At 51.1% G+C, this 80,806-nt stretch carries 71 protein-coding genes, 2 pseudogenes and 1 riboswitch; of the genes and pseudogenes, 45 read left to right on the forward strand and 28 right to left on the reverse strand.

What is annotated here, in order from left to right; genetic code table 11:
• Nucleotides 1-19: 19 nt before the first annotated feature.
• From PsWM33_RS05980 to PsWM33_RS05990, 3 genes are all read right to left on the reverse strand, one after another.
• The gene (locus PsWM33_RS05980; RefSeq protein ID WP_063299553.1) at nt 20-469 is read right to left on the reverse strand and encodes a hypothetical protein; all 450 of its coding nucleotides are present in this window, start codon (nt 467-469) and stop codon (nt 20-22) included.
• A 140-nt stretch (nt 470-609) separates the two neighbouring features.
• Nucleotides 610-1,047, reverse strand: coding sequence for a DUF1801 domain-containing protein (locus PsWM33_RS05985; RefSeq protein WP_063299554.1), 438 nt, complete (start codon nt 1,045-1,047; stop codon nt 610-612).
• A gap of 106 nt (nt 1,048-1,153) precedes the next feature.
• Nucleotides 1,154-1,687, reverse strand: coding sequence for a DinB family protein (locus PsWM33_RS05990; RefSeq protein ID WP_057465351.1), 534 nt, complete (start codon nt 1,685-1,687; stop codon nt 1,154-1,156).
• Nucleotides 1,688-2,180: 493 nt separating this feature from the next.
• Here PsWM33_RS05990 and ndk point away from each other — a divergent pair, with 493 nt between their 5' ends.
• A complete protein-coding gene (ndk, locus tag PsWM33_RS05995) occupies nt 2,181-2,603 on the forward strand; it encodes a nucleoside-diphosphate kinase (protein ID WP_057465350.1) in 423 nt (140 codons plus the stop codon).
• Nucleotides 2,604-2,824: 221 nt separating this feature from the next.
• A complete protein-coding gene (locus tag PsWM33_RS06000; RefSeq protein WP_063299555.1) occupies nt 2,825-3,298 on the forward strand; it encodes a GlcG/HbpS family heme-binding protein in 474 nt (157 codons plus the stop codon).
• Between the two features lie 104 nt (nt 3,299-3,402).
• On the opposite strand, the gene PsWM33_RS06005 is transcribed toward PsWM33_RS06000, so the two are convergent.
• Nucleotides 3,403-3,840, reverse strand: coding sequence for a hypothetical protein (locus PsWM33_RS06005; RefSeq protein WP_063299556.1), 438 nt, complete (start codon nt 3,838-3,840; stop codon nt 3,403-3,405).
• 162 nt (nt 3,841-4,002) lie between these two features.
• Between PsWM33_RS06005 and PsWM33_RS06010 the strand changes: the two genes are divergently transcribed.
• The 5 genes and pseudogenes from PsWM33_RS06010 to PsWM33_RS06030 all read left to right on the forward strand — a co-directional run bounded on the left by PsWM33_RS06010 (nt 4,003) and on the right by PsWM33_RS06030 (nt 9,274).
• On the forward strand, nt 4,003-5,988 hold the full coding sequence (locus PsWM33_RS06010) for an inositol phosphate phosphatase SopB (protein ID WP_063299557.1): 1,986 nt from the start codon (nt 4,003-4,005) through the stop codon (nt 5,986-5,988).
• A gap of 176 nt (nt 5,989-6,164) precedes the next feature.
• Nucleotides 6,165-6,599: pseudogene (gene tnpA / locus PsWM33_RS06015) on the forward strand (IS200/IS605 family transposase).
• 384 nt (nt 6,600-6,983) lie between these two features.
• Nucleotides 6,984-7,595 (forward strand): TetR/AcrR family transcriptional regulator, encoded by a 612-nt coding sequence (locus PsWM33_RS06020; RefSeq protein ID WP_063299558.1) that lies wholly within the window; start codon nt 6,984-6,986, stop codon nt 7,593-7,595.
• Nucleotides 7,596-7,833: 238 nt separating this feature from the next.
• A complete protein-coding gene (locus tag PsWM33_RS06025; RefSeq protein WP_063299559.1) occupies nt 7,834-8,448 on the forward strand; it encodes a TetR/AcrR family transcriptional regulator in 615 nt (204 codons plus the stop codon).
• 232 nt (nt 8,449-8,680) lie between these two features.
• Entirely contained in the window at nt 8,681-9,274 is a 594-nt protein-coding gene (locus tag PsWM33_RS06030; protein ID WP_244272075.1) for a TetR/AcrR family transcriptional regulator, read from the forward strand.
• A 116-nt stretch (nt 9,275-9,390) separates the two neighbouring features.
• Here PsWM33_RS06030 and PsWM33_RS28325 read toward each other — a convergent pair whose 3' ends face one another.
• Nucleotides 9,391-9,663: a hypothetical protein gene (locus PsWM33_RS28325; RefSeq protein ID WP_244276657.1), complete on the reverse strand. Its 273-nt coding sequence runs from the start codon at nt 9,661-9,663 to the stop codon at nt 9,391-9,393.
• On the opposite strand from PsWM33_RS28325, the gene PsWM33_RS06035 reads away from it, so the two are divergent.
• The 3 genes from PsWM33_RS06035 to PsWM33_RS06045 all read left to right on the forward strand — a co-directional run bounded on the left by PsWM33_RS06035 (nt 9,619) and on the right by PsWM33_RS06045 (nt 11,712).
• Nucleotides 9,619-10,155 carry a TetR/AcrR family transcriptional regulator gene (locus PsWM33_RS06035; protein WP_244276656.1) on the forward strand — a complete coding sequence of 179 codons (537 nt, stop codon included), beginning with the start codon at nt 9,619-9,621 and terminating at the stop codon, nt 10,153-10,155. The two genes, PsWM33_RS28325 and PsWM33_RS06035, sit on opposite strands and share 45 nt — an antisense overlap.
• Nucleotides 10,156-10,383: 228 nt before the next feature.
• A complete protein-coding gene (locus PsWM33_RS06040) occupies nt 10,384-10,926 on the forward strand; it encodes a TetR/AcrR family transcriptional regulator (RefSeq protein ID WP_063288464.1) in 543 nt (180 codons plus the stop codon).
• 222 nt (nt 10,927-11,148) lie between these two features.
• The gene (locus PsWM33_RS06045) at nt 11,149-11,712 is read left to right on the forward strand and encodes a TetR/AcrR family transcriptional regulator (protein WP_057465341.1); all 564 of its coding nucleotides are present in this window, start codon (nt 11,149-11,151) and stop codon (nt 11,710-11,712) included.
• Nucleotides 11,713-11,730: 18 nt separating this feature from the next.
• On the opposite strand, the gene PsWM33_RS06050 is transcribed toward PsWM33_RS06045, so the two are convergent.
• Nucleotides 11,731-12,348: an HAD family hydrolase gene (locus PsWM33_RS06050; RefSeq protein ID WP_063299560.1), complete on the reverse strand. Its 618-nt coding sequence runs from the start codon at nt 12,346-12,348 to the stop codon at nt 11,731-11,733.
• Between the two features lie 224 nt (nt 12,349-12,572).
• Between PsWM33_RS06050 and PsWM33_RS06055 the strand changes: the two genes are divergently transcribed.
• A complete protein-coding gene (locus tag PsWM33_RS06055) occupies nt 12,573-14,666 on the forward strand; it encodes a molybdopterin-containing oxidoreductase family protein (RefSeq protein WP_063299561.1) in 2,094 nt (697 codons plus the stop codon).
• Nucleotides 14,667-14,803: 137 nt separating this feature from the next.
• Here the strand turns inward: PsWM33_RS06055 and PsWM33_RS06060 are convergent, their stop codons facing one another.
• The 3 genes from PsWM33_RS06060 to purM all read right to left on the reverse strand — a co-directional run bounded on the left by PsWM33_RS06060 (nt 14,804) and on the right by purM (nt 17,976).
• Complete coding sequence (locus tag PsWM33_RS06060; RefSeq protein WP_063299562.1) at nt 14,804-15,670, reverse strand: hypothetical protein; 867 nt, start codon at nt 15,668-15,670, stop codon at nt 14,804-14,806.
• A gap of 570 nt (nt 15,671-16,240) precedes the next feature.
• Complete coding sequence (gene purN, locus PsWM33_RS06065; RefSeq protein WP_063299563.1) at nt 16,241-16,894, reverse strand: phosphoribosylglycinamide formyltransferase; 654 nt, start codon at nt 16,892-16,894, stop codon at nt 16,241-16,243.
• The gene (purM, locus tag PsWM33_RS06070; protein ID WP_063299564.1) at nt 16,891-17,976 is read right to left on the reverse strand and encodes a phosphoribosylformylglycinamidine cyclo-ligase; all 1,086 of its coding nucleotides are present in this window, start codon (nt 17,974-17,976) and stop codon (nt 16,891-16,893) included. The genes purN and purM overlap by 4 nt, the downstream gene beginning before the upstream one ends.
• Here purM and PsWM33_RS06075 point away from each other — a divergent pair.
• The 5 genes from PsWM33_RS06075 to PsWM33_RS06095 all read left to right on the forward strand — a co-directional run bounded on the left by PsWM33_RS06075 (nt 17,975) and on the right by PsWM33_RS06095 (nt 24,118).
• On the forward strand, nt 17,975-18,298 hold the full coding sequence (locus tag PsWM33_RS06075; protein ID WP_153039902.1) for a hypothetical protein: 324 nt from the start codon (nt 17,975-17,977) through the stop codon (nt 18,296-18,298). The genes purM and PsWM33_RS06075 overlap by 2 nt on opposite strands.
• A gap of 84 nt (nt 18,299-18,382) precedes the next feature.
• Nucleotides 18,383-19,474, forward strand: a complete 1,092-nt coding sequence (locus tag PsWM33_RS06080) for an AI-2E family transporter (RefSeq protein WP_057465336.1) — start codon at nt 18,383-18,385, stop codon at nt 19,472-19,474.
• Complete coding sequence (locus tag PsWM33_RS06085) at nt 19,471-20,151, forward strand: DnaA ATPase domain-containing protein (protein ID WP_057465335.1); 681 nt, start codon at nt 19,471-19,473, stop codon at nt 20,149-20,151. The genes PsWM33_RS06080 and PsWM33_RS06085 overlap by 4 nt, the downstream gene beginning before the upstream one ends.
• A gap of 252 nt (nt 20,152-20,403) precedes the next feature.
• Complete coding sequence (locus PsWM33_RS06090) at nt 20,404-22,617, forward strand: RNA degradosome polyphosphate kinase (protein ID WP_208980945.1); 2,214 nt, start codon at nt 20,404-20,406, stop codon at nt 22,615-22,617.
• Nucleotides 22,595-24,118, forward strand: a complete 1,524-nt coding sequence (locus PsWM33_RS06095; protein WP_063299565.1) for a Ppx/GppA phosphatase family protein — start codon at nt 22,595-22,597, stop codon at nt 24,116-24,118. The genes PsWM33_RS06090 and PsWM33_RS06095 overlap by 23 nt, the downstream gene beginning before the upstream one ends.
• Nucleotides 24,119-24,211: 93 nt before the next feature.
• Here PsWM33_RS06095 and rnd read toward each other — a convergent pair whose 3' ends face one another.
• Nucleotides 24,212-25,435, reverse strand: a complete 1,224-nt coding sequence (gene rnd, locus PsWM33_RS06100) for a ribonuclease D (protein WP_063288472.1) — start codon at nt 25,433-25,435, stop codon at nt 24,212-24,214.
• Between the two features lie 297 nt (nt 25,436-25,732).
• Between rnd and aspS the strand changes: the two genes are divergently transcribed.
• Both aspS and PsWM33_RS06110 read left to right on the forward strand, forming a co-directional pair.
• The gene (aspS, locus tag PsWM33_RS06105) at nt 25,733-27,517 is read left to right on the forward strand and encodes an aspartate--tRNA ligase (RefSeq protein ID WP_063299566.1); all 1,785 of its coding nucleotides are present in this window, start codon (nt 25,733-25,735) and stop codon (nt 27,515-27,517) included.
• Between the two features lie 155 nt (nt 27,518-27,672).
• On the forward strand, nt 27,673-29,478 hold the full coding sequence (locus PsWM33_RS06110; RefSeq protein ID WP_063299567.1) for an ABC transporter ATP-binding protein: 1,806 nt from the start codon (nt 27,673-27,675) through the stop codon (nt 29,476-29,478).
• Between the two features lie 111 nt (nt 29,479-29,589).
• Here PsWM33_RS06110 and PsWM33_RS06115 read toward each other — a convergent pair whose 3' ends face one another.
• Nucleotides 29,590-31,707: a hypothetical protein gene (locus tag PsWM33_RS06115; RefSeq protein ID WP_063299568.1), complete on the reverse strand. Its 2,118-nt coding sequence runs from the start codon at nt 31,705-31,707 to the stop codon at nt 29,590-29,592.
• A 37-nt stretch (nt 31,708-31,744) separates the two neighbouring features.
• Nucleotides 31,745-32,938 carry a hypothetical protein gene (locus PsWM33_RS06120; RefSeq protein ID WP_063296564.1) on the reverse strand — a complete coding sequence of 398 codons (1,194 nt, stop codon included), beginning with the start codon at nt 32,936-32,938 and terminating at the stop codon, nt 31,745-31,747.
• 250 nt (nt 32,939-33,188) lie between these two features.
• On the opposite strand from PsWM33_RS06120, the gene PsWM33_RS06125 reads away from it, so the two are divergent.
• The 4 genes from PsWM33_RS06125 (at nt 33,189) to PsWM33_RS06140 (ending at nt 37,819) form a co-directional block, all read left to right on the forward strand.
• Nucleotides 33,189-34,838, forward strand: coding sequence for an EAL domain-containing protein (locus tag PsWM33_RS06125; protein ID WP_063299569.1), 1,650 nt, complete (start codon nt 33,189-33,191; stop codon nt 34,836-34,838).
• Between the two features lie 340 nt (nt 34,839-35,178).
• Nucleotides 35,179-35,991, forward strand: coding sequence for a ferredoxin--NADP reductase (locus PsWM33_RS06130; protein WP_063296566.1), 813 nt, complete (start codon nt 35,179-35,181; stop codon nt 35,989-35,991).
• Between the two features lie 53 nt (nt 35,992-36,044).
• A complete protein-coding gene (locus PsWM33_RS06135) occupies nt 36,045-36,578 on the forward strand; it encodes a regulatory protein RecX (RefSeq protein ID WP_063299570.1) in 534 nt (177 codons plus the stop codon).
• A 116-nt stretch (nt 36,579-36,694) separates the two neighbouring features.
• Nucleotides 36,695-37,819, forward strand: coding sequence for a heparin lyase I family protein (locus PsWM33_RS06140; RefSeq protein WP_063296568.1), 1,125 nt, complete (start codon nt 36,695-36,697; stop codon nt 37,817-37,819).
• Here PsWM33_RS06140 and PsWM33_RS06145 read toward each other — a convergent pair.
• Nucleotides 37,816-39,483 (reverse strand): formate--tetrahydrofolate ligase, encoded by a 1,668-nt coding sequence (locus PsWM33_RS06145; protein WP_063299571.1) that lies wholly within the window; start codon nt 39,481-39,483, stop codon nt 37,816-37,818. The genes PsWM33_RS06140 and PsWM33_RS06145 overlap by 4 nt on opposite strands.
• 331 nt (nt 39,484-39,814) lie before the next feature.
• Here PsWM33_RS06145 and PsWM33_RS06150 point away from each other — a divergent pair, with 331 nt between their 5' ends.
• The 5 genes from PsWM33_RS06150 to PsWM33_RS06170 all read left to right on the forward strand — a co-directional run bounded on the left by PsWM33_RS06150 (nt 39,815) and on the right by PsWM33_RS06170 (nt 45,814).
• Nucleotides 39,815-40,708, forward strand: coding sequence for a DMT family transporter (locus PsWM33_RS06150; RefSeq protein ID WP_063291889.1), 894 nt, complete (start codon nt 39,815-39,817; stop codon nt 40,706-40,708).
• 176 nt (nt 40,709-40,884) lie between these two features.
• Nucleotides 40,885-41,097: riboswitch (cobalamin riboswitch) on the forward strand.
• Between the two features lie 176 nt (nt 41,098-41,273).
• On the forward strand, nt 41,274-43,088 hold the full coding sequence (locus tag PsWM33_RS06155) for a TonB-dependent receptor plug domain-containing protein (protein WP_063299572.1): 1,815 nt from the start codon (nt 41,274-41,276) through the stop codon (nt 43,086-43,088).
• Between the two features lie 97 nt (nt 43,089-43,185).
• Complete coding sequence (locus PsWM33_RS06160) at nt 43,186-44,058, forward strand: ABC transporter substrate-binding protein (RefSeq protein WP_063299573.1); 873 nt, start codon at nt 43,186-43,188, stop codon at nt 44,056-44,058.
• Nucleotides 44,055-45,053 (forward strand): FecCD family ABC transporter permease, encoded by a 999-nt coding sequence (locus PsWM33_RS06165; RefSeq protein WP_063299574.1) that lies wholly within the window; start codon nt 44,055-44,057, stop codon nt 45,051-45,053. Before PsWM33_RS06160 ends, PsWM33_RS06165 begins: the two co-directional genes overlap by 4 nt.
• Complete coding sequence (locus PsWM33_RS06170; protein WP_063299575.1) at nt 45,053-45,814, forward strand: ABC transporter ATP-binding protein; 762 nt, start codon at nt 45,053-45,055, stop codon at nt 45,812-45,814. Before PsWM33_RS06165 ends, PsWM33_RS06170 begins: the two co-directional genes overlap by 1 nt.
• Before the next feature lie 12 nt (nt 45,815-45,826).
• Here the strand turns inward: PsWM33_RS06170 and PsWM33_RS06175 are convergent, their stop codons facing one another.
• The 8 genes from PsWM33_RS06175 to cofG all read right to left on the reverse strand — a co-directional run bounded on the left by PsWM33_RS06175 (nt 45,827) and on the right by cofG (nt 53,363).
• Nucleotides 45,827-46,456, reverse strand: coding sequence for a TetR family transcriptional regulator C-terminal domain-containing protein (locus PsWM33_RS06175; RefSeq protein WP_063299576.1), 630 nt, complete (start codon nt 46,454-46,456; stop codon nt 45,827-45,829).
• Between the two features lie 306 nt (nt 46,457-46,762).
• A complete protein-coding gene (locus PsWM33_RS06180; protein ID WP_063299577.1) occupies nt 46,763-47,797 on the reverse strand; it encodes a TIGR03842 family LLM class F420-dependent oxidoreductase in 1,035 nt (344 codons plus the stop codon).
• A gap of 93 nt (nt 47,798-47,890) precedes the next feature.
• Complete coding sequence (npdG, locus tag PsWM33_RS06185; RefSeq protein ID WP_063299578.1) at nt 47,891-48,559, reverse strand: NADPH-dependent F420 reductase; 669 nt, start codon at nt 48,557-48,559, stop codon at nt 47,891-47,893.
• Nucleotides 48,556-49,326, reverse strand: coding sequence for a coenzyme F420-0:L-glutamate ligase (gene cofE / locus PsWM33_RS06190; protein ID WP_063299579.1), 771 nt, complete (start codon nt 49,324-49,326; stop codon nt 48,556-48,558). The genes npdG and cofE overlap by 4 nt, the downstream gene beginning before the upstream one ends.
• Nucleotides 49,326-49,976, reverse strand: a complete 651-nt coding sequence (gene cofC / locus PsWM33_RS06195; protein WP_063299580.1) for a 2-phospho-L-lactate guanylyltransferase — start codon at nt 49,974-49,976, stop codon at nt 49,326-49,328. The genes cofE and cofC overlap by 1 nt, the downstream gene beginning before the upstream one ends.
• Nucleotides 49,973-50,956: a 2-phospho-L-lactate transferase gene (gene cofD / locus PsWM33_RS06200; protein WP_063299581.1), complete on the reverse strand. Its 984-nt coding sequence runs from the start codon at nt 50,954-50,956 to the stop codon at nt 49,973-49,975. Before cofD ends, cofC begins: the two co-directional genes overlap by 4 nt.
• Nucleotides 50,953-52,227: a 5-amino-6-(D-ribitylamino)uracil--L-tyrosine 4-hydroxyphenyl transferase CofH gene (gene cofH / locus PsWM33_RS06205; RefSeq protein ID WP_063299582.1), complete on the reverse strand. Its 1,275-nt coding sequence runs from the start codon at nt 52,225-52,227 to the stop codon at nt 50,953-50,955. Before cofH ends, cofD begins: the two co-directional genes overlap by 4 nt.
• Nucleotides 52,224-53,363: a 7,8-didemethyl-8-hydroxy-5-deazariboflavin synthase CofG gene (gene cofG, locus PsWM33_RS06210; protein ID WP_193758292.1), complete on the reverse strand. Its 1,140-nt coding sequence runs from the start codon at nt 53,361-53,363 to the stop codon at nt 52,224-52,226. Before cofG ends, cofH begins: the two co-directional genes overlap by 4 nt.
• 826 nt (nt 53,364-54,189) lie before the next feature.
• Here cofG and PsWM33_RS06215 point away from each other — a divergent pair.
• The 4 genes from PsWM33_RS06215 to PsWM33_RS06230 all read left to right on the forward strand — a co-directional run bounded on the left by PsWM33_RS06215 (nt 54,190) and on the right by PsWM33_RS06230 (nt 59,026).
• Nucleotides 54,190-55,461: a Zn-dependent hydrolase gene (locus PsWM33_RS06215; RefSeq protein WP_063299583.1), complete on the forward strand. Its 1,272-nt coding sequence runs from the start codon at nt 54,190-54,192 to the stop codon at nt 55,459-55,461.
• A gap of 32 nt (nt 55,462-55,493) precedes the next feature.
• On the forward strand, nt 55,494-56,948 hold the full coding sequence (hydA, locus tag PsWM33_RS06220) for a dihydropyrimidinase (RefSeq protein WP_063296583.1): 1,455 nt from the start codon (nt 55,494-55,496) through the stop codon (nt 56,946-56,948).
• A gap of 211 nt (nt 56,949-57,159) precedes the next feature.
• On the forward strand, nt 57,160-58,659 hold the full coding sequence (locus PsWM33_RS06225) for an NCS1 family nucleobase:cation symporter-1 (protein WP_063299584.1): 1,500 nt from the start codon (nt 57,160-57,162) through the stop codon (nt 58,657-58,659).
• Nucleotides 58,660-58,738: 79 nt separating this feature from the next.
• The gene (locus PsWM33_RS06230; RefSeq protein WP_063299585.1) at nt 58,739-59,026 is read left to right on the forward strand and encodes a DUF1330 domain-containing protein; all 288 of its coding nucleotides are present in this window, start codon (nt 58,739-58,741) and stop codon (nt 59,024-59,026) included.
• 78 nt (nt 59,027-59,104) lie between these two features.
• Here the strand turns inward: PsWM33_RS06230 and PsWM33_RS06235 are convergent, their stop codons facing one another.
• Together PsWM33_RS06235 and PsWM33_RS06240 are read right to left on the reverse strand one after the other, a co-directional pair.
• On the reverse strand, nt 59,105-60,739 hold the full coding sequence (locus PsWM33_RS06235) for an AMP-binding protein (RefSeq protein WP_063299586.1): 1,635 nt from the start codon (nt 60,737-60,739) through the stop codon (nt 59,105-59,107).
• Between the two features lie 59 nt (nt 60,740-60,798).
• Nucleotides 60,799-61,467, reverse strand: coding sequence for a TetR/AcrR family transcriptional regulator (locus tag PsWM33_RS06240; protein WP_063291904.1), 669 nt, complete (start codon nt 61,465-61,467; stop codon nt 60,799-60,801).
• A gap of 133 nt (nt 61,468-61,600) precedes the next feature.
• On the opposite strand from PsWM33_RS06240, the gene dctP reads away from it, so the two are divergent.
• From dctP to PsWM33_RS06270, 6 genes are all read left to right on the forward strand, one after another.
• Entirely contained in the window at nt 61,601-62,599 is a 999-nt protein-coding gene (dctP, locus tag PsWM33_RS06245) for a TRAP transporter substrate-binding protein DctP (protein ID WP_063299587.1), read from the forward strand.
• A gap of 57 nt (nt 62,600-62,656) precedes the next feature.
• The gene (locus PsWM33_RS06250; RefSeq protein WP_063299588.1) at nt 62,657-63,145 is read left to right on the forward strand and encodes a TRAP transporter small permease; all 489 of its coding nucleotides are present in this window, start codon (nt 62,657-62,659) and stop codon (nt 63,143-63,145) included.
• Nucleotides 63,142-64,404, forward strand: a complete 1,263-nt coding sequence (locus PsWM33_RS06255) for a TRAP transporter large permease (protein ID WP_063299589.1) — start codon at nt 63,142-63,144, stop codon at nt 64,402-64,404. The genes PsWM33_RS06250 and PsWM33_RS06255 overlap by 4 nt, the downstream gene beginning before the upstream one ends.
• 11 nt (nt 64,405-64,415) lie before the next feature.
• Nucleotides 64,416-65,822, forward strand: coding sequence for an amidase (locus PsWM33_RS06260; RefSeq protein WP_063299590.1), 1,407 nt, complete (start codon nt 64,416-64,418; stop codon nt 65,820-65,822).
• A gap of 221 nt (nt 65,823-66,043) precedes the next feature.
• Nucleotides 66,044-67,414 (forward strand): alpha-glucosidase/alpha-galactosidase, encoded by a 1,371-nt coding sequence (gene melA, locus PsWM33_RS06265; RefSeq protein WP_063299591.1) that lies wholly within the window; start codon nt 66,044-66,046, stop codon nt 67,412-67,414.
• Between the two features lie 118 nt (nt 67,415-67,532).
• Complete coding sequence (locus tag PsWM33_RS06270) at nt 67,533-68,303, forward strand: SDR family NAD(P)-dependent oxidoreductase (RefSeq protein ID WP_063299592.1); 771 nt, start codon at nt 67,533-67,535, stop codon at nt 68,301-68,303.
• A 29-nt stretch (nt 68,304-68,332) separates the two neighbouring features.
• On the opposite strand, the gene PsWM33_RS06275 is transcribed toward PsWM33_RS06270, so the two are convergent.
• Nucleotides 68,333-69,220 (reverse strand): helix-turn-helix domain-containing protein, encoded by an 888-nt coding sequence (locus tag PsWM33_RS06275; protein ID WP_208994417.1) that lies wholly within the window; start codon nt 69,218-69,220, stop codon nt 68,333-68,335.
• A 221-nt stretch (nt 69,221-69,441) separates the two neighbouring features.
• On the opposite strand from PsWM33_RS06275, the gene PsWM33_RS06280 reads away from it, so the two are divergent.
• On the forward strand, nt 69,442-69,744 hold the full coding sequence (locus PsWM33_RS06280) for a hypothetical protein (protein ID WP_208994418.1): 303 nt from the start codon (nt 69,442-69,444) through the stop codon (nt 69,742-69,744).
• On the opposite strand, the gene PsWM33_RS26680 is transcribed toward PsWM33_RS06280, so the two are convergent.
• Nucleotides 69,706-70,035: an IS3 family transposase gene (locus PsWM33_RS26680; RefSeq protein ID WP_082826896.1), complete on the reverse strand. Its 330-nt coding sequence runs from the start codon at nt 70,033-70,035 to the stop codon at nt 69,706-69,708. The genes PsWM33_RS06280 and PsWM33_RS26680 overlap by 39 nt on opposite strands.
• A 381-nt stretch (nt 70,036-70,416) precedes the next feature.
• Between PsWM33_RS26680 and PsWM33_RS06285 the strand changes: the two are divergent.
• Nucleotides 70,417-70,638: pseudogene (locus tag PsWM33_RS06285) on the forward strand (microcin ABC transporter ATP-binding protein); the annotation flags it as partial.
• A 38-nt stretch (nt 70,639-70,676) separates the two neighbouring features.
• Here PsWM33_RS06285 and PsWM33_RS06290 read toward each other — a convergent pair.
• The gene (locus PsWM33_RS06290) at nt 70,677-71,987 is read right to left on the reverse strand and encodes a DUF3422 family protein (protein WP_063299601.1); all 1,311 of its coding nucleotides are present in this window, start codon (nt 71,985-71,987) and stop codon (nt 70,677-70,679) included.
• A gap of 221 nt (nt 71,988-72,208) precedes the next feature.
• Between PsWM33_RS06290 and PsWM33_RS06295 the strand changes: the two genes are divergently transcribed.
• On the forward strand, nt 72,209-73,702 hold the full coding sequence (locus PsWM33_RS06295; protein ID WP_063299595.1) for an alkaline phosphatase: 1,494 nt from the start codon (nt 72,209-72,211) through the stop codon (nt 73,700-73,702).
• A gap of 166 nt (nt 73,703-73,868) precedes the next feature.
• Nucleotides 73,869-74,561, forward strand: coding sequence for an HD domain-containing protein (locus tag PsWM33_RS06300; protein WP_063299596.1), 693 nt, complete (start codon nt 73,869-73,871; stop codon nt 74,559-74,561).
• A gap of 4 nt (nt 74,562-74,565) precedes the next feature.
• Here the strand turns inward: PsWM33_RS06300 and PsWM33_RS06305 are convergent, their stop codons facing one another.
• On the reverse strand, nt 74,566-75,618 hold the full coding sequence (locus PsWM33_RS06305; protein ID WP_063299597.1) for a LacI family transcriptional regulator: 1,053 nt from the start codon (nt 75,616-75,618) through the stop codon (nt 74,566-74,568).
• 205 nt (nt 75,619-75,823) lie between these two features.
• Here PsWM33_RS06305 and PsWM33_RS06310 point away from each other — a divergent pair, with 205 nt between their 5' ends.
• From PsWM33_RS06310 to PsWM33_RS06325, 4 genes are all read left to right on the forward strand, one after another.
• Nucleotides 75,824-77,074 carry an ABC transporter substrate-binding protein gene (locus tag PsWM33_RS06310; protein ID WP_057465291.1) on the forward strand — a complete coding sequence of 417 codons (1,251 nt, stop codon included), beginning with the start codon at nt 75,824-75,826 and terminating at the stop codon, nt 77,072-77,074.
• Between the two features lie 100 nt (nt 77,075-77,174).
• The gene (locus PsWM33_RS06315) at nt 77,175-78,086 is read left to right on the forward strand and encodes a carbohydrate ABC transporter permease (RefSeq protein WP_057465399.1); all 912 of its coding nucleotides are present in this window, start codon (nt 77,175-77,177) and stop codon (nt 78,084-78,086) included.
• The gene (locus PsWM33_RS06320; RefSeq protein WP_057465290.1) at nt 78,086-78,967 is read left to right on the forward strand and encodes a carbohydrate ABC transporter permease; all 882 of its coding nucleotides are present in this window, start codon (nt 78,086-78,088) and stop codon (nt 78,965-78,967) included. Before PsWM33_RS06315 ends, PsWM33_RS06320 begins: the two co-directional genes overlap by 1 nt.
• Nucleotides 78,968-78,972: 5 nt before the next feature.
• Entirely contained in the window at nt 78,973-80,088 is a 1,116-nt protein-coding gene (locus PsWM33_RS06325; RefSeq protein WP_063299598.1) for an ABC transporter ATP-binding protein, read from the forward strand.
• A gap of 56 nt (nt 80,089-80,144) precedes the next feature.
• Here the strand turns inward: PsWM33_RS06325 and PsWM33_RS06330 are convergent, their stop codons facing one another.
• On the reverse strand, nt 80,145-80,750 hold the full coding sequence (locus PsWM33_RS06330; RefSeq protein WP_063299599.1) for an MBL fold metallo-hydrolase: 606 nt from the start codon (nt 80,748-80,750) through the stop codon (nt 80,145-80,147).
• Between the last annotated feature and the right edge of the window lie 56 nt (nt 80,751-80,806).

Raw genomic sequence — 80,806 nt, forward strand, 5'->3', positions numbered from 1 at the left:
ACTATAGGCGTGGACCACTTCAAAGGGGGAGGCTCACTTCAACATTTTTAAAGCCAAGATCATTTATTTCTTCGATTGAAATATCAGGTCCACTTGTTTCTTCTCTACGTTTTATTTCGATGAATATTTTGTCATAGTTATATGCGAGAAGATCAATAAACTTGCCAATGTTGACTAGATCAAAAGGCAGGCGAGCACGATACATTTCCGCTCGTCTGTGACGTTCGTACTCGGCTTGCTCTTGGGCTGTGGCAGTTTGTTGTTTTATTGCTGACACAGAAAACGCAGTGATTACTGCAACGATAAGCGTTGCTAAAATGCCAAATGAACCTATCCAAAAGTCATTAGTCAAAGAAATGACTGTATCAGCACCTCTTAGCACTCCGAATACCGACAGAGCGCCGTAAACTGACGAAGCAATGAAGGCGAGCGCAAACACCGCGAAAAAAACAGCAAAAAAATTTACCACCAGTCAAAAGATGAAAAATCGCTCTTCAATATACCTAGCCCATTTGAATTAAATCAGATTCATTCCTTCTACTTTAATGTAATCGCCTGACTTCAATCAATGAAATAAGCGCTTCCCTTTAGGTCTGAAGAGATTAATGTCTACCTCTTCCCACACCTGAACGCCTCAGCCACAAAATGCTCAACCGCATCACGCGGATAATCGCCATCGGAAGGCACCCACAAACACCGGTTTCCCTCAAACGAGAGCACATCGCCATAAAGGGTGCGCATGTCTGCAATGAGCGTTGTCTGGCAATGAACGAACAGCCCGACCCGATTGCCAAACTTGGGTTTCCAGTGAAGGCGCACCGTGGTGCCGCCATGCTTTGGCAAAGGGCGATAGGAAGGCTCGCCCCACTTCAGGGTCTCTGTCAAAGAGGAAGGGCCATATAAGCGCTGGGCGCAGTCCAGAATAAGCGAACGCAGGTCCAGCAGGTGGACGCGTTTATCCTCAGGGTAAGCGGCAAACACCGCCGCAACGTCATCAGGCAAAGGCGCCTGAGCGGACTGTTTGCCGGGCTTTGTAACACGCTCCATAAATGCATCCCTGAAAAGATCATGATCAATGCCAGATCATAATTGACCTCTTCAGGGAGAAACAAGAGCACACGCCCGATTATCAGGCGAAATCAGTTGCCTTTCGTCAGGCGGTAATCATGTCCTCTTCTTTTGCCATCCATTGACCGGTCTCACGCTGGAAGTAGATCATGTCCAGCGCCGCAGGCGTCCGGCCCAGCTGGGTCAGCATGGCATGCACCTGTCCGCGGTGGTGGGTCTGATGGTTGAAGAAGTGGAACAGCGCAGCGCCAAGGGGCTGCTGCATCACCAGTGGCTTGCGCACAGTGCGATAGATCATGGTGCGTAGGAAATCTTTCTCCTGCATCTGATCAATCACCGAGCAGATACGGTCGTCCAACAGACGGCGCTTTTCCTGCAAGGTTGCAAGGTCACCAGTCAACTGTTCGTCAAGGCTGTCAATCGGGTCGCCCTGGCCGGTAAAGCGATAGAGCCAGACCTTATCTGCCACATACTGGTGATCCATGGTGCCATGAATGGAATTGAAATAAACGCCAAGATCACGGTGGTACTCTTCCGCAGTGATCTGGTCGCATTCCTGAAGCAATAGATCGTTAGCCCACTTGTTATAGGAGGCATACATTACAAATGCTGCTTTCATAGGGGTGTCCTCTTGCTATGTCTGTTGCAAGAACAATGCACGCCTTTGAACCTCTATAAATTGACCCATCTCAAACAAAACCAGCCGTAGGGGGAGACGTGTAGTCGCAACCCGAAAGACGTAGTTGTCCATGCAGCGCCAGAACCTGTTGGAACCTCAACCCTTTTCGCCAAAAGCCTGCATTCGCGACATTGCGTCCTTGGGAAAACCTCCCCTTAAAATCAAAGGGGGCCATACGGAAGAGGCGGGAGGGGTGCCTCGGAGCAGGGCTGATAACAGCATTACAACCGTCATCAATGAGGCATAATCGCCTGTTTTCTGCAGTTTTCACGCAGGACAACGTGGGAATACGGATATACCCTCTTGCTTTTTAAGGGAGAGTTTAAGTATATCTCGCGCGAACCTTTGTGGCGCTTTGTTAAGGCGCTACAGGGAAAAGATTTTTAATGAGAGCTGCCCTTCGGAAGCTCGTGACAAACTGCAGGTAATAACGATGGCGATTGAACGCACGTTTTCCATGATCAAGCCGGACGCAACCAAACGCAATCTGACCGGTGCTATCACCGCTAAGCTCGAAGAAGCTGGCCTCCGCGTTGTTGCATCCAAGCGCGTTTGGATGTCCCTGCGTGAAGCAGAAGGTTTCTATGCAGTACACAAAGAGCGTCCTTTCTTTGGTGAACTGACAGAATTCATGTCTTCCGCTCCAACCATCGTTCAGGTTCTGGAAGGCGAAAACGCAATCGCGAAAAACCGTGAAGTCATGGGCGCTACCAACCCTGCAGATGCTGCTGAAGGCACCATCCGTAAGGAATTCGCTCTGTCCATCGGCGAAAACTCCGTACACGGTTCTGACGCTCCTGAAACAGCTGCTGAAGAAATCGCTTACTGGTTCTCCGGCACCGAAGTCGTAGGCTAATTTAGCTCAGCGATTTCAGCTGTCTGCTGAATTCAAAAAAGGCCCGCTTGATGCTTGATTGCGTCAGGCGGGTCTTTTCTTGTCAAAAATTCTATCATATCGGCAGGCGGCTCATAAAAGTTACTGGATAAACTCAGGTTTGCGCTGGGCGCCCTTGCTTCAGACACAATTTTAAAATTAAGTCCGCGCGCACGTGGGGAAACGGAACGCGAGATAAATTCATGAATATTAATGCAAAATCGCTTCTCTTAGGGGCATCTCTGGCACTGGCGGCAAGCGCGGCAACCGCTCAGGACCATACTCGTCCTTATTTGAGCCTTGATGCAGCAGGCAAAGGCGTAAGCGCCTGTGTGGCTCTGGCGAAGGATAACGGTTGGAACATGTCCATCGTTATTCTGGATCGGGGTGAGGATGTTGTGGCGTCTGCACGCATGGATGAGGCTCTGCCTGCCAGCTACAAAGGCGCAATGCTCAAGGCAAACACATCTTTGTCCTGGGGCATGCCAACAGAGCAGGTGAACGAGGTTCTGGAGAAGGCACCGGTCTTCAAACAGTTCCCGGGCATTTTAGGCATTGCCGGCGGTCTGCCGATCATCGTAGGTGAAAGCGCTCTGGTGGGTGCAATCGGCGTTGCAGGCAGCTCCATGGAAAATGATGCAGCCTGCGCAAAGGCAGCTGTAGAAGCCATGCGCTGATCTCAGCAAACCGAGTGAGTTTAACAAAGCCAGTTCCGTTTGTGCGGAGCTGGCTTTGTTTTTGCGCTATCTCTGTCTCAAAGGCACGAGGCCAGTCTCAGGAGTTACATCCACATTTGCGGGTGGTTCTGGCTCGACAATTCAGGGGCCGCACCGACTTTAACTTCTGCGTACCACTCAGAAACCTGAAGGAAGACCGGGAAAACCTGCCGCAGATGCGTAACGTCAATGTCGCTGTCTGGAATGCGGATTTCGCCATAGGCTGAGGAATGGGCAACCTCAAGGCCAAAGGTCAGATTATAACCCGCCACATCCAACGTATTGCTGTTTTGCAGCAGTTCTGTGAGAACGCGTGTATCAGTTGGCAAGTCATTGAAGAGAATGCGGAGCACGCACGTTTCGGTAGTCTGATCAAAGCCGAATACCAGAGAAAAATTCTGATTAATTTCAAGCACGAGTTCGCCGTCGAGGTCATCCTCCAGCATCGGGCTTAAATCAATGCTTTCCAGGAATTCATTAGCGGCTGTTTGAAAGTTCGACACGGGTGCTCCTTTAAACGGGATGTTTGATTTGAACTCTGTCTAACAGAGACAATCAACCCATAGGCGTGCCAAAGGGCACATCACGCCCCTCAGCTTTCCATATGCTTTGTCTCAAGAACGCGCTCAACGCGCCGCTAAAAGACAAAACTAAGGGAACTAGGCATGGGAATCTCGACGGTCGCGGCATCGATAACTGTCCAACCTATTGAAACTACATCTGTAAATCAGGCAAATACCAATGCTGCTGAAAACACAGCCGTAAAATCGACTGAAGTGCGGAGCCATGATGGTGGCCTGTATAAAATTGTTGCATATGTCAGAGAAAAACTCTCAGGCGCTCCCCACCACAGCTTGGCAGTACGTGTAAACACCCCGGCAGAGGGCAGAGAGACCGAGAGCGTCCTAACCCGGATCAAGGCGTTCTTCACGGGCAGTTCTCGTGCATCCCAAGCGGAAACCGCTCCGGCTGCAACGGGTGCCACCAAGCAGTTGGTGAACGCAAAAACGGCTCAGTTTACCGAAAACAACAAGAGCCTTGCTACATCCGTTGAAAACATCAAGGAACGGGCCGAAACCCATGTAAGACCAGCCGCAAAGTATGCTGTTGCAGAATTGCTGAGTGCTGGGGTTCGCGGAAACAGTGATGTCTTCGAGATCAAAGCAGAAGTGGGCATCAAGGCGGCGTTCAATCGGTTGGATGCAAAGATTGCAGAACAACCCGATGATATCAAAGGGATTTCGAAAGCATCCAAGGCCTTGAACAAGGATATCCAGAAGGAAGTCATCTCAGCTTATAAGCTGGCTGCTTCTACCGAAGGGACGACGCTCTCCAAGAGTGAGGTCAAAGCGCTGAAAAGCGATATTCAGAAGCACATGTCCGCTCACATAACTCAGAGCCTGAACAAGACTGAGGCCAACTGGCAGACCACGACAGAGACCGTCACACTCAATCATGAAACCCAGGTAGAGCTGGGCGCTGCAGATATAGACAGCGTGGCAAACAGCAGCTTCATAGCCACCACCACACCTGCAGCAAAACTGAATGCGTTGAAGGATGGGTATCAGACCAGTAATGTAAATGGCATCAGCTCCACCGCGACCTCTGAAACAGATCACGCCGTCAACCTCTGGGTCAGTGAGCTGAAAGGCGAGACCACGTCTTATGCTGCCGTCCGTCACGGAGTGAATTTCCCATTTGGCGTTAAGCATGATGCTGACTTGGCCAAAACTGGAGCGGACAACAGAACCCGAGAAGTGGTGACAGCAGCGGCGTCCACGAAGACCTCTGAGATCGTCAAATGGCGTACTGAACACCCCGGAGAACCATTCCCGCTGAAAATCGTCTCAACCTCTCTGTTGACCGCTGCGGCCAAAGCAAAAACCTATGAGACTGGCCAGCAAGAAGCATGGGGCCGCGCACAGGTCGAGCAGACCATTAAGGTTGACTTGCCTGGTGAGGGCGTGACGGAAGTCAATGTAAAGGTCGAAGTGCTGCCATTCAGCATGGGGGTCAACGGTTTTGCGAAACTGGGATTGTTCTCTGGGTCCATCGGCAAACATTTGGGGGATCGTCTTACCGGCTGGAAATGGGCTGATAACCACAATGAGCCATTAATCGGTCAACTGGACGAAATGGTGGAGCAAGCCAAAACCGATGCTGTAGAGGCCAACGATCCAGGTAAAGTTGCCCGTCTTGAAAGCTATAGCACCCAGCTGCATGAGGCGATCAATGACGGCAAACAGCGTCGCTCCGCAGGCAATGCCTACGGTGTCGCTGTGCTGGTGAACCTGATCGCCAATGAAACCGGAGCCGTTCCTGCAATCAACTGCATGTCCGGTAAGGATCGTACAGGTTATCTGGATGCAGCGGTCAAAGCACGCCTCATGGAAGTAGAAAGCCTGAATGCAGGTCGTGCAGAAAATGAGAAGTCTCTTGTGCCACAGATCTATGGCCAGCGCACAGAAGCGCAAAATGCTCTGATGAGCCTGTCCTCCGAAGTGATGGGCGGTAAGACGGTACAAAAAGCATGTACCGGGGTCGCTGGCTATAAAGTTGGTGAAGGCGGAATGTTCAAAGTTCAGGCAAACCTGGACAACGTACTGGACTCCAAAAGCCTGCTGGGCTTGTCTGCTGCCGTAAAGGCGTAACCACCGCCACAAAGCAAAGCATCACTAAGAGAGCGGCCTGAGTGCCGCTCTTTTTTGTAAGCAAAATAAACCTCCACCTCCGGTGGAGGACTGGAAGAGTTCTACATTTTCAGTAAGAGACCTCCCTGCTTAGGCCATTGGCGTGGTCTTTCCACAATGGAGCAGGGAGGTTTTTTATGGATACTGATCACCTTAACCACAGTAGCTGGGACTGTAAATATCACGTTGTCTTTACGAGTAAGTACCGGACAAAGCGTCTTTATGGTGAGTTGCGACGCGAACTGAAAGATCGTTTTGTTACACTAGCTTTGCAAAAGGGATGTCGAATTGAAGAGGGAGAGCTCATGCCGGACCATGTGCATATGCTAATCTGGATCCCACCCAAATACTCTGTCTCTCACATTGTTGGCTTCTTGAAGGGTAAGACTTAGCTTTATGTTGCCAATAAATATACTAGGAAACGACGCTACAAAGGTTATCATTTTTGGGCGCGGGGATACTTTGTCTCAACCACGGGCTATCAAGAACAGGTCGTTAGACGCTATATCCAAAATCAAGAGAAGAAGGATAAGGCGAGTGACTACAACGACCTGTTTAAACTTAGTTATTGAGCGTTCACAAAACCACTTCTAGTGGTTCAAGCGAAGCGTTTCAAACCTCCACCTCTGGTGGAGGTCTTTGACTTTGTGGGGTAAGCAGGAGATTATCCGGCCTCATAGCAGGAGTTGGAAGCTATCTCGCTGGGCCTAACGTTCCCAGTGTTGTTTGGGAACATGCAGGCAGATCGCAAGGGGCTGCGACAATCTGTCATTATACCTTAGCCGGAGTGAAAGGTGCTAAAGCACTGAGAAATTGGCTACGGGTTTTTGCATAACAGTTTGATATGCATCAGTAATGTGTGGGTGAAGGAGGTAATATAATGCCAGAAACCCAAGGAATACCCTTGGTAAAACCATGATTGATTAAAAATTAAATCAATATATATAGTGACCACTATGGAAATGGAAAAAGCCCCCCGCGGTCGACCCCGTCGGTTGGATAAAGATAAAATACTGGAGATCGCAAGTGTCCTGTTCTGGCAACAGGGCTATGAAGCGACTTCGATAAATGAGCTAGTCACTGCCATGGGTATTACACCACCAAGTTTGTATGCAGCGTATTCCTCCAAAGAGGAACTGTACCTGGCTGCAATCGACAGGTATTCGGCAAGCTATGGTTGGCAAATGCTGTCTGGCCTTGCTCTGCATTCCTGTGTTTATGAAGCGATCCGGACCGTTCTTTATGAATGTGTGGAGGTTTTCGTCGGTGGAGACCATCCTTCTGGTTGTATGATCGCCACCGGATTGGTCGAAAGTTCTAATGCTCAAGGCGCATTGGCACGTAAATTGGCTGATTTGCGCCAGCAAACCATCAAGATCATCGCAGATAAGTTTAAAGCCCGTGAAACCCAGTTCGTCGAAGGAACTGACCTTCCAGCCCTTGCCAGCTTCTTTGGTGCCACAATTCAAGGTATGGCTGTCCAGGCAAGAGACGTTAACTGCCCGACAGAGCTGCATAAAATCGCAGAACACAGTTTGAGCGTATTACAGGCATCTCGCCGTTTCTGATAAAGGAAGAGGCGTAAAAATTGCGGTATCAGGCGTGAGGTGCTAATAAAATTACGCAATCACGCCATTTTTATTTTGCAATATTACGCAAACTAAAGAATGTCATTTACATAATATATCAGAGTACCGCGAATGATACTGTTAAGGGTGTTTTCCATGCACTCTTGAGTTTGTTGTTCCAAGCCTCCCGTCACCTATGCTTTTGGTATGGGTTGCCCAACACCAAGGGAGGCTGACGATGGATAGTGATACCATTAACTTCACCGAGACGTTCCCGCAGTCAATGCAGGAAGCACTTAAAGCATCCCTCAAAGTATTCTGGCGCCTCGGTGTCCATCGCACGTCTATTGATGATGTGTGCCGGCAGTCCGGTGTTTCCTATCATTTCCTCAATGAGAACTTTGAGAGTAAAGAACACCTCTATCGCACTGCAGTGATGTGGTATCTGGATCAGTACGGAAGACAGCTCCTCTCCGGTTTCGCTATGCATTCCAACCCTGTCGAAGCCATCCGCATTGCCCTTTACGAATGCATTGGATTGTTTTGCGAGAATGACTGCCCTCATGGCAGTTTGCTCTCGGTTGAGCTTATGGAGATTTCTGATACCGACGGCGTCATTGTCAGAGAAATTGCCCACCTGAAAGAGCAGGTGCATGGACGCATCTATCAAAAGTTGGAGAACTGCAAAAAACGCTTCACCTCCGGCTTCAACCCCAACGAGTTGGCTGAGTTCTATACCGAGGTAATGATCATCCTCATCAAGCAGGCCTGTGATGGGGTAGATCGCACCAACCTATATAATCTCGCTGATGCCAGCCTTGAAAGATTGGAGAACCAGCCTGTCATACATTAAGTCGTGTGAGCAAAAAGACCACTAAAGGCGGACTGGTGACCCTCAGTGTCAGTCCGCTTTTTTTGTGAAATAAACGCTCAAAACCGGCGCTAAGCAGGGCTGCGAAAAGGCGAAATACTCAATTTGTCCGGATCTTGTCTATCAGGCCTTAATCGTAATTTTCCTAGCATTAATAATCAGTTGTTCTTTATCCATGGCCGCGTAATATGTACTTATGCCTATAAAGGATGAAATGCACGTGGAAACAATATCTCCGGACATAGAGGCCATGTTGGAAGCCTCGGTCAAAATGTTTTGGAAGCGCGGCTATGATGCCACTTCCCTAGATGATGTCGTGGACGCCATGGGCGTTCCTCATGAATTTGTAGAAGGGGCCTTTTCCAATAAGGAAGAACTCTATGCAGCAGCCACAAGGTGGTACCTGCAAAACTATGGCCGCAGGCTGCTTTCTGGTTTTGCCATGCATTCCAACTGCTGTGATGCCATTCGTGTCGCCCTTTACGAATGCGTCGATGTGCTCTGCGATAAAACAGAGTCAGACGGATGCCTTCTGTCATCTGGCTTACTGGAGATCTCCACCCAGGACAGTATTCTGACCAGAGAGATCACCGATCTGCGCAATACCATGGTGGGCGCGATTACGCGAAAACTCACCGATTGCAAAGAAAGTCTCAAGACCGGTACTGATATCGAAACACTCGCCCGCTTTTATGCCGCAACCCTGCAGGGACTGGCCAGTCAATGTAAGGATGGCGCCAAAAAAGAACAGCTCTATCGCGTGGTTGATATGAGCATGAAAGTCCTGGATTCCTACCGTATCAATTAAAAGGTTATCTTTATGTTCTCTGTCGATATGAGATTTGGAACATAGGGTGAACATATGAATTTGAGGCGTGTAAGGACACATCAAAAGGTCACCCGATCGCGGTCGTTTCAAATCCTTTACAGAAGGTGAAAGTTATAGGCGCAGTAAGCCCTATGTCTTTGCACTGTTGTTTTCCATGTGACTAAAACAGCGTTGAGGAGACACACCGACACCATATACTCGCGGCCATGAGACCGTGCGATATGATAGAGGCCGGAAACGTAACTCCCAAAATCGAAAGGCTCTTCGACCAGTGTGTCAAAGTCTTTCTCCTCAAGGGCTACGAAACCTGCACTCTGGATGATATAGGTAAAGCCGCCGGATGCTCGGGAGACTGTGTGAAGGAACACTTCACGTCCAAGCAGGAACTCGCAGCTGCAGCCATGCGCTGGTACTACATCAAGTACAGCCGCCACATGCGCGCAGAAATGGCCATGCACCAGGATATCTATTCGGCCATGGAAGCGGTGCTGTTTGCCTTCATCGAAATCAGCTGCGATCAGGTCCATGCCAACAAAGGGTTATTTGTCCGCACGTTCATTGACATTTCCAACGTTGATGAGTTCGTCAAAAACTCCTTCGAGGAACTGCAGAATGATTGGGAACATCAGGTTCTCGACAAGTTCAAGCAGTGCAAGCTGGAGCTCAAGGACGACGCCGACATCGAGGTGTTGGCACACTACTTCCTGACAGTGATTGAAGGCCTTTATGAGCTGATCAAATACGGAACCCCGTGTGATCTGATGTACAAGGTTGCGGTTGCGAGCCTCGGCGTTCTGGAAGCGCATATGAAGACCGGCCAGCCCAAGAAAAAGAAGGGCTCCAAGAAGAAATCAAAGTGAGTGCCACTGCCTTCTCACTGCCCATTGCCTTAGCTCTTTACAGAAGATGAAAGAAATCCACCAAGACGGGAGAGACCTCTTCTGTACTCATTTCCCATAGCTGGAAAACGAGATTGCTGCCCCCCACCCAAAACGTATACTGACGCCATGTCCTCATTAGATCCCATACGCGATGGTGAATTGTCACCTGAACTCGAAACCGCCTTAGATTCCTGCGTGAAGGTTTTTATGCTGCAAGGGTTCCAGCATTCCACATTGGAAGACCTTGCTGTTGCAAGCGGAAGCTCAAGAGACTTTATCGAGAAGCATTTTGCCACCAAAGAGCAGTTTTGTGCAGCTGCCATGCACTGGTATTTCTCCAAATTCTATCGGCAGCTCCGGTCTGTGCTCGCGCTCCACTCAGAACTGTACCCGGCAGTTGAAGCTGTGCTTTACGAGTTTATTGAACTCTCCCGAGAGCAATATGATGCTGGCACTGCCATGCGGTTCCATACCCTCATGGACATCGCAGAGCTGGACCCGGAATTGTCGGAGGAGTTGCGCAAGATGAAGCTCGAAGGCATGGAGCACTTCATCTACAAATTCACCCAGTGCAAAGGCGAGCTTCAAACTGATGACGAAGCCACATCACTGGCCAAGTTCTACGCAACGATCTTTGAGGGCCTTTCCATCATGGTACAGCACGGCATGTCCCATGAAGACCTTTACAAAATGGCAAATCTAAGCCTGGAAGTGCTGGCCAATCATTTGAAAAAAGGCATCAATTTCTGAGGCGTTTCTCCGCAGCATGATGACTGCTTCTCAGGTGAAGACACGCAAGACCTGTAAACTCAAAAACACGACGTATCAGGTTCAAATCCTTCCATTGCTTTTAAAGGTCTCTTTGCACTGCCACGGTTCTTCTTTGCAGACCTGACACTGCTCTCATATATTAGAATGGCGTTCTAACTTGAGATAGAGCGGTACTCTCGTCAGGGTTGGAATGGTGTTCTAGTGGCCAATGAAAACAACAGATATCAATCCATACTGGATGCTGCGCTGGAGCTGTTTTTAAAACAGGGCTACACAAGCACCTCGATTGCACAAATCCGCAACAAAAGCGGAGCGACGACTGGCAGCATCTATCACTTCTTCAAGGGAAAACCGGATATCGCCGTCGCGCTATGGGATCAGGCCGTCGCCGGTTGGACCAGAGAGACGCGCAACACGCCTCAAACCGCCAGCGCTGAAGACACCATCAAAGCCTCCGTCAATGGCTTGCTGCGGTGGGGCAGTGCCAATCCTGATCTGTTTCGTCTCTTTGAGGAGCTGAAGGTCAAAGCCCAGACGGAAGATGAGTTCGAAACCATCAAACAACAGATGGAGAACGTTCATTTGCAGGGAGAGGCGCTCTATGCCACCTGGCAAGTGCTGGGAGCTGTGAAACCTATCCCGTGGTCCGTTGCCTCCGCACTCATCGTAGGCCCGGCCTACACGCTGTTAAGCACAGAGCGGGTTGTCTGTGATAAAGACAGGCAGTTTCTGGTGAAGATGGCATGGGAAGCGGTGAGGAAGTAAGAGACCCACCCACACGCACTAAAACGACCCAAGCACCTTGATGATCTGCTCGCGGGTGTTGGGAGTAAAATGCAGCGCCCGCCACCCCATGTCCAACGCGGACATAATGTTCTCTTCCCGGTCATCAATCAAAAGCATCCGGTTGGCAGGAACCTTAAGGGCCTTGGTAACATGCATGAAAAACTCGGCGCTGGGCTTGGCCACCCCCATACGCCCGGAGGCAAACACCGTCTCCACACGATCCTTGTAACCCATCTGTTCTTCGATGTAGCGCGTACGCCGCGCCCCGTTGTTGGTCGCAATCACCTGGCGGACATGGGTCTTGGTAAGCTTGCGCATTAAGGCCAGCAGATCAAAGTCCGGGTGGGCGTCCTTTTCAAACCAGTACAGCAGGAAATGATCAAGGTCGCCGGGATAGCCGGTCTTATCCGCCCAACGGGAGAGACGGTCTCTGAGATCCTCATGCCCAACCAGAACCTCGTTGAAGTCATCCGTAAACATCTCCTGAGCAAAGGTGTGCCATGAGATGCCGAGATCCTCTTCAAACTGCTGCACCCAGATAAAGCGGTCATTGATAATGTTACGATTGAGAACCCCGTCAAAATCCCACGCAATAACGTCGATATCCTGCAACATGGACTGCCTCAAACTTCAAACCATACCCTATGAAAGACTAGAAACAGCACCTCTTGCAAGCATTAGGAAACAGAGGGGCGCGGCAAAGAGCGTGCGGAGCCTCACGAAATCGTCAATTCAAGAATTTTTTGCCCGCGCTTTCTTGACAATTTGAGCGTTACCCGCGATCTGTCTGTGCAACGAGAACAAGTCTAGAACGCCAGAATTTATTGAGTACGCCACGCATGTCTAAGCCCGAAAAGCCACAAAGGTTTGCCTCCGCATGTCCTCACGATTGCCCATCCACCTGTGCAATCGAGGTCGAAGTACATGCAGATGGGCGTGTAGGCCGTATTCATGGTACGCGTGACAACGATTACACCGCTGGCGTCATCTGCGCCAAAGTCGCCCGCTATTCCGAACGTCTCCATCATCCGGACCGTCTGACCAAGCCACTGCGCCGCACAGGCCCCAAAGGCTCCGGCCAGTTCGAGGAGATCAGCTGGGAAGAGGCGCTACAGGAAGTTTCCGCAAAGTTCTTAGAGGCTGAAAAAAAGCACGGCCCGCAAACCGTGTGGCCATATTTCTTCGCGGGCACCATGGGTCTTGTTCAGCGCGACAGCATCAACCGCCTGCGCAACGCCAAAAGCTACTCCGGCATGTACCAGACCTTCTGTACCAATATGGCGTGGACAGGATATATCGCAGGCACCGGCAAGCTCGCTGGGCCGGACCCGCGTGAAATGGCTCTTGCCGATGCTGTGGTGATCTGGGGCACCAATCCGGTGGCGACACAGGTCAACGTCATGACCCATGCCATTAAAGCCCGCAAGACCCGTAAAGCCAAGATCGTTGTCATCGACGTCTATAAGACCGAGACCATGAAACAGGCAGACATCGGCCTTGTCCTGAAACCGGGTTCCGACGCCGCACTCGCTTGCGCTGTCATGCACGTCCTGTTCCGCGACGGCTATGCCGACCGCGCTTACATGGAAAAGTACGCCGACGCACCTGCCGAGTTGGAAGAACATCTGAAGATACGTAGTCCGCAATGGGCCAGCGAGATCACAGGTCTTTCCGCAGAGCAGATCGAAGAACTGGCCAAACTGGTCGGTCAGACCAAGAAAACATATTTTCGTCTCGGCTACGGTTTCACCCGCCAACGCAACGGCGTGGTTTCCATGCATGCCGCCAGCTGCATCGCGGTTGTTGGTGGTCACTACCAATATGAGGGCGGCGGCGCGTTTCATAACAACGGCGCCATCTACGGCCTTAACATGGCCATGGTCGAAGCCCACTCGCTCCACGACAGCTCCATCCGCAAACTCGACATGTCTCAGGTTGGTCGCGTGCTTACCGGCGACAGTGAAGCACTCATGGATGGCCCTCCAGTCACCGCCATGTTGATCCAGAACACCAATCCGGTGTCTGTGGCTCCTGAGCAGACCCTCGTGAAAGAAGGCTTTGCTCGCGAAGACCTGTTCACCGTGGTCCACGAGCAGTTCATGACTGAAACGGCGCTCATGGCTGATATCGTCCTGCCTGCAACCCAGTTTCTGGAACATGACGACATCTACAAAGGCGGCGGACACCAGAACCTCCTGTTCGGTCCGAAACTTGTTGACGCCCGAGGCGAAGCCAAACCAAACCTTTATGTGCTGAACGAACTCATTGAACGCCTCGGCGGTGAAGATCACGAAGCGCACAAGATGAGCTCCCGCGAGCACATCGACTGGATGCTCAAGAACTCCAAGTATCCGGGTGGCCTTAAAGAGCTGGAAGAAAACCGCTGGCTCGACTGTCAGCCCGACTTCAATGAGGCCCACTACATAAACGGCTTTGGCTATGAGGACGGCAAGTTCCGCTTCAAGCCGGACTGGGCGAAGGTGCCTGCACCAAACAACGGACCAATGGGCCCATGGCAGCAAATGCCAGCCTTGCCGGATCATTGGGACATCAATGAGTTGCCGACCAGGGACTACCCGTTCCGCCTCGCCACATCTCCCTCACGCTCGTTCCTGAACTCCACGTTCAACGAGACCCCAAGCTCTGTGAAGAAGGAAGGCCGTCCAACAGCCATGCTGCACGCTGACGACGCTGCCGCGCTGGGCGTGGAGGAGGGCGACAAGATCATCCTCTCCAATCACCGCGGCGAAGTCATTCTGCACGCCTCCGTGGGTGATCGACCTCAAAAGGGTACGCTCATCGCAGAAGGCATCTGGCCCAACGCAGCGCACGAAGGTGGAAACGGCATCAACACCCTCACCAGTGCCGACCAGACAGCTCCGTTCGGCGGCGCTGCCTTCCACGACATCCACGTTGCTCTAAGAAAGGCGTAAGAACGCGCAAAGGTCGGTCCTATCTGTGGTGGTGTGGTGAGTAATGAAGTCGCGCCTGCGTTAGCGGCCTACCTGCGGACAAAGGTAACGCTCGCGAATGCGGTTAGTAAGTACCTAATGTTAGATATGACAAGCACTTAAATGTCACCGTAGACAGGCTTACCTTTCACGTAATCATCAAGTATGCCAACAATGCGTTCATTACTAAGGAAATAGATCCAACCATTTCCACCGCGGACAATCAATCCTGCGAACGAGAGAATGAGAGAGTCTTTGCCTAGCTCTGATGTAAAGACACCACCACCACTCATACCGTCAAGCGGATTACCGTCGTGTTCGTACTTGAATGTGCCCAACATGCTTCTTTGATTATCTGAGTATGCAACAATTTCGCCTGGAAACGCGGTGACATCATGGAGTGACAGTGAGTATTTTGTTGTATCGAATGGTGCGTCATATCTATATCCAACAGCAATTCCTAGGGTTCCCATTGGGAGCTTCCTCTTTTCCGCTACGGGGAAGAAATATGATTGATGTTTGTGTGAATGGAAATGGGGATGAACTACCGCTATGGCAATGTCATTAAGATCATCTTCTGTTTTATGAGTAGGTAGTAGTAAGTCGCAGATCGGGATGTTTGTTGTGCCTCCTTCGTAATCTACATAAATACATAAATTATTGATTGATTGACTTAAGTCTAAGTCGTTGCTTAGTTGGGAGTATTGGTGTCGAGTAAATGCGGCGAAGTACTTACCAGAATATTCGAGCAGTACGCAGCTTCCCACCCTGCGAGGAAATGTGACAAATTCTTTATCAATAGCTCGTGTCTCAGGAATAAGGCTTTGCGCTTTAAGGCCATATTTCCCAAATTCGGGGTCCGTGCTTTCCATTGAACCGATAGGTCGAATGCTCCAGCTAAGTTTTTCAAAAGCAACTCTATTCGGTAGGTGCAGTTCTCCCATTTGAACGTATCGATATTTGTATAAATCAATTGCCTTCGCCAACGCTCAGATCTTCCCGTGAAATTTGTGCTTAAATGAAAAATATGCACTGTAACACACCTTATTAAAATGCATTTTGACTGCAAACAACTATCCTCTGTAACTACACAGCTGTTCGGCATATCGAAGCTACCAAAGATACGTTATTATCTGCTAATTATACCTTCTCATTCTCGTCCAATACAACTCGAGGCGTCATCTGTCTTGCGTCTATTCAAGCAAGTGAATGATCATTTCCAGTCTGAAGGATCACATTTCCCAAGCGTTCATTGCTACAATTGAAGCAAGTGTTAGTTTCTGAAAGACTACTTTGGGCTGTGACGCCTGAAATGTTGCCGATTAAAATCCTGCTTGGTATGATCTCTGTAGGTTGATTTGTGCATGATGCATGTAGATGATCCAAGTTTGTGGTTAAACTCGATGCCTTTGAGCGCAAGTTTGCAGATTTCGCTTTCAACGCAGAAAAAACGCAAATCGCGCAATTGAACGCACATAGTAACGCAAACGAAAAAAAGGCCGGAGACAGAAGCGTCTGCGGCCTTTTTTGTGTCTCTATCTAAGAGCCTTATCTCATTAACAAATAAGGCTTTTATTGTCCTGCTTGGCGCCTTCAATCTTCACGCGAAAGCCATCAACGGAAGCTCTGCCACTGGCCACAGCCTCCAAGGCCTTCGGATAGATCTCATGCTCAACCGCCAGCACACGCGCTGCCAGATCATCCGGGTTATCCCCGTCCAGAACGGGGACAGCTCCCTGCGCGATGATCGGACCCACATCCATTTCCGCTGTTACAAAATGCACAGTCGCCCCATGAATGCGAACGCCTTCCTTCAACGCTCGCTCATGCGTATGCAGACCCGGAAAGCTTGGTAAGAGAGCAGGGTGGATGTTGATCATCCGGCCTTGCCACTGGCTTACGAACCACGGTGTTAGCAAACGTAAAAAGCCAGCCAGAACAAGCAGATCTATGTTGTGCTGTTCAAGCATCGCATTCAGATCACGCTCAAATGCCTCACGGTCCTTGCCATAAAGCTTGTGATCCAACGCAAAGGTGGCAAAACCTTCGTCAGCAGCGCGCTCCAGCCCCTTTGCGTCAGGTCGGTTGGACCCCACCACAACGATTTCCGCTGGATAATCAGGGGCTTTTGCTGCCTCAATAAGAGACAGCATGTTGGAGCCTCGCCCTGAAATCAAAACACCTACGCGTTTTTTAGGCTGCGTGCTCATTTCGCAAAACCCAGCGAGCCGTCAAACACAACCTGCTCAGCTCCATCCTGCGCAGCTTCCAGTTTGCCAAGCGTCACAACAGTTTCGCCTTCACGCTCAAGCACGTCGCGAACAGCATCGGCTTTGTCTGCCGCAACCGCGACCACCATGCCAACACCGCAGTTGAAGGTGCGCAGCATTTCAAACTGTTCAATGCCGCCAGCTTTTGAGAGCCAGCCAAACACAGCAGGAGAGGAAATAGCAGAAAGATCAATCCGTGCAGCAAGCTCGTCAGGCAGAACACGCGGCAGGTTTTCAGGAAGACCACCACCAGTGATGTGAGCCAAGGCTTTGATGCCATTGGTTTCTTTTATCGCGGCCAGCAACGGCTTCACATAAATGCGGGTTGGCTCCATCAGCGCTTCGCCAAGCGTTTTGTCTGCATCAAATGGAGCTTTGTCAGCCCATGTCAGGCCGGAAACTTCAACGATCTTGCGAACCAGAGAGAAGCCGTTGGAATGCACACCGGAGGAAGCCAGACCAAGCAAAACGTCGCCTTCGCCAATATCCTTGGACGGCAGCAGCGTTCCGCGCTCAGCCGCGCCAACGGAAAATCCAGCCAGATCATAATCACCAGCCGCATACATGCCCGGCATTTCAGCCGTTTCACCGCCGATCAGCGCAGCGCCGGAGATTTTACAGCCCTCTGCAATCCCCGCCACAACATCGGTCGCCATGTCCACGTCCAGCGCACCAGTGGCAAAATAATCAAGGAAGAACAGCGGCTCAGCACCTTGCACCACAAGGTCGTTCACACACATGGCAACCAGATCTATCCCCACACCGCTATGCACGTTGGTGTCAATCGCAATCTTAAGCTTGGTGCCCACGCCATCATTGGCCGCCACAAGAACAGGGTCTTTAAACCCGGCGCCTTTCAGATCAAAAAGACCGCCAAAGCCGCCAATGTCACTGTCAGCACCCGGGCGACGCGTTGCTTTAACCAGTGGGCTGATCCGTTTGACCAGTGCGTTCCCGGCGTCGATATCGACCCCCGCTTGTGAATAGGTAAGGCCGTTATTACCGTTCTGGTCCTGGCTCATGGATACTGCTCCGCATCATCAAGAGTATAGCGGCATGACCGCCTATGTAATTTGGCGGCATAAAAACAAAACTGTAGGGAATTGCAAGGCCGAAAGGGGAAGGAAACCACGCTGGTATCTCAGAAAAACGCAGATCTGTGCAGAACCAGCTAAGCTTTTGCAAATTAATGGAGCTTTGAAAAACTCTTCATTTAGGGGAAAGTTTTTCACCCCTCTCAAAGATGCTCCGAAATTAAGCGGGCGAAAAGGTGGAGTAGCTACTCTGGCAAACCTGATGCTGCGACTTGACGTAATCAACCTATGGAAACTACAACCATCTTAAATTTTAAAGATGCCTCTGTGAGCGACCGCGCTGCCGGATAACAGGCAAGCTGATGGGCTCCATGCCTCCACCTGGAGATAGTTTATGAGTACAAACAAACGGTTATTCTTCTGGTTGCTGGCTTTTATAGCCTTCATCCTGTTCTTGTCGGTGTTTCAAAGCATCCTTCTACCGTTTGTCGCAGGTATGGCCTTGGCCTATCTTCTCGATCCAATTGCGGATTATCTGGAAACCCACGGGTTCGGGCGTATCTGGGCAACTGTTACGATCCTGCTGATATTCCTGATCGTTTTCACTGCAGCACTGCTGATCCTTCTGCCAATTCTCGGCAAACAGCTGATCGCGTTTCTGGACTACCTGCCTGAACTGGCCGGAAATCTTGAAAATTTGCTGCGCGAAAGCCTTGGGCCACAAATGGACAGACTTGCAAACCTGTCAGGCCAAACCAACAAAATCGACTGGGGTGCCTTCGTCGGGCAGGCCGCAAACTTCGTTGGCGGGCTGCTGTCGTCCATCTGGAGCGGCGGGCAAGCACTTATTTCTATCATCGGTCTTGCTGTGGTGACACCAGTTGTCGCGTTCTATCTCTTGCTCGACTGGGACAACATGATCGAACGCATCGACAGCTGGCTGCCACGTGACTACCAGCAAACCATCCGCGCACTGGCAAGTGATATGGATTCAGTAGTCGCCGGGTTCGTTCGCGGGCAGGTGATGATGTGCCTGATATTGGGCACCTTCTACGCTGTCGCTCTGTTACTTGTTGGCCTGAAATTTGGCCTGTTGATCGGTCTCACAGCTGGCTTGATCAGTTTCATTCCTTATGTCGGCGCGATTGTCGGCTTTGGTCTGTCAATTGGTGTTGCTTTGGTCCAGTTCTGGCCTGATTATTTCATGATCGGAGCGGTGCTGGGCGTGTTTGTTGTTGGTCAGTTCCTGGAGGGAAACGTCCTTCAACCCAAACTTTTAGGTGGAAGTGTCGGTCTTCACCCTGTCTGGCTCATGTTTGCACTGTTCGCTTTTGGTTCTTTAATGGGATTTGTGGGGATGTTGATAGCAATTCCAGCTGCAGCAGTGGTTGGGGTACTAGCAAGATTTGCTCTCAGGCAATATCTTGCAAGTTCGCTATATGCAGGCCACTACAAAAATACCAATAAGACGGAAGGACTGGAATGACAGGATCGACAGGGCCACAACAATTGCCTTTGGTCTTGCCCCATGAGGAGGCTTTGGGGGTTGATGATTATCTGGTTTCAACGTCAAATCAGGCTGCATTCAATCTGATTACCAATTGGCCGGAGTGGCCATCTCCGATCGTAACCCTGCAAGGGCCGATCGGATCGGGTAAAACACATCTGGTCAACGCATGGCAGGAGCTCAGCGGAGCTCAGATCGTGGGCGGGGATGAACTGGAATTTCTTGACCTGACGGCATTGGCAGAAGCCGGCCCGGTCGCGGTTGAAGACCTGCATGCAGGTTTTGATGAAGCATCTTTGTTCCATCTGTTCAACGCAGTACGCCTGTCCGGTGGCAACATGTTGATGACCACCCGCGAGTGGCCAAACACGTTTGACCTTAAAACCAAGGATCTGGCGTCCCGTTTTCGGGCGGCGACCCCGGTGCAGGTGGAAGAGCCAGACGACATGCTGCTCGCAATGGTCATGACCAAACATTTTTCAGATCGTCAGGTAACTGTTGACTCCAGTGTGATAGATTACCTCGTGATAAGAATTGAACGGTCACTGGATGCAGCACGCAACGTTGTAGACATGCTGGACAGACATGCATTGGCGAAGGGTCGAAAGATCTCCCGCGTCATGGCCTCCAAAATTCTGGAGAGCATGGGCGAGTAGGAACCAGGGCGTATCTCCGAGAAGTGGTTGCCGGTTATCGGCTCCAGATACGCTTGTAAATAATGCTGAGAGCTTGCTGCTGCACTGCAACATGCTCTAAGCTTTATTTTCCCGTCAAAAATGTATGGTCTAAATGACCAGAATCATACAACGGACAGCGCAATCGTCAGATATTCTAAGGGCGAGGTGCGCCCATACAGGTGACCCGGTCCACGGGCTGCGGAGGTACATGGAATGAATGAGTTTACGGAAATGAACGCTTTGGAAGACGAGACCACTGACACCGCAGATTTTGAGGTGAGTGCAGGGCTGGCTCTGATGCAAAAACCAGAGCGCTTTGTAAACCGTGAACTCTCGTGGTTGCAGTTCAACCGCCGTGTTCTGGAAGAATCCATGAACCCGAGCCATCCGCTTTTGGAACGGCTCCGGTTCCTGTCCATCTCTGCCAACAACCTTGATGAGTTCTTCATGGTGCGTGTTGCTGGCCTGCGCGGTCAGCAGCGAGCGGATGTGACGACCATTTCTGATGATGGTCTGACCTCGACAGAACAGCTGGAGCAAATCTCTGTTGAGGTAAGCAAGCTTCAAAGTGAGCAGCAAGCCCGCTTCCGTCAACTGCGCTCTGAGCTGGCTGATGAAGGTATCTTCATCGTTGAAGCGCAGAACATGAGCCAGTCTGAAACGGATTGGCTGGAAGACTACTTCCTTCAGCATATTTTCCCGGTTCTGACCCCGTTGGCTATTGATCCGGCGCATCCTTTCCCGTTCATCCCAAATCTGGGCTTTTCGCTGATCCTAGATTTGCGTCCGGTGGATGGAGGCGCAGGTATGACTGCGCTGCTGCGTATGCCAAGCCAGATTGGCCGCTTTGTTGTCCTGCCAACACCGCGTGATGCCGGGCCAAAAGCAACACGTTTCATTCCAATTGAGACGATCATCTCGTTGTTCATCGGCAATCTCTTCCCCGGATATGAAGTTTGCGGCAAAGGCGCGTTCCGCGTCTTGCGCGACTCCGATTTGGAAATCGAGGAAGAAGCGGAAGATCTGGTGCGCGTTTTTGAAACCGCCCTGAAACGCCGCCGCCGCGGATCTGTGATCCGCATGGAAATTGAAGAAAGCACACCAGAAAGTCTGCGTGCCTTCGTTGCAAATGAGCTTGAAGTCACCGAAGAGGAAACCTTCCTTGCCAACGGTCTTTTGGCGCTGAATGACCTGTCTCAGGCTGTGAACGTCAAACGCGACGACCTCAAGTTCCCGCCATACACCCCACGTTACCCGGAACGCATCCGCGAACACGGCGGGGATTGTTTTGCGGCTATCCAACAAAAAGACATTCTCATCCATCATCCCTACGAGAGCTTCGACGTTGTCGTTCAGTTCCTCCGCCAAGCCGCTCAGGACCCGGATGTCGTCGCAATCAAGCAAACGCTGTACCGTACATCCAACAACTCCCCGATCGTCAAAGCCCTTGCAGAAGCTGCAGAAGCTGGCAAATCCGTCACCGCGCTTGTCGAACTCAAAGCCCGCTTTGACGAAGAAGCTAACATCCGTTGGGCGCGAGATTTGGAGCGCGCTGGAGTACAGGTCGTCTTCGGCTTCCTTGAGCTGAAAACTCATGCGAAAGTCTCCATGGTTGTCCGCCGTGAGCAGGGTGGTTTGAGAACCTACTGCCACTTCGGCACCGGCAATTATCACCCAATCACAGCACGCATTTATACCGATCTGTCCTACTTTACCGCAGAGCCAGCAATGGCACGTGATGCTGCTAAGGTGTTCAATTACATCACAGGTTACGCAGAGCCGGGCGAGCTGGAGCGACTGGCCGTTTCTCCAATGAGCCTGCGCAAGCGCATCATTCAGCACACAGAAGAAGAGATTGCCCACACCAAGGCAGGCCGTCCGGGTCAGATCTGGATGAAGATGAACTCTCTGGTAGATCCTGGTGTCATTGATGCATTGTACCGCGCCAGTCAGGCAGGGGTACAAATTGATCTGGTCGTGCGCGGTATTTGCTGCTTGCGGGCAGGCGTTCCAGGGCTCTCTGACAACATCCGCGCGAAATCAATTGTGGGAAGATTTCTTGAGCACAGCCGTATCTTCTGCTTTGGCAATGGTCACGGGTTGCCCTCTGATGAAGCCCATGTCTATATCTCATCAGCGGATATGATGCCGCGCAATCTGGATCGTCGGGTCGAGACCCTTGTTCCTGTTAAAACGCCAACAGTACACAAGCAGATTCTTGATCAGATCATGGTTGCAAATCTAGAAGATAATCAACAAAGCTGGCGTCTGCTTCCAGACGGTAGTCATGAGCGCATTGTTGCAGAACCAGACGAAGATCCGTTCAACGCACACAAGTTCTTTATGACGAACCCATCTCTGTCTGGTCGTGGTAGCTCGCTACAGGGCGATAGCCCAAAACTTTTTGTAGAACGGCCGAATAGTGACAGATATCTCGACGAGTGATGAGCCTCGAGGACGATTTGCAGACCCGGGACCAATAGCAATCATTGATATTGGTTCCAACTCTGTCCGTCTTGTAATTTATGAAAGACTGGCGCGTAACCCGACAGCGTTGTTCAATGAAAAAATCCTGGCAGGACTGGGGCGCGGCGTAGGCGCAACAGGTCGTCTGGGCGAAGAAAATGTCGCCACTGCACTGCGTGCACTGGTGCGGTTTCGCCGTGTTTGCGATCATGTGGGTGTCATCAAACTGCACATTCTGGCAACAGCAGCAGCTCGCGAAGCTGAAAATGGCGCCGAGTTCATTGCAAAAGTAGAAAACATCTGCCGTGCCAACGTTCAGATCCTGTCTGGCCGTGATGAGGCATTCTACTCAGCAATGGGGGTTTTCTCCGGTTTCTGGCGAGCAGATGGCCTTGTTGGAGATTTGGGCGGCGGATCATTAGAGCTGGTCGACATCAGTGCACATGGCATCGGTGACGGACGCACATTTCCGCTTGGCGGCATTCGGCTGCAGGAAGCCTCAGAAAAAGATCTGGCACTGGCCAATGAGATCGCCCGTGAAGAGCTGGAAAAAGCCGACTGGTTGGGTAAGGCAAAAGACCGCAATTTCTATGCGATCGGCGGAACGTGGCGTTCACTTGGCCGTTTGCACTTGTATCAACAGGGCTATCCGCTGCATGTGATGCATGACTACACAGTGCCTGCTGAAGTCATGATTGATTTCTGCGAACAGCTCATGCGGGATGACCTAAACAACGAGCCAAGCATTCAGGTGATCTCAAAAGCGCGTCGTGGATTGTTGCCATACGGTGCAACGGTGATGCGGCAGACCTTGTTGCATTGTCAGGCAGATCAGGTCGTCTTTTCTGCACTCGGCGTGCGGGAAGGGTACTTGTATGATCAGCTTGATGAAGACGGTAAAAAGCAGGACCCTTTGCTCACCGCAGCCCACGAGTTGGGTGTGCTGCGTGCCCGTGATCCCTCATATTCAGCCGAAGTGGTTGAGTGGAGCGAGCAGGCCATGCGTGTGGCTGGTGTGGACGAAAGCGAAGGCGAACGTCGTCTGCGCATTGCGGCCTGTCAGCTAACGGATATCGGCTGGCGTGCGCATCCGGACTACCGTGGTCAGCAATCACTGAACATTATTTCTAATGGCGGCTTTGTGGGCATTGATCATGCGGGAAGGGCGTATCTGGCACTGACAGTGTTCTATCGCTACGAAGGCCTGATGGATGATGCGCTTTCGCCTGCCATTCGCAATCTGAGTAATCCACGCCTCATGAAGCTGGCACGTATGCTTGGCGCGACGCTGCGTGTTGCAGCATTGATCAGCGCCTCCATGAATGGCGTGTTGCTCAAGAGCAAGCTGTCGCTGGTGAACGACAAACTCGTGCTGGCTCTCCCGACAGAACTTGCAGACATGCAAGGGGATCGTTTGACCAAACGCCTGAACCAACTCGGACGCGTTATGGATCTGGAAGCCGAAGTCAGAGTGCTCTAGGAAATCTGAGATAGATGCAAGAAAGCCCCGACAAGTTTTGCCGGGGCTTTTCTTATTTATCAGTAAGTTATGATGAGTAGTGGATTCAAAATCTTAATCAGACTTTGGTTTGTTGTTCTTGTTGCCACCACGACGGCGAGAGCTGTTTTCAACACGCTCAACCGGTTCACCTTGTTCACAAATGACGACCTGACGGCCATTAAAAGCAAGGCCGATTTCGCCTTTTTTCAAGCGCAGCGCATCTTCACCAAAAAGCTCTCGGCGCCAGCCGGAAAGCGCCTGAACCTGCGCATCTCCACTTGATGCAATTTTATCCAGATCATCGACCGTCGCGATAACTTTTGGTGCCACACCAAAGCTTTCGCTCTTCATCTTCAAAAGCACCTTCAGCAAATCAACAGCTGCAGACGCTCCATCTGGAGAAGGCCGCCCTTTTGGAACTTCTGGCAGATCGTCCTCAGAAATCTCCATAGCGCGTTTTACCGCGTTGAGAATGTCCTCAGCATGTCTGGAACGTTCAAAGCCACGTGGGATTGTGCGTAAATGTCCCAAAGCTTCAGATGTCTGAGGCTTTTGTGTTGCAACCTCAAAAATCGCATCATCTTTGATAACGCGGCTACGAGGAATGTCACGCTTTTGCGCTTCCTGTTCACGCCAGAAGGCCAGTTCCTTTAAAACAGCCAGATCGCGTGGTTTGCGAACGCGCAACTTCATGCGCTGCCAGGCCTTCGCAGGATCACTGCGATAGGTATCAATGGAAGACAGCGTTGCCATCTCATCTTCAACCCAGTGGTTGCGGCCCTTCTGTTCCAGTTGCTCTTTCAGGAACTGGTAGACGTCGCGCAAGTGGGTCACATCAGCCAGTGCATAAGCAAGCTGTTTGTTCGTCAATGGACGCCGGGACCAATCTGTAAACCGGGATGATTTGTCGATCCGCTCACCCGTCACTTTCGAAACCAGCTGGTCGTAGGAGACTGAATCCCCAAAGCCACAAACCATGGCTGCAACCTGACTGTCGAAGAGGGGTGAGGGCACAAAGCCACCCAGATGGTAGATTATTTCAATATCTTGCCGTGCAGCATGGAACACCTTCACGATGTCCGTATTGCGCATCAATGCAAAAAAAGGTTCAAGATCCAGATCTTCAGCCAGAGCATCAACCAACACAGCATTATCTGGATTGGCAATTTGAATGACGCAGAGTTTTGGCCAGAAGGTCGTTTCCCGCAAAAACTCGGTATCAACTGTTACGAAATCTGAATTAGCAAGCTTGGCACACGCTTGCGCAAGCTCTTCTGTAGTTGTGATCATCTTCATGGTGTCAAAGTCTATAGCGTAAGCGAACGGGCTTGTCCCTATCTAAGTTTCTCGTTTTCTCATCAAGTGGTTGCAAATGTCGATTTTTGCTCTCTCCGAACCAAAGGGTCGCAGCAAGAGCCTCGCGAAAACCACGTAGGTAGAGGAAACTCGGGAAATGTCCGCAAGAAACGGCGCCAAAGTTACAGACTTACTTGACTTTAGGAGGCTGACATGTCTTTTCCAGCCGGATGACCTTTTGACGAGGTCAACCAGTTTCTGAATTTTATGATTCACTAGATTACCACTGAGGACGCTATGCATCGTTATCGAAGCCATACCTGCGGAGAGCTGCGGGCGAATAATGTAGGTGAAACCACTCGCCTTTCTGGCTGGGTGCACCGTGTACGCGATCACGGCGGCCTGCTGTTCATCGACTTGCGTGACCATTACGGCCTTACGCAGTGTGTTGTTGATCCGGACTCCCCAGCATTCAAACTGGCTGAAACCGTACGTTCCGAATGGTGCATCCGCATCGATGGTGACATTAAGAAGCGCTCTGACGATACCGTCAACAAGGGCCTTGGCACCGGCGAGATCGAAATCTTCATTCGTGATATGGAAGTTTTGGGCGACTCTCAAGAGCTGCCGCTGCCAGTATTCGGTGAGTTGGAATACCCAGAAGATATTCGTCTGAAGTACCGTTTCCTCGACCTGCGTCGCGACACTCTGCACGCAAACCTGATGACACGGACTAAGATCATCAACTCCATGCGTCGCCGCATGAATGATGCTGAGTTTAACGAATTCCAGACACCAATTCTGACGGCTTCTTCTCCTGAAGGCGCACGCGATTTCTTGGTGCCTTCTCGTATTCACCCTGGTAAGTTTTACGCGTTGCCACAGGCTCCTCAGCAGTTCAAACAGCTGCTTATGATGTCTGGCTTTGATAAATACTTCCAGATCGCACCTTGCTTCCGTGATGAAGATCCACGCGCTGACCGTCTGCCAGGCGAGTTCTACCAGCTCGACGTGGAAATGAGCTTTGTCACTCAGGAAGACGTGCTGACCACCATGGAACCAGTTATCCGTGGTGTGTTTGATGAATTCTCTGAAGGTAAGCCAGTTACCAAAGAATTCCCACGCATTCCTTACGCAGAAGCGATACGCAAATACGGCTCCGATAAGCCGGATCTGCGTAACCCGATCGAAATGCAGGACGTGACTGAACACTTCGCAGGCTCCGGCTTCAAAGTGTTTGCACGTATGATCGAGAGCGATCCAAAGGTTCAGGTCTGGGCAATCCCAGCTCCAAAGGGCGGTTCCCGCGCATTCTGTGATCGCATGAACTCATGGGCACAGAGCGAAGGCCAACCAGGCCTTGGTTATATCTTCTTCCGTAAAGAAGAAGACGCAATCGCCGGTGCTGGCCCAATTGCGAAAAACATCGGCGCAGAGCGCACTGAAGCAGTCCGCACCCAGCTTGGTCTGGATGAAGGCGATGCGGTGTTCTTTGCAGCTGGCGATCCTAAAAAGTTCGCAGACTTCGCTGGCAAAGCGCGTACCCGTGCAGCTGAAGAGCTGAATCTGATTGATGAAGACCAGTTCGCACTGTGTTGGATTGTTGACTTCCCAATGTACGAATGGGACGAAGAAAACAAGAAAGTTGACTTCTGTCACAACCCATTCTCCATGCCGGAAGGTGGAATGGACGGCCTCAACAACGTTGAGCCTCTTGAACTGAATGCCTACCAGTACGACGTTGTCTGTAACGGTTATGAAATCGGCTCAGGCGCGATCCGTAACCATCAGGTCGAAGTCATGAAGAAAGCCTTCGAAATTGCTGGTTACGATGAAAGCCTACTCGAAGAGAAATTCGGTGGCATGTTCCGCGCATTCCAGTACGGCGCGCCTCCACACGGCGGCATGGCTGCTGGCGTTGATCGTATCGTTATGCTGCTTGTTGGTGCAAAGAACCTGCGTGAGGTGACCTTGTTCCCAATGAACCAGCAGGCACAGGATTTGATGATGGGTGCTCCGGGCGATGTGTTCCCGGCACAGCTGCGCGATCTTCATATCCGCCTGAACTTGCCAGAAGCATAAGAGCCGCTGGCAGAAAAGCAGGTATGGCGGTTCACGTCATAATGTTATAAATCTCATGGAAGGGCGGTCGTAGATCTACGGTCGCCTTTTCATCTTCTACCGGTAGCAAATTAAGTCGTCATACTTAATTTCGCTGGAAAAGCTGAGGGTTTTAGGTGTTCGACGCCATAAGCAAAAAGCTGTTTGCGGATGAAGAGGGCGCTCCCAGCCTTATTCGCCGCCTTCTCCGAGAAAATTTCGGGCAATACAAGTTCCAATACATGATTGCGTTTGGCTTCATGATTGTAGCTGCCGCAGCAGGTGCTGGCAGTGCAGCTATCATGAAAAACGTGATCAATCAGGTCTTTATCGACCGTGACATCACCATGGTCTACATCATCTCCGGCGCGGTGATGACCATCTTTCTGACCAAAGGCATAGCGACCTATGGTCAGACTGTTGTGCTGAGCAGGATCGGTAACTCGATTGTCGCCAAGCTCCAGCGTAACATGTTTGAAAAAGTGACCCGATTGGGCGTCAGATATTTCGACCACACGACATTTGGTGATCTGGCCACACGATTTGGCCACAACACAGGCGCGGCACGCGGTGTTATGGAGCTGATCATCCTTTCCGCTGGACGGGATGTTATGTCGGTAATCGGTCTGGTCACTGTCATGGTCTGGCAGAATCCGCTGCTCTCACTCATCTCTCTGGGCATCATGCCTCCGGCTGTCTATGCTGTTTCCAAGCTTGTTCGCCGTGTGAAGAAGATTGCAAAGAGCCAGTTTGTTTCTCAGACAATCATTCTTTCCTTGGTAAAGGAAATGGCTCTGGGCATTCGCGTTGTGAAGTCCTTCAACTACGAAGCAAACATGCATGCGGCGATGGACAGCGCGGTCTCCAGCGTCGAGCAACAGTCCAACAAGATTGCGAAGTTGACTGCCAGAACATCGCCATTGATGGAAACTCTGGGCGGTATCGCGATTGGGATTATTATCCTCTACGGTGGTTATAGTGTAATTGCCTTGGATCAGGATCCGGGAGCATTCTTTGCCTTCATCACAGCACTTTTGCTTGCATATGAGCCAATTAAACGCCTCGCTCGCTTTCAGGTTAATCTGAATACAAAGCTTGTTGGTGTGCGCCTGATGTACGAGCTTCTGGATATGCCAGAAGAAAATCAGAGAACCTTAGACAAGCCTGACATGAAGGTCACCAAAGGACGGATCGAGTTCAAACAAGTCGAGTTCGATTATGGTGAGACGAAAGCTCTGAATGGCCTGAGTATGGTCGCAAACTCAGGTGAAGTGACTGCCCTTGTTGGTGCATCTGGAGCGGGTAAATCAACAGTCTTCTCATTGATTGAGCGTTTCTATGAAATTGATGAGGGCGGAATTCTGATCGATGATCAAGACATTCGTGACTTCAACATGGAAAGTCTGCGCAGCAATATCGCAATCGTGACACAGGATACGTTCCTATTTGATCGTACGATCAGAGAGAACATCCTTATCGGCCGTCCTGGCGCCACGGATGAGGAAGTGATTGAGGCTGCAAAGAATGCAAATGCCCACGAGTTCATCGAGAAGATGGAAAAGGGTTACGAAAGCAATGCAGGCGAGGGTGGTACACGCCTTTCCGGCGGCCAGCGTCAGCGCTTGGCGATCGCACGGGCAATGCTTTCTGATGCACCCATTCTATTGCTGGATGAAGCGACGTCTGCTTTGGATGCTGAGTCCGAAAATAAAGTACAAACCGCGCTTGCACGCCTGATGAAGGGGCGTACGACACTCGTGATTGCGCACCGTCTTTCAACCGTTCGTGATGCGGATACCATCCATGTGTTGTCGCATGGCAAACTCTTAGAGAGCGGCACGCACGATCAGTTGTATGAGATGGATGGTTATTACAGGCATCTGTGTGAACTCCAGTTCACCAATAGCAATCAAGTAACTCAAAAAGCGTCTCCGGACGCTTGATAAGGCCGACTTGAAGCGCCGTCGAGCTTTTGCAAGGCTCTTCCAGATTACAAAAAGGCCGCTGTGATATCACCTATCACAGCGGCCTTTTTGATTTCATCCTGTCTGAGCTTACTCGGTGTAGCTCACAGTTGCGCCCAGCATTTCAGGAAGCTGTTGAGGTGCAAGAGCCGCAATACCTCCAAGCTGCATGATTGGAACTGCTGTCTGCGGAGCAAGTGTCACGCGGATGTTGGTTGGCTTGGCAGCAAAGCTCTTAGCTGCTTGTGCCAGTTCCAGAGCAAATTCGGTTTCAGCCAGTGGACCAGCCTGCTGGAGCGTACCATCAATCATCATTGAAGCCAGCAATTCAGCAGGAAGACCTGCTTGCTCTGCCTGAGTTGCAAGAAGTTCACTGATAAGCGGTGAATCCATCACTTCGATCTGTGCGCCTTTGAAGGTCGCCAGAGCCACAACAGCTTCTGCCTCCTGTGGGTTTTCAAAGAGAGAGCGTGGAATTCCGCCAAGCTGAATGTCAGCACGAAGTTTTATGCCGTTTTCAAGCTCAAACTCGAATTTTTCCAGAGACAGATCCTGAGTGTTCTCATCCCACGCAATCTTGAAGTCCTGTGTGAGGTTAACACGCTCTATGCCAAGACGGTCAAGTACACCCAGAACCATCGGCTCTTGAAGGAGTGCAGCATCAAAGCTCAGACCACCAATGACTTCAGACAGGCTTGTCGGGATAGGCCCAATGTGATTGCCCATCTCAATAGTAAGCTCACCAAGGGAGACTGGTGTTGGCAGATCTTTTGCCTGCATGTTTAGGCCAGCAAGAGAAATGCGTCCGATCGTTGGAATGGCCTTCATCGCAGCAGCAGGATCAGCTTCTGCCGCAAGAGTGCTCTCAACCATGGTACGCAGGCTAGGCCATGCAAGATCAGCTAGTTCAAAGCTGTCCAAGTCAAACACTGCATCGTCGCCTTCTACAGCACCATGTAAGCCTTCAAGTTTGACTTGACCAAGACTGTTTGTTGTCAGGTCTGTCGTTGAGGCGTGTTTCAGTGATGCTTCAAAACTTGGTGTTTGGGTGTCTTTCATGCGAGCGCGGATTGGGTCCCACGCTTTGATGACCATGTCGTTTATGTCTGAATATGCGACGGAGTATGAGCCGAGCGCATCAAGCATACTGAAAATCTGATCAACGGCCTCTTCTTCCTCTGGCTTGTCTTTGAGGCTCTCAAACGCAGCCCAAAGCTTGGCAGCATCACCACCTGACATGCGCACATCTTTGGTGGTAGTTTCACCAGCACTCACTTCTAGAAAACCGAATGGCTCCGAGGCACTACCTCCCTCGGTTTTCATAGTGGTTGAGAAACTACCCACGCGATATTCGCTCAGCAGCTTATCAGAAGGAGCTTCTCCTGCACCAAGAAGCGCCAGAAGAGGGCGGATGTCTTGATCTTTTACAGAAAAGTCATTGTATACCGTTTCAGAAACTGTAGAGACCTCACGGCCATCAGTCACCATTGAAGTTGTTGTCTTATATTCAACTTCTTCAATTGTAGTCAAAGCCACAACACCATTTTCTGCGCCGGAATAAACGCCGTTCTTAATAGTGTATGTCCCTGTAAGTGCATCAGCCATTGCCATGTCAGCTACAACTTCAGCAAAGCTACTGCGGTCATAAGAAACACCGGTTGCAGCGGCGAGTAACTGCTGAAACTCTTCTGCTGTAACGCCATCTGACAGAACGGGAAGGTCAACCCAGTTCACAGAATATCCGGAAATGACATAATCTTTGGCGGCAGCAACGACTTTAACGGCATCCTTGGAGGCTTGAGCCTCTGCAACATTTTTGAAATTCTCTGCTTTCTCAAAAAAGCCGAGCTCAAGCTGCATCTTGTCGGTTGTTACGGTATCAAAGCTGAACGTATCACCGTCACGCGAAGAACCATCATAAATCGCCTTTGGCGTCTTGATGATGTAGTAGACGCCAAGGTTAGGCTTGTCTTCATCGAGGGAAAGAGTGAACATTCCTTCGATTTTATGATCAAGAATTTCGGTCTTTGATCCGTCTTCTATCGCCTTCGCATATGTTGCAGTTTCTGCGCCATTTGCAAGGAACCAGTCATTGTACTTATCAATGAGGTCTGATGCAGGACTGGAAAGAGCAGGCTGGGCGGATAAACCTAATACAGTGATTGAAACAGCAAAAAATCCCTGCCGTTTGAAATTTTGGAAAGGCATTAAATAAACCTTTTATGGCTAGTAGGAGGGTTCCGTGCTAGTTTACATTTGCTTGAAGGGCGATGCCAAGCAAAGAAATGATGGAAGCGGGGGAAATCGCAGATACCCCAAGAATTTGTGTTACGCTTATCGGTGCCTTAGGGGTAGCACTCAGCGTGATACTCTGCGGATTTTGCAAGAAACTATAAATCGCTTCCGTAAACTCCAGCTGCTTTGCGCGATCAGGAATTTTCGCAAACTGCTTTTCTGCTTTTTCCGTCAATTGCTGTGTATAGGCAGAGCGTGATTGTCCGTGTCGGTGAGCTTGACGTTCAAGCATGTCATCCAGACTACCTTCATCGACGAGTGAGAGATTGAAACTGGAGATGGCTGCGCTCTGTAATAAATCCAGGGCAATGACGTTATCCTTAGTGGCAAGCTCGGTGATCTGCTCAACAACTGTATCTGTAAGGCCTTCCAGTTTCAGGGAGACCTGTACAGAGAAAAGATCTTTCAGCACAACAGCTGCACTCGGAATGTTGACTTCGCCCGTGTCGCCATTCCACTCACCTTCAAAGTCGATATCTGCATCCACTTGAGTCAGGCCCAACTCATCAAGCATTTGCTGTTGTGGTGGTGCAAACATGGATCGGCTCAAAACGATATGAGCAACCTGAACACTGGCAATGATAGGGAAGCCGCCATTGTTGACGTCAAAGTCGATACTGACCCGCTCAATAGGCATAGATTGGCCCGTTGAACGATCCTGAAACAACAGTCCCATAATCTCTGCAGTGGAATAGAGTGACATGGGGAGGTTTGATGCTGGATTGCTTAGATCATTGGCATTGGGAAGATAAAGATCCGTAATCGCGATCTTGTCTGCCGTGAAGTTGAAGTCTGGTTCGTCAACCTCGAACTTCGAAGCTGCAAATGCCCCGACAAAGATGCGCCCATCACTTTCCACGGATGCCTGAGCCAGTGCCAGATCACCAATCTTGAAACGCTTTGTCTGATCTACCTTCGGATAACCTTCAATACCGCCAATAGAAAGCACGTCATTGTCGACAGTAACCGGTCCTACATGCGTCAAGGTCAACCCGCGGTCCTGAAGGTTCTGAAGAAAGGCTTTTGCGACAGCATTATCAGTATTGATCTGTGCTGATGCTGTAAGAGCAAAGCAGCTGCTGAAGAGGAGGGCAAAGAAGAATACCAGGAAGGCACGATGGCGACGTAACTCAGAACTGCGCATAGCTCGGCTCCAGATTGACCGCTAAGAGGCATTTGGGTGCTAAGCTGGCATATTGAGAGTTAGGGGCGCGTGTATATCACTGCAAAAAGTCAAACCACTCTAAGAGAAAACATAGTGGAACCCTGCATTTCACAACCATTTTGGAAAGCATCTGGGGATCGTTTAGGGTGTTTGGATGATTTTTACAGTTTTAAGTAAGCCTTAATCATAGAAATAGGTAGCCGTATTTTGCATTTTTAAGGTCGTGGTTGTGTCTCGCCATTATTTCGTATTTGTCCGCGCAATTTTGGTTGCTTTGGGATTGGCGCTCTTGCCATTGCTCATTGGCAATATGATCCTTGAGAACTTCGCGATGCACCAGGCGCGAAACGAAATGAACGCGATCGCAGATCGTTACATCTCAAGAAGTGAGGCCGCGATTTCCGGTGCCGTTGAAATACTGCGCCAGATGCAGGTGAAAGGTCTGATCTCCTGTACACGCCAAAATCAGGGTGAGTTTGAAAAGACCCTCTCAGAAAACGTCATTATTAACGCAATAGGGATCGTGGATCACCGCGGTGTCCCCATGTGTTATGTGCCGGCTCAAGTTCGCCGCGGCAACAGTATTCTGCCGGCAGTCAAGCCAGATGCCCCGCGCGTTGGAATTGGTATGTCCTGGATGGAGTATCAGGGTATACGCACAGCGTTGGTCTCCTGGAAACTTAGAAATGGCTGGCGTCTGGTTGCTAATATTTCTCCAACCGTACTCGCGATTGAACCGGGGCCAGATTATCTGCGCCATGCTTCTGAGATCGAAGTCCGGTTAGGGCGTGATCATGTTTGGGTCAATCCGGCAAACAACAGCAACCTTCCTGTCATCATGGGCAGCAACTTCATTGAAGAGTTTGCAGCATCAACGATCTACCCGATTAATGTGCGGATCCGAAGCGATCGTAATGCGGTCATGAGTCTGGTAGGCGAACTCAAGATCGTGGCTGTGATCGCCTGTTCAGGCATTGCTATTTTCCTGATTGCCTTGGGCGTCTGGCTTTCCTGGAAGCCTGAAAAAGATGCAGAAGACGACTTTGTTGCCTCCATCCGTAACAACGAATTCATACCGTACTATCAGCCTGTCGTAGACATCGTAACTGGTGAGCTACAGGGCTGTGAGATGCTGATGAGATGGCAACTTACCAACGGTAAAATAGTCTCTCCGGGTCAGTTCATGACCTATGCAGAAACCTCGGGCCATATCTTCGAGATGACCCGCAGCATCATGCGCCAGTCCATTGATGATCTGGGAGAGTTATACTCTCAGCACCCGGAACTGAAGCTCTCGGTCAACCTCTTCGCAGGCCATTTTAATGATCGGTCTATCGTAGATGATTTATTGGACATCTACGAAGACTCTCCAATTGCGCTCAATCAGGTTGTTATGGAAGTGACAGAGCGTCAGCCTCTCGAAGACATTGATCTGGCGAGAAAGATCATCGCAGAGCTACAGGCCCATGGCATTCGTGTCGCGCTTGATGATGTGGGAACAGGTCATGGCGGTCTGGCTTACTTGCAAAAGCTGGGCATGGACATCGTCAAGATCGATAAGATGTTCATCGACCCATTAGGTAGCGAAGAGAATGCCTTCCGTCTTGTCGATGCCATAGCCGAACTCGCAGATACCATGAACATGGGCATCATCGCAGAGGGCGTTGAGAAGTATGAACAAATTGTACTTCTGCGCGAACTCGGGGTGTCTTCTGCACAGGGCTACATCTTCTCCAAACCATTGCCAGCCCGCAAATACCTTGAATTTGCGGAGGACATCTTCACAGATAGACGCAATCCGGTGAAGGTGCTTGAAGAAAAGAAGCAAGCTTCTGATGAAGCACTGGATCAGATTGTTGCTCAAAACAACGTCGACTAACCCAACTTAACTCTATTTCAACACGGCTCAGATCAATGCCCACTGACGGGTATAAATCATGCCGTTATGCGCATAACTTATGGTAGTATGTTGAATAATATTAATATATTCCATAATTATATGTAGTGCATGTTTGAAAGACTGCTTCACCGCACTTTCTAGCAGCCTTGGCTATCTCCCAAAAGCTCAGGAAAGGGAGGCGAAAGACAGTATTCTACGGAAAGAAGCAACTAGAAAAGAAATATTCACTCGCACGCGGTTTATTAGCTGCATGTGCCTCAGCACAGCCTTCAGCTTGGGTTAGCCTTTGCCAACCTCATTAATCGGAGCAAGGCGAACGATGAACCAGATCATAAAGGGTGCGGAATTGGAGAGCGCAGTTCCTGCAAATGTCTTTGTAGAAACAGTAACGGAAGTGACCCATTTCACGGACCGCCTTTTCCGGTTCAAAATCACGCGTCCTTCAAGCTTCAGATTCCGCTCTGGTGAATTCGTCATGATCGGTTTGATGATCGACGGAAAGCCGCTTCTCCGAGCCTATTCCATTGCCAGTCCGTCCTGGGATGAAGAACTGGAGTTCTTCTCCATCAAGGTTCCGGACGGCCCATTGACCCAGCACCTGCAGAAGATCAAGGAGGGCGACCACATCCTTCTGAAGAAGAAGTCCACCGGAACACTTGTGCTTGACGCTCTGTCTCCGGCAAAACGTCTTTATATGTTCTCATCTGGAACCGGCATTGCTCCATTTGCCAGCCTGATCCGCGATCCTGAGACCTATGAGAAATTTGATGAGGTGATCCTGACTCACACCACACGCGAAATCTCTGAGCTTCGCTACGGAGAAGAGCTGGTGGCCGATATCAGCAATGATCCGCTGATTGGCGAAGTTGCAGCTGGCAAGTTACATCTTTACAACTCCGTCACCCGCGAACGCTTCAAGCGGGAAGGGCGCATCACTCATCTGATTGAAAGCGGCAAGCTCTTTAACGACCTGTCTGTTCCAGTCTTAGACGTCGCAGAAGACCGGGCCATGATCTGCGGTTCCATGCACATGATTGCAGATACCAAGACATTGTTGGAACAACGTGGTTTCAGCGAGGGTGCCAACAACCATCCAGGTGATTTTGTTGTTGAACGTGCGTTCGTGGGCTAAACCACCGCGCAATATGTGATAGCTCATCTCTATTGCATTGGAGATGAGGTCACGTGGGCAAGAAAGTTTCATCTGAATATCTGCGCCGGGCAGCGCTGCATTATCTAAACAGATACAATACGTCGGAAGACAGTCTGCGACGTGTTCTCAAGCGCAAAATAGACAAACGTGCCAGAGAAGCGGATGAAGACCCCCATGAGTTCTATGAGTTGATTGAACCTGTGGTCACGTTTTGCCGTGATCACAAATTTGTCGATGACCTTCAGTTTGCACAAAGCAAAATCAGATCGGCGACACTCAAAGGCAAATCAAGCTCCCGAATAAAGCTGGAGCTGAATGCCAAAGGTGTGTCTGGAGACGATATTCAGACAGCTTTTGACGATGAAAACCATGACGACCAGCGCGCAGCGATTGCCTATGCCAAACGAAGGCGCTTTGGGCCGTGGCGGACAAAGCCTAAAGAAGAGCGGCGGGATAAAGAGCTTGGCAGTTTGATCCGCGCAGGCTTCCCCTTTTCGCTCGCTCAAAAGATCATTGATATGACCTTGGAAGAGGCTGAAGACATCATCTACGGGCCTGTTTCCTGAAGCTTTTCGTCAAATCCTCTGAAAAATCCCGAAAGCCTTTTGTGAGCGCAGCAATAATTCTTCTCTAGATTAGTCTGATCTGCAATCAATCCAGCACCGTGCCTTTGGGAGAAAAGATGCCGGATTCAGATCTAAGCGACACTTTCAGAAGATACGGTCTGCTCATCCCTGTGCTTGCGGGTCTATGCCTGTTGGTTAGCCCTCAGCTCTCAGTTGCCGACGACCTTACTCCAAAAAACGAAACTTCTGACAAAACTGATATCATCGTGACGCCTCAACAAGACGGAGGTGTTCACATTGATGAAATGCGTCAGTCAAAGTGTGCCGTCATTATTGATGACTTTGATGAATACCCAAGTGCAAGCAACTGGGATATTCACCGCATGAACAGGCCAGAAAATTTCCAGATTGAAAGCGATGTGGTGCGTGATGGTGGGCATGCGCTGGCAATCACTGTGTTCGGCGATGATGAGCTGGATTCAGAAGGCAACCTGAAAAATGAACTTTGGGAGGCACGCCAAACGCGATGTAATTTTGGCGATGAAGTTTGGTACTCATTCAGCTTTAAAATTGCTGGAACCGTCTGGCCTGCTGGATCGACCCGCTGGGTCATTGGTCAATGGAAAGAAGATTCTGGCGGTAGCCCATTTCTGGCGCAACGATTTGACAACGGCGTCTTTCACATCACCGTCCAGCACAATGACATTCGCAAACTGGTTGTGCAGGCAGAAGGCAGCTATCAGCAGGACTTCAAGGGGTTCTCGCGAGAGCTTCAACAAATGCTGAGTTTGGATCGGCAAGGCTTTCGCAACAGAAATGATGCCAGCCGCACCTCAGATGAGTTTCTTGGCAGTGGCCTTTCAATTCCTGAGCTGAAAAAAGCGATTGAAACGCAGGACACCTCCAAGTTCCCATTTCTGGCGGATCCGCAAACCTACTCAGATTATCCGGGTATTCAGATTGAACTCTCAGATGATCCGGTACTGCCGGATCCAACAACCGGATGGGTGGATATGCGCTACCGTGTCAAAGGAAGCCGTGTCGGGCAGGGGATCATCGAGATTTGGGCCAACAACAGGTTTATCGCACGCGTTACTGGCTACATTGGTAACGACGAGTTTGCCGGTAAAACCCAATACTTCAAGTTCGGGCATTACCGGGATTATGATCGTGATGACTTGCAGTCAACAGTGTATCTGGACCGCTTTCGCCGCGGCCCACACCGGTCTGATGTAGATTAGAACAAGCCTTCAATCTGGCTGTTTTCATCAAGCCCAATGGTCTCTGCTGCGGGATGGCGCGGCAAGCCCGGCATCACCATAATATCGCCAGTCAGCGCCACAATAAATCCAGCCCCTGCGGAAAGTCGAACCGCACGCACATGGATGCTGTAGTCAGATGGTGCCCCAAGCAAAGCCGGATCGGTCGAGAAGGAATAAGGCGTCTTGGCCATGCAAACCGAGAGATGACCGTACCCCTGTTCCTCATAGGATTTGAGTTGATCTTTGACAGCCGGCTCGCAGGTGACTTTGGAGGCGCCGTAGACTTTTTTACAAATCCTGCGAATTTTCTTCCAAAGGGCCAGATCATCTTCATAAAGATGTTTGAAGTCTGACTGTGTCGTCTGGAGAATTTCGGAGACAGAAGTCGCCAGCTCTTCAGTGCCTGCTGAGCCATTGGCCCAATGTGTGCAGGGCACGGCCTTTACGCCAAGCTTCTCCATCCGTGACAGGATCACGTCAATTTCCTGATCTGTATCAGGGCCGTACCGGTTGATCGCCACAATCACAGGAACGCCATAGCGCTTACAGTTTTTGACGTGTCGTTCCAAATTGCTCATGCCTTTTTCAAGTGCGGGGATGTTCTCTACTGTCAGATCATTCTTGGCAACACCGCCATGCATCTTGAGTGCGCGAACCGTTGCCACAACAACAACGGCATTTGGTGTCAAACCAGCTTGACGGCATTTGATGTTGAAGAACTTTTCAGCGCCAAGGTCCGCACCAAAACCAGCTTCCGTCACCACATAATCAGAAAGACGCAGCGCGGTCTTTGTCGCAATCACTGAGTTACAGCCATGAGCGATATTGGCAAACGGACCGCCATGGATAAAGGCAGGGTTGTTCTCAAGTGTCTGAACCAGATTAGGTCGGAAGGCGTCTTTAAGCAGCGCAGTCATAGCGCCATCGGCTTTCAGATCCCGGCAATAAACCGGTGTCTTATCTTTGCGATACCCAATCAACAGGCGGCCCAAACGGTCCTGAAGGTCCTGTAGATTTTCAGCAAGGCAAAGCACGGCCATCACTTCAGAAGCCACGGTAATGTCAAAGCCAGATTCACTCGGGAACCCATTGCTTACGCCGCCAAGACCAGTGGTAACGGAGCGCAGTGAACGGTCATTGATGTCAACAACCCGGCGCCAGACAACGCGGCGTTGATCAATACTCTCCGCATTGCCCCAATAAATGTGGTTATCAATCATAGCAGACAGCAAGTTATGTGCGGTAGTGATTGCATGTAGATCACCTGTGAAATGGAGATTGATATCCTCCATGGGCACCACCTGCGCGTAACCGCCACCTGCTGCTCCACCCTTCATGCCAAAACACGGGCCTAACGAGGGTTCACGCAAGCAGATGGTTGTTTTTAGCCCGATGCGATTGAGCGCATCACCAAGGCCCACAGTTGTTGTGGTCTTACCTTCTCCCGCTGGGGTTGGGGAGACAGCTGTCACAAGTATGAGTTTGCCATATGGATTACTGCTCAGCTCAGGCATCTCATCCAGATTAGCCTTGGCTTTAAATCGGCCATAAGGTTCAAGAGCGTCCTCCGGGATCTTCAGATTTTGAGCGATGCGCGCAATGGGTTTCATGTCTGCTGCGCGGGCAATTTCAATATCTTTCATGGAAAATCTCCAGATTAGAACGTGTAATCAAATGAGCCGGAGAGAGCGTCAAAAACGCAAATCAGGCAGGAACAGCAATGTAATCTCTACGTAGAATCTCTACCGAATGCACCTGCAAAGTTCAAGATTGAGGTAGGGCACTTGAAACTAACTTAGTTAACGGTGCTCATCTGTGTTTTGCTGAGATGTGAAATATTATTGCCTGAATAGCTGTTGGTCTGTTCTAAAAATCACCAGACTGCGCTTGCGCGGCAAATCCAAGAGCAGTAGAGCTGGTTGGCTTTTATAAACAAACTGCGCCGTGCCGTAGTTTCGTCGGTTAGGTCACCCCATGTTTTTATTTGAAGTTGCCGCGCTAGGTGCCGCTGCCACCTGGGCTATTGGTGGTCTCATTTCAGCAAAACCTGCAGCACACCTTGGAGCCATTGGCTTCAACTGTGTGCGTATGTGGTTTGTTGTGGTGTTTCTGGGTATCTATGTCATTGCAACAGGCACATGGAATACGGTTGATTCAAGCCACGCCTCTCTTATCTTTCTCTCTGGCTTTGTCGGCATCTTCATGGGGGACACTTTGTTGTTCCTCACGCTAAACCGTATGGGGCCTCGCCGCACAGCCATCCTGTTTTCCATGAACGCACCCATATCAGCGCTTCTCGGTTGGTTGTTTCTGTCAGAGGAACTGTCATTTCAGGCGCTTGTTGGTATCTTATTCGTTTTAGTGGGCGTTATTCTCTCCATTGCGTTTGGAAAGCGCAAAGACCAGCTCCATAAATGGGAGGCGATTAGAGGTCCTGTTGCCATTGGTATCCTCTTTGGCACGTTGGCCGCACTTTCCCAATCAGTAGGGTCAATCATCATTCGCCCCGTTATGGAAAGTGGAGCAGATCCTGTTGCGATTTCTCTTATGCGCTGCACCATTGCAGCCTTTGGTTTGCTGGTGTTGTTTTACCTGCCGGGCCGTCCATTCAGATTGGCGAACCCAATCAACAAAGAGATCGTCGCACTGGCCTCCTTGTCCGGCATGCTGGGCATGGGGATCGGTATGACGCTGATCCTCTATGCGCTGAGCGGCGGAGAGGTTGGTATCGTGTCTACCCTGTCAGCAACCACTCCAGCGATGATGCTGCCTGTTCTGTGGTGGCAAACCAAAGAGTTTCCTGCCATTGGGGCATGGATTGGCGCACTCCTCGTCATTCTTGGCTGTGCTTTGATTTTCATGAGTTAAACAAATGAGATGGCAACGATGCTGCCTAAGCACCACAAGCAGGTGCGACCTAAAGTGGCCGCACCGCAAGATCTGGTAGCGTGGCCGCATCAGCAATTTCTGTGAGTTTAGCTGGCAATTGGTCGAATTTTATCAAGTTCCTCGCTCAGCTAGTTGACGGAAGCCCCTGAAATCTGATCAATAGCCGGGCATTTGGTATTTTTGTCGATTAGATAAAAATGAAAAGGGAACACGGTTCATTTGGAAAAGCCGTGGCTGCCCCCGCAACTGTAAGCGTAGAGTTGTTGCTCACACATGCCACTGACGCAGCTGTTTAAAGCAGTGTTGGGAAGGCGGAGCAACAGTAAGGACGCGCAAGCCAGGAGACCTGCCAGATGCAGTCACTCACCCACGGTACGGGGCGTGCTAAGGGGCGGTATTCCGTTCAGGTGACATTCACAGTGCGTCTGAGTGGTGATGAATCTGACTTTGTTTCAACGGGTTAGAACCAATTTTCTTCAAAGGCGCACAATGCAATCAACAGCATGGCATCCGACATGGATGCTGTGAATGATGGACCAAACTCGTGCGTAACACATCTTGGATCGCAGCTACCCTCAAATCCGGCGTAGCTCTCTCAGCTCTCCTCAGCTCAACTCTAATCTCCTCCGCAAACGAGACCGAGCTCGACGAAATCATCGTCATCGCCAACAGAACGGAAACCGAAGCCGGCAAAGTCGGCTCCACTACCCACGTTGTCACCGAAGAAGACCTAAAGAACGACGGCGCTACGTTTGTCTCCGAATACTTGACAAAATTGCCGGGTATCTCTTTTTCGCAAAACGGCGGAGCGGGTAAAACAAGTGCTCTGCGCATTCGTGGAATGAGTGGTTATTACACGAAGATTTTGCTGGATGGTGTCGATATTGCTGACCCGTCTGGTACGCAAGTTGAAGCTCGCCTTGAGCATGTCCTACTTAATGATGTTGAGCGTATTGAAATCTTAAAAGGCTCGCACAGTGCATTATATGGTGGCCAAGCGGTGGGGGGTGTTATCAATATCATCACCAAACGCGCTGCGCCGGGCACCGTGAAGCATAATGCGGCCATCGAGGGCGGCAGCTACGGAACCGTCAATGCTGCCTATGGATTTCAGGCGGCGACTGAAACAGCAGATATCGCAGTAAATGTGCAGCGCTACCATACTGATGGGTTTAGTGCGCAAACCCCAAAAAGTGACACAGCAGATGAAGATGGTTATGAGAACCTGACCTTTTCTGCAAAAGGTTCAGTCGATGTCACAGAGGCTCTGAACCTATATTTTGTTGCACGCGGTACGGATGGTCACAGCGAGTTTGACGGATATAATAACCCTGATGCACGTAATGAACAGGACTACCATCAGTATATGGGTAAGTTAGGTGCTAATTTTGCGTGGTTAGATGATAGGATGACAACTGACGCCTCATTCCAGATAGTCGATACAACGCGCAAGTATTACGGTGACAATCCAGGGACTTACAAAGGCGATCGCTACAAGTTTGATGTCCTCAATACCTTCGATGTAACAGACGAAATCACGCTGAACTTTGGTGGTGATTGGATGCATGAGGACTATGCAGAATACGGAAGTAGCCGGATCTTTGGGGGTTTTGTTGAAGCTATGGTCGACCCATCAGATGAGCTAAGCCTTTCTCTTTCATCACGTCTGGATCATCATTCTCGTTTCGGAACATACTGGTCTGGTCGCGCTACAACGTCCTACCGAATTATTGAGGGGACACGTTTTCGCTCAAGCATTGGCAATGGCTTCCGCGCGCCAGCTCTGAATGAGCTTTTTGGCAAATGGGGGCCCAATCCAAATCTGAAGCCGGAGACGAGCTTGAGCTTTGATGCTGGAATCGACCAGGAGTTCTTCGACGGTAAACTACGGTTTGGCGCAACCTATTTCCATATTATGACTGAAGACCTTATCGACTATGTGGGTGGTAAGTACGTACAGATCAACGGCATGTCCCGCAGCCAAGGTGCGGAGCTTTCTGCTAACTGGGATGTTCTCGATAATCTGAGCTTCAATGCTGCCTACACTTACACATGGGCTGTTGGACCAGACAAAAAACGCTTGGTGCATGTCCCTCTGCATGACGTGAATGTAGGGGCGACTTACAAGCCCGTTGATGTGCTGACCCTCAACCTCAATACCAGTTACGTCTCCGGTATCGAAGATGAGGGTGAGCTCGACGACTTCGTTCTGGTCAATGCCAAGGCTGCCTACCAGTACACCGAGAATTTAACGTTCCACGTCCGTGGTGAAAACCTGTTGGATCAGGATTATGAGCGGATCAAAGACTATCAGACACCAGGTCTTTCCGTTTACGCTGGTCTTACTGCCAGTTTCTGATTAAGTATGCCGCTCGGTGAAAGCTGAGCGGCATCTTGCAGGGGATGGCTCTGCTCGGGCTGCCTTCCAATGTCTGTACGCCTCTCAAAAGGTCGAAATGCGAAATAAGATCAAAAAGATCATGCAAATGGCGTTTCTGATGGCTCTGGCATTCAGTCCTGCCGTTGCACGCGCTGACCAGAGCGAGGCGGAGGCACCCAAGCGAGTTGTCTCCATGAACCTGTGTACCGACCAGTTTTCCATGCTGCTTGCAGGCAAAAAACAACTTGTATCAGTCTCCAAATTAGCATCTGACCCAACGCTCTCCGTCATGAGTGAAGAGGCAAAGGCCTATCCCGTCAACTTCGGCGGGGCAGAAGAAATCTATCTGATGAACCCTGATCTGGTGATCGCAGGGACATACACAAACCAAACCACAGTGCAGATGCTGCGTGGTCTCGGGATAACGGTGGTTCAGGTGCCACCCGTTCGCACCATCTCAGACATCGCCAAAGAGCTACGACGTCTCGGTAAGATATTGGGACGTGAACAACAAGCTGAGGCACTCGCACAGCAGTTCACCTCTGAAATCCAGCAGTTTATCGATACTCAGCCAGCAGAACGAGCGCGGGCAGGGGTCTACTACGCCAATGGGTACACAGCGGGAGATGGTAGCCTCGTCAATGAGTTGATCACAACGGCAGGCCTGCAGAATATTGCCAATAATCTGGGCTTGAAGGGCACGAGCAAGCTGCCTTTGGAGCTGCTGATCCTCGAAGACCCACAGTTGCTTGTTGAGGGCACTCAGTTCTCAGATAAACCAGCACTGGCTTTTGAACTCCTCGCTCACCCGGCATTGAAGCGAACACTCGGCAACAGTGGCCGCGTCATGGTTGAAGACAAATACACCATTTGTGGTCTGCCGTTTGTGACGCAAGCTATTGGTAAACTGGCCAACCAAGCCACCAAACTAGGAGCGCAAACCGAATGACAAAGCATCCGGATGCTCCATTGATTATGGCACTATGCCTGATCGCTACTGCCTTGTTTGTTACCTCGCTCATGATCGGCGCTGCTGATTTGACATTCATGCAGTTGATTAAAGCAGCATTTGCTGCAGAAAAAACGCCAGTTTCCATCGTCTTCTGGGAAATCCGCGTCCCACGCGCCCTGCTGGGCTTAATCACGGGTGCAACGCTTGGCCTATCCGGTGCGGTATTGCAGGGCCTCCTGCGCAATCCCTTGGCGGAGCCCGGCCTGATCGGCGTCAGCTCCTCCGCAAGTCTGGGTGCCGTCATCGCAATTTACACCGGCCTGACAATCACCATGCCTTTCGCGCTGCCAGCGTTTGCATTGCTCGGCGCAGCGATTGCAGCAGTTTTGTTGCCCATGCTGGCAGGTGGTAGAGGCCAGACGCTGACACTGATCCTTGCAGGCGTAGCGATCTCAAGCATCGCGACCGCACTCACCTCATTGGCGCTCAATCTGTCGCCAAACCCGTTCGCTGCCATGGAAATCGTCTTTTGGATGCTCGGCTCGCTGAACGACAGGTCCATGCAACATTTGTATATCATTGCACCGTTCATTCTTATCGGCTGGAGCCTTCTGCTCATCACGGGCAAAGGCCTCAATGCATTGTCTTTGGGTGAGGAAACCGCTCATACCATGGGCGTATCACTGCCACGTCTGCGGTTTTGCGCCATTGTGGGAACTGCAGCCAGTGTGGGTGCCGTGACAGCCGTGACGGGCACAATTGGGTTCATCGGCCTCATCGTGCCTCATCTGCTGCGCAAAATGGTAGGCGGAGAGCCACAGCGTCTTCTGCTACCAAGTGCCATTGCCGGGGCTTGCTTGCTCACGCTTGCTGATATCACTGTGAAGCTGTTTGGCCCACAATCAAACCTCAAGCTCGGAGTGCTGACGGCAATTGTCGGCGCGCCATTCTTTCTTTGGCTGATTATCAAACAACGCAGGGCTTTGATCTGATGTTACTTCAACTCAAAGACCTTTCCGTCAACTACGGCCCCAGGAATATCCTGTCCTCAATCAATCTGGAGATTGGTAAAGGCGAGATCGTTGGCTTGATCGGCCCCAACGGCTCAGGCAAATCCACACTGATGAAAGCTATGGTCGGATTAATCCCGTCTCATGGAAACATCAGGTACGACAACCAGCCACTCAAAAGCATCTCTGCCAAGCAACTCTCCAAGCATGTTGCTTACATGGCGCAGGAACGTGATGTGGCTTGGGATTTGTCTGTAGAACGCATTCTGGCTTTGGGCTGTGAAGCAATCGGGGGCTCCGTGCGGATGCCCAAGCACAAGGCGGAACTGGAAGAAACGATTGCAAGTTTGGGGCTGGAAACAATCAGAAAAGCCTCAATCCTACAGGTGTCTGGTGGAGAGAAGGCGCGTGCTTTGCTCGGTAGGGCATTGATGCAAAAAACACCATTGATCATTGCGGATGAGCCTACGGCAGGACTTGATCCGGAACACCAGTTGGAGCTGCAGGAGATTTTTCAAAAGCTACAACAACAAGGCACATCAATGCTTGTCAGCCTGCATGACTGGACATACGCTGCCCGCCTGTGCACGCGGATCGCGATGTTAAAAGAAGGCAAGCTGGTTGCGTATGGTACGCCGGAAGAGGTGCTGACCGAAGAGCGCGTGCAGGATGTCTACCGCGTCAAAGCCCATATTCTACAAACGGAGCAGGGGCCTGTAATCACGCCCACAACCCGTCTGTAAGAAGCTCTTCGATTATTCCGGAGCAAGGCTTTTGCGGAACATGCGATCAAGGTACGCAGCCGCCTCTTTAAAGCGGTCTTTAGACTTATCTGCCGGAAGCAACGTTTGTACTTGGCTGTCAAAGTCAGCGTAATGCTGGGTGGTAGACCAGATTGAAAACAGCAAATGGTAAGGGTCTGTGTCGGCTACCTTGCCCTCATTCATCCAGCCTTGAATAACAATTGTCTTCTCATCCACCAGTGACTTCAAAGGCCCCGCAATCAGAGATTTGATTCTTGGTGCGCCCTGCAAGATCTCGTTGGCAAACAGGCGGCTTTCCCTAGGGTAATCCCGCGCCATCTCTAATTTGCGGCGTACATACGCGCAAATTTCTTCAATGGGCTCACCTTCAGGATTGAGCTGATGCAGAGGATCAAGCCAAATGTACAGCAACCGTTCAATCAGCTCTGCATGAATGGCATCTTTGCTGTCGTAATAATAAAAAAGGTTCGGCTTGGACAAACCAGCTTGCTGAGCGACCTGATCGATCGTAGATCCACGAAATCCATAGGTTGAGAACACATCCAGCGCAGCTGCGAGGATCTTCTCAGTCTTCTCGATCTGAATTCGTGTTTTGCCTTTTGCTTCAGAAGCCTTAGCCATACTCTTTTCCAAATTGCTTAAGCACCGAACCTAGAAATACTCGTTCGGTATATGAGTAGGTTAGCACCTACGAAAACACAGTGCTCATATCAAGCTAAACACTAGTAGAAAAGTCGTGATGAGGCAGCTCACCCAATAATTGTTGTTTTTCTGCAATAAAACGTATCCCTGAAAAGTGGTTCCGGTTTTCAGACAAAAATACGCGTAAAAATAAAGAGTTAGAGCTTGATGCGTGAATGCACATGAACACAGCATGCTCTAATAAGAGAAAAGGCCGGGCTCATATGGAACCCGGCCCGTGTTTGCTTAGCTGACAGCTTCCGGTGTTTTTGCATTGTTCGCGTTAAATGCCGGAATGATCTTTTCGCCGTAATCTGCGATGATCTTCTCTTCGTCACCACTGTCCAGATAGATGTTGAACTGAGTGATGCCCGCATCTTTCAGCTTGTTTAGCTTTTCAATGTGGTTTTCAGGTGGGCCGAGAACTGCAAAGCTTTCAACGATATCATCGGTAATGAAGTCGAGGAACGGATTGTCGCTCTGACCGTGCTTGGAATAGTCATAACCACGACGGTTCTCAATGTAAGACGTCAGGGATGCAGGCACCTGATCGGTGTTTGATCCATACTTCTCAACGATATCCGCCACGTGGTTGCCTACCATAGCAGGGAACCATTTGGTCTTCTCAATGCCTTCTTCCAGTGTGCCTGTATGAGCAGGAGCAGCTGCCATAATGCCGAAGTTGCTCATGTCACGGCCAGCTTCTTCACCAGCTGCAACTGCCTGATCGCCAAGCCATTTACAAATGCCAGGCTCCGCAATCTGAAGAATAAGGCCATCGCCTACGCGGCCAGCAGAGCTCAACGCTTTTGGCCCATAAGCCGCAACCCAGACAGGGAGCTCATAACCATCCGCCCATGGGAACTTCACTGGCTCAGGGCATTCACCGTACTGCGCTTCTTCACCACGGATCAGAGCTTTAACAGTGTGAGTGAATTCTTCCAGACGCTTCAGCGGGGCTGGCTTTTTGCCCATTACGCGCACAGCACTGTCGCCGCGGCCCAGACCAATATCAAAACGACCGCCGGACTGTTTGGCAAGCGAACCAAACAAGCTGGCTGCATGAGACCAGTCACGGGTGTTTGGGTTGGTCACGCATGGTCCAAAACGCATGTTTTTGGTGTGTTCCATGCACATTGCCATAGCCACGAAGCTCTCACGCCACAAAATGTGACTGTCATAGAACCAGCAATATTTGAAACCAGCATTTTCAGCCTGACGAACCAGTGCCTTAGCGCGCTCTGGTTCTACAAACCCTTTAAAGCAAATACCAAAGTCCATGTGTGTCTCCTTCACAAATAGTAAGGTGTTGTTCAAAACGTACCCTCGAAAAACGGCAGTTGGTTTTCGAAGAAGGATACGCCCGAAAAAGTCTTAGTGATCCGGTGCCCAGATGCGGATTCCCGCATGTGTAAACGGCACAGCTTTTGAAATGTTCTGACGAATGAGGATCGGGGTAATCGCCTCAATACAGCGTGCTGCTTTTGCATTGCCGCTATTGTAGGTTTTCACATCGAGCTTGTTGACCAGCTCCATCACCACCTTGCGGGCAGCAAGGTTGTCACCGCACACGAGGATGTCGCAGTTGATCGGCCAATCCAGATTGTTCAAAGTCGTGGCCGAAACATTGTGCAATGCGCCCACAACAGGAATGTCTGGCCCAAGCAATGCTTGTGCAGCCTCAGTAGCAGAGCCTTCTGGCGGCATTTCGACGGTCTTCGGGTCACCTGGGGCAAGCGGAACAACAATGTCGATCAGGATTTTGCCAACAAGGTGCAGTTTCAGGGCGTTTAACGTTGCGTCGTGCGCTGCATAAGGCACAGCAAGCATAACGCACTCGCCAGCCGCTGCCACCGCATCCTCGTTACCCATACCGTTGATCTGCGCAGAATCTTCTGGGAGCTTGCTCATCAACTCCTCGGCAATTTCCTTGCCGCGAACTGCATCACGAGAGCCAAGCGCAACGGGAACGCCCGCACGTGCAAACCTGAGTGCAAGCCCCTGACCCTGTGGCCCGGTTCCTCCGATAATTGCTAATGTCATCGGAACATGTCCTCCTTCTTAGATCTTATTAAATCCTGTGCCGAACTCGCTTCCTGCGTCCAGTTCAGTCCGCGAAACAGCACAACAGGTGTCTGGCCTGCTTTGCTGATCACCAGACCGGAAGCCGCGGCCAACTCATCTGCAAAGGCGGGTTCGGTCACACTGAGCAAGCGCCCATGTGCATCCGAGTTGCCTTGTTCTTTGATTGTTGCCGGAACACCGGCAAGGCCCACAGCCACGTTCACCTGACCAAGTCGCCAGGGCCGTCCAAAAGTGTCTGTAATGGCAAAGCCGATTTCGGCGTTAAAGCGTTTGGAAAGGGCTTCCTGCATGCGGGTAGCGCTGGCATCCGGGTCTTCTGGCAGCAAAATGAGCGTTTCATCTGTGCTACTGTTGGATTCATCGACTGCCGCATTGGCAGAAATGAATCCCAGACGGTGCTCACAGATCATCGTCCCTTCATTTTGTGTCGGACGCTTAAAATGACGAACCACGCGAGTACTTTCCTGCAGGATAATCTCTACCTTGCGCGGGTCTTTGTTCAGCTCTTCCGCATAGGTCTTAGCGTCTTGAGAAGGAGTGACATCTGACAGTCTCACAATGCGGCCTTCCGCCTTGGAGAAGATCTTATGCGCAGATGTCAGGACGTCTCCGTCTTGCAAAGAAAGCCCAGTTGCCTCAATGGCATCGCCCAAAATAGCAGCGAGATCATCGCCGGGATTGATCTCTGGAATGTTCGGTATCGCATGTAGGGAAAGTGTATGCATCAAACAGCTCTCCGATCGGAACGTTTTGCACGGAGCCGGGGCTGATGTGCGCTCAAATCTTCCATATAGTCGATATCTCTGGAAAAGGAGGAGGACGGAACGATCACGCAGTTCAAACCACGCTCTGCCGCTTGGGCCTGATGCTTCAGAAAGGATGAACTGCCATAGGTGAACGAAATGGCATCCGGCGGCGTCACAATCAGCACATTGGTGCCGTAGTCATGTGCCGGGCACAAAACCAGTGAATTCGGCGAACCAACAAGTCCCAGAAGCCGCTCAAACTCACCAAAGTCAGGAGCTGCGATATCGGCAGGTAAAACGCATAGTGTCTCGTAATCATGCGCTTTTGCCCAAAGAGCAGCAGTGGTCAGTGCACAGTTCAGTCCATCTTCCTGTCCCTCTAAGATCAAGTGAAGGCGATGATCAGTCACGGCTTTTGCGATATCCGCTGAACTTGTGACCACTGCAATCTCAAAGGGCGTGCTGCTGCGTGCCTGGGTGTCCTGCAGGAAGGCAACGGTCTGCGCAAATAAGTTCGCAGCCACGATGGCCCGTTCATTGGCATCAAGATCCGGTCCGAGACGCGACTTGGCTCTCGCAAAATCCTTTACCGGAACAACAACAAGCGTTTTAACTGCGGTTTCCTTCATGCGCTCAGCTCCCGAGCCTCTGATGACTTTCCGCTGCCAACATCGGAAAGGGCAAGAAGCGACGCCGCCAGCTGTACTTTGTCATCGCGGGTCTTCATAAGGATCGTGTCCGTGAAGGTGCGCAGACCAAGGTCATTGATGGCAGTCACATGCTGCTCATCTGCGTGGTCAATCACAAAGCAATCCAGAAAATCCGCATAAATCTGCGCCACGCCAAAGGCTGATGCTTCATAGCCAAGAGAAGCCAGCATCCGGTCCGCAGGGCCTTTCACGACACCGCCATTGATGATCGGCGAAACTCCAACCTTTGGAGCCTTGGAGGCCTTCACCGTTTCCAGAATACCGGAAATTTTCAGGATTGGCAGAATGCTCACGAGGGGGTTGCTTGGTGCAACCACAATCAAGTCTGCCTCAGCAAGTGCGCTCAAGGCTTCCTCAGTGGCATGCGCGTCCTCGATATGATCGTAATGCAGCTCCCGAACCTCAGGCGCACAGCGCTCTTTGACGAAGTATTCCTGAAAGCTCAGCCAACCTGCCTCCGTTCTCACACGCGTTTGAACCGTATCGTCCGTTGGCAAAATTATCTCGCACTCAAGGCCAAAGCTCTTGGCGATATCACGTGCAATATGCGTTGGGCGATCTCCCTGACGGCGTCGGTGTGTGCGGTAGATGTGTAGACCAAAATCACGGTCTCCAAGTGACATCCATGTATCGTCACCCAGTTTAGAGAGCGTGTCTAACGCGCGGTGGCCTTCATCCGCCACACCCCAACCTTGTTGGCGATCAATCACATCGGCAAGCGTGTAGGTGAGGGTATCAATGTCCGGCGAAATCCAAAGGCCGTGGAAAGCTTCGTCATCTGCAATGTTGCCGATGATGGAAAGCTCTACGTTCTCCAGATGATACAGGCCTTCCGCCATTTTGGCGCCGCCAACCCCTCCGGCAATCAAAGTGACTTTGATAGGCGTGTTTGAGCTCATCCAGCACCTCCAGCCGCTTGTACAGGCGCACCATCAGCCTCAGTCAGGAAGTTCAGCAGCCCGGAATGTGCGCGGGCAACCAATGGCGCCTGTTGTTCTGGCAATCCATCGGCAAAATCATTGATCACGCCATAAATGGTGTTGCGCTGAACAGGCTCTCTGCCTGCTTCCTGAATGACTTGGCACATCTCATAGGCTGTGATTTCCTGCCCATGAGCCGCCCCAGCAGAGCGGGAGATGCTCTCATTCATCAAAGTGCCGCCCAGATCATTCACGCCGCATTGTAAAAGATCAGAGGCAAACTCAGCACCAAGCTTAGTCCAGGAAACCTGAATGTTGTCGATCCAGCCATGCAGCATAATCCGCGAAACTGCATGCATCTTGCGTACTTCCAAATCAGTCGGACCAGGGCGCACGTTTTTCGGATCCGCCGTATAAAGTGGGCTCTCGGAGTGAACGAAGCTCAGGGGCACCAGTTCGGTGAAGCCTCCGGTTTCCTTTTGAATATCGCGCAGCAAGGCGATGTGAGCCGCCCAATGCTCCGGTCCATCAATATGGCCGTACATAATCGTTGCGGTGGTCGAAATTCCAATCTCGTGGGCCGCTTTGATGATCTCCACCCACTTCTCGGTGCTCAATTTGTTACGGGTCAGCTGCTGGCGAATATCTGTGTCCAGAATTTCCGCCGCTGTACCGGGCAGGGAACCCAGCCCGCAATCCTTCAGGTCCTGAAGAAAGTCCGTGTAAGACTGCTTGGTCTTGGCCGCACCATACCAAACCTCAAACGGCGAAAACGCATGGATGTGCATGTCCGGCAGCGCTTTTTTGATTGCCAGCACGAGCTCACGATAATAAGTGCCTTCCATTTTCGGGTGCAGTCCACCCTGAATGCAGACCTCAGTCGCTCCGCGGTCCCAAGCTTCCTGCGCCCGTGCCACAACTTGCTCAGGCACCAGCCATTCGGCGCCAGGGTCTTCGGTTCGCTTGGCAAATCCACAAAACTTGCAGCCCATGTAGCAGACATTGGTGAAGTTGATGTTCCGGTTAACTACAAAGCCCACCCGATCACCATTGCACCGCTGACGAAGCGTATCCGCCACATAGGCAATAGCTGGAAATTCTTCTGCTGAGGCACGGAACAGGCATTCGCCTTCAGCTTGAGAAACCTCATTACCAGCCAGCGCCTTGCTCAAAATATCACGAACGGGAGCGCTAACACTGCGAAACTCTGGCGTATCACCGGCGCGCTGCGGGAAATTGTGAAGGGTCATAGGGTGCCTCCTGACTGAAGCGAGGCAGAGGAACCCATCTGTTCCCAAAGCCCTTGTGATTTTGAAAGCACAGCAGGGTCAACAAACTCGGTTTTATCGCGCAGATAACTCGGATAAACGGTCAGGCGCTCTTCCAGCTTCTGCCCTGCCAGCTGAGTAGATTGTGCAAGCTCATCAATCACTGGCCAGCGGTGCTGTGGGTTGATGAAATCAATGGTAACCGGCGAAATGCCGCCCCAGTCGTTGATACCCGCACTCAGGTATTCCATATGTCGCTCACTCAGATTTGGCGGTGCCTGAAGACTGATTTTTGGTGAAAGGATCAACCGGGCCACGGCCAGCGTGCGCAGCATGTCATCCAGCGAAGGTTCCGGATGGTTTTCCATTCCGATCCCTGGCTTGCGCTGGAAATTCTGGATAATCACTTCCTGGATATGGCCGTGCCGAGCATGGCTTTCATTGATAGCCTCGAGTGCTTCAATGCGCTCTTCCCACGTCTCGCCAATGCCGATCAGCAGTCCGGTGGTAAACGGGATCTTCTTTTGTCCAGCACGTTCCAAAGTCCGCAGGCGCTGGACAGGAGCCTTATCCGGACAGCCGTAATGCGGTTGGCCTTCTTTCATCAATCGACGACTGGTTGTCTCCAGCATCATGCCCATAGAGGCGGCAAAGGGGCGAAGCTGATCAATCTCTTCATCGCTCAGCGTACCCGCATTCACGTGGGGCAGGAGAGTTGTTTCCCCCAGCACCATCTCACAGGCATCCGCCAGATAGCTTACCATGGAACTGTAGCCAAGCGTTGCCAGAGCCGCTTTCGCCTGCTCGTAGCGCAGTTCGGGCTTCTCACCCAGACTGAACAGCAGTTCCTTACATCCGGTCTCTTCACCCTGACGCGCCGTACGCATCACTTGCTCCGGTGTCATGATGTTGGCTTCGGGCGAGCTGGGGTGTTTGACAAATGTGCAATACGTACATGTATCCCTGCACATGTTTGTCAGTGGTGCAAAAACTTTACGGGAGTAGGTGACAGTGTTGCCCCAATACTGAAGCTTTACTGTAGCAGCCTGTTGCATCAGATCCCGAAGATCTGAGCCTTGCACTTCCCCCAGGTATCGCGCTTGGTCAGCAGTCAACATAATTTTTTACCTCTCGGTCAAAAAATATCGGCAACTACCAGTTAGTCAAGCAAGAATTATCTCTAAGGCAGAATATCTGTTTTGCAATGCAAATATAACCTGTCCTCCAAAATATAAATTTGGAGTGATGCAGAGCTTTTTGGGTAAGTTTGCAGTGCAGCATTAGAGGTCTCTAAGTTAGTTTTTTCTTGTTAAAGCTTATCTTGGCAGAATAGATAGTGAACTTTACTCGCATATTTATCCGCTGAGGCTTTGTCTGTTCTATTTGTTACACTTTTATAATTAGGTGCGAAAAATAAACTAAGTTGTGGAGCTTTCTTGTGTGAGATAGCGGTATGCTGAGAGAGAGGTCGGCTAATTTATCGGCTTACCCCTTGTAATGTTAGAGATATTTCTTACTAGTATCAGAAGCCTGAAACAAATTTTGAAGGTGGGTTGACAGATAATTGACTGTTTGGTCCAATTTACCCAAAGTTTTGGGAGGGGAATATCCAAGATTTAAGCTGAACTAAGCTATTGTATGAGGGGGCCACCTCTGCATACGATACCTACTCTGTTCCAAATGGGAAAAATAACCCTGCGGGAAATCTAGTAGATTGAATTTTTGACATATTTTGCCTGCAGCTTGTTTATGTGCGGTTGCAATCCGTCCGTCCTGTCAAAAAAAGAGATACAGCTTGAATCCTGCGAAAGTCCTCATCGGTTTTATCAGTTTTATACTCCTTCGGGAGACCAGATAACTATGGCGAGCCCGTTGTGATTACAAAGAATAAAGCGCGGGTGAGTTGAATAAAACGACGTTGTAAAAGCGTTATCGGAGAGACTTATGAGTAAACTTGGCTCAAATCATCGTATTAATGGTGACAGACTGTGGCGTAGCCTTATGGATATGGCCCAAATCGGACCCGGTGTTCGTGGCGGCAACAACAGGCAGACGCTCACAGACGAAGATGCCGAGGGCCGCAAGCTTTTCACCATCTGGTGTGAGGCTGAAGGCATGTCAATGCACATCGATACCATGGGCAATATGTTTGCCCGGCTGGAAGGGGAAGATCCGAGCCTTGATCCGATCATGATCGGCTCTCATTTGGATACGCAGCCAACTGGTGGCAAGTATGATGGTGTGCTTGGTGTACTTGCAGGTCTGGAAGTGATCCGCTCCATTCGTGAGCGTGGCATAAAAACCAAACGCCCAATTGAGGTGGTCAACTGGACCAACGAAGAGGGCGCCCGTTTCGCACCGGCTATGCTGGCCTCTGGTGTGTTTGCTGGTATGCACACGCAGGACTGGGCCTATGATCGCGAAGATGCAGAAGGCAAAAAGTTTGGCGATGAGCTGAAGCGCATCGGCTATGTGGGCGAGGAGCCAGTCGGCGCGCGCAAACTCCATGCCATGTTTGAACTCCACATTGAGCAGGGACCAATCCTCGAAATCGAGGAAAAAGACATCGGTGTTGTCACCCACGGTCAGGGGCTCTGGTGGCTGCAGGTCACCCTCACAGGAAAAGACAGCCACACCGGTTCAACCCCAATGCCAATGCGCAAAAATGCAGGTCTTGGCATGGCGCGCATCACAGAGTTGGTGCACCAGATTGCCATGGAGAACCAGCCAGAAGCCGTTGGCGCCATTGGACATTGCGACGTCTATCCAAACAGCCGCAATGTGATTCCGGGTAAAACCGTCTTCACCATTGATTTCCGCTCCCCGCATCAGGACGTTCTGGATGGCATGAAAGCCAAACTGGAAGCTGAAGCACCGAAAATCGCAGAAGAACTTGGTCTGGGCATCGAGATCGAAGCCGTCGGTCACTTTGATCCGGTCACCTTCGATGAAGGCTGCGTCTCTGCCGTGCGCAATGCAGCAGAGCGCCTGAGCTATTCTCACCGCAACATCATTTCCGGCGCAGGCCACGATGCTTGCTGGATAAACCGTGTAGCGCCAACAGCCATGATCATGTGCCCATGCGTGGATGGTTTGAGCCACAACGAAGACGAAGAGATTTCAAGAGAGTGGGCAACTGCAGGTGCTGACGTGCTGTTCCATGCAGTGCTTGAGTACGCGGAAATTGAGCAAGATACCACCGAGCCAGCCGAATAACCCAAAGATTTGAAAGAGTTGAGGACTGCAATATGTCTAAAGTTATCAAAGGCGGCACGATTGTAACTGCCGATAGAACCTACAAGTCTGATGTGCTGGTTGACGGTGGCAAGATCATCGAAATAGGTAAGAACCTCTCCGGTGATGAAACGCTGGATGCCACCGGCTGTTATGTCATGCCGGGCGGGATTGACCCGCACGTGCATCTGGAAATGCCGTTCATGGGAACGCATTCTGCAGACAACTTCGAGATTGGCACAAGGGCAGGCCTTGCTGGCGGCACAACCATGGTGGTGGACTTTTGTCTGCCATCTCCCGGCCAGTCCATGATGGAAGCGCTTGCCATCTGGCAGCAGAAGTCCGGCGCAGCATGCTCGGATTACTCCTACCACATGGCTGTCACGTGGTGGGGCGAGCAGGTCTTTAACGAAATGCAGGAGGTAGTTGATCGCGGCATCAACACCTTCAAACATTTCATGGCCTATAAAGGTGCGTTGATGGTGGATGATGACGAAATGTTCGCATCTTTCCAACGTTGTGCCGCGCTTGGTGCAATGCCGCTCGTCCATGCCGAGAACGGTGATGTAGTCGCCACCATGCAGCAAAAACTGCTGGCAGAAGGCAACAACGGTCCGGAAGCGCATTCTTATTCTCGCCCGCCGGAAGTGGAAGGTGAGGCAGCCAACCGTGCAATCATGATCGCGGATATGGCTTGTGTACCGCTCTACATCGTGCACACAAGCTGTGAGCAGGCCCATGAAGCCATCCGCCGCGCCCGTCAAAAAGGCATGCGTGTGTATGGGGAACCGCTCATCCAGCACCTGACACTGGATGACAGCGAGTATGCCAACCCGAATTGGGACCACGCCGCACAGCGCGTCATGTCGCCTCCGTTCCGCAACAAACAGCATCAGGATAGCCTTTGGGCAGGCTTGCAGTCCGGCTCATTGCAGGTGGTCGCAACTGACCACTGCGCCTTTACATTGGAGCAGAAACGCTTTGGTGTTGGCGACTTTACCAAGATCCCGAACGGTACAGGCGGTTTGGAAGACCGCATGCCAATGCTCTGGTCAACCGGTGTGCGCACAGGCCGCCTGACCATGAACGAGTTCGTAGCTGTCACTTCCACCAATATCGCCAAGATCCTGAATATGTATCCTAAAAAAGGTGCAATTCTTGAAGGAGCGGATGCCGACATTGTTGTCTGGGATCCTAACCGCTCAAAAACAATCACTGCTGCAAATCAGCAGTCCTGCGTCGAATACAACGTGTTTGAAGGCAGGGAAGTGGTCGGTCTGCCACGCTTCACACTCACCCGTGGCAAAGTCGCGATTGAGGAAAGTACGGTTAAAACCGAGCCAGGTCACGGTGAATTCGTTGGTCGCGAGCCAAATGCTCCGGTCGGCGCCGCTCTGTCCAAGTGGAAGGAAATCACAGCGCCTCGCAAAGTTGAGCGCCGGCCAGAATTGATGCCAGCAGGCGTATAAGTCTGCACACAGAGCAAAAGGTGCATCTCCGAAAAGAGGACACTGGCTTTCGGAACAAGAGGCGCCTGAAAACAACAATTTAGAGCATGTCGCAGAGCTAAAAAGCACTGCGATATGCCATCAGGTCCGCGTGGGGTACGCGGGCTGGTCATTAAACGCAGTAGTTTTTATAGAGGGGATCTGCTGCCTTTAATCTGAGGGGAATTACTCGATGTCGGACTCAACTCTAGGCTCAACCGGGAATGTCGTCCCGGACGAGTTTGGTATTATCCATCAGGAACTCGTCGGAATCGACGGTGATCTTTACAACGAAGATCAGCTGCCAACCGCTGCTGTAGCTCGTACATGGAACTGGGTTTCCATCTCCGCGCTCTGGGTCGGGATGGTGGTCTGTATCCCAACTTATCTGCTCGCGTCCTATCTGATTGGCGCAGGAATGAGCTGGGATCAGGCGGTCATGACGATCCTGCTCGCCAACGCAATCGTTCTCATTCCAATGGTCCTGATCGGCCATGCAGGCACCAAGTATGGTATTCCATTCCCGGTGCTGCTGCGCTCGTCCTTTGGTCCAGCTGGTGCCAAATTTCCAGCAGTCGCCCGTGGTATCGTGGCTTGTGGCTGGTTCGGTATTCAGACATGGGTTGGCGGTTCTGCGATCTACGTGATCCTGAACACGCTCATGAGTGGAGCACTGGCAGGTGACCCGCTCCCAATTCTGGGCATCAATGCAGGCCAGTTTGCCTGCTTCATGGCGTTTTGGGCACTGCACCTGTACTTCATCAAAAACGGTACAGAATCCATCCGTTGGCTGGAAACTTATGCAGCGCCATTCCTGCTTGCAATGGGTCTGGCACTGCTGGCATGGGCTTATGTCAATGCAGGTGGGTTCGGCGCAATGCTTTCCACTCCAAGCCAGTTTGCTGAAGGTCAGCCTAAAGAAGGCCAGTTCTGGTCCGTCTTCTGGCCAAGCCTCACAGGCATGGTCGGCTTCTGGGCAACCCTTGCACTGAACATTCCTGACTTTACGCGCTATGCAAAAAGCCAGAAAGACCAGTTCATGGGGCAGGCTGTTGGCCTTCCAATCCCAATGGCGCTGTTTGCGTTCATCGCTTCTGCGGTAACCTCCGCAACTGTGGTGATCTTCGGTGAGCCAATCTGGGATCCAATTGTCCTGGCTGAAAAAATGGGTGGCATGAGCATTATCATCGCTCTGTTCGCACTCATCGTTGCAACGCTCACCACCAACCTGGCGGCAAACGTTGTGGCTCCGGCACACGGGTTCTCCAACCTGGCACCGAAATCCATCAACCTGCGCACCGGTGGTTACATCACAGCGGCTATTGGCCTTGTGATGTTCCCATGGATACTCGTGAACCACATCATTGGCTGGTTGATTGCCTACTCAGCACTGCTGGGTCCAATCGCGGGAATTATGCTGGCAGACTACTACCTGCTGCGCAAAACCAAGCTCAACGTGGAAGACCTGTTCAAGCACAACGGCATCTATTCTGGCTCAAACGGCTGGAACTGGGCAGGTGTGCTTGCGCTGATCATCGGTATCCTGCCAAACCTTCCAGGTTTCCTGGCAGGCGTAGGTCTCTCAGGTCCAGCCTCACCACTGTTCGCGACCATCTACACCTATGCATGGTTCGTTGGTCTGTTCGCGGCAGGTATCGCCTACCTAATTCTGGCGAAAATCCTGAACAAGTAACAGGCAGACACACTATAAATAACGAGAAGAAGGGGCGGCGTATCATGCGCCGCTTCTTCCTGTTTCAAAGGAAGAGAAAATGCCAAAAGCCTATTGGGTCGCTCACGTCACAGTCACAGATCCTGAGCCCTACAAGCTCTACGCAGACGGAGCTTCTACTGCATTCAAAAAGTACAGTGCCAACGTTCTGGCCCGCGGCGGCAAGTTTGAGGATCTGGAAGGCGCAAACCATCCCCGCAACGTGGTGATCGAGTTTGCCGACATGGAAACCGCGATGGCGTGTTATAACAGCGAAGAGTATCAGGCGGCCAAGAAACACCGTGAAAACGCTGGCATTGCCAACATCATCATCGTGGAAGGCGCATAACGCGCATCTGTATCGGATGAAACGAAAAAAGCCGCAGCGATCAAACTGCGGCTCTTTTTATGTCTTCTGGTGAGAAACTTATTTCTCTCGCAATTCCCTGCGTAAGATCTTGCCCACGGTAGATTTCGGAAGCTCTTCCAAAAACTCCACGTATTTCGGCACCTTATAAGCCGCCATCGCGTTGTGGCAGTAATCCTGCATGGCTTCTGGCGTAACATCCTCGTTGTTGCGCACAACAAACGCTTTCACCGCTTCGCCAGTACGCTCGTCAGGTGTACCTGCAACAGCCACTTCAACCACACCCTTGATCTCAGCTATCACAGCCTCGACCTCTGCGGGGTATACGTTGAAGCCAGACACAAGCACCATGTCTTTCTTGCGGTCGACAATCTTGAAGTTGTTGCGCTTGTCCATGATCGCAATGTCACCGGTGCGGAAGAACCCGTCCGGCGTCATCACCGCAGCGGTTGCCTCCGGTTTGCGCCAGTATCCCTGCATGATTTGCGGCCCGCGTGCACAAAGCTCACCTGGCTGGCCAAGCGGAACTTCATTGTCCTCCGCATCCAGCAGCTTGATCTCAGTCTTTGGCATGGACTGGCCAACGGTCTCGGTAAACTCGGTGCTGTCAAACGGGTTCACCGAAAGGATCGGCGAGGTCTCACTCAGACCATATCCTTCAATAATGTGGTGACCGGTAACCTGTTTCCACTTATCCGAAATTGCCCGTTGAATGGCTGATCCGCCGCCCATGGCAAATTTGTAGTTGCTGAAGTCCAGCTCATCAAAGCCCGGGGTATGCAGCAGGCCATTGAAAAGCGTGTTCACCCCGGTGATCACGCTGAACTTCCACTTCTTAAGTTCTTTGACAAACCCCGGCATATCGCGTGGATTGGTGATCAGCACATTGCGGGATCCTAACCAGTAAAATGACACGCAGTTCACCATCAACGCGAAGATATGATAGAGCGGCAGCGCCGTAATCACGATCTCCTCACCAGCCCGCATAAACCCGTCTGTCGCCGCATCAAACTGTGCAATATTGGCCACCAGATTGCCATGACTCAGCGCGGCGCCTTTGGAAAGGCCAGTGGTACCGCCCGTATACTGCAGGTAAATCAGGTCACTCGGATTAATCTGCGGCGGCGTAAAGTCCAGTTGCTCACCTTTTTCAAGAACATCTGAGACTGTCAGGCGGTCTGCAAACATCTCGTGTGGAGGCGGTGAGGGCATGTCCACACCAGATGCATCACCTACATTGGCAATCACCACATTTTTGATTGGTGTATCGGCAACAACCTCTGCAAGCGTCGGGCTGGAGCCCGAGAAAATAAAGATCGTATCAGTGTCCGCATCGTTGAGCTGGTGTTTCAGCTCGCGCGGTGTGTACATAGGGTTGACGTTCACCTGCACCAGTCCGGCGCGCAATATGCCGAACATGAGAACCGGAAACGCCAGAATATTTGGCAGCATAATGGCGACGCGGTCGCCTTTCTTCAGGCCCAGCTCATTCTGCAAATAGGCAGCAACTGCGCGAGACCTCTCATCAACGTCTTTAAATGTAAGTGACTGGCCAAAATTGGTGAAGGCGACATTGTTTGCAAATCGGCCATTGGCCTCTTCAAATATCTCGATCACAGACCTGTAACCGTTCACATCAATTGGCTTGGTGAATACAGTAGGTGTCCAGGTTGGAGCACTAAGTGTATCAGTCATAATTCCTCCCAAAATTAAAACCTATACGCGTATATTAGAATATTCTTTCAGCTTACGCTTTAGGAATATCGTTCATCATTCAATATCTTATGGATTTTTTCTTTTTCCTCTTCAAAATCCCTAGGAGGAGCAAGGCCAAGTGAGCCCATAGCTGCCATGAAAAGCATATCAACCATTGCCTGCGATCCAAAACGGGCAGGGCCGGCATTGCGAATGGCTTGATTGGCGGTGAACCCGGTAATGAGCTGAACCGTCTGCCGCACCTGCATCTCCCAGTCCTCAAATGGAATCTGGTCCTTATAAGGGGTGCTGAGTTCAAGAATACGCTCTGCTGTCATGATGGTCAGCTGCTGGAAGCGCTTCCAGGTCTCAGGCTCCTTTGCTGAGATCTCATGAGCGGCGCGATACAGGCCAACATTCTCCTGCAGCAGCTTGTGGTTCAAAGCTGTCACAAAGTAGATGGTACTCTCAAGCGAGCCGAGGGGATCTTGCAGATCCTGAATAAGGCGTTGAGCATGCTCCTCGTAAATCTCAAAAAGGCGCTCGAACAACATTTCCTTGTTCTTGAAGCGAAAGTAGAAATTACCCGTAGACGAACCTGCAAGTTGAACAATGTCTGAAACCCGCGCCCGCGCTACACCCTCTTTGGCAAAAATCGTTTTTGCAGCTTGCAGGAAATTCTGCTCCGCCTCATAGCCTCGTTTTTGTTTTGGCTTATAAGATTTCATTTTACACTCAAACTAGACGATAAGTTCTGTTTTTGATAATGATAATTGTGTTGCCAAACTATAACATCTCTTGGCTTGGGGCCACTGATAATAGCAGAATGCATGTGTGATTTGGGAACATATTGGGGGGGCTATGGAATTACGCGAATTATTGCTGGGGGCGGCACTATCTTTCACATTATCTATGAGTGGTGCACAGGCTGCCAAAGAGCTGAAACTTGCAACCAGTGCGCCTTTGGGTACCCCATGGGTAAACCATGTAGAAGCCATTGCGCATAAGATTTCTCTCAATTCCAATGGAGCAATAAGCGCGAAATTATTTCATGCAGGCCAACTCGGTACAGAACCAGTGATGGTGCAGAAAACCATTCGCGGACGCATTGATATTCTTGGCAGTTCCATGACTGCGTTCTCCACTGTCGTGCCGGAAATGGCACTGATGGGAGTGCCTTTTTTATGGGACAGTTACGCGCAAATTGATTGCGCAATGGACAAACATCTCACGCCTGTTTTTGAACCTCTTTTTGAGAAAAAGGGCTTCAAGTTCCTGCAATGGAACGAGCTGGGCTGGATCCATACCTTCGGCAAAAAGCCATTTCTTGCGCCAGGCGATGTGAAGGGCGTGAAAGTGCGCGCAGCACCTGCAAAATACTCAGTCAACTTCTGGCAGGGGATGGGTGCAAACGGTGTTGTTCTGGCCCTTGCTGAGACACCGTCAGCGCTGCAAACCGGAATGGTTGAGGGCGGAACACTGCCAGCCATGACCTATGTGGCCATGGGCATGGGCAAACTCGCACCGCACCTCACGCTCTCCGCGCATCTTCACCAGTCTGGAGCATTGGTCATGAGCATGCGCACATGGAAGAAGCTGAGTAAAAACGAACAGGACAGCATCACCAGCGCTCTGGTGCCTGTCCAGGGCCTGCGAGATGAAGTGCGCTCCATGGCTAAAGACATGCTTGCCGGCTTTCAGGAAAAGGGCGGGCACGTCCATAAGCTTTCAGCGCAGCAACGCGAGGAATGGAAAACAGCTGTCCTGCCATTGCGGGATCAGTTGGTGAGCTCAATCGGCGGGCAGGCGCAAGAAGTCTGGCCTAAGATTCTAGAGGCAAAGAAAGCCTGTATGCTTTGATTCCATGACACGTGAAAGGAAGAGCCCACCGTATTTTGAGGGCTCTTTTCAATTTGCATGAGGCGATTTTTCCAGCTGCTGTACCGATTTGAAGCGACATTTGCTGCTCTGGCCTACATCATCGTGGTGTTGGCCATGTTGGGAGATGTCGTTGCACGAGAGTTTTTCGATCTCTCCTTGATGCACAGCAGCAAAATTGCTCTGTTTGCCGCCATTTTTGCTGGCATGCTCGGCCTTGGCCTTGCAACATCATCCGGCACCCACATCCGCCCCAAGGTCACAGACCATTTGTTGCCAGAAGCCTGGAAAAACCTTCTGCAGCGACTGGGAGATGGCTTGAGCGGTGCACTTTTCCTGCTCGCGGGCTATGTCTCGTTTGAGTTGGTACGCTCGTCCTACGAGATCGGGTTCCTCGTGCCAGTGGTGGATTGGCCGCTCTGGTGGTTCCAGACCATCATGCCCTACGCGTTCTGCTCCAACGCCCTCAGATATTTCGGCTTCATGCTGTTGCCCTCGTTGAGGCCAGAGGAGGCAGATGCAGAATGACCTATGCGCTCCTTCTCACACTCGCCGTTTTGGTGATGCTGGTATTGCGGCAGAACCTCATCGTGATCTTGATGGTGCTCGGTGGGGCGGTCCAGCTGCTTTATAGCGATGGCGAGCTGATATTCATGGCTGAGGATTTCTGGGCTGCGCTGGATCGTGAGGCATTGCTGTCCATTCCCGTCTTTTTGCTGTGTGGTTCCATCACGAGCCGCGGTGCGATTGCTGAGCGTCTCGTTGCTGTCCTCAAAGCATTGACCGGGTCTTTATCAGGTGGTCTCGGCGTAGCAACAATCCTCTCCTGCGCCTTCTTTGCTGCAATTTCGGGCTCCTCCATGGTTACGCTGCTCGCGGTTGGATCTGTGCTGTACCCGGCACTGCGAGAGCAGGGATATTCCACCAGTTATTCTCTGGGAGCGTTATCGAGTGCAGGAACGCTCGGTGTCGTCATCCCGCCCAGCATTCCGATGATCATCTACGGTCTGGTCACCGAAACTTCTATCACCGATATGTTTCTGGCAGGCGTCATTCCTGGGCTTTTGCTTTCCATCGCTTTGGCGATCTATTCTGCCTGGGCTAACAGAATGATCCCACGCACAGGCTTTGACGTGAGCGCAGCTGGCAGTGCAATCACCAACGGAATTTGGTCCCTGCTCATGCCAGTCATTCTGCTTGGGGGCATCTACTCCGGATACTTCACAGCCACAGAAAGCGCTGCCATCGCTTTGGCCTATGCGCTTGTTGTCGAGCTGTTTATTTATAAAGAGCTTACACTGGCCCAGCTCTGGGATGCTGTCATTCACACAACCCAGATGCTCGGCGGCCTGCTCCCAATTTTTGCGATCGCCGCAACTTTGAACATGGTGCTGACCACAGAGCAAGTTCCAAGCCAGCTGGCGCAATGGTTGTCCTCGCACGTCGAAGAAAAATGGATGTTCCTGATCGGCCTCAACATCCTTCTGCTGATGGTTGGGTTCTTTATGGAAATCATTTCTGCCCTGCTGATCATGGCGCCCATTATGCTCCCCGTCGCAACGATCTACAGCATCAATCCAGTGCATCTCGGCGTAATCATGATCATCAATCTGGAGATTGGCCTGCTGACACCACCTGTGGGCATCAATCTTGTGGTTGCCTCTCAGGCTTTCAAAGAAAGCTTTTGGACTGTCACAAGGTCAGTTATTCCATTTGTCCTGATTATGCTCTGTGTGCTGCTGCTCGTCACCTTTCTGCCTGATCTCTCACTCTTTTTTGTAAGCTGAGGAACTCGTAAATGATTGAAGATATGTTCAAAATGACGGCAGTCGAAATTTCTCAGGCAATCCGTGACAGGCAGATTACATGCAGTGAGGTGATTGAACAGCATCTGGCACGTATTGATGAAACAGCGCACCTGAATGCCATCACCACTCGCTTTGATGATCAGGCCCGTCAGGCGGCGGAGCAAGCAGATCAGGCGGTACAGCGCGGCGATCCGTTAGGCCCGCTCCACGGCATACCCGTCACCATCAAAGAAAACATCGATCAGGCTTGCGCCTCCACAAACAACGGCGTGAAGGCATTTGCTGGCCTGATTGCTAAGCAGGATGCTCCCCTTGTTCAGAGGTTGAAACAGGCAGGGGCAATCCCAATTGGGCGCACAAACACACCAGAAATGTCTTGGCGCTTTCATACGGACAACACTTTGTTCGGCCAGACCCTCAATCCGTGGAATGCGTCCCGAACACCGGGCGGTTCAAGCGGTGGAGCAGGGAGCTCACTGGCAGCTGGTGTCGGATACATCGCCCATGGCTCAGATCTCAGCGGCTCAATCAGATTGCCAGCCTTCTGCTGCGGCGTGCTGGGATTGCGTCCATCACACGGCCGCATACCGTTTTACAATGCGACCGCAGTTGCAGAACGCCCAATCACTATCCAGCTCTCCTCAGCACAAGGACCACTCGCACGCTCGGTAAACGACCTCAAACTCGCTTATGATGTAATGAAGGGCTATTACGATCTGGATACATGGTCACTGCCGGACATAGATGAGGACAAGATCTTCCCAAACAGCGTCGCGCTTATCACTCCACCAGGCGCTGATCCAAAAATCAATGAAGCTCTGAAGCAAGCAGGCGAGGTGCTGGCGCAGCAGGGATACAAGGTGGAGAACACCAGCATCGATTTTATCGAAGAAGTCTATACACGTTACACATCTCTTCTCATCACCGAAGTCGCACTCCAGAAGGAGAGCGTAATCGAGCGTTTTGGATCTGAGCAACTGCAGACTATTTTTGAGTACTACACACAGTTGGTACCGCCAATGGATTATCATGGCTACGCGCAGGCTTTGGCTTCCAGATCGCACTATCATCGCCTGATTGACCAATTTCAACGCAAATATCCCGTAATCCTTTCACCTGTTTGCACAAAAAACGCATTCGCGGCAGGCGCAGATATCAAATCGGTCGAGAGCCTTAAAGATATAGCAAATACAAACACCTATCTCGGTGCTATAAACTTTCTTGACCTCCCGGCTATGAGCATTCCCATTCATGATACCCACGACGGTATTCCTGTCGGCATCCAGCTCATCGGCCCGCGTTATGGCGAAGAGCACCTCTTCAGAACGGCTAAAGTGCTGGAGGACAACGGATTTATCTCTTCCCAGCTCGCTCCGGCACCAAGCGCTATGATGTAGTCATTGCCTGTGATCTGGAGGTCAATAATGCAAATCAGGGCCTGAATTGCCGTGGTTTCCGGAAATTTAGAATAGAAAACGGGAAGAAAAATGAGGCGCTGATCCATAGTTTTTCATCAAAGGATAGCTCAGAGACGCCCGTCTCAAGGCTTTCCGGTTATCCCCTCAAGAACTATGCAATCTGAAGCGCTGGCGAGCTCTTCAGAAAATGGGAGAAAAGCATGGCCCGAAACCCCAAAATCACCTTCATTGGCGCCGGTTCCACCACGTTCATGAAGAACATCATCGGCGATATTCTGCAACGTCCAGCGCTCTCCGGCGCCCATGTTGCTCTGATGGATATCAACGAAGAACGCCTTGGTGAATCTGAGATTGTGGCGCGTAAACTGATTTCGACGCTGGGAGTGAGCGCAACAGTTTCAACGTACACCAATCAGATGGAAGCGCTTGATTCCACTGACTTTGTAGTTGTCGCGTTCCAGATCGGCGGCTTTGAGCCTTGCACCGTCACCGACTTCGAAATTCCGAAGAAATACGGCCTCCGCCAGACCATCGCCGACACTCTTGGTATCGGTGGCATCATGCGCGGTCTGCGCACTGTTCCACACCTCTGGAGCATCTGCGAAGATATACTCAAAGTATGCCCGGATGCGGTCATGCTTCAGTACGTGAACCCAATGGCGATCAACACCTGGGCCATTGCTCAAAAGTATCCACAAATCAAACAGGTAGGCCTCTGCCATTCTGTTCAGGGCACTGTCAAAGAGCTCGCTCACGACCTTGATATCGATCCTGCAAATATTCGCTTTAAATGTGCAGGCATCAATCACATGGCATTCTACCAGTATCTGGAAGAAGTCAAGGAAGACGGCACATTTGAGGACCTCTATCCAAGATTGATAGAAGGCTACCGCGAAGGCCGCTATCCAAAGCCGTCCACATGGAACCCTCGCTGTCAAAACGTGGTGCGCTACGAGATGTTGACCCGTCTTGGCCATTTTGTAACTGAGAGTTCAGAGCATTTTGCTGAGTATGTTCCGTGGTTTATCAAACGTGATCGCCCGGACTTGTTGGAAAAGTTCTCCATTCCGCTTGATGAGTATCCAGTGCGCTGCGTGGAGCAGATTGAACGCTGGAAGTCTCAGGTGGAAGACTACAAAAATGCAGAGAGCATCGAAGTGGAGCGCAGCCAGGAATATGCGTCCACCATCATGAACTCTGTCTGGACAGGTGAGCCTGCTGTTATTTATGGCAACGTGCAAAACAAAGGCTACATCACCTCACTGCCACAGGACTGTGCGGTTGAAGTGCCTTGTCTGGTTGATCGCAACGGCATCCAACCAACGCACATCGGTAAACTGCCAGCGCAATTGGCGGCACTTATGCGCACAAACATTGGTCCTCAGGAACTGACTGTTGAAGCGCTTATGACCGAAAACCGTGAGCATATCTACCACGCTGCAATGCTTGATCCTCACACTGCAGCAGAGCTGGATCTGGAGCAAATCTGGGCCATGGTGGATGAGCTTTTGGAAGCGCATAAAGACTGGTTGCCAGCCTGGACGCAGAAGCAAGTGCTTGAAACTGCGTAACATGAGCGCTGCCAATTAGAAAAATGCGATGACATAAGCGGTTGCCTGAAACGAGGCTGCCGCTTATGTATGTTCTGATATATCAAAGATGGGTGCTAAGCACTCCTTGGGGGAATAAATGTCTGGGAACGTCACCTTTCATGATTTGAAAGACGCAAGTGTGTTCATCACTGGCGGCGGGGCAGGGATCGGCGCAAGTCTCACTGATGGCTTTATGCAGCAAGGTGCCAAAGTCGCTTTTGTGCAGCGCTCTGATGCTTCGGAATTTGCTCAGCAGATGAAGGAAAAGCACGGTGTAGCGCCTCTGTTCATCAAATGTGATGTCACCGATGTTGAGGCTTTGCAAGGCGCAGTCAAACAAGCTGAAAAGGCGCACGGACCTGTCACAGTTCTGGTAAACAACGCAGCCAATGATACCCGTCACACCCTTGAGGAGTTCACGGTAGATCAATGGGATGCGTCCATGGACGTTAACTTGCGCCCGCATTTCTTCACCGCGCAGGCCGCCGCAGCAGGCATGAAAGCAGCTGGCGGAGGATCTATCATCAACTTCTCCTCCATTTCCTACATGATGGGCAATGCAGGCTATCCGGCCTATGAAACGTCCAAAGCAGCTATCACTGGCTTAACCAGAGCACTGGCACGTGAGCTGGGACCAGACAACATTCGCGTCAACGCCCTGATGCCGGGTTGGGTCCTCACTCAGCGCCAGAAAGACCTCTGGGCAACACCGGAAGACCTGAAGGCTCACTTAGGGCGCCAGTGCCTGAAAGAGCATCTGGATCCAGACGATATCATTGATGCAACATTGTTTTTGGCATCCAAAGCCAGCCGTATGATGACAAGTCAGGCGCTCGTTATTGATGGCGGCGTAGTCGTAACAGGCTAAAGCTAAAATAGCGGGTAGGCAGCTGCCCGCTATATCTTCCCGATGTTGCGGGCCTGCTTGCGAAACGCCGCAGGAGAGGTGCTGAAGTGGTTCTGAAACGCCTCATAAAAGCTGGAAAGAGACCGGAACCCGGCATCCATTGCGATAGACAAGATCTTCATCTCAGATTCAGCAAGCAACATGCGCGCATGAGAAAGCCGGACACGCGTCAAATGCTCCTTGATCGGCAGACCCACAATACGTTTGAACAAAGTCATCGCGTGGCTTGGCGATAAGCCGACACATTCAGCAACATCAGTGACGGAAATATCCGAGGTGTGGTTCTCAGAAATGAACCGCAACATCTCTTCCACATGCAACATGGATTTTCCGCGACCAACCACAGTACTGGACTGACGGTAGTCGTGATGTAGCGTGTTCCAGCCATCCAGTGCCAAGCGCGTGAAGCGGGATGAAATCTCACTCAGCACCAGTTTGCGCCAGTTGATGTCATCTCTTTTGAACTCGCTCGCCCAATGGCCAAAGCGCACCGCATCGATCGGGCAGGGCGCTTTGTTGCAAATCACATCTCCTGAAATGAGTGCATCAGTGATGCGTGTAGGCAAGCCCCATTGCAATATTTGTGCAAAAGAGATGTAGAGATTGACCATATCGCCATCACCGCGCACGTCCACAACACCGTGTGGCGCAGCACCCCAGAAGCAAATCATGTAGCCCGGATGAACAGTCACATGACTTCCTGAGAAGGAATAATCCATTTCACAGTTAATCAGGAAGTTCACTTCAATAGAGGCGTGATGGTGGTATGGTCTTTTTGAGAATACGTGAGGCTTATGGCGCATTATCAGAAAATTATCTGTCGTTGGTATGACACTCTGATCCAGATATTGGCGATATAAGTCATCACTAATGCTCAATTATACATCCTCCTCTTACGTCAATATTCAAAAAGCCGAATGAAACGATGTTAATACGAGAGTTCGGCTCTCAATATTCTCCCATGTGTATAGTATAGAGAAATACGCAGTTTAAAAGCATCTACAAAGAAAATCGGAATTTATGAATAGAAAGCCGGAGGAAAATGAGTGGCGCGGGTGGCCATGATGGTGTTGGGAGTAATGAAATGGGGGAGGAATTGATGTCTTCTACAAACCTTGTGTCTAAACTTTGCTTAGCAGCAGGCGTAAGTGCCTGCGCTCTAGCGGCAAGTTCAGCACTGGCAGACAAAATGCCGGTTGAGCAGTCCATGTCCACATTGGAATATGATCTGCTGTCTCGCAGTGATTTGTGGACCTATCAGAAACTGGATGGCTATAGCGAAGCCCCGTTCCTGAGTAAACTGGTCAAAGCAGGCAAGTTACCACCTGTTGGCGAGCGACTGCCAGCAGAGCCGCTGGTTATGTCAACCAAAGCTATGTCTGAGGGGATCGGACTGGCCTAATGAAAGTGGAAACCGGTTTTCGGAGATGCGCTGTAGGCGAACCACGCGATGTCTGCCTACACTCAGGCCGTCAACTCTAAGATCAGCTGCAATGCGCCGTGAGCCATAAGCTCGGTTTGAGGCTTCAAACTTATCCTTGATGTGAGCAAGGAGCACCATGTCCTCACGTTGTCTGGCGCTCGCAGGCCACTTTCTCCAGGCATAAAATCCGCTGAAACTGACACTCATAAAGGCGCAGAGGCTGGCAGTTGAATAAGAGGCATTCTGTGCATCGATAAACTGATATCTCATCGACTTGTTTGCTTGGCGAAGAACGCTGCCGCGTTTCGCCGGGAAAACAGTTCACCGGACTGTTTTCTGATCCGGCTTCAATTTATTAAATCGCTCTCTTGCCGTAATAGCTCGTTTTCTTTTCGTAAACGGGCTAATTCTTTACCAGCATCCTCATGCGGCCCTGCCAGTAAATCATGATCCCGAAACTCCTTGATTTAGCGGTTCAAGGTAGCTTGTCCCACACCCCGACCTGCCGCTATTTCAGGAATGGGCCGATCACTCACTTTTACCAGTCGCACTGTTTCCCGCTTAAAATCTTCCGTGTAATGTTTTCGACCCATGAAGTCCTCCTGAATTTATCGTATCAGAAGGCTCTCCATTTTTCTCCGACCACTCCAGTCCATTCAGGCGCAGATTATCGAGTTGCTGAAAGACCTGCGAGAGAAGCTGAAGCTGAGCTATCTCTTCATCAGCCATGATCTGAAGGTGGTGAAAACACTCTGCCACAACGTTATGGTGATGCAGCACGGAAACGTTGTCGAAGCTGGCAATACGCTGGATGTTCTTCATCGACCTCAGACCGAATACACACAGCGTCTGGTCTCTGCTGCTTATTTGTAAGTGTTCAAGATGGCGGCGATAGCCGTCGCCATCATGCTTTAATGTGTTGCTTTCAGCCTTCTCAGGGCGTACCAGAGCACACCAACCACCAGCGGAACAGACGCGGCCATACCAAAAGCCGGATCAAGTGGGGAGCCAACGGCCTTCGCGCCTTTCAAAGTGTAACCGATCAGGCTGATGACGTAGTAAGAGATCGCTACAATCGAAAGCCTTTCCACCGTCTGTTGCAGTCGAAGTTGAAACTTCGCACGCTGATCCATGGACTTCAGCAAGTCCCGATTCTGCCGTTCAAGCTCCACATCAACCCGGGCGCGCAAAAGTCCAACAGCCCGTGTCAGCTTTCGCGAAAGATTGGCCTGCCGCTCTTCAATAGCACGGCATGTCTGCATGGCGGGGGCGAGCCGCCGGTTGAGGAAACGTCCGATCATATCGTAACCAGAGACCTTACTCTCCCCAAGAGTATCCAGGCGTCGCCTGACAATATCGGAATAGGCCCATGTCGCTCCAAACCGGAAAAGACTTTCCATCGCAGAAGCTTCCAAATCAGCCGCGAGAGAAGAAAGGTCTGCCAGCAGTTCCTCATTGTGCGATAAAGAATGCGCTGCTGCGTCTCCTGAATTGCGCAGTTGAGCGGTAATGCCCATGAGTTCCTGTTCAATGCGGCTTACAACGGTTTGCTGCTTCCGTGCTTCATAAAGCCCCAATAACGAAAGAGTTCTGTAAGTCTCAAGCTCCAGAACACGTCGCACGGTCGCTCCCAGTTCCAGAGGAGACAGCCCATGATCGAGCAGAAGAAATGAAACAATGCCATCATCACCGGCTTTGAAGTCGGTGACCAACGTCGCGCGTCCTTCAATGATTTGGGAAACACTCAAGCTCGCAAGGTCAAACTTTTCAGACAGATCGCCAGTCTCCGGCTGAGCTGTGACTTTTATCGTTAGCTGAACAGCTGCAATCAACTCCCCAGGAGGATCAAGCAGGCCCTTGGCAAAGAGAGTTAGATCTTGTGCGCGAAAGCTTGAGGCCAGAGGCTGTTCCACGGCATAGGTAGAAAACTCGCTGTGTTGCTCCCAACGTAAAGAATAATCTTCGAAAGTCTGATGGAGATAGTGCTCTGAGGCCCTTGAAGCCGAGTTTATTTCCTCTGATGTAAACCTAAGCAGAGCTTGCTGCTCTGCTTGCTTCTTATCTTGGTCGACCATGAAGGCGTATTGCAGAATTTGCCATTCACCGTGCATGGGGACGAAGGGACGCGCATGAACTTCAGCAAGAATGGCTTGGCGTAGTGGATGTTCTGGAAGTTGCTGCACAGCGCATGCCTCTTCCAACATATCGTCAACCTTACCCAATGCGTGCCCCTCTTGGTCTTCAAGCCAGAAAGGCCAAGTGTGAAGCAGACAACTCTGTTGATCTACATAAAGATACGTATTGCGCCGGATTGTCGCAGCGGAAGCTTGGGCCATTGCAATCAAGAGGAAAAATAACTCGAATTCTTCCTGTTCAGCATATCGAACCCTAAGAATTGTAAAGTACACACTGCGCCCGAAACATCACCTTTTGAGGATTTGAAATGAAAACGCCACTTGTTGCGCTCCTGCTGGCCTGTTCCGCATCCTATGCTTCGGCAGAGACTGATTTCCCTCAAAAAAACAACAGATGGTTTGAGGCTGCAGAGGCGGAGATTGAGAGCAAACTTGCTCTGCAGCCGATCACCAAACCGGCCAAAAACATCATTTTGATGATCGCGGATGGCAACGGAATTTCGACAAACTATGCAACGCGGATATTCCAAGGCCAGCAGAATGGATTGCTGGGTGAAGAAAATGTGTTGCCACAAGAAACATTTCCTCACAGCGCCTTGGTCAAAACCTACAATGTAAATGCGCAAACACCAGACTCAGCAGGAACCGGTACAGCATTCCATTCAGGCGTGAAGACCAAAGCCGGTGTCCTCGGTGTCGATGAAACACTAAATGTTGGTGACTGCTCGGCTGTCGAAAGCGCCAGTGTCGCGAGCATTGCAGAAGTGATGGCTGCAGAAGGTAAGGCGGTCGGCATCATCTCAACTGCAAGCCTCACGGACGCAACACCAGCCTCAGCCTATGCCCACGTCGCCAGCCGCAGGTTTGAAGACGATTCTGACGTGCCGGAGGGATGCGATGTGCCGGATATTGCTGCGCAGCTGCTTGAGCAGATCAAGAACGGCACCATTGATATCGCTTTTGGAGGAGGGCAGCGCCATATGCTGCCTGAAACCAGAAAGACCATCGAGGGCACTGCTGGAAATCGCAAGGATGGGCGCAACCTGATTGAGGAAGCCAAGGCGTTTGGCGCGTCTTATGCCTGGAATGAGGCTTCCTTCAATGATCTCGATCCGTCTGGAGACGAACCTGTCCTTGGCGTCTTCGCAGCAAATCATATGCAGTATGAGTATGGCCGAAAAGATCAGCCCTCCCTGGCCGAAATGGTGAAATGGACCATCGAAGCGCTGCAGGATAATGAAAACGGCTTCTATCTCACGGTTGAAGGTGGTCGTGTCGATCACGCCAATCACGCCGGAAATCTCTATCGCGCCCTCACAGACGGTGTCGCATTTGCAGACGCTGTCGCCATGGCCAAAGAAATGACCAGCGATCAGGACACTCTGATCATCGTCACTGCGGATCACGCCCACACATTATCGTTCAACGGCTATTGCGGACGCGGTACGCCGATCAACGGGTTGTGCATGGGCATCGACAACAACGGTGTCAAACACACCAATGAAATGCACCTGATGCTGGATGGAAAACCATACTCTGTCGCTAGCTATCTCAATGGTCCCGGCTCAATTCTCACAGAAGAAAACAACTGGTTCGGCACGCGTTCAGTGTTGTCACAGGAAGAAGCCACAGACCCCGATTTTAAACAGCAATCCTTGCTTCCAACTCCCTCAGAAACCCATTCGGGAGAAGATGTTGCGGTTTATGCAAGAGGACCTTGGGCGCACTTGTTTGATGGCACAATCGAGCAAAATTACATCTTCAATGTCATGAACTACGCTGCAAACGCCAAAGATCGCTAGCATGATAAAGAAGTGTTGTCGTGATGCTTGGTTGTATCATGTAAGCGGCTATCGATAACCTGAGCTTGAGCCCGCGGAATTTTATCGGGGGTTCAGACCAGTTTTGCCTCGAAATGCACACTGACCTGACGTAGGTTTCGGGCTCATTTGATAACTGTGAGTTCCGATGATTGAGTTCGAAAAGAATTTGGAAGCAGCGCTGAAAGCGCATGATCAAAGTGACGATGCCAGCCACGACCTCTACCATGCGCGCCGCGTAAAATTGGCAGCGTTGGACATCGCTCAGCGTCGCGGTGAGGGCGATGAGGAGGTGCTGATCGCAGCTGCCTACTTGCATGATTTGGTCAATGTTCCAAAGAACTCACCGGATCGTGCAAAGGCTTCCAAGCTGTCAGCTGACGCGGCTGAACCGATCCTGAATGTGCTGGGTGTTTCTGCAGCAAAAATCGAGAAGATCAAGCATGCCATTGAGGCACATAGCTTTTCAGCTGAAATCGAGCCGCAAACGATTGAGGCCAAGATCCTGCAGGACGCGGATCGCCTGGAATCCCTCGGGGCAATCGGTATTGCCCGCACCTTCTATATCGCCAAAACCATGAACTCCAACCTGTTCCATGGTGGCGACCTGTTCGCCAGCGACCGTGATCTCGACGACAAGACATTCGGCGTTGATCATTTCGCCCTCAAACTGCTTAAACTGCACAAAACCATGCAAACCAAGGAAGGCCGTGAAGTCGCGCGCGAACGCACCGACTACATGATCGGCTTCCTGAAGCAGCTGGCCGCCGAAACAGGTTTTACCTATCCGGAAGGCGATGACCTCTGGATCGAAGAGGAAGCACCGAAAGTCGCGTCCTGAGAACTCAGTCCTGAAAGGACTTGAGAGCTGGGAATGTGATGTCCGGATCCTGGATGGTCTGCTCAAACGGGCCGTCCGGGTGCAACATCGTCTTCAGCAGATTTGCCCCCAGCAAAGCTCCGGCCTGCCGAATATCTTCGCTGATATTGTCGATTTGTGAATCAATCTGATGTAGCGTTTGTGAACTTGATTTCACAACCGCATCAAAATCCCGCCCACGCTCTTTGCCTGCCTGCCGATACCCGTTCGCAATCGCAAGGAAAGAGGTCTCACCGGGGCAGATAAAGCCATCCGGTGCATCACTTGTCCCGGCAATCGTCTGTGCCCATTCAAAGATCTCAGGCATATCTGAATCAAGATTGATGCCCTCAGGAATGTAGCACTGCAAACCTTCTTGCCGAATAGCCCGCTTATAACCGTAATTCAGGTGCTGATGGAACGTGAAATGGTTGGGCGGTAGAATAACGCAAATCCTGCGCCGCCCTTTTTGCATCAACCGCAAGACAGATTCGTAAGCGAACTTCTCGTTATCATAATCCACATATGAGTGTTGATAGCCAAATTCAGTTCGCCCATGTGTGGTGAACGGAAAGCTGCGCTCCCTCAAAAAACGCACCCGCTCATCAAAAGGCCGTGTCCGTGAAAAGATGATTCCGTCAGCCAGCTTGTTGCGAACTATGTACTCGACAGGCTCGATCGGATCACCACCAAGGAACTGCGGTGTCACATTAAGATGGTAGTCAGTCCCAGCCAATGCATGAGCCACACCTGTGATCAGCGAGTTCCCAAACCCCAGAATTTCGTTATGAGGGTCAAGAATCAGTGAGATTACTTTAGTCTTTCCGGTGCGTAATCTTTGCGCCGCGCGGTCTGGAACATAGCCAATTTCTTCAGCAACTTTACTTACGCGCAGCCGGGTTGCCTGTGCAATCTTTTCATCACCCTGAAGTGCCCGCGAGACAGTTGTCACCGCAAGGCCGGTGATCTCCGCAATTGTCTTCTGCGTAGGTTTCGAGGTGGAATGAGTGGAGGAATTCGGCGGTTTTTGTGTCGACATGTGAAGCCAGTTACCTCCCGTAAATCAGTTAGATCTTCGTTATAACGATACAACAAAATAGGTGAGTATCATTTGATACAAAAAAGATCATTCAAGTCAATGGGTTCACTTTTTGCATTGACAGATCCAATATTTGTAACGTTATAAGTACTATGTTAGTCGTATTTTTGTGTAGAAATTTTAAGTTGTGATCGGGAGGCAACACATGCACAAACTACTAGTAAAAACCACATCGGCTCTGGCTCTGTTGGCAGCAACAGCTGCTCCATCTTTGGCAGCAGACGTGGAAGTCCTGCATTGGTGGACAGCAGGTGGCGAGGCAGCTGCGCTTAACGTTCTTAAGCAGGATCTGGAAACTCAGGGCATTGGCTGGGCAGATATGCCTGTTGCTGGTGGCGGCGGCGAAAGCGCAATGACTGTTTTGCGTGCACGCGTAACCGCTGGTAACGCACCAACTGCTGTTCAGATGCTTGGGTTCGACATTCAGGACTGGGCAAAAGAAGGCGCTCTGGCAGACCTCAACGCTGTTGCAGCTAAAGAAGGCTGGGACGAAGTTGTACCTGCAGCACTTCAGCGCTTTGCAAAGTACGATGGCAAGTGGATTGCTGCGCCAGTAAACGTACACTCAACCAACTGGGTATGGGCAAACAAAGCAGTGCTGGACGCAAACGGCATTGCAACTCCAACCACTTGGGAAGAGTTCACCGCAGCGCTTGAGAAGCTGAAAGCAGCAGGCGTAACGCCGCTCGCACACGGCGGTCAGGCTTGGCAGGATGCAACTCTGTTTGATGCAATCGTCATGGCCACCGGTGGTGCAGACTTCTATAAAGCTGCCTTCATTGATCTGGACGAAGCTGCTCTTGGTTCTGACACCATGAAGGAAGCGTTTGATCGCATGTCTGTTCTGCGTGCAAACGTAGACGACAACTTCTCTGGTCGTGACTGGAACCTTGCAACTGCAATGGTCATCAACGGTGAAGCTGGCTTCCAGATGATGGGTGACTGGGCAAAAGGTGAATTCCTCGGTGCTGGTAAAAAGCCAGGCGAAGACTTCCTCTGCTTCCGTTTCCCTGGCACTCAGGACAAGGTAACCTTCAACGCTGACCAGTTCGCTATGTTCGATCAGGGCGGTGAAGTGTCTAAAGAGCAGGCTGCCCTTGCAAGCGCAATCCTGTCTCCTGCCTTCCAGTCTGCATTCAACGTGGTGAAGGGCTCCGTTCCTGCACGCACAGACGTTTCCGACGAAGCGTTTGATGCATGTGCAAAACAGGGCATGAAAGATCTGGCTGCAGCTGCTGCAAGCGGCAATCTTTATGGTTCCATGGCACACGGTCACTCTGCACCAGCATCTGTTAAAAACGCCATTTATGACGTTGTAACAGCACACTTCAACGGTGAGTTCGATTCCGCTACCGCTGTTGATGAGCTGGTAGACGCTGTCTCCATCGCTAAGTAATTTTAAGTGGGGCCGACGATGTGTTGGCCCCATTTTTCCCAAAACAACATAGAATCTGGGGGCAGGGATCATGGTCGATCAGACCAACTCATCCGTTGCCATGGCCGCTGACTATGCGACGCCAACGGCAGTAAAACCGGACCTGCGGACAAGACTCCAAAATCTCATTCCCAAACTGGTGTTATCACCCTCGTTGGCTTTGATCTTGGTCTTTGTCTATGGATTTATCATTTTCTCCGTATACCTTTCCTTCACAGGAAGCCGTATTCTGCCAGTCTATGACTGGGTCGGACTGGAGAACTATGAAAAGCTGTTCCGGCTACGGCATTGGTCCATTGCCATCAAAAACCTTGGCATTTTTGCAGGTTTGTATATCGCAGTCTGCACAGCTATCGGCTTGGGTCTTGCGATTCTTCTGGACCAGAAGATCCGCGGAGAAGGCTTCTTGCGTCCAATCTTCCTGTATCCGATGGCGCTCAGCTTCATCGTAACGGGAACGGCATGGAAGTGGTTTCTTGATCCGGGCATCGGCCTTGAACACACAATGCACTTGTGGGGCTGGGAGAGCTTCGAGTTTAACTGGATCAAGGACCGTAACTTCGCCATCTACACGGTTGTGATTGCAGCTGTCTGGCAAACAAGTGGCTTCGTTATGGCCATGTTCCTGGCCGGACTGCGTGGCATCGACAACGAAATCCTGAAGGCCGCACAAATCGACGGGGCATCCAACTGGAACATGTACCGCCGGATCATTATCCCGCAACTGCGCCCAGCCTTCCTGTCTGCTTTCGTGATCCTGTCTCACCTTGCAATTAAGTCCTACGACCTTGTCGTGGCATTGACGGGCGGTGGACCGGGCAGAGCGACGGAAGTACCGGCGACCTTCATGTATTCCTACACCTTTACCCGCAACCAGATGGGCATTGGCGCTAGCTCCGCTGTTATCATGCTTATGACCATCGCTGCGATTATGGTGCCTTACCTTTATGCCGAACTGCGGGAGAAAAAATAATGTCCGTAGCCTCGACAGATAATGCCATCAGCACAGGTCGCATCACCCGTGCATTCATTTACCTGATGCTGATCCTGTTCGCGACATTCTACCTGCTGCCGTTTGGCATTATGGTACTTAACTCCGTTAAGCCTCTTTCAGAGATCACTGGCGGAAATATGATGTCACTGCCGCAGGTCTTCACGCTGGAACCCTGGTTCAAAGCCTGGAACAGCGCACAGATCGGCGTAGAACCTACAGGTCTGAAGCCATACTTCTGGAACTCCCTCAAAATGGTGTTTCCGGCAGTTACGATCTCAACCGTTCTGGGTGCTTTGAACGGCTACGTGCTGACCAAATGGCGCTTCAAGGGCGATACCATCCTGTTCGGTCTGATGCTGTTTGCCTGCTTTATTCCATTCCAGATCGTTCTGATCCCAATGGCACGTGTGCTTGGCTTCCTCGGTATTGCAGGGTCAACACCGGGTCTGGTGCTGGTGCATGTGGTTTACGGCCTCGGCTTCACCACGCTGTACTTCAGGAACTACTATCAGGTGTTCCCGACAGAGCTGATCCGCGCAGCTCAGATTGATGGGGCAGGGTTCTTCCGCATCTTCTGGCGCATCATGCTGCCAAGTTCCGGTCCAATCATTGTTGTCTCTGTCATCTGGCAGTTCACCAACATCTGGAACGACTTCCTGTTCGGTGCTTCGTTTGCTGATCTGGACAGCCAGCCAATGACGGTTGCGCTGAACAACCTCGTCAGTTCGTCAACGGGCGTCAAAGAATATAACGTTCATTTTGCCGGAGCGATCCTCGCCGCATTGCCGACACTGCTCGTGTACATCGTGGCTGGCCGCTACTTCGTAAGAGGCCTGATGGCCGGATCGGTGAAGGGATAAGACCTATGAGCTTTCTGAAAATCAACAATGCGACCAAGTCTTACGGCTCAACCAAGGTGCTTCACAACATCGATATCGACGTGCAGGAAGGGGAATTCCTCGTGCTCGTCGGGCCGTCCGGTTGCGGAAAATCCACTCTGCTCAACATGATTGCCGGTCTGGAGGATATCACCTCCGGCACCATCGCCATCAAAGGGCAGACCATGAACGGGGTACACCCGTCCAAGCGCAACATCGCTATGGTGTTCCAGTCCTATGCTTTGTACCCGAACATGACGGTCGGTCAGAACATCACGTTCGGTCTGGAAATGCATGGTGTTGCCAAGCCTGCGCGCGAAAAGGCAATGAGCGACGTTGCCGAGATGCTGCAGATCAAACCGCTGTTGGATCGCAAGCCGGGCCAGCTCTCCGGCGGTCAGCGCCAGCGTGTGGCCATGGGCCGTGCATTGGTGCGTGATCCGGATGTGTTCCTGTTTGATGAGCCACTCTCCAACCTTGATGCGAAACTGCGCGTTGATATGCGCACAGAGATCAAAAAGCTGCACCAGAAGCTTGGAACAACCATTGTTTACGTGACCCACGATCAGATTGAGGCAATGACGCTGTCCACGCGCATTGCTGTCATGAACGGTGGGTACGTACAGCAGTTGGGAACGCCAAAAGAGATCTATGACAACCCGGCAAACCTGTTTGTCGCCAGCTTCATGGGCTCTCCAAGTATGAACCTTGTTCCAGCTAAGGTTGTTGCCAACGGTGATGGCATCTTCGCGCAGCTTCCAACGGGCCTCAGTGAACAGGTGAACCTCAAGTTCTCCAACCCGACCGAAGCTCTGAAAGGCTTTGATCAGAAGGAAATCGTGTTGGGCATCCGTCCAGAAGCGATTACCGACCCTGAAGGGGCTGACCGCAAGGCAAACCACATCGAGCAGATTACAAATCGCGTCATCGTAACGGAGCCAGCTGGTTCTGATACCTACGTGATGTCATCTCTCGGCGGCAAAGACTGCAATGCACGCATGCGTGCGGATGCACAGGTCGTTGCCGGGCAGGACGTGCCATTCGCGATCAATATGGATAAAGCCATCCCGTTTGATCCTTCCTCAGAAATGCGCATCGCGTAAGTCTCAGGAATGCAGAATTTTGAAAGCCGGGGTGGAAACACTCCGGCTTTTTTACATCAGCGTTCCAGCTCTGCAATCTTCTCATCCATCAAAGCGTGCCATTCAGGCTGGGTGACCTCAACAATCTCATAGTTCCCCATGGCGACACTGCAAAAGATCACATCTACCGGCAGGTCCAGCAGGTTTTTCAGTGAGGTGACGAGCTCTTGCTTGTTGCCGCCATCACTGGACATGATCAGTGTTTTGAAACGGCCATTGTCCAGATAGATCGTGTCACCGGTAAATAGATAATTCTTGCCAATGGGTGACGGGTAATAGAAGCACAGGTTGTTGTCCGTATGTCCGGGAGTGTAAATCGCCTGAAATCCGTCAGAGCCCACAAATGGCCCTGAACCTTGTAAAAGCAAGTCCGGCTGGACATCGCCACTAAAGAATTTCTGGATGTTCTCGTGCCCGATCAGCGTTGAACCAAGGATGAGTTTCAGCTCACTTAAACCTTCACTAATCTCGTGATTATGTGTGAGGTAATGCTCATCGATCCCTCCAAGCTCGCGTAATTGCGCCGCTTCACTCAAATTTTCAAAGGCTGAGATAAGGATGTTTCGATCCGGTGTTTTCAGAAAATATGCATGCGAGAGCAGTGTTCCAAACCGCTTTTCCATTGGGACTTGCCACGTGGGCGTGATCAGCCCCACTTGAGTGGTCCGGTTTGAAAGTT

This window comes from Pseudovibrio sp. WM33 (genome assembly GCF_001623165.1).
GTDB lineage: Bacteria > Pseudomonadota > Alphaproteobacteria > Rhizobiales > Stappiaceae > Pseudovibrio.

Coding starts and splice junctions, on each gene's coding strand:
- PsWM33_RS06320 (WP_057465290.1), top strand. CDS start 78,086: ATGTCCGTAGCCTCGACAGATAATGCCATCAGCACAGGTCGCATCACC.
- PsWM33_RS06120 (WP_063296564.1), bottom strand. CDS start 32,938: ATGCGCAGTTCTGAGTTACGTCGCCATCGTGCCTTCCTGGTATTCTTC.
- PsWM33_RS06175 (WP_063299576.1), bottom strand. CDS start 46,456: ATGGCTAAGGCTTCTGAAGCAAAAGGCAAAACACGAATTCAGATCGAG.
- PsWM33_RS06075 (WP_153039902.1), top strand. CDS start 17,975: ATGGATACTGCTCCGCATCATCAAGAGTATAGCGGCATGACCGCCTAT.
- aspS (WP_063299566.1), top strand. CDS start 25,733: ATGCATCGTTATCGAAGCCATACCTGCGGAGAGCTGCGGGCGAATAAT.
- cofH (WP_063299582.1), bottom strand. CDS start 52,227: ATGACCCTTCACAATTTCCCGCAGCGCGCCGGTGATACGCCAGAGTTT.
- hydA (WP_063296583.1), top strand. CDS start 55,494: ATGTCTAAAGTTATCAAAGGCGGCACGATTGTAACTGCCGATAGAACC.
- melA (WP_063299591.1), top strand. CDS start 66,044: ATGGCCCGAAACCCCAAAATCACCTTCATTGGCGCCGGTTCCACCACG.
- PsWM33_RS06050 (WP_063299560.1), bottom strand. CDS start 12,348: ATGTTGCAGGATATCGACGTTATTGCGTGGGATTTTGACGGGGTTCTC.
- PsWM33_RS06250 (WP_063299588.1), top strand. CDS start 62,657: ATGAGGCGATTTTTCCAGCTGCTGTACCGATTTGAAGCGACATTTGCT.
- PsWM33_RS06295 (WP_063299595.1), top strand. CDS start 72,209: ATGAAAACGCCACTTGTTGCGCTCCTGCTGGCCTGTTCCGCATCCTAT.
- PsWM33_RS06085 (WP_057465335.1), top strand. CDS start 19,471: ATGACAGGATCGACAGGGCCACAACAATTGCCTTTGGTCTTGCCCCAT.
- PsWM33_RS06170 (WP_063299575.1), top strand. CDS start 45,053: ATGTTACTTCAACTCAAAGACCTTTCCGTCAACTACGGCCCCAGGAAT.
- PsWM33_RS06055 (WP_063299561.1), top strand. CDS start 12,573: ATGTCTAAGCCCGAAAAGCCACAAAGGTTTGCCTCCGCATGTCCTCAC.
- rnd (WP_063288472.1), bottom strand. CDS start 25,435: ATGAAGATGATCACAACTACAGAAGAGCTTGCGCAAGCGTGTGCCAAG.
- PsWM33_RS06080 (WP_057465336.1), top strand. CDS start 18,383: ATGAGTACAAACAAACGGTTATTCTTCTGGTTGCTGGCTTTTATAGCC.
- PsWM33_RS06270 (WP_063299592.1), top strand. CDS start 67,533: ATGTCTGGGAACGTCACCTTTCATGATTTGAAAGACGCAAGTGTGTTC.
- PsWM33_RS06180 (WP_063299577.1), bottom strand. CDS start 47,797: ATGGACTTTGGTATTTGCTTTAAAGGGTTTGTAGAACCAGAGCGCGCT.
- PsWM33_RS06115 (WP_063299568.1), bottom strand. CDS start 31,707: ATGCCTTTCCAAAATTTCAAACGGCAGGGATTTTTTGCTGTTTCAATC.
- PsWM33_RS06300 (WP_063299596.1), top strand. CDS start 73,869: ATGATTGAGTTCGAAAAGAATTTGGAAGCAGCGCTGAAAGCGCATGAT.
- PsWM33_RS06315 (WP_057465399.1), top strand. CDS start 77,175: ATGGCCGCTGACTATGCGACGCCAACGGCAGTAAAACCGGACCTGCGG.
- cofD (WP_063299581.1), bottom strand. CDS start 50,956: ATGAGCTCAAACACGCCTATCAAAGTCACTTTGATTGCCGGAGGGGTT.
- ndk (WP_057465350.1), top strand. CDS start 2,181: ATGGCGATTGAACGCACGTTTTCCATGATCAAGCCGGACGCAACCAAA.
- PsWM33_RS06215 (WP_063299583.1), top strand. CDS start 54,190: ATGAGTAAACTTGGCTCAAATCATCGTATTAATGGTGACAGACTGTGG.
- PsWM33_RS06020 (WP_063299558.1), top strand. CDS start 6,984: ATGGAAATGGAAAAAGCCCCCCGCGGTCGACCCCGTCGGTTGGATAAA.
- npdG (WP_063299578.1), bottom strand. CDS start 48,559: ATGACATTAGCAATTATCGGAGGAACCGGGCCACAGGGTCAGGGGCTT.
- PsWM33_RS06230 (WP_063299585.1), top strand. CDS start 58,739: ATGCCAAAAGCCTATTGGGTCGCTCACGTCACAGTCACAGATCCTGAG.
- PsWM33_RS06255 (WP_063299589.1), top strand. CDS start 63,142: ATGACCTATGCGCTCCTTCTCACACTCGCCGTTTTGGTGATGCTGGTA.
- cofC (WP_063299580.1), bottom strand. CDS start 49,976: ATGAAGGAAACCGCAGTTAAAACGCTTGTTGTTGTTCCGGTAAAGGAT.
- PsWM33_RS06325 (WP_063299598.1), top strand. CDS start 78,973: ATGAGCTTTCTGAAAATCAACAATGCGACCAAGTCTTACGGCTCAACC.
- PsWM33_RS06040 (WP_063288464.1), top strand. CDS start 10,384: ATGCTGCAAGGGTTCCAGCATTCCACATTGGAAGACCTTGCTGTTGCA.
- cofG (WP_193758292.1), bottom strand. CDS start 53,363: ATGTTGACTGCTGACCAAGCGCGATACCTGGGGGAAGTGCAAGGCTCA.
- PsWM33_RS06160 (WP_063299573.1), top strand. CDS start 43,186: ATGCGAAATAAGATCAAAAAGATCATGCAAATGGCGTTTCTGATGGCT.
- PsWM33_RS06030 (WP_244272075.1), top strand. CDS start 8,681: ATGCACGTGGAAACAATATCTCCGGACATAGAGGCCATGTTGGAAGCC.
- PsWM33_RS06240 (WP_063291904.1), bottom strand. CDS start 61,467: ATGAAATCTTATAAGCCAAAACAAAAACGAGGCTATGAGGCGGAGCAG.
- PsWM33_RS06000 (WP_063299555.1), top strand. CDS start 2,825: ATGAATATTAATGCAAAATCGCTTCTCTTAGGGGCATCTCTGGCACTG.
- PsWM33_RS06025 (WP_063299559.1), top strand. CDS start 7,834: ATGGATAGTGATACCATTAACTTCACCGAGACGTTCCCGCAGTCAATG.
- purN (WP_063299563.1), bottom strand. CDS start 16,894: ATGAGCACGCAGCCTAAAAAACGCGTAGGTGTTTTGATTTCAGGGCGA.
- PsWM33_RS05985 (WP_063299554.1), bottom strand. CDS start 1,047: ATGGAGCGTGTTACAAAGCCCGGCAAACAGTCCGCTCAGGCGCCTTTG.
- PsWM33_RS26680 (WP_082826896.1), bottom strand. CDS start 70,035: ATGAGATATCAGTTTATCGATGCACAGAATGCCTCTTATTCAACTGCC.
- PsWM33_RS06260 (WP_063299590.1), top strand. CDS start 64,416: ATGATTGAAGATATGTTCAAAATGACGGCAGTCGAAATTTCTCAGGCA.
- PsWM33_RS06130 (WP_063296566.1), top strand. CDS start 35,179: ATGAACCAGATCATAAAGGGTGCGGAATTGGAGAGCGCAGTTCCTGCA.
- PsWM33_RS06140 (WP_063296568.1), top strand. CDS start 36,695: ATGCCGGATTCAGATCTAAGCGACACTTTCAGAAGATACGGTCTGCTC.
- PsWM33_RS06145 (WP_063299571.1), bottom strand. CDS start 39,483: ATGAAAGATATTGAAATTGCCCGCGCAGCAGACATGAAACCCATTGCG.
- purM (WP_063299564.1), bottom strand. CDS start 17,976: ATGAGCCAGGACCAGAACGGTAATAACGGCCTTACCTATTCACAAGCG.
- PsWM33_RS06090 (WP_208980945.1), top strand. CDS start 20,404: ATGAACGCTTTGGAAGACGAGACCACTGACACCGCAGATTTTGAGGTG.
- cofE (WP_063299579.1), bottom strand. CDS start 49,326: ATGCATACACTTTCCCTACATGCGATACCGAACATTCCAGAGATCAAT.
- PsWM33_RS05990 (WP_057465351.1), bottom strand. CDS start 1,687: ATGAAAGCAGCATTTGTAATGTATGCCTCCTATAACAAGTGGGCTAAC.
- PsWM33_RS06010 (WP_063299557.1), top strand. CDS start 4,003: ATGGGAATCTCGACGGTCGCGGCATCGATAACTGTCCAACCTATTGAA.
- dctP (WP_063299587.1), top strand. CDS start 61,601: ATGGAATTACGCGAATTATTGCTGGGGGCGGCACTATCTTTCACATTA.
- PsWM33_RS06305 (WP_063299597.1), bottom strand. CDS start 75,618: ATGTCGACACAAAAACCGCCGAATTCCTCCACTCATTCCACCTCGAAA.
- PsWM33_RS06330 (WP_063299599.1), bottom strand. CDS start 80,750: ATGGAAAAGCGGTTTGGAACACTGCTCTCGCATGCATATTTTCTGAAA.
- PsWM33_RS06310 (WP_057465291.1), top strand. CDS start 75,824: ATGCACAAACTACTAGTAAAAACCACATCGGCTCTGGCTCTGTTGGCA.
- PsWM33_RS06165 (WP_063299574.1), top strand. CDS start 44,055: ATGACAAAGCATCCGGATGCTCCATTGATTATGGCACTATGCCTGATC.
- PsWM33_RS06235 (WP_063299586.1), bottom strand. CDS start 60,739: ATGACTGATACACTTAGTGCTCCAACCTGGACACCTACTGTATTCACC.
- PsWM33_RS06150 (WP_063291889.1), top strand. CDS start 39,815: ATGTTTTTATTTGAAGTTGCCGCGCTAGGTGCCGCTGCCACCTGGGCT.
- PsWM33_RS06225 (WP_063299584.1), top strand. CDS start 57,160: ATGTCGGACTCAACTCTAGGCTCAACCGGGAATGTCGTCCCGGACGAG.
- PsWM33_RS06280 (WP_208994418.1), top strand. CDS start 69,442: ATGTCTTCTACAAACCTTGTGTCTAAACTTTGCTTAGCAGCAGGCGTA.